This is a genomic window from Virgibacillus siamensis, assembly GCF_900162695.1.
Classification (GTDB): Bacteria; Bacillota; Bacilli; order Bacillales; family Amphibacillaceae; genus Lentibacillus; species Lentibacillus siamensis_A.
The window spans coordinates 2,704,347-2,819,689 of record NZ_FUIH01000007.1; the positions used below are offsets into that span (position 1 = coordinate 2,704,347).

The following is a 115,343-nucleotide window of genomic DNA, read 5'->3' on the forward strand; positions in this document are numbered from 1 at the left end:
AAAGTTCTTTTAAGACATCAGTCTTACGTTACGATGAATGATTCCAATAAATTTTTTTCATTTCTCGTAACACATTTTCTAAAGAATAATCATTAATAAGTTTTAAACTATTCTTTCCAAACTCATATTTTAAATCCTCAGAATTGACTATTTTACTTATGGCAACACTTAACTGCTCAACATTGTTTTGTACAACATAACCATTATATTGATTCTTTACCAGATCCCTATTCCCCCTTGCATTAGTTACAACAAGTGGTAATCCTGTTGCCATTGCTTCCATGATATTTACCGGGAGCCCTTCATGAAAGGAAGATGAGACCGACAAATCTGATATTTTCATCAATTGGGGAATATCCTTTCGATAACCTAAAAAATCTACTACGCCCTGCAGTTTTAAATTATAGACTATATTTTTTAATTCCTCTTCCATTATTCCGCTACCGATTAAAAGCAATTTTATATTTGGTATTTTCATCTTCAGAATATTCATAACCTTTATCAGCATTGTTTGATTTTTTCTTTTATTTAATTCTCCAACATATATTAATATAACATCACTTTCATCATAACCATAACTTTTCCGGAGGTCGTATTTAACCTTACGTGTTTGTGGTGAAAATTCATTTATGTCAATCCCCACACCATGAATATTGTAAGTCAAGGTTGAACTTTTTATAGCCATTTTTTTAGCATTATTAAAATCTTCATCATTCATTGTTATGATTGCATCTGTCCAGCGCATAAGTAATTTTTCTACATTATAATAAATTATCCAATTTTTCAATGGTGCACCTTTAAAGAAATGAAAGCCATGTGCAGTATAAATAACTTGTGTATTTTGTTGGTTCCTTACTTTTCTTGCAGCCAATCTTCCTAAAACACCACCAACTGGTGTATGACAATGTATAATATCAAATTTATTAGAATAAATTATTTCTTTTAATTGTTTAAACGCTCTTACATTATTTAATTTGAACGGTGACCTATCAAATGGTAAGTCGTAATAATAATCACAATATGGTATATTACATTTTTCCATATCTTCATAATCGTTTCTGGCACAAACGAAAGTCTCATAGCCATTTTCCTTAAACCATTTCAAATATGGGATATGAAACTGCATAATATGTTTTTTAACAACTGTTGCTACAAATAATACTTTCTTCATTTTCTCTCTCCAATTTTAAGAAGTCGGCAATATTTCTTTACCTTGCACCCTTCCCGTTAAATACAACCTTAATTGTTTCAAATAAAATTCTTAAATCTATTTTAATACTTCTATTATTTATGTAGTACAAATCTAGATTGAGTTTTTCCTTAGGAGTAATATCATATCCTCCATTAACTTGAGCCCAACCTGTCAAACCTGGTTTTACAGATAATCTTTTAGTGAAATCGGGTATCTCTTGATTGAATTCCGCTGTGAACATTGGCCTTTCAGGTCTGGGTCCAACGAAACTCATGTCACCTTTTAATACATTAAGTAACTGTGGTAATTCATCAATTCTTGTTTTTCTTATAAATCTACCTACCTTAGTAACCCTAGGATCATTTACAATTGCCCATTTTGCTCCGTTCTTCTCCGCATTAACTCCCATAGAACGTAACTTTATAACTTTGAAGTATTTTCCATGAAGCCCCACTCTTTGCTGCATAAAAAAGGCAGGTCCCGGTGTTTCCATTTTTATTATGATGGCAAAAATAAAAATTAAGAAAAGCGCTACTGGCAATGCTAAGGCTACAACAGAAATGTCAAGAGTTCTTTTTAAAAATGAATAATATTCTGGCTGAGTTTCTCTTGGTCTGCTTGTTTCCAATGTGGATGCATATTCTTCGTAAAAGTTTGTAGGACTAGTGTCAGTACCCTGCATATATAACACCACCTTCACGATTAAGAGTGAACATGATTACAAAAGTGTCGACACTGTATTTATAACCCATGACAACAACTCCTTTATGACCTTTTTCTAGTTAATTACTTTTAATAAGTTTATAAGTCCATAATACTAGATTAAAAGTCATATTTTTAGTGACTTTTGTAGGAAAAAGTCACATGTTGTCATTTAGACACCCATAAAATTAGATAGATTTTCGAAAAGAGTTTTTCATTACGTCCGTAAGAAATGTTGTGGTTTGGTTACGATTATAGGTTTGGAGCTTATCATAGATTTCGCTGATATAATTTTTGACCGTTCCTTCACCGAGGTACAGCTTTTTAGCAATTGATTTATTTGAATGTCCGTTCATTAACTGGTACGCAATATCTAGTTCCCTATTCGTTAAATGATAGCCGTAGTTCTCCAGTCTTCTGCCAAGGATTTGTTTTTTGTCCATCGTTAGTTCGCGTATTTTATCGACAAGAATCTGAGCAATTTCACCTGACAACACCGCCTGTCCACGGGCAGCATTTCGGATGGATTCGACCAGGTTGTCCGCATACAAATTTTTTAATAAAAATCCATCTGCACCGACATTTATCCCCCTGATAACAAGCTCTTCGTCTGAGGTAGTTGTCAACATCACTACTTTAACGTTTGGATACTGCTCCTTTATCTTTACAGTAGCGTTAATTCCATCCAAAGCAGGCATGTGAATATCCATTAGAACGACATCCGGTGATGTGCGATTCAGCATTTGCAGTGCAGATCTTCCATCTTCAACCATGCCAACTACTTCGATGTCATCAACCGTATTTATAATAGCGTTAACCCCTTCTCTAAATAAACGCTGATCTTCCACTAGCATTACTTTTATCAACCAATTCACCCCTTTGTCTTATCTCTGGTTATTACATTACACAATAACCTGTACATAAAACTGTATACCTATTTTCAGACCCAAAAAAATACTAGAAAAAGCAAGATCTCTTTTTCTAGTCTGTAAGATTTCGTTGTCTATATTATTTTTAGATTGTAACATAAAAGTAATATTGTAATCAAATGGCAATATTTCACCCAAATATACTCCATTTCTTTTTATGCGCTATTCGTTCCGGCAGGTCTTTGTTGACGGTGTGTCCCAAAATGAGTAATTCATTGTTCTCCATCAGCTGATATGCAAAAGCTTTCCCGTATTGTTTTCTAATATATCCAAATGCCTCCCGCATATGAAACGTGCGCTTCTTTATATCGTGCGCATCCGATGCGATGAAGTGTGTCAGATTTGCTTCGACAAGCTGATCGGCGAATTTCTGTACCCGTTTGCCGGTTTTGCCTAATAGACTGCCGGCAGTAATCTGAGTCAATGCACCGCTTTTCACCATCCGGTACAATTTATCTGTATTCTCCTGCAGTTCTGTGTTGCGTTCCGGATGGACGATTACAGGTTTGTAGCCGGCAATCTGCAGGTCAAACAGCAGCTGTCTGGCATAATTCGGCACATGATTATGCGGGAATTCCACCAGTACATATTGGGTTCCGTTGATCGGGATTACCTCGCCTTTTTTGAGATCCTCCACCATTTCCCCGTACACCCTGGTCTCCTGCCCCGGCAGAATTTCCACAGGTATGTTCTGCTCCTGCAGCTTCCCATTTAAATAAGCTACCATACCGATAATGTCCTGTCCGTAATTGTCAAAATGAGTGCTCTTGTGATGCGGTGTGGCTGCTATCTTTGTAATGCCTTGTTCCGCGGCTTCTTTTGCCATGTTAATACTATCATCCAGTGTTGCAGCACCATCATCGATGCCCGGCAGGATGTGGCAATGAATGTCAATCATCTCATTTCCCCCTTTTAATTCCAAAAACTGAGTCCATAGACCCAATAAAGGAATTATAGCAGAAAGGACTTAGGAAGAAAACTAGCGTTTACTTTATTTTCCATAATAGTAATAATAATTGGTATCTTTTTTACTGTGGTCATTCAAAACGGTACCAAGCAATTTGGCATTTGCATGTTGTAACAGCTCTACTGATTTTTCCGCGCCATCATTTTCCGTTACGTTGCTTCTGACGATTAGTATTGACCCGTCACACAGGCCTGCCAGTAACTGTGCATCAGTCACGGCGAGCAGTGGCGGCGTGTCAAACAGAATAACATCATACATTTGACGTGCTTCATCTAGCAGCTTTTGCATTTTGTTGGAGCCAAGCAGTTCAGATGGGTTTGGCGGAATCGGTCCGCTTGTCATGACATCCAGGTTTTCGACATCACTGGTTATAATTGCTTCGGTTAATTGGTTATCCCCGACAAGTACATTGCTTAATCCGTTCAGATTATCGAGGCGAAATGTATAGTGTACAGTCGGTTTTCGCAGGTCACCATCAATCAGCAATACCTTTTTCCCCTGCTGTGCATAGACAACAGCCAGATTTGCTGTGGTCATTGATTTTCCTTCATCTGGTCCGGATGAGGTTACCATGATTGCCTGCAATGTTTCATCGACGGAAGAAAACTGCAGATTGGTACGGATGGTCCGGTACTGCTCTGATATTGGAGAGCGCGGGTTATTGTTGGCAATCAGTGTCCGGACATTGCTTTTTTTCTTGTTTCGTTTAGACGCCATCAGACCCACTCCTTCTTCTCAGATTTTGGACAGGACGGATATCATCATCCGTAATATGTGCAATTGTACCTAGTACCGGTACATTAAGTTTATGTTCAATATCGGCTTCTGTTTTAATCGTGTTATCCAGGTATTCCAATAAAAAGGCAATTCCCACACCAATCATGCCGCCGAGCACAAGCGCGATGGCAATATTCAGCATTGGTTTCGGACTTACCGGTGCCGGATTGCTGCCGACATCTGCCTTTGACAGGATGCTGACATTATCGACGTTCATAATGTCCGGAATATTTTTCTGAAATACACGGACTGTTGTATTGGCAATTTGTTGTGCCTGATTCGGGCTTGTATCGGTTGCGGTCACGGTCACGACCTGTGATTTTTCAGCATTTGCAACGGCCAGTTTGTTTTTCAGCTGATCTGCCGAGTAGTCCAGATTAAGTTTCTTGACGACATCTTCCAGAATGGCTGGACTTTTAATAATGACATTATACGTATTAATCAATTCCTGGCTTGTTTGGATGTCACTGACACTGTACGGGGCGTCTGATTTCTGCTGGCTCTGATTGACAATGAACTGTGAACTTGCCTCGTAGGATGGCGTTAGGACGAAATAACTAATAATAGCCGCAAGCACCGCCGCTCCTACCATCAGGCTGATAATCAGCAGAAGGCGTTTCTTAATGACCTCAAAAATTTCTTTGAGGGATATCGTTTCTTCCATTAGGTTTACCTCCATTTTTCTCGGATGTTCAACAATTTGTATAGCATGTTACATATACAACGAAGATTATACCATATATTGTTAGAATGATATATAACTTTTTTACTAGGTGGGGGGCTTCTGCTTCCCAGGCTCCTGGCATAAAACTAGGCGGGAGAACACAATTGTCTTCTCCCGCCTAGCTTTGATCCCTGAAGGAAGCATGAGGACCACACCCATGCTTCCCTATTCTTTTTTCGACAACATATCATGCACTTTTTGTATTTCTTCTTCTGGTGTTTCGAAGTAGAAGACGCCTTCGATGTTGGTTGGTTCGCCTTCGACCCGATAGGTTTCTATATTTTTACGGACGTTACGGTAGTTCAGGAACAGACCTTTCATATCCTCGAAATCAAGATTGGTAGACATATTTTTGCCGAGTACGTCCAGCATGTCACCAATTTTACCGACGGAATTGAAGCTGGCACCTTTATTGATCACTGCCTTAATTACCTGACGTTCACGCATCGTTCGTCCCAAATCGCCGCGCGGGTCCAAATGACGCATGCGGACATAGCCCATTGTTTTCGGACCGTTCAGCTTAATTTTACCTTTTTCATAGTGATAGCCTTTTTTGTAATACCCTTCGTCATACCATTCAATCTCGTTATTGACGGTAATGCCGCCGATTGCATCAACCATGTCTGATAGTCCCTGCATATTCATCGAAACATAATAATCGAGTTCGATGTCCAGAAAGTCCTCAACGGTTGCAACCGACTTGCCTGCACCGCCGAATGCAAATGCGTGATTGATTTTGTCATAGCCATAATCCTGGCCGGCAATATCTACACGTGTATCACGCGGGATACTGACGATTTTCATTTTATCCTCGCCCGGTCTTAGAGACAGTACCATCAACGCATCAGAACGACCGGTGTCGCCGGGACGTTTATCCACGCCAAGCAGCAGAATGTTGAGTGGTTCTTCTTTGCTGATTTTATCTTTACCGACATTCTCATCAATAGAGTCCACTGCTTGAAACACTTCTTTATTAACGGTGCTTTTCGCATCCATGTATACCGAAGCAGCATATGCCGTGGTGCCGACAAATAATAGACCGATTAGTAGGATAACCACTTTGACCCATCGTTTAAGTTTTCTTGGCTTTTGGTGTCTGCTCATCCTTCGATTTTCACTCATATTTTATACCTCTTCTTCCTCTCCCCAAGATGATCATTCGATTATCTATCTGTTAAATCCGTTCTTATGGTGCCGGTGCCAATTCCAGGCATGAGACACCATCGTCTCCAGTTCCGGATACTGCGGCAGCCAATCCAGTTCATCCCTGGCTTTTTCGGAGGATGCAATCAGTGTAGCGGGATCTCCTCCGCGTCTTGGTGCCGGTTTTGACCCAATAAATAATCCCGTTACATTACGGCAGGCGTCTACTACCTGCTTTACCGAGAAACCTTGCCCGTTTCCCAGATTATATATAGTACTTTCGTTCGTTTTCTTCAATTTCTGTACTGCCAGGTAATGTGCCTGGGCGAGATCCATGACATGAATATAGTCACGGACACAAGTCCCATCATCTGTATTATAATCGTTACCGAAAATCTTGACAAATTCCCGCTGTCCCAAGGCAACCTCAAGCACAATTGGGATTAAATGGGACTCAGGCTTGTGATCCTCGCCAATTCTGCCCAGCGGATCTGCTCCTGCTGCATTGAAATAACGCAGGCTGATGGACTTGATTCCATAGGCCTGGTCGCTCCAATGAAGCATTTTTTCGACAGCATGTTTTGTTTCACCATACGGATTGGCAGGCATTGTTTCATCTTTTTCCTGAATGGGAATGAATTTCGGCTCTCCGTATACAGCTGCAGTCGATGAGAATACGATATGTTTGACATGATGCTCATTCATTTTCTGCAGCAAGCAACAAGTTTCCGTTACATTGTTTTCATAGAACGTCAATGGATCATTGACACTTTCCCCGACAAGAGAGCTTGCCGCAAAATGGATGACCGCATCAATCCGGTGGTTTGTAAAAATGGAATCCAGCAGTTTCTTATCGCCCACTGTACCACGGTAGAGTCCAGTTCCCATTAATGCATCGTGATGTCCTTTTGACAGGTCATCAAGCACAATAACATCTTCTCCCTGTTCCTTCAAATACAAGACGGTATGACTTCCGATATAACCGGCACCGCCTGTTACTAATATCGCCACGACTATCAACCTCGCAAATCAATAAAAAATAAGCTCCAAGTTCATTGGAGCAACAAAATCTATTCATCTTTCAAGCTACGATAATTCTTTCTCTTTTGCCAGCAGTCCATCAAGAAAAACTTGCAAATCCTGTTTTATTTCATCGTTTTCAAGGGCCATCTCAATCGTTGTTTTAATAAAGCCGAGCTTTTCGCCGACATCATAACGGCGGCCTTCGAAATCATATGCATAGACATTCTGAAGCTCATTCAGCTTCTGAATAGCATCGGTTAATTGAATTTCTCCGCCAGCACCGGTTTCCTGTTTATCCAGGAATGTGATGATTTCCGGGTTCAGAATGTATCGTCCCATAATAGCAAGGTTAGATGGCGCAGTTCCTTGTTCCGGCTTCTCCACAAAATTGCTTACCTGATAACGGCGGCCTTCAATCGTTAACGGATCGATAATGCCGTAACGGTGTGTCTGATCCTGTTCAACCTGCTGAACACCAATTACCGATGAGCCTGTTTCATCATATTGGTCCATCAGCTGCTTGAGACACGGTGTTTCCGATTGTACGATATCATCACCGAGCAAAACAGCAAATGGCTCGTCCCCGATAAACTTGCGGGCACTCCATACCGCATGTCCCAGTCCTTTTGGTTCTTTTTGACGGATAAAATGAAGTTCAACATTGGAAGATTTCTGTACTTTTTCAAGCAGTTCATACTTGCCTTTTTTCATCAGATTATCTTCCAGCTCGAAGTTGTAGTCGAAATGATCCTCAATGGCACGCTTTCCTTTTCCAGTTACAATGATAATATCCTCGATGCCGGATTCAATTGCTTCTTCTACGATATATTGGATGGTTGGCTTGTCCACGATCGGCAGCATTTCCTTTGGCATCGCCTTTGTCGCTGGTAGAAATCTTGTTCCGAGTCCCGCTGCAGGAATAATTGCTTTTTTTATGTTGCTCATTTTAGTGGATACCTCCTCAAATTTTGCGTTTTTAGATTCATTTATTTTATCGTTTCACCATCTATTTAAACAAAAGATTAGACGAAATCCAATCCATTGTGAAATTATTTACAATTATTTTACACGATTCAACAACAGAAGGCGACATTATTCGCCATTGTTAATGAGTCCGCCCTTGATTGTCAGCAGAACGATTTTTAAATCAAGTAAAAAGCTCCAGTTTTCAATGTAGTATATATCGTGATTGATTCGGTCACGGATTGATGTATCACCGCGCAGTCCATTCACCTGTGCCCACCCGGTGATACCGGGCCGAACCTGATGCTTGACCATGTATTTCGGGATTTCCTCTTTGAACTTCTCTACAAAATACGGCCGCTCCGCCCGTGGTCCGATGACGCTCATATTGCCTTTTAACACGTTATAAAACTGGGGCAGCTCATCAAGGCTTGTTTTTCGTAAAAAGTCTCCGAATTTCGTCTTCGCATCCGTATCTTTTGGCGTCCATGTTGTTTCCGAATCAACTTCCTTCACTTTCATCGATCTAAATTTATACATGACAAACGGCCGGCTGTCTTTTCCGACACGCTCCTGTTTGAAAATGACAGGACCGGGTGAGGTTATTTTGATGCCAATGGCAATGATCAGCATAACCGGCATCGTAATGATTAACGCCACCAGGGAGAATAGGATATCAAACACCCTTTTCGTCATGACGTTTTTCGCTTCGTGCAGCGGTACATCACGAACATTAATAACAGGTATTCCCTCAATGCTGTCCATATACGGCTTTGCCGGAAGAAAGTTATAATAATCCGGAATAATGGTTGTGCGAATCCCTTTTCGCTCACAAACCGAAATGATGTACCGCAAGTTATCGTGCCGGATTTGTGAGAGTGCGATGACAACCTCATCCACAATTTTTTCCTCCAGTATTCGTTCCAGGTCATGAATCTTCCCAATAACGTTTGCCCGATCCGGCAATGTTGGCTTATCGATTAAAAACCCGATAATCTCGACACCATATTCCGGATGTTTGCGCAGTTTCTCACAATAAGCCTTCCCCTGCATTCCATCGCCCAACACCAGTGCGAACTGTTTGTTGTACCCTTTGTTGCGCATCCGGTTCATCGTTGCCTTGACGATAAGCCGGAATGTCAGCGTGAACACAACAGCAAAGATAAAAAACAGGAACAGATAAATCCTCGAAAAGTCCAACGTTTTAAACAAAAACAAGGTACTCAGAATGAAGAATCCACTCAGCACATGCAGCTGGATGACCTTGGCCATTTCAAACAGGAATCGCTTCTTCCGTTTGGGAACATATAATGCGAACATCATTCCCATCAGAATAAAAATGACACTGTACATGGAACTCCAGAAGGCATATACCGGAAATGGCAGGAATCCCGCGTCACCACTGTAAATGATGACAAAACGGATGTACCAGGCTGCCAAAAATGCCAGATGGATGACCAGAAAATCCATGATCATGTATAAATTTGCCAGGAATCGTTCTCTTCCTCTAATCATTTACCTCGGCTCCCGATTTGTTAATGTGGTTCCGGCTTCAGCTGTCCAGTTCTTTTTCCACTGTCCGCAATGCTGCTGCGATGACCTGGTGCATATCATAATATTTATATGTCCCAAGCCGTCCCCCGAAAATGACATTCTCCTGTGCATCGGCAAGTTCCTTATATTTCTTATACAAATCATTGTTCCGTGTATCATTGACCGGATAGTATGGTTCATCCCCATGCTGCCACTCTTTCGGATATTCTTTCGTCACAACGGTTTTATCCTGTGTGCCGAATTCAAAATGTTTATGTTCGATCATGCGGGTGTACGGTGTTTCACGATCTGTGTAATTGACAACGGCATTGCCCTGATAGTTTGGCATATCATGAATTTCATGTTCGAAATCAAGGCTGCGGTATTCCAGCACCCCATGCTCATAATTGAAATACTGATCAATCATGCCGGTGAAGACGACCTTGTCTGCCTTGGCCATCAGTTCTTTCCGATTCTCAAAGAAATCCGTATACAGCTGAACATCGGTATTTTCCAGCATTTTTTCGATGATTTTGTTGTAGCCGCCGATTGGAATTCCCTGGTAGCGGTCATTAAAATAGTTGTTATCATATGTAAACCGTACCGGAAGCCGCTTAATAATGAATGCCGGTAAATCGGTGCATGACCGGCCCCATTGTTTTTCGGTATAGCCTTTGATCAGTTTTTCGTAAATATCGTTTCCAACAAGTGAAATCGCCTGTTCTTCCAGGTTTTTCGGCTTATCGATGCCGGCATTCTGTTTTTGCTCTTCAATTTTTGCTGCCGCTTCATCCGGTGTGACAGCACCCCACAATTTGTTAAACGTATTCATGTTGAACGGCATGTTGTAGATTTCACCTTTGTAGTTGGCGACCGGTGAGTTTGTGTACCGATTAAACTCGACAAACTGATTCACATATTCCCAGATTTCTTTATTGTTCGTATGGAAAATATGCGCGCCATATTTATGTACATTGACCCCTTCCACATCTTCGCAATAGACATTTCCGCCGATATGGTCCCGCTTATCAATCACAAGACATTTCTTCCCGCGTTTATGCGCCTCATAGGCAAATGTGGAACCAAACAGTCCGGATCCAACAATTAAATAATCGTACATGATTTAGAAACCTCCTTAAGATGTCGCTTTTTTCTTCTTTCGTAAATTGGACAAATAGGCCAGTATAAATTTAGCCAGAATCGATGCGTATACTGCGGTGTTCACCGGTTTCGAATACTTGTCCAGCATATGTTTTTTGTAAAAAATAATCATGGCCCGGTGGAATTCAAACAACACTTTATTCGACTTCTGCTTATTGCTCGCACCCTTCAGATGGATAATTGTTGTCTGCGGATTGTAGGTAATCCTCCAGCCGGCCTCTTTTATCCGGTAGCACCAGTCAATATCCTCCCCGTACATGAAGTACGTTTCATCAAGCAGACCAACCTGATCAATCGTTTCTTTGCGCACCATCATAAATGCACCGACCAGGCAGTCGACAGGCGCTTCCTGGAATTCATCTATATAACCCATATGGTAATGGTTTAGTTTTCTGCTGTTCGGAAAAATTTTGCTCAATCCGGTCATATAAAAGAAGGAAGCGGACGGTGTCGGAAACCCGCGCTTGCATGCTTTATCAAGCTGTCCGTCACCAAGAACGACCCTGCAGCCGGATGCACCGATGTCCGGGTGCTGATCCATATAGGCAGTCATCATATCCAGTGTATCTTCACGGATGAGCGTATCGGAATTCAGAAGCAGGATATACCTTCCTTCCGCCTCACGAATCGCCTGGTTATTCGCCTTGGCAAACCCGAGATTTTTATCATTTGCGATGATCTTCACATCATCAAATTGCTGCTCCATATATTCAACTGATCTGTCCGATGACGCATTATCGACCAAAATGATTTCATACGTATACGACGTATCTGAATTTCGGATGGAATGAATTGCATCCGCTGTAATGATTTTCGTATTGTAATTGACGATAATAATGCTGATATCCTTCATATGCTACCAAATCCCTTTAAAGTATGTTCGGATTTTTTCAGCGGAAACCGATCGTTGGGCTTGGATCAGCCTCCTTGCCTTCTGCATCTGTTTCCGATTTTTCCGGAATTCCCGCCAGATTGACAAAATTTGCGGTTCTTTTATTAGTATATATGAATTTTGACAAAATTCATATAATAATATTGCTGGAAGGAAACGTACCAAGGTTAAAAGCGGGCAATTTTTGACCATAAAGTAGTAGCGGTTGATGTACGAATGCTGCCTGATTTTCAGGGAAATGTCCGTACGGCTTTTACTGACCGCCCAACCCCGTTCATGCGTTGCCGTCGCATCCGGCACAAAAACCGCTTTCCAGCCCGTAATGTTCGCCCGCCAGCTCACATCAATATCTTCCTTATACGCGAAAAAATGATCGTCATAAAATTCGTGATTGATGCTGACCGCGTTAATCATTTCGTAGCGGTACACCGCCGCCGCACCGGACACCCCAAAAATGGCTGTTTTGCCATCATACTGCCCGGTATCCGTCTCACCGGACCCCCGGTCATACGCCCGGAAATTCTTTTTGATATTGATCCCGGTCGTATCAAGTATTTTGTTGCCGCTGTCCCTGTACAGCTTGCCGGTTGCCATCCCAATGGTAGGGTCCTGCTCCATTTCCGTGATAATTGCTTTGATGTAATCCGGATGCAATGTGACATCCGGGTTCAGCACCAGCACATAATCGGCATCCGGATTCTCTTGGATAGCCAGATTGTGTCCGCCGGTAAAGCCGGTGTTGGCTTTGTTCTCGATCAATGTCACGGTCTTCGGGCCAAACGATTTTACCACCTTGCACGTATGATCGTGTGAATGATTGTCCACCACGATGATGGAGTGGACCGGATGTGATTGCCCGAGCACCGCTTCGATGCACGGCTTGATATCATCTTCGCTATTAAATGTAACGATGTGAACAGCAACTTTTTTCATTGGGTTACAACCTTTGTATGTCACTTATCTTTAATTCTTTTCTTGTACTGCTCATGCTTATCCTTAATAAACAGCCCATTTGGCCGGAATAGCTTTGCCCTTCCCATGAATATTTCAGCAGCATCAATTTGATCATATGCCTCCATAAGCAGCGCCAATTCCCGATACATAACACCTTTATCAAGCTTTTTGTTCACACCAAGGATATTTTGAAAATTTTGCTCCTGCTCTTCAATAGCAGTTAGTTTCTTTTCCATGCTTAACAGTTCCTCTATAAGATTCGCACAAGGCTTTTTTAAATGAGAGGGAAGCTTCAGTTTTTGCTCCATATATTTAATCATACTATTTCGTAAAGTCTTTGAAAGGATAGGATATATCCTTTTTATATCCTTGAAGGTTGTTTCCATATGAGCAAAATTGTGTCCATCTACAATTTCTTCATTTTGATAACTAATATTAAAGTTGTCGTTGAGCCAATCATTATCAATCTTCGTGACAGCTTTAATAATCTGCTTTTCATTTACGGTAATATCGTATTTTTCCCCTTTGATCTCATACAATGGAAAATAATCTTTTTCATAACGTTTTTCATTCATCTTGCCGCCTTTAATAATTGGAACTTCTTCATTTATGTGAGCAAGCAGGTTACCTGTGAACATAGACATGCTTGGATTCGTACTTATCTTTTTTATTCCATTGATAGTATGCTTATCAATGCCAATCTCCACCAAAAAATGCCCCACTGGCCCAAATTCATGCTTCACTGCATCCTCAAATGGGAATACCTCTACGGCTTCTTTTCCAAACACTTCTACAAAATTACCAATTCTATCTACAAATAATCTTGGTAAAATACCGCTTATCAGATTATCAAAAATATTTTCGTACTTCTGTCCCGCCTTCATTCGTTGCTGAATCATGCTTATAGCCCATTTCACCGGGTTCCTTGTGTACGTAATCACCCTGAATTTGGCCTGTGTGAGACCAATTCCTTCCAGGTACTGTTTGAAACTTTCAATATTTGATTTGAACAACATTGATAAATCTTCCCCAGATAAAACCAGCTTTTTTGCATCAGTTTCCTCCAAAAGCGCTTTAAGTTTATCTAAGTTATTTCTATTTGTCTGTTCTATTTCTTCCTTTGACAATCCGCGGATAATATTAGCGTGGTATGTCTCTGGTTTTTCACAAAAGGCGCTATATAAAGGTACCGAATGATTGGGAACCCAACACCTTGGATATAAAACACCTTCTTTTAGTAAGGCATCGTTATTTGTCTTATTGAACATTGTTTCTTGAATACTTGTCGTTCCTGTTTTATGTAACCCAACATGTAAAATTACTTCCTTAATATTATTAATTGACAACGACTATCACTCCTCTCCTTTTTGAAAGAGCTGGCTGGAAACGAATTTTCCAACTCTAGCGTTTCTTGTCAACTTCATTACATAAATAATCAATCAACTCAAGAAGATCCTTCTGTTCAAGTTTGACATCCTCATTGTCATAAGAATTCTCATTCAGCTCAGCAAAAAATTCACTGTCGCTGTTCCAGTATTTGCCTTTAATGTACCTGCAATCTTCTTCAAAGTGATCCAGCACTTCACGACGCTGCTTATAATTTAGAATATCTTTACCCTTCCCCTTGTTCAACAAGTCGTCTGGAAGTGATTCAATCACCTTGTGCCGCGCTTTTTGATTATAATTACGTTTTTGATTGTTATCCAACCTTGCCCGCATTCTTCTTAACAGCTCATATCGCTGAAAACTTAACGACTCATTAACAGTGGACGTTTCCTTGTAATCCTCTGTACGTTCAATACCGATAACATTCAACAAATCATCGATTATATTACCGTTATTAAATACGTCTTTATTGAACGGACGGACAATCATATTCTTAACACCAAAGACAAGTGCCCATTTGTCAAGCCTCGGGCCATACGGACTTAGTCTCTTTAATATTTGGGGTACATTAATTCGTGCTGGCGCGTGAGGACTGGCAACCCGTTCATTGTGTTCTGCCATAGAAATAAAATAATCATCATACCTGCGCAAATAGATGACGACTTTTACATCAAAGTCATCAAAAGCATCTTTTAGAAGTTTTAATTCATCGATTGTTTTATAAACATCGAAAAATGTCTCTGATGAAATCAATACTTTTTCGCAGTCTGTCTTTCTAATCCGGTTCAACAGTTTCTCAACAGGCTCTCTGGATGAATGTATTTCCGGTTTGTTCAACCAGCCGCATATTTTTCCCACAACGGAGAACGAAATATCATGCTGTGCTGTCATCTTGGGAAAAGTAGGGCTTACAGGATACAGAAGTCCCCTGTCCTTCAAATACTCCTTGTTTTGGTAAAACGACTCCTGAATCGAGGATGTTGCCGTTTTAGCACTCCCAATATGAATGTACAGTGTTTTTTTCATCATTTACACTCCTGATAATTACAAATTAGTTTCGCTCTATTTTCAAACTTACTTCCCTGAACATTTTCAAAAATTCATCATCAGATAATTCTAAACCAACTCCACTTTTGGCCTTGTAGTTGCCTTGATTGCCAAATAGCTGGCCGTCCATTCTACCCAGATATTCTTTAGCTACTTTCCGGTTTGATTCATCATAGATTCCAACATATTCATCTGTCAGTAATTCATTAACACTTGGACCGGGGTAGTCAAGTTCCTCTAATGCCCTTAAAATTGCGCGCCAACGTGGGTTCACTTTATTTCCTGACATCCGCGGAACATCTTTATTAATCCTGCGCAAAAATTCCAGCTTAGGGAAGTTTAACGAGGTATTGTATTTTTTTTTGGGAACTTTTATACGCCTAACTTTGAATTTACGCATAAAATCAATAAATACATCTCCACCTTTCAGGTTTGAAGGTTCGAATACATTCACATCTATATTTCCCTTTCCAAAGACCTTTGACCACTTATTAAGCAACTGGTAATAATTAAACCGGTTAACTTGCTTTGAATATTTTTCCGGAGAAATCATCTTATGTTTGGAACCTGTGGTTATCGCGGTTGAAAATCCACTAATTAAAAGCTCCTCCTGTCTTCTCAGGTAAACTATAATCTTAACTTCATCAAAAAAACAATCCAAAAACGCCTTCAACCGACTAATTTCCCTTGGTTGCACCAATCTTGAGGAACAATGCTCATTGGATAAAATCACATTCGAAACAGTGCATCCATCTAATTCCTCGCGAAACTTTTCCTGGACTTGTTGACGATAACTCCTCATTTGTTTCTGTTGATTGATTCCTTCCAGCTTTTTCAAGTTATTCTCTTTTATATCATTCATAGCATAGCATGCCAGCTTGACATGATTACATTTACCAAGCCCACCACTTAAACTTTCAGGGACAAAGTATCCTTTTTTATACAACTTCTTTTTGTTTAGCCTTAGACCATTTTGAATTGTTGTAGTTCCCGTCTTTTCGGTGCCGATGTGTAAAATAGCCTTCAATATATCCCCCACCTTTTAAAGCAGTGCAGTGTTACAAGCTAGCCTCTCGATTTCACCTTATGGTAGGCACGGTGGACAACGGTGTTCCGCAACTTGTTCTTTGCTGTCCGCTTTACTGCATTCAGCATTCGTTTCGACGTTAACGTCTCTTCCAGCGCTTCAACCATAGATCGTTCCTGTTTCCTCATGCTCAACATCACACGTTCGTAATATGGTGTTTTTCGCAAATAACTCCAATAATAATGATCAAATGGCACGCCAATGTTCTTCCATGGTTTGTTATGTGCCGCTGCAAAATGAATAATTTTTGGATGTTGCTTAGCATCTTGAACCTTTTTCATGCTGGTCCACGGAATATTAGCAAACTCCTGATTCAAACTGTTAAAGACATTGTATTCGGATGGCAGCAGTATAAAGTTTTTTCTGAAGTATTTATTCAGGATGTCCTGGTCCTGAAAATAATACTTGTTCTGTTGTGCCTCATCCATCAATTCATCGCCAACCATTTCGGGATCCATATTCTCAAAATTAATGAGCATCAGTCCCGCATTGAAGTAATTGGCGATATCTTCATGATCCATCTTCAATTCAGTTTTCAAGTATGTCTTCAGATCCGGGTAACCGTCCGGAAGATTTACCTTTATATTCAGGCATCTGGTCATAATGTAGTCGGGCACAGCGGCCAACGGATATTCACCCATATCCGTTCTGAACAAATCGACTAGATCATCCAATACAACCATATCCGAGTCAAGGTAAAGCAGCCGCTTAAGGTCTTTAAGCAGATAGAAAATGACAAAACGATTGTACGTTGCAAACGATGGTAATGTATGGTTGCTCCTGAATCCTGTGCCAAAGAAATTGTCTACCGGGATGACATGCATGTTTATGTCCTTGTTGCCAACCGTCAAAAGCTGTTTTACATTTTTCAGACTGTCTGCACTAATGTTGGATGACAAAATAAAAATATTATAGCGATGATCCGGACTGGCATTCTCCTCAATCGAAGCAAACAATGCACTTAGATGCGGCACATAATTTTCATCTGAGCTTACGACAATATTGATGTCACCATCTTTCACGTCACTTAAATCGACCTCTGGAAAAGGAAGTGTTACAGCGCCAGCCAAGTTTAATACTTTTAAATATTTCACCTTTGTATCCGGATGGTCCTGCAGATATTTTTCCATAAACACGCCGAGAAGCCGTTCGGTCAGAAATCCAAAAATCCGTGCCTGATATACGTTGTAATACCGGATATCAATTCGGTCTTCCAATTCAAATAAGACATCAAATACCCATTCCGCATATTGCTCAAATATTTCCCGCTTGGTTACAAACATATTGAACAGGAAAAATGATTCTCTTTTCATACACGTATCAAATGCATCTATGTATTTTGGATACTTTTCTTCAATAATTTCGCGTAATGTATCCAAATCTTCTGAATGATGAACGTCCCGGTAATTGGATTCAACGCTAAATGGCATTGTATGCGGTTCAGGCAGAATAATATCGTATTCTTCCATCAGCGCATTAATCTGGTTGGGTGCCTCTTGACCATATTTCTCAAAGTCAAACACTTGACCATTCAAGAAAACTTCGGTCTGGTGATGATCCTTATACGTATCAGCAAAGTCAAAATATCTGCGGTAATGCATCAGTCCGGTATTGTCAGCATGCTGCTCATTTTTCCAGATCCAATAAAGTGCCGTCATTTCGCAATAGTTGTCATTCTTCTTGGAAATGTTGTCGCCGGTATCGTCACCGATGATTCCCAAATCTTTGTTGCCTTTTCCTTTTCCAACATGTATTGGTGTAATTTCATCTGTCTGTAGGAAATACCCTTCCTTATGATGTGCGACATAAATATTTGTGCTCATACCCTCACTCCTCAAAGCTATTTTTCTTAGTCATTGTTTATGGATGCCTTATACTTGTCGATAACCGTCTTTGCATCGCCAAAATCCATCACTTTGCCTTTTTCCAGCCAAATTACCTTATCCATCATATTTTGAATTTGACCTAAATTATGTGAAACCATGACGACCGTTTTGCCGCTTGCCATCAGTTCTTTCATTGTTTGAAAGCTCTTTTTCTTAAATTTCTGGTCCCCTACTGCCAACACCTCATCAACAATCAAAATGTCGGGGTCAATTTGTGTTGCAATGGAAAAACCAAGTTTGGCACGCATGCCTGTTGAATAGTTTTTAACAGGAACATCAATGAATTCCCCCAGTTCCGAATAATCAACAATCTCTTGGTAGCGTGCTTCCAGAAATTCTCTTGACTTACCAAGCAATGCACCATTCAAGTAGATGTTCTCCGCACCGGTGAAATCCGGGTCAAAGCCTGCACCCAGTTCAAGCAGCGGGGCAATATTTCCATTTACCGTTACATTACCCTTTGATGGCCGAATTACGCCAGAAATGATTTTAAGCAATGTACTTTTGCCGGCACCATTGTGGCCAATCACTCCAACACGATCACCACTCCCAATTGTAAAACTGACATCATTCAAAGCATGAAAATGATTGTACTTCATATTGCCTTTAATTTTCCTAACTATATATTCCTTTACACTCTCAATTTTTTCAGTAGAGAGCATATATTTCATCGTTACATTGTCAACAACAATACTGTTTTTTGTCATGTTTTCACCTACACGTGAAGAATAAATTTATCCTGATTTTTCTGAAAGACGTACATGCCCACAACAGTTGCTCCAATACCCAGAACAATACACATTATGATATTGGACAAGTCAGGCGGTGTACCGTAATATACCACCTGCCTGAAACCCTCGATATAATAATAGACTGGATTAAACCATAATAAAAACATGTATTTTTCCGGAATAATCTCCTCTGGATAAAAAACAACGGAAGCATAACCAAGTGCAGTCATAGCCACTGCATACAAATGCTCAACGTCCCGAAAGAACACCATTACGGTTGCTAGAATTAGCGCAGCTCCAAAACTGAATAAGTAAAGAAATATCAAAAATATCGGTGCGTATAATACATTCCATGTCACACCATGTGTGGTAACAATCATTACAAATATCAAGACTGTTAAGGAAATCAGGAAAAATACAAAGTTCGAGTTAACCTTTGCTGCAGTAAAGATATACTTTGGCATCGGCACTTTTTTAATCAAACCGGAATAGGCCCGCATTGACCGCATTCCCTGATTGGTGCTCGATTTAAAAAAATCAAGGAGCAGTTTTGCCGTCAGCAAATATACCGGGAAATTGGAAATCTGCGTCCCGAATAAATTAGAAAAAACAATTGTTAGGACAATCATAATTAGCAACGGATTCAAAAAACTCCACAATACTCCCAGTACAGAGTCCTTATATTTCTTCTTTATATCTTTTCGTACCAAAATTGACATGAGGTATTTGTATTTTTTAATATTATTTATATAATCTCGAACAATAGCTGTTAACGTCACAATTCTTTCTCCTATCATTTACGGATGACCAGTAGGGTTTTAAGTTTTTTGTATATGGTTGAGATACGCTTTTAATGCTTCTCTCCATTCCCTTAAGGGCTGGAACCCATTATAGATTAGCGCATTATTCCCCAGCACGGAATATTTCGGACGTGTCACTTTACTGGCAAACTGACTGCTGATAATTGGCTCTACCTTTATATCAATACATGCTTCTTCAAAGATGGCTTCCGCCAATGCATGCCTGGAGCATTTGCCGGTGTTGCTGGCATGGTAGATTCCATATTTTTCAGTCTGAATGAGTGCTGTCAGAAACGCTGCCAGATCCGGCGTATAGGTCGGAGAGCCGATCTCATCGTCTACAACCTGCAATGTATCTCTCGTCTCCGCCAGCTTGAGCATCGTTGACACAAAGTTTTTTCCGTTTTCACCAAAAATCCAGGAGGTCCGCACAATAAACCATTTCGTACAGAGACCCCGAATGAGCTCTTCACCCATCCATTTCGTTTTCCCGTATTCGTTTATGGGATTGGGTATATCGAACTCCTCATACGGCTGAGCGGCTGTCCCGTCGAAAACAAAGTCCGTACTGATATAACACAATCTTGCATTGACTGTTTCGGCGGCAGCAGCGATGTTTCGCGTACCGTTGACATTGACGTTGTATGCTGTTTCCCGATCTGTTTCAGCCTCTTCAACATTTGTATATGCCGCGGCATGAATGATCACGTCCGGGTTGATACGCTTGACATAGGACGAAACCTTATCCTGATTCGTCATATCCAGCTCATCACTAGACGGTGCATAAACGTCGAAATTTGTCCTTTTTAGCTCATTCATTATATCATACCCAAGTTGCCCGCTTGAGCCTGTCACAATAACAATCATGTTACACCTTCTTTACCTGGAGTAATACGTTTTGTAATAATTTCGGTAATCGCCTGATACGACATGATTCAGCCAGTCCAGGTTGTTCAGATACCAATTGACTGTTTCTTTAAGTCCCGTCTCAAATGAATATTCCGCTTCCCAGCCGAGTTCATTCCGGATTTTCGATGCATCAATCGCATACCGAAAATCGTGGCCTTTTCGGTCGGGAACAAAGGTTATCAGGGATTCAGGAGCATCCATCAGGTTTAGGAGCATTTTTGCCATTTCCAGATTGGAGTGCTCATTGTTTGAGCCGATATTATAGATTTCACCCGGTATGCCGTCATGAAGCACCCGGTCGACGGCGCGACTATGGTCCTCCACGTAAATCCAGTCACGGACGTTTTGCCCATCGCCATAAATCGGAATGGGCCGATTTTCCCGAACATTGTTCAGCATTAATGGAATCAGTTTTTCAGGAAACTGATATGGTCCGTAATTATTGGAACAGCGTGTAATGTTAATTGGGAAGTTGTATGTTTTGTAATAGGAACGGACAAGCAGATCTGCGCTTGCTTTACTGGCACTATATGGACTGTTCGGTGCAATCGGCGTATTTTCCGTAAAGCTCCCGTCTCCGCCCAGCGATCCGTACACTTCATCGGTTGAAACCTGCACATATTTTTGGATGCCGTATTTTTTGGCTGTGTCCAACAATACTTGGGTTCCCATGATATTCGTGCTGACGAACACATCCGGATTGTTGATGCTCCTGTCAACATGGGATTCAGCCGCAAAATTGACGACAGTGTCGAAATTTTCCTTTTTGAACAAGGTTTCCACTGTGGCACGATCTGTAATGTCGGCTTTTACGAAGGTGTAGTTTGGATTGTTTTCAAGTCCTTTCAGGTTTTCCAAATTCCCTGCGTAGGTCAGCGCATCCAGATTGACTACCTCGTATTCCGGATAGTTTTGCAGCATATACCGGACAAAATTACTGCCGATGAATCCGACGCCGCCTGTAATAAGTAATTTCATCGCCAATGTTCCTCCTAAAAGTTGATGTCTGCCTCTGACAGAAATGGCTGGTGCTGATCTTTTTCGGAAAGTATTGGTTCATCAACCGGCCAGTCAACGGCAATGTCCGGATCGTTCCAGCGTATGCCTTTATCATGTTCCGGCGAGTAAAATGCATCAACTTTGTACATCACTTCGACATTCTCGGTCAATGTGCAAAATCCATGGGCAAACCCTTTCGGCACGAGCAATTGCTTTTTGTTACCGGCGCTGAGCGTGATGCCTGTCCACTGGCCGAATGTCGGGGAATCTTTGCGAATATCAACTGCAACATCAAATATCTCACCACGTGTACATCTGACCAATTTCGCCTGTGCCATTGGATTTGCCTGATAATGCAGCCCTCTGAGGACGCCTTTTGCTGCAGACAGGGAATGGTTGTCCTGCACGAATTGGTTTTGGATGCCCTTTTCCGCAAACTTGTTCTGATTGTATGATTCCATAAAGAAGCCCCGGTTATCTTCAAATACAGCGGGTTCAATAATCAGGACTCCCGGAAGTTTTGTTTCAATTATGTTCATGTTCATACCTCTGTTTGTTTATTTTCGATCGATACTTTTCACTAAATACTGCCCATATGAGCTCTTGAGCAGTTTTTCAGCGAGTGCCTTCAGCTGTTCTTTTGAAATGTAGCCTTTCAAATACGCAATTTCCTCAAGACAGGCTATTTTCAGACTTTGCCGTTTTTCGATTACTTCAATAAACTGGGAAGCTTCGAGGAGTGATTCGTGTGTCCCAGTATCCAGCCAGGCAAACCCTCTTCCCAGCAGCTCAACCTGCAGATCCCCCGCTTCCAGATACATCTGATTCAAGTCGGTAATTTCGAGTTCACCCCGGTCAGAAGGTGTTAGTTTTTTAGCAAAATCAACAACCCGGTTATCATAAAAATACAGCCCGGTAACCGCGTAATTCGATGCAGGCTGATGCGGTTTTTCCACAATTGATTTGACCGTGCCATTCCCATCGAAATCAATCACCCCGAACCGCTCCGGATTGTTTACATAGTATCCAAAAATAGTCGCACCATTTTCGCGGTTGGATGCTTTTTCAAGCAAGTTGGTAATGCTGTGTCCGTAAAAAATGTTATCACCCAGAATGAGCGCAACACGATCATTTCCGATAAAGTCCTCCGCCATTACAAATGCCTGCGCAATCCCATCCGGAGATGGCTGGTCCTGATAAGATAATGAAATGCCAAGTTCGGAACCATCACCGAGCAGCTCCTCAAACCGCGGCAAGTCCTGCGGCGTGGATATTACGAGGATATCCTTAATCCCCGCAAGCATCAGAATGGACAAAGGATAATAAATCATCGGCTTATCATATACAGGCAGAAGCTGTTTCGATATTGATCTCGTCAGCGGGTAAAGCCTTGTACCGCTTCCCCCCGCAAGAATTATTCCTTTCATCTATATATCTCCAATTTTCGATAAGATTTGTCACAATTATAACCTAACTGTGCTGCAGAATAAATAACTTTAATGTTTAGTTTTATTTACATAGTTAGAGGTGTGATGGGTAAGGCGCTAAGCCGGGAACGAAGTGCTTTTTCCTTTATAGGGATATTAAAAGTATGTAAACCTATTAAATTACAAGAAGTTTACTATATTACGTTCACATTACAAATACGGTAATCTTCTATTAAATTTTTACATTGTCATGCTATACTTAGACATAATTTCACATAAAAACTGGAAATTTGAAACGAAGGGAGATTAACAGATTTGGCGAACAAGAAAATATTTATGTCGGTAACCGCAAGTGCTTTTATTGCATCAGCTTTTATTGGCGCACAAGATGCGGAAGCTGCTTCATACAAGGTGAAAAGCGGCGATTCATTATGGGGCATCGCACAGAAATACAACACAACCGTAGCACACTTGAAAGACTGGAACGATTTAAGCAGCAACTTAATTTTCCCGAACCAGGTCATCGAAACATCGAAATCATCTAACTCTACTACTAATTCTAATAATAATTCTACTAAACGTACATATAAAGTAAAAAGCGGTGACACGCTGAGCGGCATCGCAGCAAAACATAATATTACAGTATCCCAGTTGAAGCGATGGAACAATATCGACTCATGGCTGATTTATCCCGGCGATGTATTTGTTGTGTCAAGGGACGGGGCTTCTTCCGGCTCGAGCTCTAACAGTGGATCTGCATCGGCAGGATCAGATTCAGATGGCGCAACCGATGTTTACCGGGTCAAATCCGGCGATACACTATCTGAAATCGGCGTACGCTACGGCGTATCCGTCGCACAATTAAAGCGCTGGAACGGACTTTCATCAAGCCTTATTTATGTTGGACAGAAGCTGAATATTAAGTCCTCTAACGCAGGTTCAGGATCTAATTCGGATTCCGGCTCGGATTCCAATTCCGGCTCTAGCTCCGGTTCATCAGCCGTTGATACGGACTACAACGTTAATAAGCTGATCAGCACAGCTAAGAGCTTGAACGGCGTCGGCTATGCATGGGGCGGCCAGTCACCATCAGGATTCGACTGCAGCGGATTTATTTGGTACGTGTACAATAAAGCAGGCAAAGAGATGAGCCGCACATCCAGCAGCGGATACTTCAACCGCTCATTCTATGTGAACAACCCGAAAGTAGGAGACCTTGTATTTTTCGAGAATACATACAAATCCGGCATCTCCCACCTGGGAATATATCTCGGCGGCAACCGCTTCATCCACGCCGGATCTGACGGAGTTGAAATTTCCAGTCTGAACAACCCATACTGGGAGCGACACTTTGATAGCTATAAGCGATTCTACTAAATTCATAAGGAAGCCATTCGGTATTGACCGAATGGCTTTTTTTGATAGGAAGAATTTTCGGCTTGGGCCGAAAATCAACCGAACTGAAGTGCAGTTTCGGTGTTGTCTTACAGTTTGTATTGATGGTTTCTATGCCCTTTCTAACCAGTCGCCATTTTCATCTGATTTTACAATTTTAGCCAAATTTTTCACATCTTTCATTTTTATTCCACGATGATAAGTGTATCCGGATCTATATGAAGATCATTAGGCCAAGCAACAGTTCCAGCATCGCTATCAACATAAACCTGTTCAAAAATGGTTGGCTCCTCCAACTTCATAAGTACCCCTTTCATCGAAGGTCGTATATCTACAAAACGTTTTTCACCATTATCGAATTCACATAAGAGCCATCCAGACATATTAGGAATTGGTTTTGCCTTCATTATCTCACGCATTTGAATCCCCTTTCTTAGGCGGCGGAATTTGCTTTGGTGTTTTAAACTCCTTACAGTTTTTCCACGCCTTCATAATAGCATAATGATTTTTATTAAGCCAGACTGTTTCTTTAAGGGGTATACCTCTCCTGTCCTCTTATATGAAACTGAGATGGGATATTATTCTACCGATTAGATATTATTAATTCCTTTTTAATGCGTTCTCTCCCATTTGGGGGATGCTCTCTCCCTTTTAAGCGCGTCCTCTCCCATTTGGGCATTGCTCTCTCCCGTTTCGGCGCGTTGTCTCCCATTTGGGCACTGCTCTTTCCCTTTTAAGCGCGTCCTCTCCCATTTGAGCACTGCCCTCTCCCGTTTCGGCGCGTTGTCTCCCATTTGGGCACTGCTCTTTCCCTTTTAAGCATTAGTTTTTTACTATCCATCTTCTATGCCTTGGGTCAAATTGCAATCCGCTATCTCTCATAAGCCTTGTTGCTGTATTTTTACCGTTTATTCCTAACCATCGCATACATTCGCTGTTAGTGATATAAGGCATGCATAATAAATATATTTTTAATGCCTCCAAATGGGCATTACTTGAGAAACCACCACATTTTCTGCATCTCCATCCGCCATACACCCGCCCCATCCCCAGCATCTTACACTTAAGACACCTTACGCCAGGCGATAAATCATCCAACATGATCCCATATTCCCGCATGATATCCCGATCATACTCAATACAATCGCGCAGGATCTGCTTCCCTATATTCCAATGTTGTAATTTGTTCGCACCGGCATTTGACAACTCATCTTCTTTGGCAAGAATCATGGACGGAATCCGGGCGGCGTGTGCTACTATTTTGGCGAGTTCCTGCTCATCGCCGACCACTTCCATAATGGTAGAGGGATCTGCAATGGCGACAAAATAGTAGATGGGGATGTTGGGCATGTTATGTTGAAAGAAGTAGTTTTGCAAATGGAATTTTTGGTTTTCGACCTGTGTGATTGGATATTCGAAGCCGGATTCAATTTTTCCGTCACTGCGGGTTAACTGTTTGAGGTTCGTGTTAAAGATGATCTTATCCATGTAATGCTTAGCATCAACAATATAGGTAGCATAGTTGGCGGAAATGACTGTGTCCATTTGGGTTGTTTTCCCATTAACGCGAAGACATACATCCTGTAGAATGGTGTGTTTTGAGGCGAGATTGTCGAGGTAATAGTCCACCTTTTTTTCACCGATATAGCCGCGTTGCCGCTGTGCCGCATCTTTTTTTATGTCCGCTAATCTTGGAAAGGCCGGTGAGAGCCTCGGAATAATCGCATCCAGCTTCGCAAGTGGACGCGGCTTTTTTCGTTTCCTTAGTATCATAAACTCCACCTCGTTTTTCATTAAATTATAGTACACACCGCCCGAAAGTAAAAAAACCAAAACTGATTAAAATGCCGGCAAAATGGGATTTTACAGCCTTGAAACATCTGAAAATCCCCATTCCCCGTGCCAAAGCGAAAAGTGAGCAAATTTATCGGCTCTAAAATGGAAAAGTAGAGATTTTTTGACCAAAACAAAAACACCCAGCCGCAGCTGGATGTTCCATCTTACAACGAATCCTTCACTTTTTTAGCAACATCATCCGGTACCCATTTCGTCCAGATATCCGGATTTTTCTTTAGCCATTTTTTGGCTTCATCTTTAGCCTCAATTTCATTCTTTTTCATATCAGAAAGTACAGCATTGGTAATATCAGCGCTTGTTTGGTAGTTGCTCAAAAACTCAACAACTTTTGGTGCGGTGTCTTCCAAATCTTTATTAATGGCAACAAGCACATCGTTTTGCGGGAATGTACCTTCCAAATATGTCATATCATACATGCCCAGCATCCAGGTTGGTCCCCACATATAACCGACCCACGGCTCCCCTTTTTCATAATGCTGAACCATCGATTGTTTGAGGGATGCGCCTGATCCGGGCTGTATATACTTAAATTTATCTTTCAGACCGTATTTTTCCATTTGCTGCTGGGAAATTTCTTCGGCCTTCCAGCCAAGCGGTGAGCCATAAAGTTTTCCATCAAATACATCTGCATATTCCAGCAGGTCTTTTGTTGTTTTAAGATCAGGCGCCATCGGTTTAATTCCGCGCTCCGGATCTCCTTCAATGACATAAGTCGGAACGTAAAAGCCTTGAATATTATCATCAAAGTTAACCGATACTTTCTTCACTGTGCCTGAGTCGACAGCTTTTTCCCAGGCATCTTTAATGTTTTGTTTCCATATTTCCATATATACGTTAATGTCACCTTCTTGTAAGCCCAAAAGCGTTACAGTGGTTGAACCGGAAGTAACATCCGTCTGGTAGCCATATCCTTCCTCAATAATCGTGCGTGCCACCCAATTGTGGAATCGCAGGCTTTCCCATCCCGCATCAGCAAAGACGATTGTTTGTTTTTCACCATTATCTTCCACACTATTTTTATCTTTGGATTCTTCATCACCTGAACATGCTGCCAGTAACAACATTGGAATGATCAACATCAAGATAGCAAAACTTTTGTAAACGTTTTTCATGTTGGTAACAACACTCCCTAAATTTTAGTATAATACTTGCTCTATGAATCTCGCACTCCCAAACTGCGGAACTGGACGTTTGTTAATACGTTTTATACTATACCATAAGTCGCACACAATATAAACACTATAAAAAATTGTAATTATATAGGTTTTTTATACAGTTTAAATTTTATAAAATGCATAATGAACTACCACTACATCCGAAACAGAAATATAGTACACTATATCTATAACCAAACGCAGGAGGATACACCATTGAATAACATACAGCTTTATCAGCAAAAACGTACTACTCCGGAAGAGGCAGTTACCCACATAAAACCAGGAGAGGACATCATCACCCCGCTCATAGCAGGAGAACCCTACACATTAATGAAGCAATTAGAAACGTATGATGGATTAAATGGTAACCGGCTGTTTCAAATGCTTTCGGCAAATGAGGTTATCAATGTTGCACCGGACAAGCTGAAAATCATCAGTATGTTCATGGGTACGACGGAGCGTAAAGCATTTAAGGAAAGGAAAATTGATCTGCTGCCAAATCACTTTTCCGATATCCCGCGGCTGATGATACAGCAACCCACCGATAAAGTGATCATGGCGGTTGTATCCCCAATGGATGAAAATGGCTATTTTTCACTTGGAACGAATTGTGACCATACTTCCGGGATACTTCCATTTGCCAAAACCGTTCTTCTTGAGGTAAATGAAAATATGCCGCGCACATTTGGCGAGAATCAAATTCATATTTCAGATGTAACAGCATTGATTGGAAGTGATGCACCGATTCCGCAGGCGCCGCCAGCACGACTGTCTGATAAAGATAAAGTGATTGGTGAGTATGTGGCGGAATTGATTAAAGATGATGATGTACTCCAAATTGGATTCGGGTCGATACCAAATGCAATCATCGATAACTTGAAAAACCACCAGAATTTAAGCATTCATACGGAAATGATTCCGGAAAAAATTATTGAATTGTTCCGGAACGGGTCGGTGACAAATGCGAACAACCCGTTTCACAAAGGAAAAATGACGGCAACTTTCGCATACGGGACACAAAAATTGTATGATTTTCTCCATGAAAATGAAGATGTGTATATGCTGCCGGTCAATAAGACGAATAATGCAGCCAATCTTGCCGGGTTGAAAAATCTGGTGACAATCAATGCAGCTGTAGAGGTTGATTTCCTTGGACAAGCGAATTCGGAAAAAGTCGGTGGTACGTACTGGTCGTCAACCGGCGGACAGTCTGACTTCCAGCTTGCCTCGCATTTATCAGAAGGAGGACGTGGTGTACTCTGCCTGCATTCGACGGCTAAAGGCGACTCCATTTCCAAAATTAGACCAACATTGGATCCCGGCACACCGATTTCGACATCAAAGAATGATATTGATTATGTGGTCACGGAACACGGTATTGCCCGTTTGCGCGGGCAAACAATTCGGGAAAGGACAAGTGAATTAATCCGGATTGCGCATCCGAATTTTCGTGATGAGTTGAAATATGAGGCAAAACAAATGGGGTATTTGTAGAAAAGCTTTATCTTCCAAAAACACAAACTGACAAATTATTGCCCGGGAAATAATTTGTCAGTATTTGTGTTATTTATTCTATTATGAATGACAGTACTATTTAAGCAATCCAACCAGTTTCAGACCATGCTCAACGCCATCTTCATCCACACTTTTCGTGACAGATTTTGCCGCTTCCTTAACTATTTCCTCGGCATTTCCCATCGCAACACTGTTCTGAACCGCGCGCAGCATTTCGATATCGTTTAATCCATCACCGAATGCATAGACATTCTCGGGTGCTATCCCCATTTTTTCAATTGCTTTTTCGATACCTTTGGCTTTTGATCCGCCATGCGGCAAAACATCAACGGATACTGGATGCCAGCGAATGAAATCGAATTGATCGAAACGTTCTTCATACACCTGCTCTTCCCCATCTGTGCAGAAGACCAATGCCTGATAAATATCGCGCCCGATATAATAATCCGGGTCATATTTCAATTCCTGAGGGATTTTCAACTCGCCGATTGCATGTTTTACAGAGGCATCATTTTCCTTGTTTGACGTCCAATCCTTATGGTCAATGTAAACAATTGGATGTTCATGCTCAAGTGCAGATGCCGTCAGTTCTTTCAATGCCTCTGTATTTAGTGGGTTCCTGTAAATCACTTCACCCTTGCTTACTACATATTGTCCGTTAAGCGAAACATATGTATCAATATCCAGTTCCTCCAGCAAATGATCAAATGCAAATGGAGTACGCCCCGTCGCAATCGCAACGATATGCCCGTCATTCTGAAGCGCCCGGATTGCCCGTTTAGCTGATTGCGGAACTTCTTTTTCCGCATTCAATAGTGTATTATCAAGATCAAAAAATATCATACTTTGTGTCATGGAAGCTTCCTTTCTATTTCTATTCTAAAGGTATTATAAGCCCTTTTTCACAAAAAGAATAGCCATCCATTTCAGATGGCATTTTTATCTATTCTCCTTACATGACTTCCATTAATCAAACGATTGATCAACAACCCTTGAAACTGCTTCACAAGCCGGAACTGCCACAAAAATTCAAATTAAAAACCCTTCCGGCAGAAAATCCCTCTCATCCACTACAAATTGGTGAAAACCGGTAATACTTGCCGTACCGGAAACTTCTGGTATAACAGCATCGAATGACGTTACTTTTGCATCGGCAATCACTGCACTTTGAAATACACCGCCGGTAATACTTTCATGAAAAAATGATTCGCTTTTCTCCAATTCACCATTTGCATATAATGCTGCTACTCTGGCACTTGTACCTGTTCCACAAGGGGAACGGTCAATTTGATGATCAGCAAATATGGTTACGTTTTTCAAATCAGCATTGCTATTGGAAGGATTACCTGAAAAGATAACGCCGTAAATTCCTTTTAGATCATCCTGCAGCGGGTGTTGAATATTAATAGTTGCTTCGATCGCATATTTTATTTTCATACCAAGTGACTGCAATTTTGGCAAGGATTCATGATCCAGCTGTACATGTAATTCATTACTATCAATAATTGCGTAAAAAGCCCCGCCGAATGCAATATCAGCCGTAATTTCCTGATTATCAATTTTTACAGGGTAATCTTTTTCATATAGAAATGAGGCCACATTTTCAAATGAAACATGAATTACCTGCTTTCCCTCACAATGTGCATAAGCAACGACCTGACCTGCGGGGCTGTCGATAATAAATTTACGATGACCATCTTCTACCATATATTCACCGGTTTCAATTACCATTGTAACGACGGCAATAATACCATGACCGCACATGGTACTCCATCCCTCATTATGCATGAATAACACACCAAAATCCGCTTCCTCCGTTGCTGGCGACGTAATAATGCATCCATACATGCCATGATGCCCTCTTGGTTCATTCATTAATGTTTTTCGGAGCCCATCCAGATGCTCCATGCAATATGCTCTCCGATCCGGTTGTGTCCTGCCTTTGATTGGCGGAACACCACTTTTTATAATTCTTAATGGCTCCCCCGCTACATGCAAATCTACCGTCGAAATAATTCGATTAGCGTCCAATTTATTTCCCTCCTTCGAATAGCTTGCATTCTGTAAAAATATCATTTTATCTCTCGAAAGCGGTATCATATAATATAAATAATTCTATTTTTAACACGGGAGGCATTTCCACCTTGTATACCATTGGAGAAAAAGTAGTTCACCGAGTCTTTAAAATGAATGGCCATGTTGCAAATGTCGATCATGAAACCGTTTCGATTCTATTTAACAATGGGTATTTCCGTGTGTTTCGCCTTGAATCATCTTTCATGTATTTAGAGCGAATCCCTGTGCGATAAGAATCGATCAACCCTTGCCATATAGATTCACCCTAAAACTTTATTATACTTTATCGAAAGCCGCCTCCCATTGCTCCTGAATCACCCTTCTCCCCTTCTTCACTTCAGGATGAAACTGAATGTATGCATTGTCCCGCGTTTGTTCAGTCGACTGAATTGCGTGTTGAATTTCTTGTGTTAAGCCACTTACACCTGCATGGTTTGCTATTGATAGACCGGCCGTTACCCCCTGTTTCATGGCAACTTTGGCACCTTCAACACCGGTAATATTTCCGGCTACGTATACGTTCTCAAGCGGTGTTTCCATATATGCATTGTGTACCGGAACATACCCGCCTAACTCCTCCACCAAATAAAACGGACACCCGGCAACGGCGGCTAGTTCTGCCAATGGATATAATCCGCCCGCAATACATACAAAATCACACGATATGTTTTCCTCACTTCCGACAACGACCTCACCCTTTGAATCGATAGTTGCCAGTTTGACACCTGTAACAGCGTCATCCCCACAAATCTCGATTACGGCTTTTCGAAGTTGGATGGGAATATCCCACATTTTAAAACCATTTTTCGGATAAAACGTAACACCCATCTTTTTCATGAATTCATTTTTCAACAATTTGCTGCCATACCGAACAGCAGGCGATGGGGCCATATGGGAAACATGAAGAAGGGAATCCAGTACCTCCTTTGGTTGTGCTTGATTGTGTGTTATTTCATTCATTTTCGGTAATGTGAGACTTGCGACTTCCACTCCGGCAAGCTGCAGTTCCATCGCAATGGCCGCTGATAGAACATTCACACCAATAATGACACCGCGATTTCCCGGTTTCACCCGGTGGACATTCGTCATCACCTGTGCGGCACCAACAGACATGACACCAGGGAGTTCCCAGCCTGGAACCGGAATTGGGGATTCGGCTGCGCCTGTTGCGAGCAATAGATGATCTGCGTAAAGGACATCCTTTTCCGTATAAACACCCCATTGCTCACCCTGTTTTTCGATATTATGGACCGACGTGCCTAATTCGATTGCAACGTCCAAATGGGTTGCCCGTTCATATAGTTTTTCAGATTCCTTGATTCCGTTCCACCAAAACCCATTTGGCTCTTCATACAATTGTCCAAGCAGCCTTCCACCCGGCTTAAAATATTCATCTATTACCAATGGCTTTAATCCTTTTTCAGCGCCCGTAATCGCGGCTGATAAACCAGCCGGCCCAGCCCCGATGATAATCACATCATGCATGTTCTTCCCTCCAATCCCTAACAGGTGTAGGAAGTTTTCCGCCGCTGTCGACGACCATTCCTTCTTGCAGCGGTGTCAAACAGGCGCGAATACCCGATTTTCCATTAACCTTAACGCGACATTCAAAACAGTGCCCAATATTGCAATATATCCCGCGTGGAGTACCACTTTCCTCATGATGACGAAGTGTGCGGATGCCATTTGCAAGCAGTGCAGCGGCAAGTGATTCGTGTTTCAACCCTTTGTATTGTTTTTCATTAAATGTAAATGTGACATAGTCCTTTTCCGTTATGGCACCGAGTACCGGATGATCCTCTATTCGTTGACTCATTCTTCCACCCTCCCTAAATCGCCGAAATGAATTGGACGAACAGGCGGCTGATACTTCAAAGCTATTTGATCACGCCCCTTGCTTTCGCCCTCCGATGCAACTTTATCTACTATATTCCGGCATGTTCGCCCACCGCAATATCCCATTGACGCCCTTGTTCGCAGCTTTAATTCACGCGCTGAGCAATTATATTTGGAAGCAGTTTCAATTAATTCCTGATAGGTAACTTCCTCACACCTGCAAATAACGACATCTTTTTCTGCCATTTTCACCACTCCTCTTGTTCTGTCTCTTTTCTTATCCATGCAAAAATGGTGCCAAAAACACTTTTCGGCACCATTTATTAGCGAATACTATTTTACCCCCAATTTTTTCAACCGATTATAAAGCGTTGCCCTCGTTATCTGCAGATTTTCCGCACAGACTGCTTTATTCCCGTTTACCTTTTCCAGCTCTTTTACAAGGATGTCTTTTTCCACTTCCTGCAGCCGCTCATTTAACGAACGCCCGTTGTTTTCAGCAACTACTTTACGATTGCCGTTTCCCCAACCTGTAGTAGGTTCAAAAGGCAAGTCGTCCAATTTGATATCACCGTTTTCCGAAAATACAATGAGCCGCTCGACAACGTTTTTTAATTCCCTGATATTTCCCGGCCACTGATATTGGAGCAGCGCTTGCATAACTTCCTGTGAAATACCATGGATCGGCCGGTTATACTTAATGGATATTTCGTTCAGGAAATAATGGGTCAGCTCAATAATATCTTCCGGCCGTTTTCGCAGTGGCGGCACCTCAATGCTTACGACATTTAACCGGTAATACAGGTCTTCCCTGAATTTGCCCTCTTTCACCAATGCTTTTAAGTCCTGATTGGTTGCAGCCACCAGCCTGAAGTTACCTTCTTTTTCTTTCGTTCCTCCAACTGAATAAAACCTGTTTTCCTGGAGCAAACGAAGCATCTTCACCTGCATGTCCAATGGCATTTCACCAATTTCATCAAGAAGGAGCGTGCCCCCTTTTGCCAGATCCACCTTCCCTTTTTTCCCTTTTTGATCAGCACCGGAGAATGCGCCTTTCTCATAGCCGAACATTTCACTTTCAAATAACGGTTCCGGAATTGCACCACAATTAATCGCCACAAACGGTGCATCCTCATCTTCTCGTATTGCATGAACCGCTTTTGCAAACAATTCCTTCCCAACCCCACTTTCGCCGTGAATCAGGATATTCGCATCGGTCGAGGCCGCCTTTTTAAATTTAGTAATTGTTTTTCTGAGCGGCTTGCTGTTCCCCCGTATGTTGATGAACGGATTCGCCGTGGAGGTTAACTTATTAACCTCTTTTTCCAAATGAAATAGGCGCTCCGTGGCATGATACAATTCCTTATTTAACTTGATTTGACTTGTAATATCCCGCTCCGATACAACCGCTCCAATGATCTCCTCGTCGCAATATACCGGATTCGAATTAATTAACACGACTTGATTATCCCGCGCTTTATGCTGGCTATGATAAACGGACGTGCCATCTTTCAATGTATTCAATAATTCCAAACGATCCGGCTTAAAAAAGTCAGTAATCGGCCTTCCTAATATATCTTCCTGCTTAATCGAAAATACCTGTTCCGCCCCTTTTGTCCATGCTAAAACGTTTTCATCACTGTCAATAACAGTACAGGATTCATCAATGGTTTCCAAAATGGTTGAGATATATTTATACAGGTATTGATAGTTCGTGTATAGTTTTTTGGATAAGTCTTGTGATGTGAGATACCCGAGCAGCTGGTCTTGATCAGCTTTGATCAGAATGCATCCGTCCGTTTCCAACACGTTTATCATATGACTTAGTTCTGCATTTACCGGGACAATTGTGCACGATGCATAGTTCAATCGGTTTGTAACGAATTGCATGTTCCCCTCTTTATCTTTGAGAAAAACCTGTTTGGGGTGTTCGGATTGGATGACAGTCTCCAATTCACGTTCCGGCACACTTTCCGCATTCAAGATCACAAAATTCTTGTTAACCATTTTTTTTACATCTAAAAAAGTTGGAAAGTACATATTCAAAACCTCCTTAAACCGTATAAATTTTTATACACTTTTAAATGATTTTTACACATTTATTGATAATTTTCAACACAATTCGGAATTATAGTCCATTTTACGATTGGCACAAAAATTGCAGGATAAGAAGCAGTAAATTTATGGGAGGTTTCGTATAATGAAACGAAAATTTAAACTGGTATTGCTGCTGTCTGCCGCACTCTTTTTAGTCACTTTTCTTAACGCTTGCAGCGAGGATAAATCGGAAGGTACTGAAAGCAACAAGGAAGCCGAATCCGCGGGCAGCGGGCAGGCTGATCTGGCTGAAGACCAGGTTTTGCATCTAACGGCAACATCTGATTTCACATCCCTTGACCCACATCATGCTTCAGATGCACCTTCATTTGATTCCCTTTATCAAATTCGCTCCGGCTTGGTCACACTTGATGAAAATGGGGAAATTGTTCCGGATATGGCTAAAGCCATGCCTGAAATCAGCAAAGACGGAACCGTTTATACATTTACATTAAAAGATGACGTCGTTTGGTCAAACGGAGATCCGGTGACCGCACAGGATTTTGTCTATTCCTGGCAGCGGGAAGTAAACCCTGAGACAGCCGGTGAATATGCATTTATCTATTTATCGGCCAATATTGAAAATGCTGCCAACATCCGTAATAAAAAAAGCGCTATGTATGGGGACACAAAAAAGATAGGCATTGAAGCTATCAATCAACGAAAATTAAAGATTACGCTCGAAAAGCCGACACCTTACTTCTTGGATTTATTAACATTCCCGCCATTTTATCCATTGAATGAGGAGTTCGTTAAAAAGCAGGGCGCTGATTTTGCTCTTGAACCGGAGAATATGCTTTTCAACGGGCCTTTTAAATTGGACAAATGGAATCATGGTGTCGGCTGGACATATACCAAGAACGATAAATATTGGAATGCTGATAAAGTCACATTGGAAAAAGTGAAATACAAAGTAGTCAAGCAGAAAAACACCGCAGTTAACATCTATAAATCAGGCAGCCTTGACTTTCTAAAACTAAGCTCTGACTATATTCAACTTTTCCAAGACAGCGAAGAACTTCATACAGGTGAATTAACGGCAGAAATCAAATTTATCCGCCTGAATCAACAACATGAGGCACTTGCAAATGAACATATACGCGATGCCATTTATAATTCAATTAACCGGAAAGGGCTTGTGGATGTATTGGTCAAAACCGGTGCCGAACCCGCCAGATATGTCGTACCGAAAAGCTTTGCAAAAGGACCGGATGGGAAAGATTTTCGTGCAAAATATCCTTCGATAAATAAAATGTCATTGGAAGAAGCGCGACAGTCCTGGATGAAGGGGCTAAAAGAGATTGGTAAGGAAAAAGTGGAAATTGGTTTGATGATTGGTGATACAGATACAAATGCAACAATCGCCGAATATTACGCGAATCAACTGGAAGAAAACTTGCCGGGGCTAACCGTCACCATCAACAGACAGCCGTATCAAGCACACTTGAAGCTTGAAGGGAACCGAAAATATGATATGTCAAAATGGGGATGGCTGCCGGATTATCGGGATCCGATAACATTCCTTGATCTGTGGGCTACAGACGAACCCTTTAATCGGACAGGGTACTCCAATCCGGAGTATGATGCCCTGATTAAAAAAGCTAAAAACCTTGGCAACCAACCGAAAAAGCGCTGGAAAATCATGCAGAAAGCCGAAAAAATACTGCTGGAAGATGCGGTCATTGTTCCGACACACCAGGCAGCTACAGCCTATGTCAAAAAGCCTTATGTTAAACATGTTATTGTACGGAATTACGGCCCGACAGTTGACTGGACATATGCCCGCGTTTTAAAACATTAATTTGTGAAGGAGGAACTGAAATGGAAAAGATAACTAAACTACGGAATCAATTTGATGATTTAGGGATTGATGGCATGTTGATCACCAATGATCAGAATCGCCGGTACATGACGGGATTCACAGGCACAGCCGGTATTGTGCTTATTTCAAAATCAGAAGCTAAATTGATTACTGACTTTCGTTATGTGGATCAGGCGAAGACTCAGGCCACAGATTTTGACGTTATCCTGCATAAAAATAGAACGATTGATGAGATAGATAAACAGATTGCATCCTCTAACATTACGAAACTCGGCTTTGAAGAAAATCATGTAACCTATAACACGTTCAAAACGTTCAGCGAAACGATCCACGCTGAATTAGTCCCGACGTCAAAAGTGATTGAAAATCTTCGGCTGATCAAAAGTAAAGATGAAATTGAAACGATCAAAAAAGCGGCGCATATTGCCGATGAAACCTTTTCCCACATCATTGACTATATTCATCCGGGGATCACCGAGATGGATGTGAATCATGAATTGGAAGCTACAATGCGAAAACTGGGGGCCACGTCCTCAGCCTTTGACATCATCGTCGCTTCCGGTTCACGTTCCGCACTTCCCCACGGTGTAGCCAGTGAGAAAGTGATTGAAAAGGGAGATATGGTCACACTTGATTTTGGTGCCTATTACAACGGTTATCGGTCGGACATCACCCGCACTGTAGCGGTCGGCAAACCGGATAAGGAGCTGGAGAAAGTTTATTCCATTGTCCGGGAAGCTTTGTCACGAGGAGCGGAGGGATTAAAACCTAATATGGCTGCTTCCGCGGTGGATGCATTGCCACGGGATTATATTACTGCGAAGGGATTTGGCAGCTGCTTCGGACATGGTGCAGGTCATGGCATTGGTTTAGACATACATGAAGAACCATTCTTCTCCAAAAGCTCCGACAAACTAACAGAGCCCGGCATGGTTGTGACAATCGAACCCGGCATCTACATCCCTGAGCTTGGCGGTGTACGAATTGAAAATGACTATCTTGTAACAACGGATGGTAATGAAACACTTTCCCAATCAACAACTGAATTAATTGTATTGTGAACGGAGATTGCGCGACTTTGCCTTGGGGCCGCGCGATTTTCTCCTGAGTTCGCGCGACTTTGACCCGGGTTCGCGCGACTTTGACCTGAGTTCGCGCGACTTTGCTCTGACTTCGCGCGACTTTGCTCCGACTTCGCACGACTTTACCCTGGCTTCGCGCGACTCTCCCTCGACTTCGCACGACTCTCCCTCGAGTTCGCACGACTCCCCATCACTCCGCACAACATCCCCCCAACAAACAAAAGTCGCCTCCAAGGAATTACCTCCATTCCATTGGAGACGGCTTCTTTGATTATGATGAAACTACGCGGATTTATGATCGGTTTTTTCCTTCTTTTTCTTTTTATCAAAGAAGAACCAGCCCATATATCCATAAAAGATGGTGATGATAATCCCGACATAGCCAAACCAGAGAAATGGCAGATAAGCTAACGTTGATACTCCCAACACAGTTGACATGTAGATACCGCCGTCGGACCAGGGTACCATTGGGGTTGTAACTGTTCCGCCACCTTCCGTATTTCGGGATAATACGCGGCGGTCAATATTTCGGTCATCATACAAATCCTCGGTCATTTTTGTTCCGGTAATATTGGATACATAGGCCGCACTTCCGAATAAATTGCCCAGGAACGCTGAAAACATGGTGGCCAGCGTTAATCTTCCGGTGCTTTCTTGTACCCAATTATCGAACAAATTACTGAATGCACGCAATATACCTACTTGATCAAGCAGTCCGCCTAAGCCAAGCGCCATTAAAATAAGTGCAATCACGCCTAGCATGGATACAATACCACCGGAATTCAGCAGTGAATCAATAAATTCAACACCGGAAGAAATGTCAACGACCCCGTTATACGCAGTTTTGATAGCTGCAACAATGGTCATCCCCTGGAATAATGCTGCCCAAACGGCTCCAAGCAGTGCACCGAAGGAAATAACCGGAATTGCCGGCTTTCCCAAAGCTAACAGTAAAATAACAACTGCAGCCGGAATCAAAACGTACCAATGAATATTAAACGTTTCACTTAATGCTGCCTCTACACCATTCGCGCGTGATAAGTCCCCATCATGATTAACATAAAAGAACCCGACAAATGTAAATAGAATACCCGTAATTAATAATGTTGGAATACTGACAGGCAGCATCCCTTTCACATGCTCAATTACATTCACTCTTGAAAGGGAGGCAGTCAAATTTGTGGTGTCCGACAATGGCGACAATTTATCCCCTACATATGCACCGGATATTACCGATCCGGCTACTAAAGGTAACGGAATACCATAACTTGCCCCTATTCCCATCATAGCAATACCGGCTGTACCCGCAGTTCCAAACGATGTGCCGGTAGCAAGCGATGTGATTGCACAAATAATCATTGCCGCTACGAGAAAGATAGTAGGATTTAAAATCTGTAAACCATAATAAATTAACGAAGGGACAATTCCACCGGCAATCCACGTCCCGATTAACGCACCCACCGTAAACAGGATCAGTGTTGCTTCCAATCCGTTATAGATCCCTTTCATAATCGAGTCTTGTAAATCCTGATACGAATGCTTTAATTTCAATCCCAGTCCGATGATAATGAACCATGTTGCAAACAGCCCTAATTGAATTGGTATGGAAAAGACAGCAACAGACAATGACATAATCAATAGAAATACAATCAATACAAGAAACACTTCATACATTTTCGGTTTTTGCGGTTCCAAATCAGTTCCTCCTTTATTTTTAATACCTCAAGCTCAATTTGATAGCGTTTTCAAATGGATGGACTCAGAACACCTCCCTCAAGTTTTCGACAAATTTTTCTTTTATACTTTCATGCAAAAACCATGCCATTTCAACTAGAATGAAATGCACCGATTATGTTGCATCCACCAATCCTTTCAACTGTAAAAATCCTTTGACACTTTAAAACTTTTTTTACATATTCACCGATTAAATTCACCATTTTCAACAGCAATTCCGTACTATGTTGTTGGCATGTTATTTGCATGTATTTTTATGAAACCGCTGTAAAGGAGGTACAACCTTGAAGAACGCAATACATCAGGACATTGTTGTCATAGGCGGGGGGATTATGGGAGGAGCGATTGCCCACTATTGTGCAAAAGCAGGCCTCGACGTAGCGGTTCTGGAAAAAAAAGAACTGGCAAGCGGGACCTCTTCCCGGTGTGATGGAAATATCCTGGCAATTGATAAAGATCCCGGTTTCGACAGTCAAATGTCGCTTAAAAGCCAGCAATTGGTTCATGAATTGCACGAGGAACTGGATATTGATTTTGAGTACCGTAACCCCGGAAGTATTCTCGTTTGTGAAAACGACAACGAAATGGATGCTGCAGCGAAATGGGTGCAACAGCAGCAAGATGCAGGGCTGGATTTTCGTATGCTGGACCGGGAAGATTTGCGGAATGAATCAAAATACTTCGCTGATGACCTGTACGGCGGCCTGGAATGCAAAACAGACTCCACCGTTAACCCGTATATGCTGACATATGCCTTATTCCACAGTGCAGAACAAAATGGAAGCCGCATTTATACACATACGGAAGTGAAAAATGTCTCCAAAGACAGTGACGGACAATTTGTGATTGAAACCAATCACAACACATTTACGGCCAACAAAGTGGTCAATGCCTGTGGTATCTGGGCGCCTGAAATCGGTGACATGCTCGGGGTGGATATTCCTATCAAACCGAGAAAAGGCCAATTAATTGTAGCCTCCAGAGAACGGCCTGTGGGACTGCGGAAAGTCATGGAATTCGGCTATCTGATTTCAAAGTTCGGCGGAGAACGGATGGTTGATGTGATGACGGAAAAATATGGTGTTGCCTTAGTATTTGAGCCGACAGAAAGCCAAAACTTTCTGATTGGCAGCAGCCGGGAATTTAACGGATTTGATCTTAAGGTGAATCAGGATGTGACACGTTACATTGCCAAACGGGCTGTACGGTTTTACCCGAAAATGGCCGATATGACGGTGATCAGGACATATGCCGGCCTTAGACCATGGACAGCGGATCATCTTCCAATTGTTTCACATGTTGATGAAGTGCCGGGCTTTTATATTGCAGCCGGTCATGAAGGAGACGGCATCAGCCTGGCAGCCATAACCGGAAAAGTGATCGAGGAAATGATATCGGAAAAAGAACTGTCGATTCCAATTGAGCCTTTACGCCACAGCCGGTTTACAGAAAGGGTGATGAGTTCATGAAGCTTAACCGGTTATTTACCACAATTGATACACACACAGGAGGAAATCCGACGAGAACCGTTTTGAGCGGACTGCCGGAATTAAAAGGAAATACCATGTCGGAAAAGATGCTGTACATGCAAAAGCATTATGACTGGATCCGGAAATTTTTAATGAATGAACCACGTGGCCATGATGTCATGTCAGGCGCATTGATGGTTAACCCGTGTCACCCGGACGCCGATATTGGCGTTATTTATATCGAGACCGGCGGATATTTGCCAATGTGCGGCCACGATACGATCGGATTCTGTACGGCGCTTGTTGAGGCAGGCCTGATTGCGATACACGAGCCATATACGAACATCAACTTGGATACACCAGCAGGACTCGTTAAAGTAAAGGTTACCGTCGAAAATGGCAAGGCACTGGAAGTCAGCTTTGCAAATGTCCCGTCCTTCTTACTGAAAACGGTTGAAATGGATGTGGAAAACGTCGGTCCTATTGAATGTGAAATTGCATACGGCGGCAATTTTTACGGCATTATTGATGCGCGCAAACTGGGGCTTGAACTCACCACCGACAACGCATCAACGATTATTGACAAGGCCATTACGATACGCAATGCCATTAATGAACAAGTAGCGATTTCGCATCCTGAACAGCCCTTTATAAACGGGTTAACACATATTGAATTTTATACCGATCCGGTTCACCCGGACGCTGACTTAAAAAATACGGTTGTCGTGCCGCCTGGCGGAATTGACCGTTCCCCCTGTGGAACCGGAACTTCGGCCAAACTCGCCACTATGTTCCATCATGGGGACATTAAACAGGATGAACAATTTATCTATGAAAGTATTGTCGGCACACTTTTCAAAGCAAAGATATTGGAAACAACCAATCTTAAAAATTATGAAGCTGTTATTCCTGAGGTTACCGGCTCCGCATGGGTCATGGGGATGCATCGTTTCTTCTATAACGAAAAAGACCCGCTCGCGGAAGGATATCTGCTTATTCCACCAATGGCAGGCCATTAGAAAGGAGGTATGCAGATGGAAGTTGAAAAAATGTTTTCCAGTATCGATACACACGTTGCGGGAGAACCATTCCGGATCATTGTCCACTCCCCCATGACCCTGGACGCTGATGTCATGGCATTAAACCAGGAAACAATCAACGCGAAATTTCAACGCGAAAAAGAGTTGCTGTTAAATGAGCCACGGGGTTACCAGGGAATGAACGGATGTATCGTGCTGCCTTCCAAAACTGCAGATTATGCGTGTCTTTTTGTTCATCATGATAACGATACAACCTTCACATACAGCGGTTTGGCCGCCACTGTGACAGCGTTGCTGGAAACCGGCAACATCGCCAAAAAAGAAACGAATGTGTATCACATTGAAACCGTTCACGGCACATATGCGATCAATGCAACGTTTGAACAGCACGAAGTAACAATGACCCGCTTTGAATGTGGGGAAAGTCAGATTCTGGATATCAATGAAACATGTAAAACGGTTCAAATTGATCAGTCACGAAACTACTTGATCTACCATTTGCCGGAAAGTATACCCGGTATTACCATCAAAAACTTGTCTGCCATCATAAAATGGGGAAACAAAACTGTTACGGAAATGCGGGAGAGACAAGCATTTAACGGCATTATCCTGACTGAACCGATTAATCATGCCGCCGAGGTTCGTTCAGTGACATTTAAGAAAGATGGCACCATTCTAAGGTCTCCAGGGGCTGATAGTACATTCGCGATATTCCGGTCATTGTTACATGAATCCCCTGCTATCACAACGCTTACGAACCAAAGTATTTTCGAAAGTACACTGACCGCATCATTGGCTGCAGAAACCACTGATCGGTTTTTAATGGAAACAAAAGCGTTCGTTACGGGTATTCATCAATTTATCTATGATCAAACAGATCCGCTTGAACATGGGTTTTTATTGAAATAAGGAAATCGCGCGGGGAGCTTCTTAAATCGCGCGGCGATCACCTGAAATCGCGCGGCAACCCCGCTTTAATAGGAGATTGCTGAACATAAAGATTCGTCCATACCGTCTCATTTGCACACAAAACTTTTAAATTTAGGAGGATTTACAAATGGCATTATTAGAAGGAGCGTTTCCAGTACTTGCAACACCGATGCATGAAGATGAAACAGTTGATTACGAAGGTCTGAAGCAAAATATTGAACATTTTATCAGTTCAAACGTGGCCGGTATTATCGTCAACGGCAGTACTGGTGAATTTGTCAGTCTAACAAAAGAAGAAAAGTTCGAACTTATGGAAGCAGCTGCGGAACAGGTAAATGGGCGCATTCCGTTAATTATCGGCACCGCGGCTGAAACGACGGCAGATGCTGTGGAATATACGAAAAAGGCTGAAGCGGTTGGGGCGGATGCTGCGCTGTTAATCAACTCGTATTATGCGCACCCGAAAGAAAATGAAATCTATGAACATTTTAAAACAGTTGCTGAATCTGTATCACTGCCTGTCATGATTTATAATAATCCATTCACTTCCGGGATTGATATTGAGACGGAAACCATTTTACAAGTGGGACGTGATGTTGACAATATCACACACGTCAAAGAATCAAGTGGTGAAATCCGTAAAGTGCGGGATATCGCAAGACAAGGAGAACAATTTATCAAGCCGTTTTGCGGATCGGATGACCTTGTGCTTGAATCCTTTTTAGTGGGAGCAACCGGCTGGGTATCTGTAGCCGGAAACATTGTACCTGAATTGGCAACTGATCTCTATACGAGCTACAAGGAAGGCGACCTGGACAAAGCCTGGGATATCTATGATCAAATCCTGCCGCTTTGCAATTTCCTGGAGGATTCCGGAAAATATGTGCAAATCGTCAAACGGGGTATGGAGCTGCAAGGGTTGGCAGGCGGGCCTTCACGTAAGCCGCGGCTGCCGTTAACAGCTGATGAGGAAACAACATTGCGGGAAATTTTAAGCAACATACAAACTGTCAAACAGTAACAACCAAAATTTTAAGGAGGTTACATTTACATGGCTACAAAAGAAATGGTGCTAAAACCGAAAGTGGAGGAGTTTTTACAAGGTGTCAAAGGACTGTATATTAATGGGGATTATGTACAGTCCAAAAATGGCGAGACGTTCGATGTGCTGAACCCGGCAACAGAAGAGGTGATCGCAACGGTAAGTGAGGCACAGGAATCCGACATTGATGTTGCGGTTGAAGCTGCCAAACAGGCTTTTAAAGAAGGTGACTGGACCAAAATGGAGGCGGCGGAACGGTCACATTTGATTTATAAATTCGCCGACTTACTCGACGAAAACCGCGAAGAACTTGCACAGCTTGAAGCCCTGGATAACGGAAAACCATATGAGGTGGCATTGGAAGACGACATAGACGGCACCGTTCAGCACTTCCGTTATTATGCCGGCTGGGCCACAAAAATTACAGGAAAAACAGTCAATGTATCGCCTGATTATTTTAATTATATTGTACATGAGCCTGTAGGAGTTGTCGGCCAAATTATCCCGTGGAATTTTCCGCTTGCCATGGCCGGATGGAAACTCGGTTCCGCGCTTGCTGTAGGATGCACGGTGGTCATTAAACCGGCAAGTGAAACACCATTGTCACTGCTTTACGCTGCAAAATTGTTCAAGGAAGCCGGATTTCCGGATGGTGTTGTGAATGTTGTTCCCGGTGCAGGCCGGGTAGCGGGAGAAGCAATCATTACGCATAAAGATATTGCAAAAGTTGCTTTCACCGGTTCCACAGCAGTTGGAAAAAATGTCATGCAACAGGCTGCTGATGATATTAAGGACATTACGCTGGAACTCGGCGGCAAATCCCCCAGCATAATTTTCGATGATGCAAATTTGGACGAAGCAATTGAAGGATCTTTAAACGGTACAATGTATAACCACGGTCAAAACTGCAGCGCCTGTACTCGACTCTATGTTCAACGTGATCATTATGATCATGTGGTGGACGCCATTGCAGAGCGTGCCAGAGCCATTAAACTTGGACCAGGCATGGATGCTGATACCGAAATGGGTCCCCTAATTTCAGCCAAACAACAGCAAACCGTCCTTGATTATATCGAAAAAGGTAAAGCTGAAGGAGCACGCCTCGTAGCAGGAGGCAAAAAGGCATTTGACAAAGGCTATTTTGTTGAACCAACTGTCTTCGCCGATGTTGAAGATGATATGACCATTGCACGGGAAGAAATCTTCGGACCGGTAATCGCCATCTTTCCATTTGATTCAGAGGAAGAAGTTGTAAAGCGTGCAAACGACAGTGAATATGGTTTAGCCGCCAGCGTCTGGACAGAGAATATCCGTAAAGGACACCGCGTTTCCGGAAAACTGCAGGCAGGAACTGTTTGGGTGAATGATTTCGGCCTTGAATTAGAAACCATGCCTTTTGGCGGCTACAAGAAATCCGGAGTTGGCCGCGAAATGGGCGGCGAATATGGTTTGGCCAATTACACAGAAGTAAAAAGTGTTTTGGTTAGGATAACATGATTTAGTTGCAGTTAAATGAAGATACCCACCCGTGATGCTGTTTGGGTGGGTATCTTTTTTTGCGATGAGTTCGCACGTTTTAGTAGTGACTTTGCATGTTTCAAGCTAGGTTCGCACACTTTAGCTATCACTTCGCACGTTTCAAGCTAGGTTCAAATGCCTTGGCTATCACTTCGCACGTTTCAAGCTAGGTTCGCACGCCTTGGCTATCACTTCGCACGTTTCAAGCAATAACGTGATTTAGCAATAGTTAAGTTGAACTACCATTTCCATCAAAATGCTTCTGTATTTTCTTCCAACCATCCTTTAATATCTGACAAGGAAGCTTCCCCCTTTGCAACTATAACTGTGAAGTCTTCGTTTAATTGATCATTTCTTTTTATTTTGTAACCATTTTTCTTTAAAAAGACATCTACTGAAGCAAATGCGGTACGCTTATTTCCATTATACAAACAATGATTTCTGGCTAAGGACTCGAAAAATGCTGCTGCTTTTTCCAATAAAACCGGATAGGCATCTTCACCGAATGCGGGTTGTTGCGATCGATGTACTGCTGATTCAAGCAGCCCCTGATCCTTAATTCCGGAATGCTCTCCCTTTCCATACTTCTTCATAATCATAAAATGGATTAATACAACATCTTTTGTGTTCAAGTATGTTATTTCCATTTATCTATCCTTTAGTTTCTTAAATACTTCATCGTGCTCATCAAGCGTTTCAGCGAGCATCTCCACCAATTCAGTATCCACACGGTCTTCCCATTTTTCATGTTTAGTTACAATTATCTGATTATCCTTAATATCAAACCCAAGTTCGTCACCGCGTTTTATCCCAAGGGAATCGACGATGGATTTTGGCAGTCCAACACTTAGACTATTTCCAGTTTGAGTGACTTTGCGAAATTCCTTTTCCTTCGTTGTAATCACACCCATTCATTCATTCTCCCTTCTAGTATATTCTGTTAATAATTATTATATACATTATTATGTAATTACATAATAACATAAATAAAAGCCATTACAAGTAATGAAATTTGCTGGTTGCTGGGCGCTGGAGTTAGCCGCGAAAAAAGACCGGCTCTCACAGTCCCTTGCCGTATTTGTATAAATCGGTTATAGTTGAATAAGAATATGGGAGGAGAGGAAATATCCTCTCCTTTGGGACCTCAGAGCTTCTCCCTCTGCGAATGGGAGTGGCTCTTTTTCTTTTTTCTCATATGCAACAAGGCGACCGATAAATTAATAACGGCAACAGCCAATGTTGGACTAATTATATAAAACCTCTACCTTAAAACAAAACCTGCCACCAAACCCGGTGACAGTGCTTTGTCTTATGATATTCCTTTAATTATCCAACTCTTCCATCACAGACGCCAAAACACGATCATCCGGCTCCAGACCAGATACTTCCTGCAATGTCCGCTCATAACCCTTTTCCGCAATCATCTGCTGCAGCTTAACCGTCATCTTACTTATTGTGAAGGTACAATGCCGCGACGATGATTTTGCTAATGTAATCCTGATGTATGTCCCGGTCAAATCCATACGCATAAATAAGAACTCCGCCAGTTTCATTCAATGCGCTGCTGATGATGCAATGACACAAGTAGTACAATTTACTAATGTATAAATACTATTCCACCATACCCACACTGTTTTTAGTATTAAAAAAGCAATACCGTCATATTAATCAAATACTAAGGGATGGAGGTTGGTACAATGAAAGAACGATTTAAAACAATTAAAAATGCAAACACAAACGCTAAAATAATAAATAAAAGGAAAAAGAAACTGGGTAATGGAAAAAAGGTTTATTTTTCGACACTTAAAAGGAATACCAAAAAGATTGGGAATTAATATATTTGTGTCAATCAAATAATTTTGGTAATATTAAGATAATTAATTGTAGCGAGGAGCTATAAGAGGATGTCCAAAAAAGTAGTGACATGGGTTTTTGGATTTTTATTGATTAACCTTCTATTATTTTTTATTAATGCATTTAATAAAGATATAATAGAACTTGTACACAAAGGGATGAGTACATATGTAACGATTCCCACATTAATTTATGAGGAAAATTCAGGTGTAATAGAACGATTTTTTAGATTTGCTGGTTTACTTATCATCTACATAGTTTTTCTGCTTGGAATTGTACTTAGTATCACCTCCCTTTTACGCAAAGAAGGACAACCTACCTCCACGTATGAGGATATTGAAGAACATCTTGTAGAGGCACTGCTATCTGTAGAAAATGGCGAAGTAGAACACGTTATAAATGCAAAGGTTATTTCTTATTTAACAGCAATGGAAACAGAAATAAGAAGAATATTTAATCTTAAAAGAAAAAAATTGGACGTTATTTGGTATCTTCCCAAAGAAAATGATGATGGAGATTATGAGTTATTCTACTTAAAACCTGCCAAGGACATTAATAGTTTAGGGGCATTGATAGATCGAACTTTGGAAGAAGAAGGAATTCGCTTTAAAGATAAAAGTACTAAAGATAGATATGATTTGGATGATTGTAGGTTTAATCAATTTATCACTGTTAGAAACTATGGAAAAGTTAGATTTGGTGTTGCATTGGGAATATATGAAGACAATATATTAAATGATTTCAATGAGCAGGAGTTTATTAAATTTACAACAAATATGTTATTATTAGGATACAATAAAGAGTTTGTAGAGGCGATAAGGAAGGCACATTAATAACTAAAGGGGATGATAAAATGAAAACAGTTCAAAAAAGAAAATCCTCAGGTTCAGTGACACTCAAGCGAAACAAAAAAGCAGCCCTAGGAACTTATCATAAGGGAATTAAAGATATTAGTAATAAGAAAGCACCAAAAGTAAAACTGGTACATTCAAAATAAATGAAAACAGAAATAAAATGGGACAATTTAGTAAAATTGTCTCATTTTATTTTGGAATCCCCCCAACAGCAATTGTGAAACCTTCCATTTGAGATTATCCCTGTAGCGTAAACCATCACATATAAAACCCTACCTCAAAAAACAAAACCTGCCACCAAACCCGGTGACAGTGCTTTGTCCTATGATATTCCTTTATTTATCCAACTCTTCCATCACAGACGCCAAAACACGATCATCCGGCTCCAAACCGGATACTTCCTGCAATGTCTGCTCATAGCCCTTTTCCGCAATCATCTGCTGCAGCTTCACTGCCTCATCGTCTTCGTCATTCACAAAATTCAGTGCTGCTGCGATCGTTTTTGCAAGGTAAACGGGTTTCTTGCCAGTCACTTTCACATATTCACTGGCTGGTCTAATTAACCGATCCATGGAACCCAGTTTCCGAATCGGTCCGCGCCCGACCCGCTTCACATCATCTGATATATGCGGATTTTGGAAGCGGGCAATGATTTTGTCGATATAATCCTGGTGTGTTTCCCGGTCAAAATCATACGTTTGGATGAGCACCTCACCTGATTCGCTTAATGCGCCGCTGATGATTTCCTGAATGTGCGGGTCGTTCATCGCTTCATTAATCGTGCTATATCCCATGTTCTGGCCGATGTATGCCGGGACCGCATGACCTGTGTTGACAGTAAACAGCTTCCGCTCAATGTATGGCTGGAGATCATCGACGTATGTGATGCCATCAATTGCAGGCACTTCTCCTTTAACGGCGGACGTTTCCACTACCCACTCATAATACAGTTCAACGGAAACTGTTAACAGATCGGCATTCGACTGGTTCGGTACAATCCGATCCACTGCGGCATTTGGAAAGCCGAACAGTTCGTCAAAGGACTCCTGCTCTTCCGCATTCACATGTGCATATACTTTTTCTTTTAGCAGCGCGCTGCCGCCGATCATATTTTCACACGCAATCAAATTAAGGAATTTCCCATTTCGCGCAGCCCGCTCCTGCAGCCCGCGGGCAATGAGCTCCGCGATAATCGGCAGGATATTCGGACCGACAGCAGTTGTGACGACATCAGCCTTTACGATAGCATCCACCACATCTTCCGGATCAGCGACGCTGTTAATGCCGGAGATGTTTTTCACGGTCAATGTTTCGCTGTTTTCCGCTGCCAAAATAACGTTATATTCTTTTTTCGTGTTAAGTTCATTTATAACTGCTTCATTCACATCGACGAATGTTGTGTGGAAACCTGCTTTGTACAGAAGTTCTCCGATGAAACCGCGGCCGATGTTTCCGGCGCCAAAATGTACAGCTAACATTTATTCCACCTCGTCAAATAAAGCGAGGATTTGTTCACTGGAATCTGCATCAATCATTTTTTGGATGTTTTCTTCCTCTGAACATATGATTGCAATTTTGGAAAGCACTTCGAGATGTTCATCCCCTTTTCCGGCGATGCCGATCAATACTTTAACCGTATTGCCGCTGCCGAAGTCAACTCCATCCGGAATGGTCACAATCGAAATACCGGTTTTGGTCACTGTGTTTTTGGAGTCCTCTGTTCCGTGCGGGATGGCGACGTAGTTTCCCATATAGGTTGACGTCACTTCTTCGCGTTCCAGCATTTTTTCCACATATTCTGTTTCCACATAGCCATTGTCGACTAAAATTCCGCCGACATAACGGACTGCTTCTTCTTTTCCACTCAATTTCGCACCCAATTTAATAGTTTGTTCGTTTAAAATTTCATTTTCCATGATGGTTCCACTCCTTACAGAATATTTTTGTCATATAAAAACTTTTGCATCTCGCGGCTCATAAAGGCCATTACCTGTTCTTCATCGCCTGATTCAAACAGCCGCATGCTCTCTTCATCTTGAATAATCAAGCTGCTGAGGTGGCTGAGCACATCAAGTGTCTCCTGATTGGCATCATCCGGCGCCAGCATAACCAGTATCGTGTCCGCCTTCATTGGGGAATTGTCCATCCCCTCCAATGTTAACGGATGCCCCAGCGGATAGATGCTAAAACTCAGGCTATCCAGTCCGCTTGACCGGGCATGATACAGTGCAAGCGTTGTATCTGGTATTCCGAGCCCGCCTTTTTGTTCCCGTTTTTGCAGCTTTTGAATAACCAGTTCCCGATTTCGGATCAGATCATGTGTTTCCAGTGCATTGCCAATCACCTGCAAAACAGATGCTGTCGGCAATTTTTCCTGTATGTTTGCGACATAGACAGAATTTAAAAGATCAGCGACTGCTTTTGTGTAATGCTGGGTTCTTTTCAATTGCTGCATGAAATCGTCATTCTGCTGCAATGGCTTGGCATCATGGGACAGCCGGCGAGTTATTTTCCGCTGCTTAATCGCTTTTTTGATGCGATGCACCTCAGCATTTGTCAGCATTGGTGAAATTTGAATATATTCATCTTGAAAACCTTCCAGCCCGATTGTGGAAACCACGACATCATATTTACCCAGTTCTTGCTGGTCCAAGTCCAGTACCGATTTATTTTCCACGTGCTTAATTTCGGGAACGTGCTGTTTCAGCTTGGTTGCCAATATCTTCGCTGTCCCAATGCCACTGGAGCAAATAACAAGTGCTCGAATGCCGGTACCTGCTTCATCACGGATCATCGCCGCTGCAAAGTGCAGGACAAGATAACCGATTTCGTCATCCGGAAAATCGAGTTCCGGAAAAATTTCCTCGACCGCTTCCTGAATCAGGTCAAACAGTGAAGCATAATCACGTTTGATCTCCTCAATCAGCGGGTTACGGATTACCAGCCCTTGCTTCATCCTGTAAATGGACGGCTTTAAATGGGCTGCCAGATCATTCAGCAATACGGTATTTTCGCGCAAATCGTCCTGAACCATACTGCTGATGTAAGTTATCAGCTCTTTTGCTTTGTAAACAATGTCCAGACCGGATTCTTCCATTAAACTGTTTTGATTGGACCGTATTTTCGCACCCATTAAATGCATCGTAATATAGCCGATTTCATCCTTGGGAATGTCCATCTGGAAGGCCTCTTCAAAATGCCGGATCATTTTCCGGGCGACAGCAAATTCTCTGGATTCCTCCATTTGCGCCAAATAGTCGGGATCCATATGAATCGAATCGCCTTTTAATAACCGCTCCAGCGCAAGCGCCAAATGGACAACCAATCCGATATATGCACTGTCAGCCAGCTTTTGCGGCAATTCGTCCATCGCCGCATTCACCGTTTTTTCAATGATGGTTAATTTCTCCGGATCAACCAGGCCAAGCAGCCGATTGGAAATCGTATTTGTTTGCTGCTGTTTTTTTATATTTTTCTTCAACAGCGCTACATATTTGAACGGGTCCATATGCGACGCGATTAAACTGCTTAACGCTGCCCGCTTGTTGGATTCATTCCCTTCCATCCGAACCCCGTATCCTCTTTTGCGCACCAGCGAAAGATTGTACGTATGAAGCTCGTTCTCCAGCAGGTCCAAATCATTGCTGACCGTCGCGATCGTTACCTTTAATTCATTAGCAAGGGTGAAAAGCTTGATCGGCTCATCCATTTCCAGCAATGTCGAAAAAATAATCGCCTGCCGCTCTTCTGCGGTAAAATCCGAAAATGCTGTATTGGAGACCTCTTTTTCCAATTCGTGTTTCGCTTCCGAATCGCCGGATAGTTGCAGCCCCACACCTGATTGGCGATCCAATTGCAAACCGTAGCCCGCAACCATTTCTTCCACACTTTTCAAATTGCGATGCACCGTTCGTTCGCTCACATCAAGGGTTTTGGCAATTTGATTTACCAAAAGTGCCTCATCGGCATCAAGAAGCAATTGAATTATTTTTCGCGCACGGCCGGAAATATACATGCTTTTCACCTCTTAAGCGTGTCTATTTTTTAAAACGTTCCACCAGTTCATCATATTTAGGACTGTTTAAGAAGTTTTCCACAGAAACGTGTTCCGCATCCGGTATTTTCGCTTCGGCACTGCTCGTCAAATCCTTATGCGTGATAACCAGATCCGCATCATCCGGAATTTGGCTGATTGCCGAATTGGTAACGAAAATATCAATGTCCGCTTTTTTGAACTTGTTTTTCAACAGGGATGCGCCCATTGCACTGGAACCCATTCCCGCATCACAAGCAAAAATAATTTTATTGATTTCATCGTTCGATTTTACAGCCGGTTCTTCTTCTTCTTTTAAAGAATCCGCTACAGAACTTTTCTTGCCTTTCATTTCTTCCATTTTATCAGTAGCAGCCGACAAATCCTCATCCTTCGCTTTACTTGTTTTCAAAATAAGTGATGCGATAACAAATGAGACTGCTGTAGCCACGAGAACACCGGCGATAACGCCAAGATAATTTCCTTGCGGTGTCATGAGCAGAACGGCAATGATGCTGCCCGGTGATGCCGGCCCAACCAAACCTGTTTGGAAGAGTGTCAAGGTGAACACACCACTCATACCGCCGCCGATAACGGCAAGTAACAATGCAGGCTTCATCAATACATATGGGAAATAAATTTCATGAATTCCACCGATAAACTGGATGATTGCTGCACCTGGAGCAGAACTTTTAGACGCCCCTTTACCAAAAATCGAAAACGCCAGAAGCACACCGAGTCCCGGACCAGGGTTTGCCTCAAGCAGAAGCAAAATGGAATCCCCAATATCTTTAGCTTGCTCCAATCCAAGCGGAGTCAGAATCCCATGGTTAATGGCATTGTTTAAAAATAATACCTTCGCCGGTTCAACAATGATACTGGCAAGCGGCAACAAGCCGGCATTAATAATCGCCTCCACACCTGCTGCTAACGCTGAACTCAGACCTCCCACAACAGGGCCGATTAATTTAACCGCAATACCCGCCAGAATCGCCCCGAGGATCCCTGCTGAAAAATTGTTATACAGCATTTCAAATCCTGATTTGACTTTATCCTGAAACAAATCGTCAACTTTCTTGATCAAATATCCGCCCAGAGGTCCCATAATCATCGCCCCCAGGAACATCGGAATATCCGTCCCGGCAATAACCCCCATTGTTGCAATGGCACCGACGACACCACCGCGCATGTCATATACAATCCTGCCGCCTGAATACCCGATTAATAGTGGTAGCAAGTAGTAAAGCATCGGGTCCACCAATACCGCTAAATCTTCATTCGGAATCCATCCATCAGGAATGAAAAGCGCGGTAATAATCCCCCACGCGATAAAAGCTCCTATATTCGGCATAATCATACCGCTCAGAAAGCTTCCAAATCGCTGTACTTTCGCCCGAAATCCTTTCTTTTCAGCCATGATAAAGCGCTCCTTTTTTATTAGTTTATAAGTCCTTAATTCAAGGTTACTGCGGATATAGAGCGTTTACAACAGAATCTAAATGCTATTTTGTCAGTGTCGATACTGACAAGATTAAAATGAAGTCAAAATGTAACAATCATATGCTATACTATTTGAACCAGATGATTTTTCAGTGAAGGGATGCGTTAAGATGAAAATCATACAGCGTAATGATCAGTTTGCCCGAAAATATGTTCAGGAAAAAGTAATCGAACACAACATGACAAAACTGCCGGAAGAATTAAAAACCAACAAAGAAGAACTTTGCTTTCTGCTGGAAGATGATCACGGGGATGTAATCGGCGGTGTTACCTTCACAATGTACTGGCAGCACATCCACCTTGACTTTTTATGGGTAGAAGAAACACTCCGCTTGGAAGGATACGGCCGGATGCTGTTGGAGCATTTGGAAAAATTCGCAGTCGACAATGGCTGCAGGTTAATTTTCCTGGATACGCTAAGTTTTCAAGCACCGGAATTTTACTTAAAAAATGGATTCCAGACATTTGGTGTTTTGGAAGATCATCCGAAAGGCTTTAATCAGTACTTTTTACAGAAGCGGTTGATGGATTGAATATGGTGAAAAATAACCCCGGAACTCTTAACGAATTCCGGGGTACATTCTATTTTTCTACCAATTGCTCTTCTTTCATATATCGATAAACCGGCACAACATCACCAACATCCACCGGCAAATAATTAAAGGTGATATAGCTATCAATTGATTCCGGCTCCAGTGCCACAGAAATTAGATTTGCCCCTGGCTGAGCAGAACTGAATACAAAACTTCCTTTCGGGAATACACGTGTTGTTTCCTTAATATCGGTTGTAACATGATTAATCTGATGACCCTGGTATAAATCATCTTCCACCTTTTTACCGGTGACTTTATAACGTTCAACCGGTATCTCTTTTGCTTCTTGAAGTTTCTTTACTTCCACTCCCATGGTTTTCAATTTCCGGGCAACTTCCTGATATTCCGGTGGCACGATATATGCAGTCGGACGAACACGTTCCATTGTTGGTACCGCTTCTTCTGAACTATAGTAGTCGACCGGTATCTGCTTTATCGAACCTTCCGCTATGTCCACCACTTTTAATTGCTGCTTCCCCGGTAACTCCACGCGTTCATTTTTTAATACAATGGAATCGTTGTCACCTATCTTTGCACCTTGACGTACAATCTTCTCCTTGACATTGTCAATGATTTGTTTGATTGCTTTCGCCCGTTTCGCACTTGATTTAAGCAAGCTTGTATGCGCGGCCACGGTAGCAGCAACACGTCGTTCAAAATTTTCACGACCAATTCCGATTCCCCGGCTTTCGACTAAAATGGTAAAGCTTGGCTGAAGCCCGTACGCATTGGTATCCATGCGTGCCTCCAAACCACCTTCTGTAATGGTCGTTTTCTGCGCTGAACGATCAACAATGTAATATGGATACGAAGAAAATCCGTTGTTTTTCAAATCTTTGTAAGCCGGTTTAACAAACCATTTAGATGACTTATTACGGATTTTCGCTGGTATATTCAGGTTGAAACCGGGAGCCAGCAGAATATCATGATACGGTAATGCCCCCTTTGTTCCAACATCCGGAAACTTACCGGGGTAAGTACTGTATTCGTGCGCACTGACCACTACTTCCGGCTGGAATTCGTTAAACACTTTGTGCAGTGTGCGGACTTCAGGAAGTTCAAGTTTCATATGATCACGATTTGCATCTAATCCGTTAGCAGTCTCCCGTTGAAAGTAGTAAGAGCCGTCCGGGTTTATGCGGGGAACGATAATTACGTTAATATCATCAAGTAAGTTGTTCCCTAATTTACCTTCAGCCAGTTTTTGCGCCATAACCAGCATGGATTCACCACCAGCCGGTTCATTTGCATGTATCTGCCCCTCCAGCATAACCGTCGTTTTATCCGACGTTTTTACATCATCGCTTTTTGAAAAAATAAGTAGCGGTATCTTGCGGCCTTCCAGCGAATGGCCGGCAGTTTTCATTTTCATATAATCACTTGATTGATCCAGTTCCTGCAGAAACCGCAGCATTTCTTCCTGGGTTGTAAAATTTGATTGTCCTTCCTGAAAAGCTGGAGTTTCAAAATCGACATTAGGTGCCGTAAATAATTCTTTAACTTGTTCAGGTTGCGAATAGCGCTTTCCGAAGTATGGCGTGAAGTCCTGCGATTTCGCTTGTGAAGTGGCTTTTGCTGGTGAAGCTTCAGCTATCTGACCGGTACCAAACAAAAGTGACGAGACCATTAGAATAACAGTTATAATCGTTAATAATTTTACCTTTCGAATCGTTAAGCCCTCCTTTAGATGATCGTTCAATTTTTCCTAAATGCGCCCCCTTCCTGTGTCGAAATTTAAAATATATTGTCTTATTAGATTCTCTTTTTAGATTGATAATTCCTTGCTACGAAAGATGCATTTTGAAAGCAGGACTTTCGGTATACGGCAATACAGCCGGTTCAAGTTAGTGTGCTATACTGAATGAAAAGGAGAGATTAGATGGAACTATGGGATGTGTATGATAGAAATCGAAAGCCAACCGGACGCACGAACGCGGTGTGCCATTGGCAGATGGCGACTATCACCTGGTTGTCAGCATTTGGATTGTGAATGATAGAGGAGAATTTCTAATTTCGAAGCGGCATCCCGAGAAAACACATCCGAATTTGTGGGAGTGCCCCGGTGGATCGGTGCTCACTGGCGAGGATAGCCTGCAGGGCGCATTACGTGAAGCCCAAGAAGAAATTGGAATTGATTTGTCCGGGTATGAAGGAGAACTGATTAGAAGTGTGCGCCGTGATGTATCCTTTTACGATGCCTGGCTGTTTCACGCTACTTTTCCAATTGAAGATGTCGTCCCCCAACTGGAAGAAGTGGTCGACGCCAGGTGGGCTACTGTTGAAGAGATCAAACGTTTGATCAGGGACGAGAAGTTCGTACCGTCGTTGGGGTATTTTTTGGATGTTTTTTGAAGATATGGCGGATCGGGTGGGATAAGTGGTTCGCGCGATTTGGGGTGTCGCGCGATTTGACCCACTCGTTGGGTCGCGAACTTTGCCAGATTCCGAATATCTATCAGAAAAACTTCCATAACTCACTTGCTCAGTTTCGATGGGAGTTCGCACGTTTGAGTGGGTGGATCGCACGTTTCGGCGGGACTTTGCACATTTAAGTGAGCAGTTCGCACGTCTCAGCGGCACTTCGCACGTATCCCACCGAAACGGGGTCAACTCTTGCTTCAGCGGATTTCCCTTTTTGTTCAGCGTTTCACGGGTTTCCTTCAGCGCATTACCGCTTTTCTTCAGCGGCTCATGCATTTTGTTCGGCGGATCCACCGTTTCCTTCAGCGGCCCCAGCATTGTGTTCGGCGGGTCCACCGTTTTCTTCAGCGCCTAACGCATTTCCTTCAGCGCATTCCCGCTTTCCTTCAGCACCCCCCATTTCATTTAGCACCACCCGCACCTCCTCCAACAAACAAAAACACCAAAACTGGCTAACACACCCGTTAGCCCAGCTCTGGGTAAAACAATACTTTTCCGAAAGTGTCTTTGCGGTTCACAATTTGATCGAAGACGTCCGGGCCTTCCTGCAGGTTCAGCCGGTGGGTGATGATTGGTTTCACGTTGAGCTGGCCGTTTGCCATAAAGTGGACGGTTGATTCCCATTCTTTTCCCGGGAATGGTGATGAAATGGCATTCCATGATCCGAGTACGGTTAATTCGCTGCGGACAATTTTTTCAAAGTAAAAACGTTCGATGTTCACATCTGCATACGGGATTCCCATAAATACCACTTCGCCGCCTTTTTTGGCGAGGGCAAATACTTGTGCGGATGTGACCGGGGACCCGGCAGATTCGACTGCGACATCGACACCGCTGCCGTTGGTTAACTCCATCACTTGGTCATATGCCGGGTTTTCCATGGGATTGACCGCTACATCCGCGCCAACTTCACGTGCGGTCTGGAGTTTTTCATCGTCAATATCGATGGCGTAGACGGTCTTCGCTCCGAAAATTTTTGCCCACTGAATGGCGAGAAGGCCAATGTTCCCGCAGCCCATTACCGCGACAATGCCTCCGGGCTGGAGGGATGTGCGGTACATTCCGTGCACAACGACAGCGGATGGTTCAATCATAGCTGCTGTGTCAAAGTCCACTTCATCCGGTATCGGTATAATATTTTCAGCGGGCAGCTTTACATATTCCGCATATGCGCCAGGGTGCCGTGCGCCGATAACGGTGAGCTTTTCACACCTGGATAGTTCTCCTTTGCGGCAGCTGTCACATTCCCCGCAATATAATGTCGGGCATCCGGCTACGCGATCACCCACATGCAGTCCGTCAACCCCCGCACCTGTTTCGACAACCACTCCGGAAAACTCATGGCCGAATGTCATGCCTTCCACATATGGTCCGAGTTTTTTATAGCGGGAGAGATCTGATCCGCAAATTCCAACAGCTTTTACTTTCACAATGACATCATCGGGATTTTCGATAACTGGTTTTATTGTATCTTCAAAACGCAAATCCTGTTTGCCGTACAGATTCAGTGCGCGCATATTGCTATCATCCTTTCATCTCAGCTGCCTGCTTCTGATTCGTGCTGTACTTTTTTCTTTTTAAAAAAGATGTTGCATAAAGCTGCTCCTACAACAATGCTGTTCAAAATCATTTGATGCTGGAAATAAAAATCTCCCACAGCTCTCCAGAATGGTCCCAACATAAAATCAAGAATGACTTCAATCATTTTATGCACCTACCTTTCCTGTTCAACAGGCGTCAGTAATACTTTGATTGCTTCCCCGCCTTTAATTGCCTGATACGCTTCATCCCACTCGGTAATCTTAAATTCATGCGTTACCATCGCTTCGGCGTTTACGTTTCTGCTGTTCATTAATTCCAGGGAAGGCTCCCAGTCAGCGGATTTTTGACTTCTGCTTCCGACAACACGGATTTCTTTTTGAATAATTTTTTCCAGGTCAAACGAAACATCCGGCTGCGGAAAAATACCGACTTGGCAGTACTGCCCTTTTTTGCGCAGCAGGTCCAGTCCCTGTTTGGCTGCCGGAACAGCTCCGGAGCATTCAAATACGATATCTGCGCCATATCCGTCCGTTAATTGATGAACAACTTCCTTTACATCCTGTTCCTGCGTATTGACGACATAGTTCATGCCTAGTTCTTCTGCTTTATTTAAACGGACCTGGTCATTCGTCAATCCGGTAATAATAACGGTTGCACCAAAGCTTTTTGCTACTTGTGCTGTAAACAGGCCAATTGGTCCCGGGCCGATGACGACAACAACATCACCATCTTTTATATCTGTCTTCGATACGGCATGGTGTGTACAAGCTAGTGGCTCGGTCATCGCAGCGGATTGGAAGCTTACACCGTCCGGAAGCTTGTGCACACTCTCCGCTCTGGCAATCAGATAGTTTGTAAATCCGCCATCCTGCTGCGTGCCTAGTCCTTTCCGGTGATTGCACAAGTTATAATCACCCGTCTTGCAATATTCACATTCCCCGCAAATAGAATAGGTAGTTTCCGATGTGACACGGTCTCCGACGGAAAAATCCGTTACTCCCTCTCCTGTTTCAACCACCACACCGGAAAATTCGTGTCCCAATGTGACCGGAACACCGACCTTGTAGTGCCCTTCATACGTATGAATATCCGACCCGCAAATTCCGGCGTATTTCACTTCAATTTTTACCTGATCCGGTCCTGGCGTTGGTTCGTTTTTTTCCTGAATTTCCAGGTTGCCGAATCCAAGCTCTGTTTTAACCAATGCTTTCATGTGAAATCCTCTCCTTATGCTGCATTGCTAGTTAAATAGTGAAAATATCTTGAAAATAATCCAGTTAATCAGGTTTCCGCCCTGATCAATACTTGAAATCTTGGTAGACCCTTCCGGCATGTCAAAGTTTGCATTCTTTGCCATTTCGGTGAAAATCGGTGCCACATCGGTTGCAATATATAACGAAATGGCAATCATGATCATTCCGACAATCACTGAATGTACAATGTTTCCTCTTGCCGCTCCGACAATGAACGCAACGACGAATGGTATGGTAGCCAAGTCGCCGAATGGCAATAGCGCGTTACCTGGTAAAATAATCGCCAGCACGACCGTTATTGGAACGAGAATGAGCGCTGTGGAAATAACGGAAGGATGACCCAACAGCACGGCCGCATCGAGACCGATGTAGATTTCCTTATCGCCGAAACGCTTGCTCAGCCATTGTCTCGCAGATTCCGAAACCGGCATCAGCCCTTCCATCAAAATCTTTACCATACGTGGCATTAAGACCATTACTGCAGCCATTGCCATCCCAATTTCAATAATTTCGCCGGCATTGTATCCGGCCAGAAAACCGATTGCTGCACCAAGGAACAGCCCGATAAAAATAGATTCACCAAACACGCCAAAGCGCTTCTGAATCGTATCCGGATCGGCGGACAAATTTTTGATTCCGGGGATTTTTTGCAGCCCTTTGACCAGAAAGATTCCCGGCGCATATGAAATGGTACTTCCAGTCGCAATCGATACACCCGGCATTTCATAGAAGTTTGTAACCATTGGTGCTGTCCAGTCCGCTACTTTGAGGCAGACAATCTGGAAAATAACAGCTGCGATTAACCCTTGAATGATACTTCCGGAAATGGCATACACCATGGCAGCCATGAATGTGTAGTGCCAAAAGTTCCAAATGTCGACGTTCATTGTTTTTGTCGTTTTCGTAACAAGCATCACAACGTTTACAACCAAACCGAGTGGAATGATAAACGCCGCAACCGTTGACGCCCATGCGATGGAAGATGTAGCCGGCCAGCCGACATCAATTACAGTTAAGCTGACACCGAGCCGTTCCACCATTCCCTGTGCGGCCGGTCCAAGGTTATTTACGAGCAGATCAATAACCAGAAATATACCAACAAAAGCAACGCCAATCGTCAGACCGGAACGAAATGCTTTTCCCGGTTTTTGACCAAAAAACAACCCTAATAAGAATATTGCGACAGGCAAAATGACAGTTGCCCCTAAATCAAGGAACGCCTGGATAAAATCAACAAATCCCTGCATGCTTCCTTCCTCCCTATATGGTTATTAATCTCGGTTTTTTTATCATAAAAAACCGAGATTAATAGGTTTTATTTTTTAAGTTCTTCCAAAATCTTCTGCTTTGTATCTTCTGTTCCGATTCCGGTTAAAAATGACTGTGCGTTGATAACCGGGAATGGAAATTCTTTTTTCGTCATGGCCGTAGTCACCAGTAAATCGGCAGTATCCACATAAGAACCAACTTCAGCAATCTTTATTTGAACCAGGTCAACATTTAGGTTATGTTCTTTGGCCATGTCCTCGATTGCACCGTTCACAACAGTGGAAGTCGCGATTCCAGCACCGCAAGCTACCAGTACTTGTTTCTTTGACATCTTATTCACCCCCTTCAAAGGAAAAAATCAGATTTTGTTCAATCAGTGTTTTAATGGTTGCCTTGTCTACTTCTGTAAGCTTCGTTAAGGTCTCCTCGTTCTGGAAAATCTGCATCAGGTTTTGCAGTAGTGAAAGCTGTGAATGGGCCTGATCCATTGCCAGCAGGAAAACGACCTTTACGGGTGTTTCCGCATCCGGATCTCCCATCACACCGAATGACACCGGATTCTTCAGCACCGCAATGCTGATTGTCTTTTGATTAACGTGCTCCACATCGGTATGCGGGATGGCCACGGACACTGTTTTGGTCGGCAATCCGGTTGCGAATTCGTTTTCCCTTGCAATAACGGCAGCACAATAACTTTCCTTTACCAAACCTTTGTTATACAGGTTTTGGCTCATTTCCGTCAGTACCTCTTCTTTATTTTTACTGTCCAAATCCAATAAAATGACGGATTCATCAAAAAACAGTTCACTCAATGTTGTCACCCCATCGTCTAAGTAGTTTTGGAATACGATTTCAGCAGGTTATGCACAGCTTCTTTGCTGTCAGCCTCCATTAAGGCATGTCGATCATTGTCATCGTGCACGAGTTTCATTAATTGCATCAGTGCCTGTAAATGCTGTTGTTTGTCAACGGCAGCAATGACAAAAATAAGGTTAATCGAATAATCTTTGGCAAATGTCACACCATGTTTCAACCGCAGTAGGCTCATGGAAACCTCGTTCACGCCATCTTCCGGTGCGGCATGCGGTATCGCAACATTTGGTGCAATGACAATATACGATTCCTTGTTATAATCATTCACCATTGCTTCCACGTAGTCTTCTTCAATCCGGCCGGTGCGCAGCATTGGTTCGGCACCAGTTCGAATTGCTTCCTCCCACGAGCTTACAGAATCTTTTAATACAATTCTGTCAGGTGGTATCAATTCTGCCAGTGTTGGTGAATGCGCTTGCTCCTGAATTGGATTCAAATCCGGCAGTTCATCACGATTTAAATACGTTTCCAGCTCGGTTTGCAGTTCTTTCTCGTTTTGAATATCGGTATGTTTTTTTATGATTGCAATCAAATCATCCGTACTGATTGTTGACGGTGTAAAACCGTGCAGCTCCTGCATCACCTGTTTGCGTAATGTGTTTTTTTCTTCCCGTTCCAAAAATGAATTGACGGTATACTGCCGTTTCGTCGTTTCCATTGCCACAGGAGAAAACACAATATCGTAGTCGAGCTGATAACGTTGAAACTCCCTTACGGACAGCGAATCCAAAAAGATAAATTCCGGAAATAAATCCCGCAGTTCACTGTACAACAGCCTTGATACTGAAACACCTTGCGGACAGACAACTACAGCTTTCACTTTCTCCTGAATGCTGTCCCCCTGCCTTGTCAGCCACCCGCCAATCAGCATCGTCAAATAAGTCGTTTCATTTTCCGGGATCGTGCTGCCAATCAATTTTTCCAGCGGGCCGGTTGACTTCTTCACAATATGATGGAGCGCTTTAAACTCCCTGCTTACTTCGGCTTTTATATCGTTTACTTCTGTCAGATGATACTTAATCCGGTAGTACGCAGGCTTGACATGGAGCATCAGTTTTTGCAACAACTGCTCTTTATCCTGCAGCTTCATACAGGCAGTCTGTTCAAACAAATCAATCATATTTTTCAGTGCATCCAGCAAATTCGGAATGGAATCTTTCGTCAAAAATTCCGACCAATGAACATTGGATGTTAATAAATGCAGCGTAATGAAAAGTCTTTCCTCTTCCGGAATATCCTGAAAGCCGGAAAACAGTTCTTCCGTTGCCGCATATTCCTTCGTATCTGCCAGTTCATTGTATTGAATGGAAAATGGCGCAATGACAAGCCCGTTTGAAATCCGCCGTAAAATAATGACAAACAGATACGGCATTACGTCAAGCTTTTCATCGGTGAACTTAAGATTTAACTTGTTTTCCACTTTTTCAATCCGGCCGGCCAGCGCTTCCACCTCATTTTCCGTAATTCCCGCCGCTTGCCTGATTCGCTGCTTGCCCTGATGAAGCTCAACTATTTTGTAAATCACCTTCATCAAAAGTTTTCGAATATGAAATTCATTGCCATCCATCTGGTAGCCCTCGCGCCTTGAATACCGGATGTTTAAATCGTAAGTTTCGGCGATATTCTGTGCCTGTTTTAAATCGGAAAGAATCGTGTTCTTGCTGACCGCCAGCTCGCTTGTAAAATGAATCAGCGACAAATCATGATTGCTCAAAATCATTAACAGGATCATGTACACGCGTTCATCTTCCGAAAGAATCCGTGTATCCATAGCCGAATTCGCATTACTGAATTTCGCAACAATTTCCGGCTTGATCAGAAAGTATCCCTGTTTCGTTCTTTCAATTTCGGGAAGGTTATGAAACTGCAGCCAGTCATTTATTTTGGTGATGCTGTATCCAAGCTGCCTGCGAGAAATGTTGTATCGGCATTCCAGTTCCTTGCCTTTTATGCCCGGATTATCCACCAAATCCCCAAACAGCTGACTGCTTCGTTCATCAAGTTGCATGCTAACCCTCCTTCCACTATTTATTGTATCAGCCGATTAGGCAGAAATGTATACGTTTTCAGCACAGTTTATTGAGAATGGAATGTACCATGTTGTGATGAGCTATTGTAAATCACGGTGGACGTGGGTTGGGAGGGGTTGTGCTGTGGGGGTTGATTCCTTGTTGGTGAAGGTTGATTTCCGGCGGGGAAGGGTTGATTCCTGGCCTGTGAGGGTTGTCCAAAAAACCAATCCGGATAACAAACAACTATCAGGTCCGGCTGATCAAGGATGCTTCCAATAAACTGCAGCTTCGGACCCGTATACGAACAGAGGAACCTGAGGGGCATGCATTAAGAATCGCGACGTGCGGCTCCTGCTTCAGCAGACTGGGATTTGGTTCGAAAGATTATTTTAATCCCGACTATAAAAATAAATATGAGGTGGTCTATACACAGTTTCATTCCTCCATTATCAGCATGATGGGGAAACCTGTTACATTTCCGAACGAACACTTTACCAGAATGCATCCAACACTGGCGGACCGCATTCGGAGCGACTTTGAAAAAGACTTTTTTAAAAACCTGAAACTGACAAAACCTGACTTTTTCATTCTTGATTTTTACGTGGATGGCTCAAAGGATGTTCTCTTTTTTGATAAAAAACACATCATTACCGGCAATTACATGTTGACCCAAAACATCAATTATCTTCATGAAATTGAACCGAAAGTAACCGTATTAAATCAGAAAGATATCACGACATTTCTGGAATATTGGCATCGGGCAATCAAGAAATTTGCCAGAAAACTGGTTACCTATATTCCGGAAGAGCGCATCATTCTTCAAAAAGTCCGAAAAGCAGAAGGGTATTACACAAAAGAAGGAGAATACCGCAAATTCAAAAACCAAACCTACATTCAACGCAGTAATTATCTGTTTGAATACATGGAGAATTATTTCCTGAACCTGTTACCGAATGCACAGGTGATTGATTTGTCTGATCAGGAATTTCATTCGCATTCCAAGCATCCGGGCGGGGTCACGCCGGATCACTATGAATCTGATTACTACAAACAATATATGAATCGTGTCGATGAACTTGTTCTGCGCTATTTCATCCGGAATCCGGGCTATCTGAAAAAACGGAAGAAAAAGGGAAAAACGCTTAAATGAAGAATAAAATTATAGAATTATTTTAGATGCAATACGTGTCCTTGAAAAAAGGTCCATGCCGATTCGGGAAGAAATGACATTCCTACATGCCTGGACAATCTGTTACGTGTTATAATAAAAATTGCAATAGTCTGGATTTCTCAAGGGTGGTCGGCGTTGCCTCCAGTCTCCAGCCAGGAGCGGAGAGGAGGTGAGCGCATATGACAACGTTTGATACGCTTTTTCTAATGCTGGCGTTTGGGACGCTTGTCGCAACAATGATCCACAAAAAATAGACCTCCCTTGAGTTAGCGGCTCATTTGGTCGAGGTCTATTTCGCACCAATGCCGACCCCCTTGAAGGGGATTCGACTATTGTATTGGCCGTTGACGTTCACCCGTCACGGCCTTTATTTAGTTTATTCATCTGACTTGTTTATATGTTCATTATACCATGAATTGACGGCTTGTACACCTGCAAAACGATAGGCCGTGAACACGTTGGATTTTATAAATTTAGCCAAACCGGGGCTTTCCATTAATCAGCTTTCAGTTACAATCTGAAAAGTCACACCGAATTTATCTACTACAGCACCAAACCCGGGACTGAATGGGGTTTCAATAAACGGATGGATTACGTGTCCACCCTGCTGCAGTGCGTCAAAAACCTGTTTTGATTTCTTCACGTTGTCCGCTGTTATACAGATTGTCACCTGGTTTCCCTCCTGAGAAGGATTATTCTTACCACAATCGGAAACCATAAGCTCTGCTTCGCCAATTTTCATCAATGCGTGTGCCACATGATTTTTCTCTTCTTCCGCTGTTTCCGTTGACATTTCACCGTGCGTAACCATACCAAGCATCTCAGCACCTAACGCTTTCTCATAATATCCAATTACTTCCTTGGCATTTCCGTTCATCATTAAATAGGGTGTCAATCGCAACGCCACTAAAAACAACTCCTTATGTTTTTCACCAAACATTTCTGCTTGATGTACTCATACAGTAGCACATTGAACAGGGATTGATTTCTCATGGATTGCGATATTATTTCTAAAACTGCTCTAATCAGCTGGCGACTTTTTGTTTTCTATTCTTAATTACATGCTCCAGGGCCCCCGTACCAATGAATACTCCGCACAAAATGAAGAGAAACCCGATGATATGATTAATTTTAATTACTTCATGTAAAAATACCGCTGCACCTGTTACCGCAAATAAGGTGTTCAAGTTAATGAAAATGGCTGTTTCCGCGGGACCGACTTTTTTAATGGCGTAATTATAGGTCATATGGCCAAACGCTGTGGCGAAAATGGCACTGAACAGAAAGATCGCGCCCAGCGGCCAGGCAATCAGATTGGTGATTTGATGGATGCCTGCGCCAAACGCCTGACTTACCAGAAAGATGACTACCGCTCCAAGCGTCAGCATGTACCCTGTTACAAGGCGTGGATCAAGTGTCGGCTTTAGCTTGCTGATCAGCATAAAGCTGAACCCCTGTACAAGAACACCTATGAATACAATCACATCCCCAATGGAAACAGCAGCCAGACCCCCTGCACCGGACAAAGTTGTCATAACCACACCAATAAAACCAAGAATAAAACCGGACATCCGCAGCCATGTGATCCGCTGACGCAGCACAATAAACGCCATCAGCACCGTCACAAGCGGCATCGTCCCCAGGATAAGTCCCCCGTTTATCCCGGAAGTTATCTCCAGGCCGACCGCCACAAGCGAATGATGTAAAATAACATTGAAAACAGCTATGTATAAGATTGTCAGCCATTCATGCTTATATGGCAGACGGAAAATCCCCATTATTTTACAAATGATCAGCACCATAATCCCCGCCGTCATGACCCGGAACGACGTCAACAGGATTGGATCAATCGCGGAAACGAGCACTTTAATCGCAGAGACGTTCAACCCCCACATAAGCATTACTACTAATAATAGGATGTAAATTTTTATCATAAAAAGAACCCACCCGACTTCACAAGCTATTATTCTTTTATACTATCAGTTATTTGTGGAATTTACCTTTTTTAGGGGTTATTTAGAAGTTGTCTGGAAATAATTTTAGGGGCTCTCCTGATTTGACAGCTTTTCTCTCCCGATTGGGGACCATTCTCTCCCACTTCAGCGCTTTCTCTCCCAATTGAAGACTGCTCTCTCCCATTTCAAAGCTTTCTCTCCCAATTGAAAGGTGCTCTCTCCCATTTCGACCCAGCCGGAAATTCACAATATAAATCCCCGCCTCTGTCAGACGGGGAAAATCGTTAATTCTTTTTCACGGATAAAATGACATCTTCGCCAGCAGTGACTGATTCTTTCTTGCCAAAAGGAATAATCTCGCTCATAGCATCCGTATTCGTAATGATAACTGGTATGAGGGTGCTTGTTGCTTTTTCTGCAATTACCTTTGAATCAAACGTTATCAGCATATCGCTTGCTTTTACACTGTCGCCTTCCTGAACAAAGGCGGAGAATCCTTCTCCTTCCAAATTAACCGTATCCAAACCGATATGAATCAGAATTTCCGCTCCATTCTTTGCCCTGATGCCAATTGCATGCTTGGTCGGGAAAAGTTGAATGACTTCGCCGTCAACTGGAGATGTTACCGTTTCTTCCACCGGCTTAATCGCAATCCCGTCGCCCATCATTTTTTGCGAAAATACAGGATCCGGTACATCTTCCAATACAACTAAATCGCCTGTTACTGGGGCGTACATTGATATCTGGACAATTTCTTCTTTTTTCTTGAACAGTTTTCCTAACATCCTGATTGCCTCCATTCGTTATGCTAAGACTTTTTGCAAATCCCATTTGTGAACTGTGGCTTCTATTTGGCCATCCGCCTGAAAAACAATACGCGTTTCATCTGCATCATCAAACATTCGCGATGAAAAGACTTCCTCCCCATTATTCAGAAAAATCTCCATGGATGAGGTGTCTTTAAAAATGCGGATGTTTTCCAAATTAGTCAAACGACAATGCCTTGCTTCTATTCCGCGACCGTCAAATCGCTGACGTTCCATGCTGAAAGTGCCGGCAGTCCGATTATAGGTTAATTTATTTTTCCCGATCACAATGGAGAATATATCCGCATGGCACGCTTGAATCAACATTTCCGATTCAAACACACTTCCAACAAACTCTAAACCTTCCACAACCTGAAAAGTTGTCTTATTTTGCCTTAATGCCTTCAATTCCTCAACAGGTTGCTGAAGCAATTTGCCGTCATTCCACGTTACCTTGCGCGGAATGGTCATTGCGTGAATCCAACGGTGATCGATTGTGGGATGCCTGTTATCGCCTTCTTCCGCATTGCCCATCCAGCCAAACAATAAACGTCTGCCTTTAGGATCTTCTGTTGTCTGCGGGGCGTAAAAATCAAACCCCCTGTCCAATTCATGAAATCCACCATGTGCAAAGGCAGGCTTTTCCGTATCCAATGTTCCGGCAACATAACCGGATTGATAGATATTATTGTACAAATAACCATTAGCCTCGAGCCCCTGAGGAGAAAAAATCAATACATCATTACCGTCAAGCTCAAATAAATCCGGACATTCCCACATGTACCCGAATTCACCAAATCCATTCATTTTGGAACCAGCGAACGGGCCGATAAACTCCCAATTCTCGAGATCAGTGGAAGTGTAAAGAACAACAGCTCCCTGTTCATCCTCTGTCTGTGCTCCAATTACCATGTACCACGTTCCAGCTTTCTGAAAGACCTTTGGATCGCGGAAATGGGCGGTATACCCTTCCGGCACATGGATGATTGGTCCTTTTTTTTCAAATGTTAATCCATCGTTTGATGTGGCCAAACATTGATAAGAGACGCGTATTCCATTTTCATCTTTTACATTTCCGGTGTAAAAAACATACATGGTGTCCTTATGCACCACGGCACTTCCTGAATAGCAGCCGTCTTTGTCATACCATTGATCCGGCGCTAATGCGATTGGTGCCTGCTTCCAGTGGACCAGATCATCCGAAATGACATGTCCCCAAAACTTTCGGCCATGTTTCGTTTCAAATGGATTCCACTGATAAAACAGATGATACTGACCTTGAAAGTAGACGAATCCATTCGGGTCATTAAGCAGCCCAATAGGCGGCATAATATGATAATGCAGCCGAAACGGGTCTGACTGCACGGTATCCTGCTGTGCTGCCATATTGTTGTAAGCAGCTATTGTCAGTTCTGTGTTTGTCATATCTTTATGGTGCACTCCTTATTCCTCCGCTTTTTTGTCTGAAAATCCGAAGAGCCAGGTCAAGGCGAATGCCACGCCGATGGCAAGCAGGTTAATGGCGATATATGGCAGCACCTGACCATTCAAATACAACAGTGTTCCCGGGATAACGGTAATTGCCATACCAGTTCCTTTCAGACCAAGAATCGCTGCGGCAAAACCACCGACACCACCGCCAATCAGACCCATAATAAATGGCTTTCCATAACGGAGATTGACCCCGAAAATGGCCGGTTCGGTAATACCGAGAAACGCCGAAAAAGATGATGGCAATGCGATAGCCTTTAAGTTTTTCGCTTTTGTTTTCAAACCGACCGCCAGTGCTGCACCACCCTGGGCTGCAACGGAACACGTAATGATAGCATTGTACGGGTTGCTTCCTGTATTCTCCAGCAGCTGAATTTCGAGCAAGTTGAAAATATGGTGCACACCGGTGATCACAATGATCTGATTCAAGGCGCCGATTAATATTCCGGCAAGACCAAATGGCACATCCAATACAGCAAGTGTTCCTTGCAGCAGATATTCCTCAACCGTATGGAAAATCGGTCCGATCACGAATAATGCCGCTGCAATCATGACCAATAACGTTAAAAATGGTGTGACAATCAGATCAAGTGATTCCGGCACACGTTTGCGGATCATCCGCTCCAATTTAGCGCCGATAATACCGGTGAAGAACGCCGGCAAGACCGCACCCTGGTAGCCGACAACCGGAATAAATCCAAAGAAATACAATGGCTCTGCTTCCGTTGCAACGTCCCATGCGTTTGGAAGTGCAGGGCTAACTAACATCAACCCGAGCACAAGCCCGATAATCGGTGTCCCGCCAAATACCCGGAACGTTGACCAGGCAACCAAGGCCGGAAGAAAGATAAATGCTGTATCGGTTAGGATTTGTGTGAACAAGAGAAAGTTCTGTGAAACATCATCCGGTGTCATGCCGAATAACCCCAGGATCTGCTCCTGCATCACCAGGCCGCGAAGCCCCATAAATAGACCTGTCGCAACAAGGATTGGGATGATTGGCACAAACACATCCCCCAGCGTACGGATGGCACGCTGCAACGCATTTTTATCCTTGGCAGCTTCTTTGGTCTGTTCGGATTTATTTGTGCTGTTGACACCCAATTTATCCACTTCTTCAAAAATGCGATTGACCGTTCCTGTTCCGAGAATGACCTGATATTGGCCTGAGTTGAAAAATGCTCCTTTTACTTTTTCCGTGTTTTCCACGTTTTCCTGCTTTATCTTTTCCTTGTCGTTCACCATGAAACGGAGTCTTGTGGCACAATGGGCAACAGACTGGATATTATCTTCTCCCCCAACGGCTTCGACAAGCTCTTTGGCAATTTTCTTATTCGCTGACAATGTAATCACTCCTTGTTATATCGAATATGTGGAATCGATTCCACTAAACGTATTAAAAAAAGATCATGTCCTATTCGATTGAATGGAACCGATTTCAAATTGTGTGGGATCGATTCCATATTTCAATCATACACTACCTCTTTTTATTAGTCTATAGTCAAGAATAATTTTTTTAAGTGATTCCTTCTGATGCAGCACATGTAAAATTTGCCGGGCAGCCTGTTCCCCCGCCTTCTTGTTTTGATAATCAATCGTTGTAAGCGGCGGATCCACATACTGGGAAATTTCCGATGCACCGATGCTGGCAACAGCCATATCAGCCGGGATTTGTATATTCCTTTCTTTCAACAAACTCATCGCACCGATGGCTAATCTGTCAGTAACGGCAAACACCGCGGTTGGGGGTGTTTCAGGCAGCGCAAGCATTTTTTTCATTGCATCACGACCGGAGTCAATATCAAAAACTGCTTTTTGAATCCAGTCAGGTTTTACATTGAGCTGATGTTCCTTCATCGCCTCCAAATATCCCTGTTTCCGCTGCAACCCTACAGCACGGTCTGTTTCATCAACACCAATAAACCCGATTCGTGTGTGTCCCTCTTCAATAAACAGGCTGGTCAGTTCTTTGGAAGCATGGAAATCATCATACACGATACTTGTAACTCCCTCCAGTTCCTGACCGATTGCAACTACCGGGATATCCAGCGCATTTATTTTTTCAACCAGTTGTGGTTCTGTATTCGTCGCAACGAGGACAATGCCGTCAACCTGACGCACCTTCAGCAGATCCAGGTAGTCGAGTTCTTTTTCCTGCTCCAGGTTTGTATTCGCCAACAGAATCTGGTAACCCTGTTTTGCCAGCTCCTGATCAATTCCGGAAACGATCTTACTCGAAGTTTCTGTTTGAATGGTCGGCAAAATAACACCAATAACTTTTGTTTTCTTTGTCCGCAGCGATTTGGCATGCTCACTCGGAATATAACCGGTGTCCTCGATTACCTTGTCAATCCGCTTCCTGGCATCTTCACTGACATAACCGGATTTATTTAAAGCACGGGAAACAGTGGACCTTGAAACATTGGCCATTGCAGCAATTTCTTTAATGGTAGGCAAAATATCTCCCCCTTGCAATTGAAGACGTACTTGATAAAATAACTACATAATGATGAGATAATCATAACATAGGAGGAAAGAGCCGTGAAACAAGGCGTCATATCACTTGGGGAAGCATTAATCGATTTCATCCCCACCGATGAAACAAATACGACCTATCAAAAAAGTCCGGGCGGCGCTCCAGCCAATGTTGCAGTAGGTATTGCAAAACTTGGCGGGAAATCTACATTTCTAGGAAAAGTCGGTGATGATGTGCTGGGCAGATTTTTGAAAAAAACATTGAATGCCCATCATGTGAACACATCACAGCTTTCTTTCAGCAATGCCCATCGCACAGGACTGACATTTGTCACCAATACCACAGACGGTGACCGCAGTTTCGACTTTTACATAGAACCGAGCGCAGATCATTTTCTGGAAATCGAGAACATTCACCTGTCCACGATGTTACGGCACAAAATACTTCACATCGGATCAATTTCACTGATCAGCCAACCGGCGAAAAACACAACGGAATATGCCGTGAAATGCGCGAAAGATGCCGGGATGATTGTTTCATACGACCCAAACCTGCGTCTGGCGCTATGGGATGACGAGGACACCGCACGAAACACAATTATTTCCATGCTGCCTCATGCCGATATTGTAAAGCTGTCCGAAGAAGAACTTGCATTCATCACGGGAGGGAATACGATCCGGGAAGGACTTGAGGCTATCAAAACATATGAAATTCCACTCTTGTTCGTCACATTAGGAGCGGACGGCTGCTATGCCGTTACTGCCGCAGGGTACGAGCATGTCCCGGCGATGGATGTTGAAGCCGTTGATACAACCGGTGCAGGCGATGCTTTTGTGTCAGGCGTATTATACTTGTTGAGCCAGCATAAAAAAGACTTACACAGGCTTACGCTGGAGGATGCCGTGCAAATGGCAAAATTCGGAGGAATATCCGGCGCCCTGGCAGCATCCAAAAAAGGTGCGATGACAGCACTGCCCACGTTGGATGAGGTGGAGCGGTATTTGGCAGAGTGAAGTTGTTGGAGAGGGGTTTTGACTTGGATTGAGATGGAGAGCCGCTCGATTTGGTGTGAAGTCTCGCTCGAGTTGATGTTCGTGTCGCGCGATTCGTGGGGTGCTTCGCGCGATTTGATCTACTTATTGCGCGACTGTGGCCCCACCCATACAACGACTTCACACTTGATCTATTCCATACTATCCCCAAGAAAACCTTTACACCACACACATGGGTGAGCCTTCAAATCATCCCCTTCTGCATGGGAAAGTATCCACTACAAAACAACCATTTCTACCCAACCGCTGATACGCACAAAAACTTTATTGTTTGATCTGTTTGGTTCAACCAGTAATGCGATTTGGATGATTGCAGAAAAATGGAATCGTGCGGATGGAGTACATGCTCCTCCCCCTCAATATGTATTGTCAGCGTTCCTTCCAGTACATACAGAAATTCCTGTCCTTTATGCGAAAAATTGCTGCCGCGGTTATCCCCCGGGTTCAATATAATCAGGATAGGTGAAAATAATGGGTTATCCATTCCGCCTGACAGGTCCCTGTATATAAATTTATTCTCCCTTAATTCTGTTTCCACACTTTCATGACGCACTACTGTTGAAGTTGATGCAGTTTGCGGTTTTGCGAAAAAATAACTCGGATTGACATTAAGTGACTCTGAAATTTTTTTCAGCGATTCCAATGTTACGGATGTTTTGGAATGTTCCAGTTGTGACAGGAAACTGATGGACAAACCTGTGTCTTCAGCTATTTGTTTTAACGTTAATTTTTGTTGCTTTCGTAATTGCTTTATTTTCGTGCCTAATTCGTCCGTCAAGTTCAGGACCTCCTTCTTCCCCACTATACCATGTTTCAGCAAGGTTTTTCCTGCAGCGTTTGACAAAATAGGGTGAATTGTTATATATTTTAATAAATTTAAGTGACAGTTAAATTATACAAGAAAATGTACTTAAATTTAAGTAATAATGGTATTTTGGAAGCGATTCCACCAGAAAGGATGGTAAAGTGCTTTTTTTAACGGATCAGGAAATACAGGAAAACTATTTTATGCAGGATGCTGTGGAAGCGATAAAAGAAGGACTTGCAGCGAAAAATAAAGGACTGATTCAAAACCCGCATCGAACCGTAATTGAAATCCCGGACAAGCAGGCGTCAGCGTTGTATATGCCAAGTGCTGACCTGGAAAATCAAGTTGCCTCCGTGAAGGTCGTGAATATTTTTCCAAACAATCCCGCTGATGGAAAGCCGACCACACAAGGTGTGCTGATGCTGTCTGACGCTTCAGATGGAAGGCATATTTGCACAATGGATGCTTCCTACTTAACAAGACTTCGAACCGGAGCGTTGAGCAGTATTGCGACAAGCAAACTCGCACGCGAGGATGCCAAGGTGCTTGGTGTAGTTGGGACTGGTGCGATGGCTTTTGAACAAGTATTGGGCGTTTTGGAAGCCCGTACGATTGAGACAATTGTACTTTTTAACCGGACTATAGAAAAGGCGCGAACTTTTAAAGAAAAATTAATCCATTTTGGTGTAGCGGCTGACATTCAGATTGTTGATAAGGTAAAAAACGCGGTACAGGCATCCGATATTATCAACTGCAGCACACGATCGAAGGTACCGGTATTCGATGGAAACGATTTGAAAGATGGCACACACATAAACGGAATCGGATCTTTTTTACCGAGCATGCAGGAAGTCGATTTAAGTACCATTAAAAAAGCAACGATTATTGCGGTGGATGATCTGGAAAGTGTAAAGGAGGAGGCCGGTGAACTGATCCATGCTGACCAGTCAGGAGAATGGCGTTTTTCAGATGTGTACGGCGAACTGAGTGATTTTCCGACTGACGGCAAACTTATTCGGAAAGCATCGGATGAAATCACATTCTTCAAATCAGTCGGGGCAGCTTATTTTGATTTGGAAGTGGCAAAAGGAATCTATCAAAAGGCCAAAGAATCCGGATTTGGTACAAAAACATGATTCATTTTTCAAGGGGGAGAATACTTGGATAAAAAATTGAAACGAAAAGTCTTAACAGCAAGTTTAGTCGGAAGCTCGATTGAGTGGTTTGATTTCTTTTTATACGGAACTGTTGCCGGGCTTGTGCTGGATGATTTATATTTCCCATCATCCGACCCGATTGTTGGCCTGATGCTCGCCTATTTATCGTTCTCATTAACTTTTTTCATACGACCACTCGGCGGGGTCATTTTTGCACACATCGGCGATCGGATCGGACGGAAAAAGACGCTCGTTATCACGTTGACCCTGATGGGCGGCGGAACGGTACTGATCGGACTATTGCCGACGTATGCGCAAATTGGAATTGCGGCTCCTATATTATTGATTTTGCTTCGTTTATTACAAGGGCTTGGACTTGGCGGTGAGTGGGGCGGCTCGCTGCTGCTGGCTGTTGAATATGCACCGGAAGGCAAAAAAGGCTTGTTTGGCAGTATCCCGCAAATGGGTGTTCCAATCGGTCTCGTGCTTGGGACGTTCACCCTGACGATGATGAGCTTGCTTCCGCATGAAGCGTTTATGACATGGGGATGGAGGCTTCCGTTCATCCTAAGTGCGCTGCTTGTCGTGTTCGGCCTGTGGATTCGTTCCGGTATTAATGAAACACCGGAATTTGAAGAGGCCAAAAAATCCGGTCAGGTTGCCAAATTGCCTGTAGTGGATACGTTAAAATACCATTGGCGTGAAGTGCTGATTGCGGTCGGTGCAAAAGTCGTGGAAACCGCGCCGTTCTATATTTTCGCAACCTTTGTCGTCAGCTATGCGACCGGCACACTGCAATATGACCAGATAACTGTACTGAATGCCATTACGATTGCAACGGTCGTGACAGCCATCATGATTCCATTTATGGGGAAACTTTCGGACTCGATTGGACGCAAAAAAATTTATGTTATTGGCTGTATCGCCATGGTACTCTATGCTTTTCCATACTTTATGCTGCTGTCGGTCGGGCAGGACTGGGCAGTTATTGTTGCGAGCGTACTGGCACTGGGTATTGTCTGGCCGCCAATCACCGCAGTACTTGGCACCATGTTTTCTGATTTATTTTCCACCAAAGTACGATATACCGGCATCTCGCTCGGATATCAAATTGGTGCTGCAATGGCTGGCGGGACCGCTCCGCTGATTGCGACATGGCTGCTTGGGCAATTCAACAATGCATGGACACCAATTGCGATATTCATTGTCGCGACAGCAGTAATTTCGCTTGTGGCTGTGGCATTTACCGGGCGATATAGTAAAGATGCCAGTGTACAAAGAGGAGCATGATTTTTCTATGGGCGGAGCAAATTTTCGTGTTCATTTGTTCCGCTTTTTTTGGATAGACAGTGATGTTAACTGAAGCTGTGAGATGCTCTACTAGGTATTATTGGATAACGTTTCTATATTTACCACCTTTGTTGTAATTCGATCATATAGCAGCAAATTCTCAACCTTGAAAGCCATTAAAAGGGTCTGTCAGAATGAAAATTATGGTATACTATTAGAAATAGATTGGCTTCGCATGAGGGGTTAGGCACACTGTTCTTTTTGGGATACCTCCCAAAGAGGAGGTGATGCTCATGGCTGTGGAGACTGTGTTAACGTTAATGATATCCTTTGGGATGTTGGTCGCGTTCATCATGTCAGACACAAACCATAAAAAATAATCCCTCTATGCCTTTAGCCAGGTGCTGAGGGATTATTCCACTAAGTGCCTATCCCCTTTTGTCGGGGTTGGTCTATTGGAACCGTCTCATGCTATAACATGAGGCGGTTTTTACTAGGATATGTTTTTCTAATATCATTATACCACATAAGTTGATATTGTACACCTTACATGATGGGTTCACATTTCGTCGCCGCCAAGTTTGCACGAATTTTTCCTGAGTTCGCACGCTTCCCGCAAAATTCGCACGTTTGAAACTCCAGTTCGCACGTTTCATCCTGACTTCGCACATTTGGACCGCCCGTTCGCACGTTTGGCCGGACGCCTACGCTGCCACTAAAGCAGTATCCTTAATCATCCACTACAATATAGGTAACTTCCACCGGGCCGTGTACGCCGACAATCAGATTCATCTCAATATCGGCGCTGTTGCTTGGGCCGGTTACAAAGCTGACGCAGGATGACACGTCTTTGCCTTTTGCATGGTTCGCATGTATGTGCTGTGCCGCCTGGGTCATTCTTGGTACAATCGTACTTTTCGGGATGATGGCGATATAGGTTCTTGGCATCAGACTGATGGCGCGTCCGTTATGTTTATTGTTAAATAACGTAACTGTGCCGGATTCGGCGAGGGTGATGTCGCTGAATGTAATTCCGACATCGGCGCGCTCTGCAATCTGCTTATTTTCTTCGCCCTTTGTTTCATCCCATAGATGAACCTCATTGCCTTCTGTCGCCATGATGCTGAATAGTTCGTCTAGATTGTATGCTGCATTTCGCGCATCATTGGAGGCAACGATTGTGTTTCCGTCAAATTCCTGAATTGTTTCGCGCAGTACTGTCAAAAGGCCATCCCGATCTGTCCGTTTAAAATTCGTATGGATGACCTCACAATGTTTTTCAAGAACGTCGACCAGTTCATCTGGTGTTGCATCAGGCAGGACCTTATCTTGCGGGCGGACACTCCATTCCGGACGCTCCACCCCTTCTTTTCGACGGGCTCTTCCCATTTTGGCTGCTAAATTATCAAGAAAGGATTCTCTGTTTTGAATCGTCATTTGGCACTTCCCTCCTTGCTGCGTTTTTTGTACCATGACCGGAATGTCTGCCGGGCTGGTGCCGGGAAGTCGCGATTTGCCGTCCAGCCGCTTAACGGTCCCGGCCCTTTCGAAATGTTTTCATCTCTTGAAAAAGGTTTCATGGCAGTGCGGGCCATTGCTGCACTCATTTTGTAGGCAGCCGGACTTGATCCCCATTTGGCGAAACCTTTCATGGCAATTTGCTCGGTAACAGGTGCCATTCCTTCCTCTTCCACAATAATCTGCCGGTGGCGAATCAGTTGTTCATGCAGCGGAATTTTCACCGGGCAAACCTCGGTACAGGCGCCGCACAGTGATGATGCATACGGCAATTCTTTATGGTCCTCATAACCGTCTAAAAGTGGTGTCAGGACAGCACCGATTGGACCCGGATATACAGACCCATACGCGTGTCCGCCGACATGCCGGTACACCGGGCATACGTTGATGCATGCGGCACAACGGATACAGTGGAGCGCTGATTGGAATTCCGTTCCTAAAATTTTCGAGCGGCCGTTGTCCACGATGACAAGGTGGTATTCCTCAGGTCCGTCCGTTTCGCCTTCCAGACGCGTTCCGGTGATCGATGTCACATAGCTGGTCAATTTTTGTCCTACCGCCGCGCGGGTTAACAGGCTGACAAGAACATCAAGTTCTTCCCATGTCGGCACAATCCGCTCCATTCCCATCACAGATATTTGCGTGTCCGGGAGGCCTGTCGCCATGCGGGCATTCCCTTCATTTGTAACAAGCGTCACCGCACCGGACTCTGCAACAGCAAAGTTACAGCCTGTAATGCCAACATCGGCGGACAAAAATTCCTGTCTCAGCTGTTCGCGGGCAAATCCCGCCAGTTCTTCCGGATTGTCCGATTTATCGTACCCTTTTTTATTGGCAAATGTTTCGCGGATCTGCTCTTTATTTTTATGAATGGCAGGCGCCACGATATGTGATGGCGGGTCTTCATCCAGCTGCAGAATCCATTCGCCCAGGTCCGATTCGACAACATCGGCGCCGACTTCTTCAATTGCCTCATTCATGCCGATTTCTTCGGTGACCATTGATTTGGATTTCACAACTTTTTTGGCGTTCTTTTTCTTCATCACGTTTTGAATGTATGCATTCGCTTCTTCGGCTGTTTCCGCAAAAAATACATTCCCGCCGCGTTTCGATACATTTTCACTTAAAAGCTGCAAATAATAATCGATATTTTCCAGCGTGTGGGTACGGATCTCCTCTCCCAGTGTGCGCCAGTCTTCCCAATTTCCAAGTTCATCTGCCTGCTTTTGCCGGCCGTCCCTGAAGCGTCCCTGCGCGGAGGTTACAGCCTGACGCATAAAGTCGTTTTCGACCCCTTCCTGAATCCGCTCTTTATATGGGGCTTCACTAATTTTTATACCCAAAGCACTTCCCTCCATTCGATTGATTTTTAGCGATTTAAAATTTCCGATATGTGAGCTATTTTGACATCCTTGCCTTCCCGTTTCATGCGTCCGCCGATGTTCATCAGACAGGCCATGTCACCGCCGACCAAATATTCCGCACCTGTTTCGGAAACGTGGCGTGATTTTTCTTTGACCATTTCACCGGAGATGACGGAGTTTTTAACGGCAAACGTTCCACCGAATCCGCAGCAGTCCTCTTTTACCGGCAACTCTATCAATTCAGCGCCTTTGACATGATTTAACAGTGTCATAGGAGCATCCTTCACACCGAGAATCCTTGTCATATGGCATGATGGATGGTACGTAACTTTCCCTTTGAATGTTGATCCTACATCTGTAACACCAAGGACATCCACCAAGAACTGCGTCAGCTCGTATGATTTGGCTGCTAGTTTTTTTGCTTCTTCTTCCCAGACAATGTCGCCTTTGAAAATTTTCGGATATTCATGCAGCATACCGACACATGAACCGGATGGACCGACGACATAATCCGAAAACTGAAATGCCTTCATCATTTGTTTCATCGATTCCTTGGCATCTTCCAAATAACCACTGTTGAACGCCGGCTGCCCGCAGCATGTCTGCGTTTCCGGAAAGTCCACCTCACACCCGACTTTCTCCAATAATTCAACGGTATCTTTTCCTACGTTTGAGGTGAAGATATCGCACATACATGTAATAAACAATGAAACTTTCAATGGTTACACCTCCAATTTTTAAAAAGCAGGTCATCATATGACTGCATTTAATTTAAAAGACTTCACACGATGTAAAGCCTTGTTTGATTTTCATCAGCTTCAATTAATGTATTCCGAAATGACTTGATCCACTCTGACCAGATGATTCAGCATTGCTTGCCGGGCACCTTCGGAATTGCCGGATTTGATTGCGTTGTATATCAGCTCGTGCTCGCTGAACAATTGTTTGCTTCGTTCTTCCGAATAGAGAATCAAACGGCGGGTCTCCCGCATCGACTCCACCATAATATCCGATACACTGCCCATCAGATTGATGAGCATTTTATTATGGGAAGCTTTCGCGATAGCAAGGTGGAAATCAAAATCCGCCTTTTCCCCAACGTCCCCTCTGCCTTTTGCATCTTTCATATCCTGCAGTGCCTGTCTGATCGGTTCCAGTTCCGATTCCAAATGGTTCTCCGCTGCAAGTGCTGCCGAGCCAACTTCCAATATTTTCCGCACTTCGGATAACTCCCGAATGTCATCCCGCTTCATGATCAATGCAGTTGCTACAGGCAATGAAAATCTTGATGCGTCAAATTCCTTTATATACGTGCCTTCGCCTTGCCGCATTTCCACAATCCCCATAGCCCGCAGTCCGCTTAATGCTTCGCGAATCGCCGAGCGGCTGACATCATAGCTTTTCGCCAGTTGTTCCACGGAATCCAGCTTATCGCCCGGCTGGAGTTTTCCGGATTTCAGCATTTCTATTAATGAATCAGAAATTTCCTCATAGATTTTTCGTGTTTTAATCGGTTTAATATTCAATGTGATTTCATCCACCTTATCCCATTTTACATACTCTCAGTTTACTTGAAAGCAAGCAAATAAGAAAGGGCAGCAGTTTTTATAAAATAGTCATGATGATAAAACCACCCAATCCTGCCAGTAAACCGTAAATAATTGCAGGGATTAACGTTTTGCGAATGATGTCCCCTTCTTTACCAGTCAAACCAACAACCGTGGAAGCCGCGACAACATTATGCACGCAAATCATATTGCCAGCCGCACCGCCAATAACCAGAAGTGCAAGGATGATTTGTGTATTCATACCCGTCTGATTGGCAACACTGTACTGGATTGGTGAAAAAGTCAATGTCGATACAGTATCACTGCCTGTAATAAATGCCCCCAGTTCACCTAAAAATGGTGCTACAAAGACCCAGCCGGATCCGAATGTTGCTGCCAGTGCCTCGGCAATGTATTGCGGCATGCTGATAAGATCATTCGCATTCATCCCGGAATTTGTAAACACCTGTACCAGTGCCAGTGTTGAAAACAAGGCCAGACCTGCAGTTTGTATGGATTGCAGCGATTCCTTGGATGCTTTGGCGAAATTTGAAAATGATTTTCGCTGGATGATAACGGCTAATACCGCAGCCAAAACGAGTACGGTACCTGGTGAATACAACACTTCCCAGCCGGATGTTACGCCTTCAAATCCAAGAATGTTTTCCCATGTCAAATCCACATATGTCAGCGTAAATTCTTTTATCGGATCAATAATTCTTGTAATCAACAGAAGTGCCACTACGATAAGATATGGTGACCAGGCTTTGACTAGACTCATTTCGGATTTTTCTGATTTGATTTCAAAGTTATCCTGCAACGCATCTTTCCAAACCGTTTTAGGCATCAGAAATCCCTTTCTCGCAGTGAACGTCGATACCAAAAGCCCGGTTAACGAAGCCAAAATCGCGACAAATTCCTGTCCGAACAATACAGCGAATAAAAGCGCAGATCCAGTGTAGACAATCCCGATGAAAAGTGCCCACGGTGCCAGTTCGAATACGTTCGATAGACTTTTCTTCTTACTGAAAAATAACGTTAAAATAATGACCAGCATGAGCGGTATAAAGGTTCCCCCAAATAAATCAATCAGGGTAATTTTTACACCAATTTCATTAAAGAATTCCAAATTCGCACCGGGAATGTTACTGAGGCCGATTTGAACCGGCGTACCCACAGCACCGAAAGATACCGCTGAACTATCGGCAATCAATGCCAAGGCGGCAGCTGCCATTGGATTAAAACCAAGCGCCACCATCAATGGTCCGGTTACAGCAGCCGGTGTGCCAAATCCGGCCGCACCTTCAATCAATGCGCCAAACAGAAACGCCACAATGATGACCTGAACCCGCATATCACTTGAAATATTACGGAATCCTTCATTAATCCGGTCAACCGCTCCTGTATGACGCAATGTGTTGAGCAGGACAATAGCCCCGAACAAGATTAATAGAATCGTTAAAGCCTTATGTATACCCTGCAAAACTGAAGCGGTTACAATTGCGCCGCCCATTCCCCAGACAAATAATGCCAAAATGATAATGATAATTGCACTGAAAAACATCCCTTTAATCGCCGGCATTCTAAAAATAACCAGAAAGATGAATGGTGCAATAATCGCACTTAATGCCACAAGCAATAACAACGTAAAACCCTCCTCTAATATTCGTAATCGCTTTCAAAGTCCATAAATAAAAAAGTCATGCATTTATGATAATCTGGTCATCAGATGACCTTATTAATATGAATACTTTACAATGTGTGAGGGTTTTTGTCAAATACAATAAGTAAATTAAAGTATATTATATGCAATAAAATAACCCCCTTTTGCTGAAGAGGGTTACTATTCTTTCGTCATATTTTCAATCCCTGTCAGTTCTGCTGAAGCTTTTCTTTATACTCCTTATGCTTTTCCTTAATAAGTGGACCAACATTTGTTTTGTATAAACTTGCTTTGCGCATGAATAATTCCGCAAGCTCAATTTGATCATATGTTTCCATTAGTAATGCTAATTCTCTATATAACACACCTCTGTCTATGTCATTAATCTTTAGAGTACTTAAAAATCTGTTTTCGATATGGTCAGTTCTTGTTAAATCCTCTTCCAGTTCTTTAAATTTCCTGATTAACTCGAGACAGTAATCCTTTTGGTCGGATGGGATCTCCGGCAGCAATTTATTTTCCATAAAATCCACAATGGAATTACGGATCGTCTTTGTTAACGTAGGGTAAATTTTTTCGATAGCATCAAAGGTTTTATCCACATTTTCATAGTTGTTCTTTTCTTTTATTTCTTCGTGCAAATAATCAATATGATACTTATTCTTCAGCCATTTAAGGTCATTTTGCACAATCAGTGAGATTTCTTTTTTTGTCTGCATTGGAAGATCAAATTTATCTCCCGGCAATGTTAGCAGCGGCTGGTGATCTCTTCTGTGTCTTTTTTTATTCGGTTTGCCATTTTTAAATAATGGAACGTTGCCATTGATATATTTCAAAAACTCACCGGTAAACATTGACATACCATCATTTTTACGAATCTCCTTCATTTTTTCGGCGGTTTCTTTATCTGCATTTAGTTGTTCCAAAAAGTGCCCCACCATTCCATTGTCGTGCGTTCTGGCTTCCTCAAATGAATACACATGTACAGCTTTTTTGCCGAAGATATCAATGAATTTACCAATTTTATCCTGAAATAATGTGGGTAACGTTTGGTTTTTAAGTTTATCCATAGCCGGGGCATATCGGAAACCATCTTTAAATCGTTGCTGTAGCGTACTACCAGTCCATGACACAGGATTCCTCGTATATATCAAAATTTTAAACTTTGCTTTTTTGAGTCCAATCTCCCTCAGATACTTTTTCAGATTATTGATACTTTCGTTAGGGAGGGGAAGAATTCCTTCACCTGAAATAACCAATTTTTTTGCGGAACTGTTATTTACAGTCTCTTCAAATTTCTTTAGGTTAAATCTGTCTTTTTTTTCAATTTCATCTTTGGAAAGGACTTTCGGAAACTTATTTACGGCATATTTCCCCGGATCGGGAGAAAATGCACTGCATAAGGCAACACCATGATTTGATTGCCAGCAAGTTGGGTATAAAATTCCTTCGTTTAACAATAATTTGTTATTATTCTCATCATACAAAGTGCTCTGTATGCTTGACGTACCTGTTTTACTCCAACCAACATGCAGAATGACTTCTTTAATATGATTTTTGCTTAACATTATGATTCAGCCTTCCTGTAGGGTTTTAAAATCTCTTTTTTCATATTACCAAAGCCTAATATGCCTGACAAGAAAACGAAGAGACAGTCACCTATAGAGGAGTTTTTTCGCAGTAAAATTCCATCATAATACCACCAATTTATAATTGGGTTCAAAAAACCAAAACAATTAAGGCCGGAGCACCTATGCACCGGCCAGACTTTTACACTAATTCAATATCCTGCACATTACGTTCAACCACACGGGCTCCTTTGATGGATACAATGTCACCACCGGAAGTGGCGAATGCATTCTGATTGATAATCTCATCCATCGCAGCCTTCACTGCTGCCGGATCAACGGGCTCATTTGGTTTGTCCAATGAGTATGTGACCGTTTTACCCTCAACATTCAAAAATTTAAGTTCGAGTTTTTTCAATTTGTCCCCTCCTCCCTGCTTAATTTTGACTTATCCGATGTTTTTCCGATTATTCCCCTGTGATATGAGAGTTGTCTTTACGCTCAACGCTCACAAGCGGACGTTGCTGCAGTGGAGCAACAGCATTTGCAATGGCGAATAATTGGTCTGCTGTCGCAGCAATCTTCACGTTGTTGAAGCTTTTGGATTTAAAAATCGGCTTGCCGGATTCCGGATCTGTTCCATCATCAAGGATCAGACTCAAGCGGGAATCTACCATTTGTGCTACTGCCATGTCGTTCACCTCCCTTCACCCTAATAATCGTGTTCAGGGCAAAGATGGTGGCAGAATTATTATAAAAATTTTTACGTGGAAAATGCCACTTTTATCGTTTACGGAACGATATTAAATAAAAAAAGTATTTTCTGCTTTAGCAGAAAATGACCTTCATAAGTGAATATAAATAAGTGTGGAAATCATGGAATGCATAATATGGGCTTGCGGCCCTACGGTATAAGAGAATAGATATCAATCCTCTGAGATGTCATCCATATCATGATCATCATTATCGTCAGCTTCATTACTTCCATCATCATCGTCAAGATCGTCGTCATCATCCCCGGCATTTTTGGAGAACCAGGATACGGAGGTGGCTTTTTTCGTTGCTTCCTGCACATAGACATGGGCGCCTTCAGTTCGTTTCTCTACGGTCACTTTATAGACGATTCCATGATCTGTATTTAACTTCTTAATATTGGAGACATTTCCATCTAACTGGTTTTTGGCGATGTTCGTTAGCTGCCCCATTGAGATTCTCATATTCTTTTCCTTATCACCGGTAGATTTTTTCGAGCTTTTTACTACTTTGGACGAAATAATTTTTCCTTCTTTTAAGTCATAGATGATCTGATATGTGCGGTTTTTCTTTTTCACCTGTGCATTTGCGACTGCATCACCGGACTTCCTGATAGATAATACGTTTCCTTTGAATTCCTGTTGAATGTTTTTTTCCGCTGCATCCAATGCCATAAAATGTTGTTTCTTTTCTTTAAGTCTTTTAACATTGCTGACTTTTTTAGTATGGCCGTTGACAGTAAGCTGATAAATTCCCTTTTCATTTTCGATGGATATTGTGTAATTGCCTTTTTTATCTTCCTTACTTTTAATAACCTTTCCATCATACAGTCCAGCAGCAATCGCTTCCGCTTCTTCTGTGGAGATTGCGGTGGTGTTGTCATCGATGAAAACCTGGAAAAATAAAAAGGATACCCCTGCAAAAATAACGGACAGTAGAGCCAATTTTAATTTCATTTACTGCACCTCCGATATTGGCAGACTTACAATAAATGTTGTTCCGTGACCTTCTTTACTAATGAGTGAAATCGATCCGCCATGCCGTTCGCTGATTCGTTTTGCTATGAATAGGCCAAGTCCTGTTCCACCGGATTTCCGGCTGCGATTTTTGTCAACGCGATACATTCGATCAAAAATGTATGGTTGTGCTTCTCCCGGGATGCCGATTCCCTTATCTGTAATGCTCAACTCCACACATCCCTCTTGTTCCCTTAGTTTGACCTGAATAACGTCATTACTGTATTTGTTGGCATTATCCAGAAGAATTACGAGCAGCTGGACGAAGCTTTGTTCATGAATTTCCGCAACAATCTGTTTTGGTTCTGTTGTCCAGATAATTTCATTCTTATAGGTCCTGGATAAACGTTCAATCGTGCTGCCTACAATCGGGACGATATCCATCCGTTCTTTCGCAAATTCACCCAATTTTTCCGCTGATGCAAGCTGAAGCAGCTGTTCCGTCATAAACTTCATACGGGCGGATTCCGATTCAATGGAATTAATTGCTTCCTCCAACACTTCCGGGCGTGTCGAACCCCATCGTTTCAATAAACTGACATAGCCTGAAATGACGGTTAAGGGAGTCTTTAATTCGTGTGAGGCATCTGATACAAATTGTTCCTGTTTCAAATAACTGTCTTCCAGCTTTCGCATCATTGAATTAAACGTCATACCAAGCTGATTTAATTCATCGCGTTTGCTTTTGGTGATTTCAATTTGCTGGTAGGACTCCTCTTCTTCAATCGTTTTCATGGTACTTATAAACCGATGAATCGGGCGGGTAATCACACCGCCAAGCACCCATCCCGCAATGCAAAGAATCCCGATAACAAGAAAGGAGGTAAAGACTAACACTCCTTTTAAGTCTTCAAGATTAGAAAACATCCCATCAGCGTTTTGGATTATCTGCAAATTCACGATAGAGCCATTATCATGAATGATTGGTGTTGAAACCAGAATAAATTTTGATCCATTATACGTCAGTACACCTTCAAATTGGTCATTTCGAAAAGAGGTTTGTATTTTCTTATAACTGTTTTCCCTTGTTAAATTTAAATCAGAATCGCCTTTCCGATTGACCAGTCTTATTACCCCATCACTGATTAAAAATGTATGAAGCACCTCTTCATTCGTGCTGTTGCCTCCTTTGTTAAGTTCTTCAATAATGTGGCTGGCTGTGCTTTGGAGCAATTCCTGTTCTGATTTGATACTGGCATTTTTAAACATCAAATATATTGTTGTGTTTGCAATCAAAAGCAGAATAACCAGCAAAAACGTTATTGACAGTTGTATACGTGTCCTTAAACTCATTTACGTATAGTCCTTTACCATATAACCGACACCCCGTACGGTTTGAATCGGTGCATCGGGCATTTTTTTCCGCAAATACCTGACGTAAACATCAATCACATTTGTATCACCGAAATAGTCATAACCCCATACATAATTTAAAATCTGTTCCCGTTCAAGTGCCTGGTTTTTATTTTCTGTCAAGTAAAGCAGTAAATCATATTCTTTTGGTGTCAATTCAATAATTGTTCCATCATCATACACTTCCCTTGATCCGGTTTGTATTTTGATCTTTCCCAATGAAAGTTCTGCCTGGGCATGACGGTCCGCCTGTTTCTTGTTAAACCGCAAATTGGAACGAATCCTGGCAAGCAACTCTTCAATTTCAAATGGTTTCGTCATGTAATCGTTGGCCCCCAAGTCAAGTCCGTTCACTTTATCATAAACCGTATCCCGTGCTGTCAGCATAATAACGATAATTTGTTCATCAACAGCACGAATACGCCTCAGTACTTCCATTCCATTTAATTCAGGAATCATTACATCAAGGATAACCAGATCTGTCCTATTTGATTGTACAAGCTCAAGCCCTTTCCGCCCGCTATGTGCAACATCCACTGCGAATCCTTCATATTCCAGTTCAAGTTGAATGATACGCGCGATACTTTCATCGTCTTCGATTATTACAATATGGTTGCTCATTGATTCCACTCCCGTTTTTAAAAGGATAAACCGGTCCATTGCCAGTAAGTAAAGTAATACACCATCATAACGAAAATATAAAGAGGCATTAGAACTAAACTGATTTTTAACAAGGTTTTTGCATCGTATGTGAAGTCCTCCTCTTCATAAAAAAGCAGCAGCGCCTTTGAACTGACCGGAAATGTTATACAATAGTTCATCCCTATTAAACTGATAAATACAATTGCAACAGGGTCTGCACCAATTGTTTGACCAAACAGGATCAGGGCCGGAATAAAGACGATTGCCCGGGTTGTATGCGATGTAATATATAAGTGGCTTGTAACCGTCACGATTAAAACCAGCAATACAAGGATCCATTCCGGTGCTCCCGCAAACAACTGCAATACACCGATCATTTCCGTTTCCATCCATGCTACCACTCCTGTATCAACCAGGACTCTGCCCAATGCGGTTGCTGATGCAACAAACAGTATTAAATTCCAGGAAACAGCACCAATACCCTGCTTCCAGCTGATCACGCCATACACCGGCATCATAAATAACACCGCGCCGAACATAGTTAGAAATGCTATATCATACCCGTGAACAGGCTCCGTCATCCAGCTGATGATTAGCAGGATGACAAGTCCAGCTGTCCTTTTTTCCGTATTATTCATTGGCTGTTTCCTTTTCTGTTGATACAGTTGTGACATGGATGTTCTTTTTTCTGACTGATGTGATATTATGTTAGGCGCCTTTTTCGGCCACAGCATCATTTTAATTACAAAAAGTGACAGTAATGATATCGTCAAAGCGAATGGAACGCCCCATATAAGCCACTGAACAAAGGAAATCGATTTACCGGTGGAAGTTTCCAGGAAACCAACTCCGATTAAATGCGATCCGGCTGCAATGATTGTTGCTGACGTACTCATCAGGATAATCACCGGAGCAGAGACCTGCAGCACTTCCCTTTCTTTTTCCGAAAAATAACTGTTAAGCCGTCTGACAATCGGCAACGACAATGCTGCCCTTCCGGAAGTTGACGGGATAAAGAATGCTGATATGCATAAAACGTATGTCAGTGACCGGATCATTACATGTTTATTTTTTGTCCTATTCAATAATGTTTCGCTGATTCGATCAGCAAGCCCCGAATCCTTTATCGCCTCTCCGATTATAAATGCTCCCAGCATCAGCCATATCACTTCTTCACCAAATGAATGATACAGAAGTTCCGGCTCTCCCGCCTTCAGAAATATAATGATTAAAATCAACGATACAGCCACATATCCAGCCGGAATTTTGGTACCAACCCAAAGTGTCATAGCAGACAGAAAAGCAAACAGTGATATTTTCGCTGCGTAACTGAGATCATCTGCCAATACTATTAAACTAGCGAAAAGAACGTGAACCGTTATAATGATCAATCGTTTTGTTGAAAATTTCTCAACCGCCCTGATAATCTTATTTTCTTTATTATACCTGGCCAGCCTTGTCTCCATTTGTGAAAACCCTTTCTCTTTGCTGAGACATGCGAAGTCCAATAGTGATATGCCGCAAAATACCTTCCACACTTTCTTCAATCCATTTGGGCGCCTGGAACATGGCTTGCTCCAAGGTGACCGGTTTTTGAATGATACTGGAATATGCGTGAATGCCTGCATTGTAGTTGAGCTCTGCATCAAGTCCTACTGTACCTGTAATCGCGACAACCGGTGTATTATATTGTTGAGCAACCCTGGCAACCTCACTCGGAATTTTACCATTTACCGATTGGAAATCGAGACTGCCTTCTGCCGTAATGACAAGATCTGCTTGAGCAATCTTTTCCTCAATTTGAATAAAATCCATAATTAATTCAAATCGCGGGTGTAATTGCGCATTTGCAAATGCATACAGCCCCGCCCCCAGACCGCCCGAAGCACCGCCCCCTGGCATTTGACGTACATCAATCCCCAAATGATATTTGATTAAATCTGCATAACGCTCCAGTGATACGGACAGCACTTTAACCTGCTCCGGGGTAGCTCCCTTTTGCGGACCAAAAACGTTTGCTACACCTTTTTTTCCGCAAAGCACGTTTGTCCAATTGCAAGCGACTTCTATTTTAGTTTGCTGAAGCCGTACATCCAGGTCAGTTGTATCGATTGCAGCCGCACGGTACAAATCCTCTCCGCCATTGATGTAAATCGAACGATGATTTTCATCAAGGAAACGGACTCCAAGCGCCTGCGCCATACCTGCCCCGCCATCGGAAGTCCCCGAGTCACCACAGCCAATAATGATATAATCAGCGCCTTTTTCCAAAGCATCGATGATTAATTCCCCTACCCCATAAGTTGTCGTTTTTAATGGGTTCCGCTGATTAGACGGAACCATTTTCAAACCGGCAACCGCTGCCATCTCAATCACTGCAGTCTGTATGTTATTTTCACCGAATATTCCATAATGACTATCAACTTGTTCTCCAACCGGCCCTGTAACTTTTTTGTGGATCAACTCACCTTGCTTAATCCTTGTAATTGTCTTAGCAAATCCTTCACCGCCATCAACCATTGGAACTTTCTCAGTCTTTATAAAAGGGTCAAAACGCTTCGCCCCGTTTTTCATTGCTGCAGCAACTTCCTCTGCACTCAAACACTCTTTAAAACCTGATGGTATCATTGCAACCTTCATTTGTATTTCCTCCCTCAATGATGATCTTATAATTGAAGGATATCTTTGGTAAGTTAATGTGTCGTTAGTGAATCATTAAAGAATGATTAAAAAAATAATTCCGTAGAAACATGTGAACGTTACAACCAACCGTGCGGACCAGCCCGAGTTTAACCAAGCCGAAATCCCAAACAAAAAAGCCAGCCACCAGGGCTAGCTTTTTTTGAAAAATATCCGCAGCATAAATTCGGCTACTTTTAAGATTCGTTTAAATCTAAATGGCTGCTTTAACAGACGATAGAGCCATTCAAGGTTAAGCTTGATCCAAAAATCGGGGGCACGTTTTACTTCCCCTGCTATCACATCGATTGATCCGCCGACTCCCATGAAGATGCCTTTATCGAATACGTCAAAGTGTTGGGCAATCCATATTTCCTGGCGGGGCAGTCCGAGGGCAACAAATACGATATCGGCACCTGAGGCACGAACCTCCTCCACTATAGAATGATCATCCAAGGCAAAAAAGCCGTGGTGACGCCCGGCAATTTTGACATGCGGGTACTGACGCTCCACCTCAGCGACTGCTTTTTTATTAACCTCTTCCGTCGCGCCGAGAAAATAACAGCTCATCCGATGCTCATTTGCGTAATCCAGAAGATCGCGCATCACATCATATCCTGCAACACGCTCCTTTAATGGCTGTTTTTTATATTTCGCGGCAATCAGAATGCCTGCTCCGTCCGGAATAACGTAATTAGCGGCTCCCACAGCTTTTCGATATTCCTTATCCTCCCGTGCGCGCATGGCAATTTCTGGATTGCCTGTTACAACAAAACACTTTCTTCCATGCTGAAGATGTGGATCCAGGACATCCTCCAGAAATCCATTTTGTGTGGTGTTGATAAAATCCAGGTTCATAATACGTACTGTATCGACATGTTCATTCATTTTTTGCAACCTTTCTTTTTCCAAAACATCTATATATCCTGAAATGTAATCCTCATATGATTGTAATAAAAATTAAATTTACTAAATAGAAGTTTCATAGTAAAATAAGGGATAGTTTTATTAAGGGATTGTAAATTTTTCAGTGACTTTTGACTTATAATATCATTAAATGTTTTGTTTTCCTAATAAATATAAAGTGAAGCTAAACACAGAGGGGAATTTCTTGCATGAATGAAAATACGAGAGTCAGACGTACCAAAAAGCGGAAACTTCGGAAAAGAGTTTTTTTCCTGTTGATTCCAATGATGGTCGTTTTTGTCGGAGTTTGCTACGCAGGTTATCTATATGCCAAGGCAGGTTCGGTACTGGATGCTTCATACATGAATCATGGCCGAGACAAATCCGATTTGCGTGATGAAGTGGTGGACCCGGGGAAAGATAATATTTCGATTCTGATTGTTGGTGTTGATGCGAGTAATGTCCGCAACAATAAAAACAATTCCAGATCCGATACACTAATGCTTGCAACATTGAACAAAGAAGAAGAAAGCGTGAAAATGGTGAGCATCCCGCGCGATTCTTACGTATATATACCGAAAGTCGGTTATAAAACAAAAATCAACCATGCCCACGCATATGGCGGTGTGCCGGCAACCATTGAAACCGTTGAAAAGCTTATGGATATACCGGTTGATTATTACGTAAAATTGAACTTTAATGCGTTTATCGAAGTCGTGAATGCAGTTGACGGCATTCAATATAACGTTCCGTACGAAATATATGAACAAAATTCCAAGGATAAAGCCCGTGCAATTCATTTGATGCCGGGTAAGCAAAAATTGAACGGCGAAGAAGCATTGGCACTGGCACGTACGAGGAAATATGACAGTGATATCGAGCGTGGAAAGCGGCAGCAGGAAATCATTAAAACAGTCATTAAGAAGGCTATTTCCCTGGATTCCGTACTCAAATTTGATAACATTATTGAAGCAGTAGGATCAAACATGACGACAAACATGACATTCGATGAAATGAAAAGTTTGATTTCGTATGGCACCGGTAAAGGAAGTCTGGCTTTTAAGACATATACACTGGAAGGACACGACTACCAGCCGGAAGGTACGTATTACTGGCAGCTGGATCAAGTTGCCTTGAACAAGACGAAAAAAATGCTCCAGCAGCATTTGGAACTTAATACAACAGCTACTGCCGATGGATCAACTGGAGAAGCTTCCTTAGACATCGACGATAACAACAATACGTATTAAAAAAACAGCCGGCTCTCAAGAGGCCGGCTGTTTTTTTAATTTGATTTACGGCGAATGCCATTTAATAGTTTGGTAAGCGGCTTGAAATTACTATTAATAAGTTCAAGATTTTCAATTAAGAACTGAATCGCTATAACAGAGATCAGAAAGATAAGTACAGCGCCCCAGATGGTTGTCATCGAGAACAGTACTGCCGCCAAATTGAACATGATGCTGAGCCCGTATAAAAGCAGAACCGTCTGCCGGTGGGTAAAACCGGTCCTGACAAGGCTGTGATGCAAATGGGAACTGTCAGGCTTTGTCAACGGCTGCTTGTTAATCGTCCGTCTGACAATGGCAAGAATAATGTCTGACAGCGGAACCCCGGCAATAAAAACAGGTATAATAAACGAAATGATCGTCACATTTTTAAACCCAAGTAAGGCGAGTACCGCAATCATGAAGCCAAGAAACTGTGAACCGGTATCCCCCATGAAAATTTTCGCAGGGAAAAAATTGTATCGTAAAAATCCAACTGTACTGAAAAACAGAATCAATGCCATCGTTGCTACATAAACCTGGTTCATGGCGATGGCCATCATGGCAATCGTAAACAACGCAATTGCCGAAACACCTGCGGCAAGACCGTCCAATCCATCAATCAGGTTCATTGCATTCGTCAGCCCAATAATCCAGACCAGTGTAACAATGGTACTGAAAAAGCCAAGTTCAACCTGTCCGCCAAACGGTAAATTTACCAATTCAACCTGCAGACCGCCCCAGAATACAACAAGTAAAGCTGCCGACAGCTGGAAAACGAACTTGACCTTTGGAGTAAGATTATAAACGTCATCCACTACACTATGACTAACGATAATGATGGATGCAATAATGATGGATACATGATATTCATTGTATGGCTGTAAAATAACAAGCCCAATGAGAAAACTTGTATAGATGACCAATCCGCCAAGTGTTGGAATTGGGTCTGTATGCACTTTTCGGTGATCCGGTTTATCAGTCGCTTTGATCTTTAATGCAAATTTTATAAACATCGGCGTGATGATTAACGAAACAAGCATCAGTAAAAAGGCTAGTATCCCGATTTTAAGCACTTAGCCCACCTCAATTTATTTTTCCTGACGTTTTAGACGCTATTAATAAGTAATTCGTTACAATCACTCATTTTCAGGTTATCCTTAATCGACATTCATTTTTAAATATACATTATAAATGTCCTCAGCGAAAGTCTGTACCGAAAATTTTCTTGATGCATGTGTGAAAAGTTTATCTCCAATTACTTGTAATTTACCCTTTCTATGCGCATACAAAGCTTCTTCCATGGCAAGACACAGTTCCCTGGTATTTCCAGGGGCAACCTTCCAGCCATGCTGTCTGCCTTGAATTAATTGGCTGACACCACCAACATCTGTTGCGATGACAGGGGTCTTTGCACGTGCAGATTCCAGTAAAACAAGTGGAAAACTTTCACTGTATGACGTCAGCATGGTGAGATCCGCGATTTGATAGAACGGATCGACATGCTGCTGGTGTCCCATGAAATGCACATGATTACTGATGTTCAGATCATTGACGAGCAGCTTCAATCGGGTAAGAAGGCTTCCTTCGCCAACCAGTACAAGCTTACATTCGGGATGTTTTGCGGCAATTTCCGAAAAAGCTTTCAGAGCAACTTCATGACCTTTCACCGGTTCCAGCCGTGCTACCATAATGATGACAAAATCATCTTCCGCAAACCCGTAATCCTTTTTTGCTGCAGTTTGGGACAGACCTTGATGAAAATCAATGCCATTTAATGCAGTAACAATTCTATTACCTTGAAAACCTGCGTTTATCAACCCATTCCGGAATGTCTCGGATATCGCAATAATCCGATCGGCATTTTTCAGTGCATGTACATTTATACGGGTAAGGAGGTTTCCGTACTTCCCTTTCCCCATAAAATCATGAAATGGATCACTGTGCACAGTTGCAACCCAGGTGAATGGTGTCATTTTTTTCAGCAGATTTGCATAGACATTAGCGCGTGGCCCGTGTGTGTGAATGATATCAATCTGCTCATTTTTGATGTGGTTTTTCATTTTCTGCATCAATGGGATGCTCATTTTCATCCGATTGGGAAAATGTACGGTACGAATGCCGGCATTTTGGGCGCGCTGAAGCAGTTCACCTTTTTCCAGCACGCCAAGGGTGAACTCATCAGGACTGGAGATTGGTGTCTCCTTTGTGCTCCCGGGTAAAAATTCCTGACTCATTTCGTACTGGCTTTCCTGCAAACCTGGATTTTTCCCGGAATTGAATTCATTGAGCAACCCGAGGATGTGATGCATCCCTCCACCTGTTTCATTTCCCGCATTTAAATGAAGTATTCGCATTCGATCAGCCGCCTTTTCAGAATTATGATGCAGTCATCAATATGTCCAAAGAACGCGGGAATTATAAGTGGCAGCGCTCCTGTTATGAATATATGCGGGTAAGTTGTCCATAATTGTTATGTAATCATTAATTTTAGGCTTTTTATTAACCTGTCATATCGGAGTGTTTCCAATGGCCTATCAAAAATACGGCATCTATTTGCTGTTGATTTATTTTCCGGTAAGGACATTACTGATTGAGCTTGCCCCTGTTTTACGATTTCTTGGTGATGTTATCATCGTGGGAATGTTTTTACATATACTTCTTCAGGATCCGGTAGGTTTATTAAAAAAATATAAGTTTACCTGGTTCTTTTTATTATTCGTGGCTGTTGGAGTGGTTGTCGGGTTATTGCAAGGGGTAGCCCTGATGGCTGTTATCATTCAGGTGCGAACATTTCTCATACCGTTTTTACTGATTTATATTGTCGGAGAAATGCGGATGGGACAGGAATTTCAGCAGCATTTCGTCTCGGTTTCATTTGTTATGGGTGTTCTTGTGGCACTGCACGGATTAATTGCGAAAATCTCACATCGGACGTGGCTGATGCCGGATTCCTGGCAGGCATGGGATTTGGCAGCTATCAACAGCGGCAGAATTTACGGAACACTCGGCAACCCCAATATTTTAGCGACGTATTTATGTATCGTATTTTTTCTCGTTGTCTTCTTCCGAAAGCGATTCACCTGGCATACATATGCCGGGCTGATTGTAATCGCTGGAACTGTGGTATTGACGTATTCGCGGGGAACATTACTCGCATTCGTTATTGGATTAGTGGTTATGAGTTTTTTGTGGCGGAATTGGAAGATCGTTTGGCGAACGGTATTTGCGTTTCTGGTGGCAGTAGCACTTATTTATTTTCCGGCAAAAGCGGTGGCAGAGCTTACCTCGGATGGGTTGGAAGAGCCGGTTGATGAAGTCACTGAAACAGGCAGCATCAGTTCCAGTCTGTTTGTCAAACGCTTTTTAGAAATGTTCTCCGGGGAAACGATTGAAAAAAGTGCCGGCAGCGGAAGGATTTATATTGTACTTAAAGGATTGGAAATTTTTTTGGATCAGCCGCTGGTTGGAACCGGATTTGGTACATACGGTGACACCGCCTCGTTATTTTACAAATCCCCGATTTATGAGAAGTACAATGTGTTGGACGGGTTGTATACAGACAATCAATACGTGCAGATATTGGTTGAGACCGGTATTGTCGGCGCGTTCCTTGTTCTGTTATTTTTCTGGCGGACAATTCGGTCGGGGAACAATTTTTATTTCTTTCTGCTCATTGCCGGAACGATTGCCGGGTTTTTTTACAACATTTTGGAGGATAAAACGTTTGTCCTCTACCTGTTTGTCTTTCTTGGATTGGAAGTGAGGCGATGGCATGAGTAATATGCTGCGTGCTTTTGGTGTCATTACGATTCTTTCCATCATCGGGAAACTGCTTGGATTCGGGCGCGAAGCATTAATCGCTGCATACTTCGGGACATCGCCAGTCGCAGACGTTTTTTTCATGGCCAATATTATCCCGTTGATTATGTTTACGGCTATCGGAACTGCCATACAAGCCGGAATTATCCCCCTTTATATGAAAGATAAGGAAAAGGGGCATGATGTGGCGCGGAATCATCTGAATAGCCTTGGAACGATTTTCATATGGACAGCAGTTGCATTCAGTCTAGTGACATTCATATTTGCCGACATCATCATGGAGTTGATTGCACCCGGATTTTCCGAAGAACAACTGGAATTGGGAGCATTTTTAACACGTATCCTTGCCCCAACGATTGTATTATTAACGTTCATGGCGATTTCCACCGGGGTGCTGCACTCCCGGAAACATTTTCTCCTTCCCGCACTATCACCAGCTGTACAAAACGTCTTCGTGATTGTAGCAATTATTTTTTTGTCGGCTGAATTCGGTGTTGTCGGATTAGCGATAGGTGTACTTGCCGGTGTTTTCATCCAGTTTGTCATACAATACCCTCCACTACAGATGGATGGTTTTCGGATGACAATGCATTTTTCACCGGAGCTAAAACGGCGTTTGGTCATGTTCATTCCGATTATCGCCGCAGCCCTGTTTTTGCAGTTGAATGACGTCGTTGATCGTATCATTACCTCGACATTGTCATCCGGAAGCGTTGCAGCAATTAATTATGCCAGTCGGCTTGTCTGGATTCCGGTAAGCCTGATTATGACACCATTGATAACCGTATTTTACCCTTCCCTGGTGGAAAAAACATCCGCCCCCGGCGAAGGGTTCATCCATATGGTTAAGCGTGGGATGTTTGCCATCTTTTTGATTGCAGTACCATTCGAAATTGTCATGCTCTTGGAAGGAAAACATGTGGTGGAATTTGCTTTCCAGCGTGGTGTGTTCGGAGATCAAGCATTGAACCTCACATGGCGTGCCTTTTTCTTTTTCGCGGTTGCCCTGCCCTTTTTTGCGTTACGTGATTTTCTGATGAACGCTTTATATGCGGTTCGAAGGTTTAAAGCAGCCATGTTTACCTGTTTGATAGGCTTGGTGGTCAATGCCGGTCTGAGTCTATTTCTGGCATCCCTTATGGGAATTGGCGGTGTTGCCCTTGCCACCAGCATATCAATGATTATAACGGTCACTTTTTTGTTTTTTACGCTGAAGGGAATCTATACATTTTATGCCGATGGGATGCTGGTGCGTGTTGCTAAAGTAGTGCCCATTTCCATTGTCGCCTGGTTCGGCGGATATGTGAGTGACTTTCCCGTTGCATCTGAGATTGGCGGGATTATTATTTCCAGCATTGTCGTGTTTTTGATATACGGAGTGCTTTTATGGCTGGGTGATATTGTGACGCGGGAAGATATTGCGGAATTGCGAAATGGAAAATGAATATGGCGGCGGTGTGAATTTGATTAACGCACCATTTATTTTAAAAATATGAAAGTAATTATGTTATGCTATCAAGAGAATTGGAGTGGTTCAACATGACATTAAATTTTGCCCATCGCGGGTCATTGACAGAGGCACCGGAAAATACGATTCCTGCCTTCCAAAAAGCGCTGGAACATGGTGCAAAGGCTATTGAGCTGGATATTCAGCTCACAAAGGATAATGAATTGATTGTAAGTCACGACCACCACTTCCGGAGGCACAATCATGAAATCACCGGTAATATCCGTGACTATACGCTTGAAGAAATAAAAGAAATTGATGTGGGGTCCGGATTCGATGAGAAGTTTGCAGGTACATCCCTGTCGACCCTCGACGAAGTGCTGGATTTGTGTCCTTCCGAAATTCTCTTAAATGTGGAAATCAAAAATATTCCGGTTATCTATGAAGGAATCGAGAAAATCTTGCTCGGTACACTCAGCAACCATAACCGGCTGGACAATCTGATTATTTCTTCGTTCGACCATGTCGCCTTGAAAAACGTACAGCAACTCAATTCGGATATTCCGCTTGGCATGCTGTTTTATTATCGGGTCCTGAACGCTTGGGATTATGCCAACAAGAGCGGGCTGAACATTACCAGCATTCATCCGAATCAAGTCTATACTGATCAAACGTTTGTTCAGGAGTGCAAAAAACTTGGTTATAAGGTTTATCCGTACACGGTAAGTAATTGGGAGCGGTACGAGGAGATGCTGAATTTCGGTGTTGACGGGGTGTTTTCCAATTCACCGGAGATATTTGGGGAAAAATAGCCACCTTTCATATTAATTTCAGGTATAATTGAGTTGGTGACGATTATGAAATGGAGATACATGATACTATTATTTATTTTTATGGTTGGAGGTTGCAGCCAGCCCACTGCTGAGGATGAGTTTTTATCCCAACATCACTTTTTAAACATTGCACATCGCGGAGCATCCGGTCATGCACCTGAGCATACATTACCATCGTATAAAATAGGCGAAAAGATGGTTAGTGACTATATTGAAATTGATTTACAAATGACCAAAGATGGCAGATTAATTGCTATGCATGATACGAACGTTGCGCGTACAACCGATGGAAAAGGAAAGGTCAGGGATCTTACACTAGAAGAAATTAAAAACCTTGATGCGGGCTCATGGTTCAATCAAAAATACCCTGCATCCGCAAAACCGGTCTTTTCAAATACACGAATTCCAACGCTAAGCGAAATATTTGATACATTTGGAAAGGACGTTAATTATTATATTGAAATTAAATCACCTGAACTGTATCCCGGTATGGTTCAAGAATTGATTTCTGCTCTGAACGAACACAATTTAACTGGAAAGGATGTCCCAAAAGGAAAAGTAATCATCCAATCATTCAGTAATTCAGCTTTAAAAGAAATACATCAGTTAAATGAAACGATTCCACTTATTCAGCTTGTCAGACATCAGGTAGACGATGCCGATATGACTCAAAAAACACTGGATCAAATTAGTGAGTATGCAATAGGGATCGGTGTAAACAGAAAATTCCTAACGAAAAAATATGTTCATAAAGTGTTGGATTCCGGGCTTTTGTTACATGCATTCACTGTTAACGACAAAAAAAATATGAAACAACTGATTAATTGGGGGGCTACGGGTATTTTTACGAATTACCCGGACCGTTTAAATAATGTCCTGAAAAAAATGGATAAACAATAATTAAGCTGTCGCTAAGATTAAACCTTGGTGACAACTTTCTTTTCTGAAATAAAAAGGCTATTCTAAATCAAGAATAGCCTTTTCCCATTTATTGCTTATATCCATTCGGGTTTTTCTGCTGCCAGTTCCAGGCATCTTTACACATATCATCAATACCCTTCTCTGCTTTCCAGCCTAGCTCCCTTTGCGCTTTGGAAGGATCTGCATAACATGTTGCTATATCACCGGGTCTTCTTTCAACAATTTTATATGGAACCTGTTTGCCGGAAGCTTTTTCAAATGCATCAGCAACCTCCAGGACACTATATCCCCGTCCAGTTCCAAGGTTATATATTTCAAGTCCATCATTTTGTTCAATTTGTTCAATGGCTTTCAGGTGACCTGTTGCCAAGTCCACTACATGAATATAATCCCTCACACCTGTTCCATCCGGTGTATCATAATCATCACCGAACACTTTTAATTCATCTAGTTTACCGACCGCAACCTGAGTGATAAAAGGCATCAGATTGTTCGGAATACCATTCGGGTCCTCCCCGATCTTACCACTGGAATGTGCACCTACCGGATTAAAGTAACGAAGCAGGGAAACATTCCATTTGTCATTGGCAGCTGCAATGTCCTTGAGCATCTGCTCAATCATCAGCTTTGTTCTCCCGTACGGATTAAATGCAATTGTCGTTGGAAACGACTCTTTTATTGGATTTGTTTCCGGATTACCGTAAACAGTTGCTGATGAGCTGAAAATCAGATTATAAACATTATTTTCTTCCATTACTTCACATAGTTTAATTGTACTTATTAAATTGTTTTTATAATATTTCAGTGGTTGTGCAACAGATTCACCTACAGCTTTATAGCCGGCAAAGTGAATAACGGCATCGATTGTGTTATCTTTAAAAATCTGATCCAATTCCTCTTTGTTCAATAGGTCAATATAATATGGTCTTACCTTTTTTCCGGAAATCTCCTCAATCCGCTGCAATACCAGTTTATTACTGTTACTCAAATTATCGGCAATTACGACATCATGTCCTTCGTTCAACAGTTCGATGGTTGTATGGCTCCCAATATAGCCTGTACCGCCTGTTACAAGAATCTTCATATTAGGTCTCCTTTTACACTGTAAAATCATTCATGAATAAATTATACAAGCACCTTGCCAAAAAAACAACACAGCACCTCCACAAAAAACACTCTGATTTCGTTAAGGAAATCAGAGTGTTCTCTTTACCGATATACTGGTATATCGAAAACTAAATTGTATGAGCTAAGTAAATTATACAAGTTATACATTCCATAAGTCTGTTTGTATGCCCAACCTATGTCACTTGCATACTGGTGGGATGCATACCCGTAAGTGTCTGCAAATAATGGATTCCAGCGCATTTTATATAACGTATTCTGCCCTTCTCCAACATAATTGTTTGAAACAAAGGCAGCTCCGCCAATAATAGCTTTCTCCGGTGTGAACCATCCTGCATCATAAGCGTATTGTGCACCGCATGATAACGGACATTCGTCTCTTGCGCCAATTCCATACATGTTATAAACTGTTCTGCCGTTAACTTTAACACCTGTTGCCAATTTGGAAGTACCATTGCCGGTTTCAAGCAAAGCATGGGATATCAGATAGATTTCATTAAGTCCATGCTCTCTTCCAGCGCTAATAAAGGTTTGAGCCTGCCCCTCCAAAATACCTTTTCCACGCAGAATTTTAGTGTTTACTTCACGTGCATTGATATTGGCACTCTGTGAAAGATTCAGAAACTGAAGTTTTCCCCGGAAACTGTCAGTAAAATTAAGTGGGTTTAAGTAGTAACGCACATCTTCTGGCGTACTGTAAACCCATTGTTCGTTATCCGAGTGTTTGATGGCATACCATCCATCCATCTTATCAACAACGTTTACAGAAGTTCCATTTAACAATTGTCCAACTATTTTATAATTGGTACTTGGACCTGATCGGACATTTAGTACATCTGCTGTTACCCGGCCTTTTTTGATGTATGTCCCTGAAACCCATGCATATGCCTGATCAGTTAGTGGGCTGACCTTCATTTGAATATCTTTCATTCTCTCAAGCGTGAGATCATATTTTGTTTTCTCCGTAACGCTTGCAAGAACGTTGAAGGACATAATCCAAACTGTTTTTCCATCCAGGGTTCCGCGGTACCAAGTGTAATCTCCGATCTTCTCCGTTAAATTAACCTCAAACAATGCCTTGTTTTTAAAGTATTTGGAAAGATCCTCGTAAATTACATCCTTTCTGCCGCCCCATGGATCGGAGTATGCCCAACCTGTTCCATCTAAAAAGAAGGATTTCCTTTTGGTATCGACTTGGACATGAGTCTGCGTTCTTAGTTCATCTGAATTTATCCATCCTACTACACCTGAATTTCGATTGATTGTAATTCTGTAATATATTTGATCAAAAATCTTAGCCTGACGTTTAATATAAAAAAGCTTACCCGTATATTTAGAGTTGGCTTTGAAACTGTTTGATACATCCCCAATAGTTTTATAGATTGTTGCGGTCGAAGCACTAATTCGTCCAACCCTGCTTATAGAACTAAATTCCGGTGCTATCACATTAAACGCTTGAACCCAGACAGTTTTTCCCTTTAATGTGCCTTTATACCAGAAGTAATTCCCGACTTTCTCGGTCAGGGTTACCTTAAACAACTCACCTTTAGGAAGACTTCTGGAAACTATATCTTTTGAGCCGCCCCAAGGATCTGAGTACGACCAACCTGTACCATCCAGATAATAATTAAAGTTTTTTATATTGGCTACACTATGTTCTTGTACTCTAATTTCTTCAGATTTAACCCAACCCACAATACCTTTTGTGCTGCTGCGCTGATTGCTGATCAAGTAAAAAAGCTGATTATTGAATGCAGCTTTTTTCTTAATATAATAAACCTTATCAGTCCGTTTCAATCCGGCCTTGGACAAAGATGTTCCCTGCATGATATCATCATAGATATATGTACCAGCATCCTGTATCCGGCCAACTTTACTTGTTGAACTTTGGTTAATGTTCACGTTCATAAAGTTGCTTCCCATTATCCAGACAGCTTGACCATTCAAGTCACCAAGAAACCAAACAAATTTACCAACCTTTTCGGTACGGGTTACATTGAACTTAAGATGCTTATATGGCTTTAGATTTGTTTGAACAATATCTTTGGATCCTCCCCATGGGTCTGTGTATGCCCATCCAGTACCGTCCAAATAAAGCGTTTTGTTTCTCTCATCCACGATTCGATGTGACTGTGTCCGAATATCGCTAGCATTTACCCAACCAATTACACCATCGGAACTGCTGCGCTTGTTACTGATTAGATAGTAAAGACGACTACTTATTTTTGCCTGTTTTTTAATGTAAACAACCGTATCTGTGTAGTTGAATCCGGCTTTTTTCATGGATGATCCGGCATTCAAGTCACTATAGATTATTGTGTCCGGTTTACTGATCCGGCCAATTCTGTTTAAATCAGATTCATTATATCCTGGCTTATCCAGGAAGTTATTACCTTGGATCCAGACCTTTTTCCCGTCCAGTGTACCTAAATACCAAAGATAGTCTCCAACTTTCACCTCTTTGGTCACATCAAATGCCAAATACTTATAAGGAGCTAAGTTCTTATTAACGACATCTTTTGCTCCACCCCAGGGTTCTGAATACGCCCACCCGGTTCCATCCAAATAAAGTGTTTTCGATTGTTGACTGATAACAGTATATTGTTGGGATCGCACATCGTTTGCGTTTACCCAGCCTGCAATGTCACTTCCGGGACTATCCAGTAACTGATAGAATACTTCACCAAAAATTTCTAATTGCTTATTAATATAATATAGTTTGCGTGTATACTTGTTTCCAGCATTCACTTTGGAAAAAGCATTTCCAAATGTCTTGTAAAAATCCGCGCTTTCACTTTGGATACGGCCGACTTTGCTTAACGTGCTTTCTTTTGCCCCCTCCGCATTATTCCCCTGAATCCAAACTGTTTTTCCATTCAATGTTCCCCTGTACCATAAATAATCCCCGACTTTTTCAGTCAGATTTACTTCAAACACATTATATTTATAAGGGGACAGATTATCGATAAGCACATCTTTTGACGCACCCCATGGTGTACTGTATGCCCAGCCAGTTCCATCGAGGTAAAGCGTTTTGGCTTTACTGTCAATTGTTCGATGACCTTGAACACGCATTTCCTCCGCATTTACCCAGCCGATTACACCAATAGTCGAACTTCTTCGGGTACTGATTAAATAATATATTTGTCCATTACCTTTTGCCTGTTTTCTGATGTAAAAAGATCTATCGGTATATTTGGTTCCAGCTTTAAAATTTTTTCCGTCAATAGTTTCATAGACTTTGGCATCAGAATTCAGTATGCGGCCAATTTTACTTACAGTGCTTTTTGTATAGACTGTTGCCACAGTTAAAGGTTTTACAGTAGTACTGCTTTTCTCAGTTTTCTGTTCAGCTTTATTCGTTGACTGTTCTTCTTGTACTGTCTCCTTTTGTTCACTATCAGTTGGTGTATCCGCTGCATCCCTCTGTTCTATAACTGATGATGGCACATTTTGCTCTTCATCATTGGTAGGGTCTGCTGTTTTATCTTGCTCTGTATTATTTACTGTGTCATTTGTTTTAATTCGTTTTTTATCGGTTAGGGAGTCTGTTGAGGGGTCTGACTTTAAACTTTGTTCAGTTCCTGTATTGTCTGTTACAGTACCTGTTTCATCCTTCAAGTCATTGTCAACATTGGATGTTGCCAGTGCCTCAAACGGGAATACAATGCAAAAAACAACAAGTAGGATCGTGATGAATAACGTTCTTCTCATTTAATGCCTCCTTTTGCAAAAATGTAATACTCTCCTAATATAACATATTTTTCCGGAGAATATTACATTTTATTTAACAATGTATTACAAAAGGTTGCAAAAAATTTCATTACTGATTGGTCAGCATTTTTTCCCGGCGTTTGTATGCCTCGGCCTTATATTTTCTACGCTGTTTCTTGGACATTTTTTTAAATTGTTGCAGGAATTCCTCATATTTTGGGAGAACTTCGTCAACAGAACCGAAATCCTTCACCATACCATACTCCAGCCACAAAATTTTTTCACAGAACTTTTTCATCTGACTGAGTGAGTGACTCACAAAAATCATTGTCTTACCTTTTTCCTTAAATTCGTTCATCTTTTCCAGGCTTTTTTCGGAAAATGCTTTGTCTCCCACTGATAATGCTTCATCAATAATCAGGATATCGGGGTCTACATTGACAGAAATAGCGAAACCAAGTCTGGACTTCATCCCGCTCGAATACGATTTAACAGGCTGATCGATAAAATTGCCAAGTTCCGAAAACTCTATGATATCGTCTTCCATTTCCTTAATCTCTTCTTTGCTAAAGCCAAGCATCAAACATTTCAGTTCAATATTGTCCCTACCTGTCAAGTCATTTTTCAAGCCGGATGAAACAGCTATTAGTGCCGTATTCCCATTCACCTGTACAGCACCTGATGTTTCGGGAACGATGCCTGCAATGATATTGGACAATGTTGATTTTCCGGAGCCGTTAACACCGACAAATCCAACAACATCCCCTCTATATGCCTCAAAACTGACTCCGGTTAATGCATAAAAGGGTTCTCCATGGCTTCTGGGTGAGATAAGATCCAATATCCGTTCTTTGGAATTTCTGTACAATTTATATTTTTTCGTAACATCTTTTGTAATAATTGCCTTTTCCATTTTCACCACATACCTTTACAAGTAATCAATAAAATGCCTTCTGAATTTGATGTGAATTTTGGAACCAAATAGGAACAATACAATTACAACTCCCCAGAAGTAAAGAGTATATTCCCAGTTCGCTGCGAAATACCATCCTGTTCCAAATAATGCCGCCCTGTAGCCTTCAATCAAATAATAAAGTGGGTTAAGCTTCATGATAAACATGATGATCGGATGGTCACTTAATATTGTAATCGGCCATAGAACTCCGGATAAATACAGCATCATTCGCAGCGTTGAACTTAAAAACATATGCACATCCCGGATAATGGTTGATAATGTCGACATAATCAGAGAGAGAGAGAAAATGAAACAAAATGAGGCAACCATAAAATAAATAAGCTGCACATAATATATATTGGCAAAATATCCCGCGAAATTAAAGATAATAATTGCGATTCCCAATAAACCTACATGAATATAGAATTGGGAAAAAATCACAAAGTTAGGTATAACACTCATTGGAAAATTCATCTTCGACAGCATCTTCAGTCGTGAAAAAATGGACTTTGATCCTTGTAACGTTGAATGGAAGAAAAAGTTCCACAATATAAATGCGGCGATCAGCCAAAGCAGGAACGGGACCATTTCCCCTCCAATTTCAATATCACTGCGCTGTCGGATACTTCCAAACACAAACCAATATATTACTATCTGAACCAATGGATTTATCAATTCCCACGCCATGCCCAGATAGTTGCTTTTGTTTTTGCTTTTTAATTCATATAATGACAATCGACGTATTAAATAAAAGTGTTCAAACTGTTCTTGTATTACTGTAATTGCAGATTTCATAAATTGTTTTCCCTTCAAGACAAGCTGTTATGATTTTAACGCGTATAAATTATACAGGCAACTACTATAAAAAACAATATTGTGTGCTCTTTTCGAAAGTCTCTAAAAACCTTGCCGTAGTTCATGACTTTCGGCTATAGTATCGCCAACTTTAAAAACTGCAAAATAATAAGACTTAACCACACGTGATTAAGCCCGCTTATCAAAAACTTCATTTACCACACGTTTTGTAGCTTTCCCGTCTTCCAAATAACAAAACCTTTCATGGAACGCCTTCGCTATTTCCGACGGTGTATATCCATTTTGCTCTATATTTTTGACAACATCCACTATTCCCCCGGTCGTTTTCACCAACGGACCGGGAGCCTTCTGTTCAAAATCAAAATAAAAGCCGCGCAGTTTATCCCGGTATTCTTCCAAGTCGTATACAAAAAAGATGATTGGTCTTCTTAATATAGCAAAGTCAAAAAACACGGATGAATAATCTGTTACAAGCATATCCGCAATCAAATAAAGATCCCTGATATCTTCGTGGAACGTCATATCATATACAAAACCATCATATGCACTTAAATCAAGATTTTCTGCCACCAGATAATGTAGCCGAAGCAGAATAATATAGTCCTTTCCCAATTCCTTTTGCATCATTGCAAGATCCATTTCGATATCGAGTTTATATTTGCCAACACCATAATATTGATTATCACGCCAGGTAGGCGAATAAAGTATAACCTTTTTATCTGTTGGAAGGTTGCAACGTTTTTTGATTTCAGCGATGGTTTTAGCATTGTTTGCATTGACTAGAAAATCGTTCCTTGGATACCCGGACTCAATCATTTTTTTATTAAAATGGAATGCCCGCCTGAAAATTTCCGTTGAATAATGGTTGGGAGATATAAGATAGTCCCATTTACTAGCTGATTTTATAAACGCCTTCTTGTACACCTCAGTATCTGAACCGGCCATGTGAACCTCATCCATGTCTAAGGCAAGCCGTTTCAAAGGCGTTCCATGCCATGTTTGTAAGTAAACCGTCTTCTTTGGTTTTGGAACCCAAACAGGCAATCTGCTGTTATACACCCAGTACTTGGCGGAGGTCATTAGAAAAAGCCACTTAATTGATAACCGTTTTACTTGCAAGATATTATGATTGGCAAAAATATGCCGGTAATTTTTATCAACGCTCCAGTACATGGTATAACCTTCATGATATTTATGAATGTATTCATAAATTGCCCTCGGATTATCACTGTATTGCTTCCCCAGAAAGCTTTCAAAAATTATCAGTTTATCGTTCTTCGGCAACACAGTACCGAAAAAGGCAAATGTCAGCTTATACATTTTAAATAAAATTCTTACTACCAGTTGTTTCATATATAATCCCTGCTTATTAAGTCAAATTACTCAGTCCAATGTACGATAGAAAGATGCCATGGCTTCCTCATTAAACCGGTTCACATCAAAACGGGTTGGTTCTTCATTCGTTTGAATAACGGATTCCATCCCGGATACAAGCCCGGCAACAGAATTCTCAACCAGTTTCCCATACTTCCCATCTTCCAGTACATACCTGCTTGCTGTAATGTCAGTTGAAATTGTATGGAGACCGAGCGTTAACGATTCAAGCAGGACAAGCGGATGACCCTCATAGTGTGATGAAAGTACAAACGCGCTACATTGTCCCATCAAATAAAATGGGTTTGACTTGTGTCCTACAAGGTAGACAGCGTCCTCCAGGTCATACTCTTTTATAAGTGCTTCCAATGTTTTTCTGGCTGGTCCTTCGCCAATAATATAAAGTCTTGTCTTGTCATATCTTTTATGCACCTCTGCGAATGCTTCAATCAACTGGTCCTGACCTTTTTCAGGTGACAGTCGCCCCATGTTCACAAAATTACAATAGTCTTCGCTCTTGTCCGGTACAGGAACATCATATAATTCATTATTACTTTTTACATTTACAAGCACCGGTTTGTTTTGTTTCATATAAACTTCACTGTCATCATTTGAGAGCCTTCTGATCTTTTCAGTGTTAATGGAATTGATCAGGTAACTGACTTTCGTGTCACCAATATAGTCTTTCAGCTTCTCTTTATTCACTTCCATGGTTGCCTCTGAAACACTGATTAATTCATCAAAATATTTATAAAGTGAAAAAACACCTCTTAAATTAATGAAATGCGGATTTCTTCCGTTCACATGACGATACATATCGGACATCATATCACTATGCAGAATAATCATTTTCTTCCCAGCATCCCCGGCAAGCAGTACACTTGGCCAGAACATAGCGTATCCACTGAAATCAATTGCATAATCAAATTCAGATAAACCAACAATGCGCTTGTATTCTCGTTCATACATATCCCCAGGGAACATACGTTCCAGGTAATCTGCTGTCAGTCCTCTGTTTTTCGTAACATAATTCCGATAATCTTCAGCCATGGTCTGACTAATCCGGCCTGACTTAAACACAATTCTTGCATTGGTATTGATACGCAATAGATTATCTTTAACGTACTGTTTATTACTGTAGTTAACGAGTACTGTCACATCATACTTTTTATAATCAATATTATCCAATAGGTTCAAAACAGACCCGGTAATTCCGTTATTTTGTAATCCACCCGGATAAATCAAAATCTTTTCCTTATCAGACTTTGGCATGATTGCGTGTTTATCTTGCCTTTTCTTTGCCAAATCAAAAACATGCTGAACCACTTTTTCAGTAACATGCCCGTAATCATGGTAGCAATACGTATCAACAAATGACTGATATACTTTTTCATATTTCATCTGCACGTTTTCAATATGATCAATACTGCTCATTAGTTCATTTATATCCGTACAGATTGGTCCCGGTAAATTATCTGTATCAATATACATTCCGCGGTTTTCATTGTAATCATCATAATCCCACATATAAAACAAAATTGGTTTCTTCGTTACAAGGTAATCAAAAAAGATACTGGAGTAATCTGTAATTAAAATATCTGTTACAGATAAAAGCTCATTCGTTTCAAACGTGTCAGGAATCAATTTCCCCGCAAGTTCGGGTTCTTCAACAGCATACTTGTACAAAAACGGATGGACTTTCACCAAAATTTTATACGTTTCCCCAAACTTTTCTTCCAACTTGTTAATATCACCGTATATCTGCTCAATGTCATTTCTCGGCTGGGAAACTGCATCACCTTTCCATGTTGGTGCGTACAGGATCACCTTTTTATTATTCAGTTTGATTCCTTCCTCTTTCAATGCACCTTCAATTTCCAGCCTATCCGTATTGACGGTCAAATCGATCCTTGGATAACCTTCTTCAATAATCGATCCATTATATAAATTTTTCAGCTTAAAACCATTTTTTAATATTTCAGTTGTAAATTTATTCGGACTTAAGAGAAATTTTGCACTCAGGAAATTACGAAGCACATTACTAGTACCCGTAGGAGATCCTTCAATATCAAAGCCCATATGTTTCAATGGGGTACCATGCCATGTATTTGTGTAGACCTGTCCTTCTTTAACAGTATATATATTTGTAAACGTGGAATTATTGAATAAATACTTGCATGTTGCAAGATACTTGAAATACTGATCGCTATTTTTCAGTACAAACTTGACATTATGAAAATCTTTATATGTTTTTTGTAACTTTTTCAGGTAATCTTTATCCGAAATCGACCATACATGAACCAGATCCTTCCATTGGTGCTCTTTCAACAAATATTTAAAAATAGCGTAAGGACTGTCGGTCATTGATTTTCCATCTCTAGTTTCAAAAAAAACATAATTATTTTTAATAGGAAGCTGCTTATACCACTTTGAATATTTCGCTCTTCTATTATAGTCCCTGCTCTTTATATAATTTTTTACTGGACTCAGAAAAAATTTTGCACGTCTTTTTGTTATTTTCTTCATTGTATTGGAATCCATTTATGTCTCTCCTTACAAGGGTGTGTACATTGTCATAATTTCCAAACATCATTACATTATAATATTGATAGTAATTATTTTAAACTTTTTTGTCAAAATAAAACAGATTACATTTTTATAACAGTATAATGATACATAAATATTTTGTCGCTATATCCTCATAAATTGTGGGGATTAGTCGAAGGGATATGTGGAGAAGTTGACATTTCCAATATAACATGTGTATTTTTAGTTATAACCGTACTAAAAGAAATCGATATAATTTTAGGAGGAGTATATTCAATGGCATTGTTAAAAAAGAGCGAAGATAAACGAACAGCTCCATATAGTAAAGCAGTAACCATTCTTGGGTCCGGAAGATGCGGTACCTCCATGGCTTCCCGTTCCGTCAACCTTATAGGTGTTGACTTGGGCGAAGGCTTTGTCAAGCCAAATAAGACAAATCCCAAAGGGTTCTGGGAACACAGAAAAATTGTAAACATCCATAAAGATATCAAAAAAGAACTTGGGCCATATCCATTTCCTAAGGGCTGGAAAGATTATGAAGAAGTTATTCCACATAAGCAAAAAATGAAAAGCTTGTTAGTCGATGAGTTCTCCGGGAAAGCTCTATGGGGATGGAAAGACCCCCGAACAACAGAAAGTCTTGCTATGTGGAAAGAAATCCTATCTGAACTGAATGTGGAAGGCAACTTCCTTCTTATGATCCGTAACCCTGTTGATGTTGCAGCATCATTCAAAAGAGCATACAACCGGAAAGAAGATGCTGCACTGAATCAATGGCAAATCCGGACACTGTTATCTCTAAAAAATACGGTTGGACAAAACCGCATTATTATCGATTATGATGATTTTATTGAGGACAGTTTCGGTACATTGAAGCGCATTTCTGATTCGTTCAGCCTTCCTTGGACTTTCGATGAAAACAGATTGCAGGAAGAATTGGATTCATTTATTGATCCAACACTTAGACACAGCAGAACGACACTGAAAGAACTTGATAAAAACACTGAAATAGACAAGGATATTAAAAAGCTGTATAAATTGGCATTAAAAGCTTCGCATGATCAGGAATTTCTTAATTCAAGCAAATTTTCAAAGCAAATTGATAAGCTATATAATGCATATATGAAAAAACACGGATAAAACAGTCTATATTCAGCACTACCCGGGTCAGTTTATTGAGCACGGATAGTGCTTTTTTATTAGCAAACAATAGGACTAACAATAAATACAAGTTTCTATTTTTATAACTTCATTGTATAATAAAACATGGTATCATTGAATTGATATTTGTTTGTTAATTTATTGTAAAGGGAATATAGTATAATTAAAATATATAGCAATCATATACGGAGGTTATTTATCATGAAAAAGGTAATAACGTATGGAACATTCGACTTGCTCCACACCGGACATATTAATATTCTGCGTCGTGCAAAAGAGCTTGGCGATTATTTGATCGTTGCCATTTCAGCTGATGAATTTAATGCTATTAAAGGAAAAGAAGCTTACTACAGTTTCGAACAGCGTAAAGCAATTTTGGAAGCTGTCCGTTATGTGGATGAAGTAATTCCGGAATACAATTGGGAACAAAAAGTGGAAGACGTTCAAAAACATGATGTGGATGTATTTGTTATGGGAGACGACTGGACCGGCAAATTTGACTTCCTGAAAGAATATTGTGAGGTTGTCTATTTACCGAGAACCGTCGGGATTTCAACAACAAAAATCAAAAAAGATTTAAATATGTCGAACAATGGCTAGGGACTTTTTCATCTCGTTGTACCTTTCTGTCTTTTCTATTATTTTTAATATCTTTAAAATATTTCCTCAAAAGAAGAAAACAGTTTTTGTTGCTTCATTTGGGGATAATATATTGTTTACACTGAAAGAATTGGAAAGACAGGCGGAAGACCAGGTTGTCATCCTGAAAACCTCCCAATGCAAGACAGATTTTGGTTCAGAACGATTAACACTTGATTTTGAAACAGCAAACATATTGGATTGGTTCCGTTCTGTTTACCATCTTGCGACATCACGAAAAGTCATCGTGGATAATTATTTTGCTTTTTTAGCCGTCACCAATTTCAGTGCAAATGTAAAGTGTGTGCAATTATGGCATGCTGCCGGCGCCATTAAACAATTCGCATTGAAAGATCCATCCGTTGAAAATCGAACAGCTGCCGCATATAAACGGTTCAGAAGGGTTTATAACCGGTTTGACCATGTTGCAGTGGGATCTGAACGGATGGCAGCGATTTTCAGGGAGAGTTTTGAAATCAATAATGACCGGATTTTACGAAGCGGCATCCCAAGAACCGATTTCTTCTTTGACGACGCTAAGATTAAACAGGCTAAAAAGCTTGTTGTAACGGAATACCCTGCCATGCATGGTAAAAAGGTAATTTTGTATGCTCCAACATACCGGGATGACGAATTAAATGTAAGTGAATTGCATTTAAACATTGATAAGATGTATCGGGCATTTAAAGGGGAATATATACTGATGCTTCGGCTGCATCCGGCGGTTAATGGGAGTTTTCAAAATAAATATCCGGGTTTTGTCGTGAATGTTTCCAGCTATGCTAATATCAATCATTTATTGGTGACAACGGATATTTTAATTACCGACTACTCGTCCATTCCATTTGAATTTGCCTTGTTGAACAGACCAATGATATTTTTCGCGTATGATCAAGAAGTTTATGCTAAGTCACGCGGTTTCTGGGAGGATTATGAAGTTCTTGTACCCGGTCCTGTTGTAAAGACAACTCGGCAAGTGATTGACATTATCTGCAATGGGAAATATGACTTGGAGCGTATACAGCGATTTGCCGAGACTTGGAACCAGTATTCGAACGGAAAATCAAGTGAGAAGCTTGTTCACAGCCTTTATAGAGAACACGCCAATGTGAAGTCAGTTGTGAAGGCACAATCGTGACAAGACACTTTTTTACAAAGTTATCCCGTATTAACTTATTGTTGATATGGGTTCTTTTTTTACCTTGAGTCAGATGCAACAAATACCTTGCACTTACCTGGAGGAATGATTGAATGAAAATCAATGATATACCAACTTATTATCAATATCCGGAATTACCGACCGGTTGTGAAGCGACTGCCTTAGCCATGCTGTTGAATTGGGCAGGCATTGATGTCAGCAGATATGACATTGCAGATGCCATGCCGAAAGGAGATAAAGTACGTTTTCTGGATGGCAAATGGAAAGGTGCGAATCCGAATGTTAATTTCGTCGGAGATCCGTACTCAGACGATGGCAGCTTTGGTGTGTTTGAAGGTCCGATTTTAAAAACAGCGGAAAATTTTATGCCTGGTAAAGCGGTGGATTTGACCGGAAAGCCATTTGAAAAGCTGCTTGATATCGTACGGAATGGAACCCCTGTTGTCACCTGGACCACGCTTGAACAAAGAGAAACCTTTCACAGTAAGACATGGTCTGATCCGGATGGAAATATTATTAACTGGTTTCGTTTTGAACATGCGGTATTGATGATTGGTATGGATGAGAAGCAAGTCATTGTGAATGATCCGCATACCGGCCGTGAGGAACATTATGACCGTGTTCTTTTTGAGAAAAACTGGGAATCAATGGGCGGCCGTGCTGTGACATTGGATATGAAATAACCCGGAGCTTAAATTACGCTCCGGGTTTTGTTATACTATCCTCTGTTTTTAGCTTCGATTTTTTTATCCCCGAGAATAAGGTAATTCAATTCTTCTTTCGGAATACTGTTAAATTCAGTCCGTTTTGTCAGGTAAAATAAAAATCCGAGTGCAACCCACGCAATCAGGGCAATCATGGATTCCATGCCAAGTGCTGCCGGTGACCCTGGAATAAGCAGCAGTCCGAGGAAAGCAATACTTGCTATCATTCCAAGGCCGGCAAATGTTTTTTTCAATGGTGAAACAACATGTTTTTTCGGATTGAATTCCTTCCCTTTGGACCATTTAAATAATGAAAATGCTGTGTAGCATGTATAGAAATACGCAATCGTTACGCCAATTGATGACATATCAACAATCCAGCCAAGCACTTCACGGCCAAACCATGGTGCAAGCATTGCGACAATTACCGTGAAAATTATCCCAGCGTAAGGGGTTTTATAGTTGGAATGCAGCCTGGCGAATATTTCCGGCAAAATTTTGGCACGTGCCATTGCGAATAATAAACGGCTTGATGAAATGATAAAGCCGTTCAGTCCGGTGAAGATCCCCATTGTCAGTGCCACAACTAAGATAACCAGACCCATAGTTCCAAGCAAGTCCTGAATTGCCGCTCCTGTTCCCCACACTTCATTTTGTGCGACAAGGTTCTGCCATGGAGCAATCATCGATGTGGCAATAATCATTAAGCTGTACAGTAATGCTGCGAAGAATATCGCCAAAATGATTAACATAAAAGCTTTTTTGGATGAAAAATGAAACTCCTCAGCGGCCTGTGGGACATTATCAAAGCCTACATATGCCCATGGTGCAATGGCGACAATGGAAATAATCGCGGCAAAAGCAGTCGTATCTGTCGGAAACAGCGGTGTAACATTTGAAAGTCCCGCTCCTGGCTGAACACCGACCATAAATGTGATGGCCACAACACTAATGACCATAATAGTACAAAAAATAAACTGCATACGACCGGATAAACCGGTTCCCTTTATATTGAAATAACCAAAAATACCGAGTGTTACAGATGCAATGACGATTTCCATCAGATAAACATCCCAGCCGGCAACCTGATATAAATGCACGTTTTCAATTAACGGCGGGAAGACAAATTTAAACATTAATGAAAATGCGGATGCGTTCAACGCTACGATACAGATGTAGCCAAGCGTTAAAAACCAGCCGCAGATGAATGCATGTGTACGTCCCAAACTGACAAATGCATAAGCAAACTCGCCTCCTGATACTGGAAAACTTTTGATCAGGAAGCCATAGCTTACAGCAATAAGCATCATAAGAAGTGCACCGATGCAGAAACCGATAATGACGCCAAGCGGTCCGGAGCCGTCCATCCAAGTTGTCGGCTGTACGAACGCACCCCAGCCGATTGAGGAACCAAGCGCTATGGCCCATACCCAATGCGGCTTTAATGATTGTTTCAGTGTCTGTCGTTCTTCCATGCTTCGTCTCCTTCTGTACGTTTTTTTTATGTACCACTCTAAAATATCAAAAAACCGCGAGCTTCTCAAAAGTCCTGACACTATTGAATAAAGAGCTTCAGGATAATTTTCACTTTATTATAAAGACAAACAAGGCGTGAAGTAAATTCCACACCTTGTTTA

General features: G+C 42.1%; 106 protein-coding genes and 1 pseudogene. 28 read left to right on the forward strand and 79 right to left on the reverse strand.

Features of this window, described 5'->3' with window-relative positions:
* Positions 1-28: 28 nt before the first annotated feature.
* The 23 genes from B1K71_RS16825 to rfbA all read right to left on the reverse strand — a co-directional run bounded on the left by B1K71_RS16825 (position 29) and on the right by rfbA (position 23,232).
* The gene (locus tag B1K71_RS16825; RefSeq protein WP_077329065.1) at positions 29-1,171 is read right to left on the reverse strand and encodes a glycosyltransferase family 4 protein; all 1,143 of its coding nucleotides are present in this window, start codon (positions 1,169-1,171) and stop codon (positions 29-31) included.
* Between the two features lie 37 nt (positions 1,172-1,208).
* Positions 1,209-1,874, reverse strand: coding sequence for a sugar transferase (locus B1K71_RS16830; RefSeq protein ID WP_077329067.1), 666 nt, complete (start codon positions 1,872-1,874; stop codon positions 1,209-1,211).
* 208 nt (positions 1,875-2,082) lie between these two features.
* Positions 2,083-2,760, reverse strand: a complete 678-nt coding sequence (locus B1K71_RS16835) for a response regulator transcription factor (protein ID WP_077329069.1) — start codon at positions 2,758-2,760, stop codon at positions 2,083-2,085.
* 193 nt (positions 2,761-2,953) lie between these two features.
* Positions 2,954-3,721 (reverse strand): tyrosine-protein phosphatase, encoded by a 768-nt coding sequence (locus B1K71_RS16840; RefSeq protein WP_077329071.1) that lies wholly within the window; start codon positions 3,719-3,721, stop codon positions 2,954-2,956.
* Between the two features lie 93 nt (positions 3,722-3,814).
* A complete protein-coding gene (locus tag B1K71_RS16845) occupies positions 3,815-4,507 on the reverse strand; it encodes a CpsD/CapB family tyrosine-protein kinase (protein ID WP_077329073.1) in 693 nt (230 codons plus the stop codon).
* Entirely contained in the window at positions 4,497-5,231 is a 735-nt protein-coding gene (locus B1K71_RS16850; RefSeq protein ID WP_077329075.1) for a YveK family protein, read from the reverse strand. The genes B1K71_RS16845 and B1K71_RS16850 overlap by 11 nt, the downstream gene beginning before the upstream one ends.
* A gap of 225 nt (positions 5,232-5,456) precedes the next feature.
* The gene (locus B1K71_RS16855; RefSeq protein WP_077329077.1) at positions 5,457-6,413 is read right to left on the reverse strand and encodes an LCP family glycopolymer transferase; all 957 of its coding nucleotides are present in this window, start codon (positions 6,411-6,413) and stop codon (positions 5,457-5,459) included.
* 45 nt (positions 6,414-6,458) lie between these two features.
* A complete protein-coding gene (gene galE, locus B1K71_RS16860; protein WP_077329078.1) occupies positions 6,459-7,445 on the reverse strand; it encodes a UDP-glucose 4-epimerase GalE in 987 nt (328 codons plus the stop codon).
* 75 nt (positions 7,446-7,520) lie between these two features.
* Positions 7,521-8,402, reverse strand: a complete 882-nt coding sequence (galU, locus tag B1K71_RS16865) for a UTP--glucose-1-phosphate uridylyltransferase GalU (protein ID WP_077329080.1) — start codon at positions 8,400-8,402, stop codon at positions 7,521-7,523.
* 147 nt (positions 8,403-8,549) lie between these two features.
* Entirely contained in the window at positions 8,550-9,935 is a 1,386-nt protein-coding gene (locus B1K71_RS16870) for an undecaprenyl-phosphate glucose phosphotransferase (RefSeq protein ID WP_077329082.1), read from the reverse strand.
* A gap of 37 nt (positions 9,936-9,972) precedes the next feature.
* Positions 9,973-11,073, reverse strand: coding sequence for a UDP-galactopyranose mutase (glf, locus tag B1K71_RS16875; RefSeq protein WP_077329085.1), 1,101 nt, complete (start codon positions 11,071-11,073; stop codon positions 9,973-9,975).
* A 15-nt stretch (positions 11,074-11,088) separates the two neighbouring features.
* Positions 11,089-11,967 (reverse strand): glycosyltransferase family 2 protein, encoded by an 879-nt coding sequence (locus B1K71_RS16880; RefSeq protein ID WP_077329087.1) that lies wholly within the window; start codon positions 11,965-11,967, stop codon positions 11,089-11,091.
* A 3-nt stretch (positions 11,968-11,970) separates the two neighbouring features.
* Positions 11,971-12,939, reverse strand: a complete 969-nt coding sequence (locus B1K71_RS16885; RefSeq protein ID WP_077329088.1) for a glycosyltransferase family 2 protein — start codon at positions 12,937-12,939, stop codon at positions 11,971-11,973.
* Positions 12,940-12,959: 20 nt separating this feature from the next.
* Complete coding sequence (locus B1K71_RS16890) at positions 12,960-14,306, reverse strand: hypothetical protein (RefSeq protein WP_077329089.1); 1,347 nt, start codon at positions 14,304-14,306, stop codon at positions 12,960-12,962.
* 55 nt (positions 14,307-14,361) lie between these two features.
* Positions 14,362-15,372 carry a hypothetical protein gene (locus B1K71_RS16895; RefSeq protein WP_077329091.1) on the reverse strand — a complete coding sequence of 337 codons (1,011 nt, stop codon included), beginning with the start codon at positions 15,370-15,372 and terminating at the stop codon, positions 14,362-14,364.
* Positions 15,373-15,397: 25 nt separating this feature from the next.
* Positions 15,398-16,420 (reverse strand): hypothetical protein, encoded by a 1,023-nt coding sequence (locus B1K71_RS16900; protein ID WP_077329093.1) that lies wholly within the window; start codon positions 16,418-16,420, stop codon positions 15,398-15,400.
* Positions 16,421-16,458: 38 nt separating this feature from the next.
* Positions 16,459-18,303 carry a DUF4422 domain-containing protein gene (locus B1K71_RS16905; protein ID WP_077329095.1) on the reverse strand — a complete coding sequence of 615 codons (1,845 nt, stop codon included), beginning with the start codon at positions 18,301-18,303 and terminating at the stop codon, positions 16,459-16,461.
* Positions 18,304-18,329: 26 nt separating this feature from the next.
* Complete coding sequence (locus B1K71_RS16910; RefSeq protein ID WP_077329097.1) at positions 18,330-19,073, reverse strand: ABC transporter ATP-binding protein; 744 nt, start codon at positions 19,071-19,073, stop codon at positions 18,330-18,332.
* A gap of 8 nt (positions 19,074-19,081) precedes the next feature.
* Positions 19,082-19,876 carry an ABC transporter permease gene (locus B1K71_RS16915; RefSeq protein WP_175631950.1) on the reverse strand — a complete coding sequence of 265 codons (795 nt, stop codon included), beginning with the start codon at positions 19,874-19,876 and terminating at the stop codon, positions 19,082-19,084.
* A gap of 39 nt (positions 19,877-19,915) precedes the next feature.
* Positions 19,916-20,764, reverse strand: coding sequence for a dTDP-4-dehydrorhamnose reductase (gene rfbD / locus B1K71_RS16920; protein WP_077329101.1), 849 nt, complete (start codon positions 20,762-20,764; stop codon positions 19,916-19,918).
* 12 nt (positions 20,765-20,776) lie between these two features.
* Positions 20,777-21,784, reverse strand: coding sequence for a dTDP-glucose 4,6-dehydratase (rfbB, locus tag B1K71_RS16925; protein ID WP_077329103.1), 1,008 nt, complete (start codon positions 21,782-21,784; stop codon positions 20,777-20,779).
* Positions 21,785-21,798: 14 nt separating this feature from the next.
* Complete coding sequence (rfbC, locus tag B1K71_RS16930) at positions 21,799-22,344, reverse strand: dTDP-4-dehydrorhamnose 3,5-epimerase (RefSeq protein ID WP_077329105.1); 546 nt, start codon at positions 22,342-22,344, stop codon at positions 21,799-21,801.
* A gap of 18 nt (positions 22,345-22,362) precedes the next feature.
* The gene (rfbA, locus tag B1K71_RS16935) at positions 22,363-23,232 is read right to left on the reverse strand and encodes a glucose-1-phosphate thymidylyltransferase RfbA (RefSeq protein ID WP_077329107.1); all 870 of its coding nucleotides are present in this window, start codon (positions 23,230-23,232) and stop codon (positions 22,363-22,365) included.
* A gap of 315 nt (positions 23,233-23,547) precedes the next feature.
* Here rfbA and B1K71_RS16940 point away from each other — a divergent pair, with 315 nt between their 5' ends.
* Complete coding sequence (locus B1K71_RS16940) at positions 23,548-24,609, forward strand: C40 family peptidase (protein ID WP_077329109.1); 1,062 nt, start codon at positions 23,548-23,550, stop codon at positions 24,607-24,609.
* Between the two features lie 203 nt (positions 24,610-24,812).
* Here the strand turns inward: B1K71_RS16940 and B1K71_RS16945 are convergent, their stop codons facing one another.
* The 3 genes from B1K71_RS16945 to B1K71_RS16960 form a co-directional block, all read right to left on the reverse strand.
* A complete protein-coding gene (locus B1K71_RS16945) occupies positions 24,813-25,046 on the reverse strand; it encodes a DUF2442 domain-containing protein (RefSeq protein WP_077329111.1) in 234 nt (77 codons plus the stop codon).
* Positions 25,047-25,449: 403 nt separating this feature from the next.
* On the reverse strand, positions 25,450-26,400 hold the full coding sequence (locus tag B1K71_RS16955) for an NERD domain-containing protein (RefSeq protein WP_077329115.1): 951 nt from the start codon (positions 26,398-26,400) through the stop codon (positions 25,450-25,452).
* Between the two features lie 227 nt (positions 26,401-26,627).
* The gene (locus B1K71_RS16960; protein WP_077329117.1) at positions 26,628-27,596 is read right to left on the reverse strand and encodes an ABC transporter substrate-binding protein; all 969 of its coding nucleotides are present in this window, start codon (positions 27,594-27,596) and stop codon (positions 26,628-26,630) included.
* Positions 27,597-27,854: 258 nt separating this feature from the next.
* Here B1K71_RS16960 and B1K71_RS16965 point away from each other — a divergent pair, with 258 nt between their 5' ends.
* The gene (locus B1K71_RS16965) at positions 27,855-29,135 is read left to right on the forward strand and encodes an acetyl-CoA hydrolase/transferase family protein (RefSeq protein ID WP_245799331.1); all 1,281 of its coding nucleotides are present in this window, start codon (positions 27,855-27,857) and stop codon (positions 29,133-29,135) included.
* Positions 29,136-29,231: 96 nt separating this feature from the next.
* Here the strand turns inward: B1K71_RS16965 and B1K71_RS16970 are convergent, their stop codons facing one another.
* From B1K71_RS16970 to B1K71_RS16995, 6 genes are all read right to left on the reverse strand, one after another.
* Positions 29,232-30,011 carry a Cof-type HAD-IIB family hydrolase gene (locus tag B1K71_RS16970; protein ID WP_077329120.1) on the reverse strand — a complete coding sequence of 260 codons (780 nt, stop codon included), beginning with the start codon at positions 30,009-30,011 and terminating at the stop codon, positions 29,232-29,234.
* A 174-nt stretch (positions 30,012-30,185) separates the two neighbouring features.
* Positions 30,186-31,187, reverse strand: coding sequence for a proline racemase family protein (locus B1K71_RS16975; protein ID WP_139343354.1), 1,002 nt, complete (start codon positions 31,185-31,187; stop codon positions 30,186-30,188).
* A gap of 321 nt (positions 31,188-31,508) precedes the next feature.
* Complete coding sequence (locus B1K71_RS16980; protein ID WP_077329124.1) at positions 31,509-32,717, reverse strand: NAD(P)/FAD-dependent oxidoreductase; 1,209 nt, start codon at positions 32,715-32,717, stop codon at positions 31,509-31,511.
* Positions 32,710-33,048 (reverse strand): (2Fe-2S)-binding protein, encoded by a 339-nt coding sequence (locus tag B1K71_RS16985; RefSeq protein ID WP_077329126.1) that lies wholly within the window; start codon positions 33,046-33,048, stop codon positions 32,710-32,712. The genes B1K71_RS16980 and B1K71_RS16985 overlap by 8 nt, the downstream gene beginning before the upstream one ends.
* Entirely contained in the window at positions 33,045-33,314 is a 270-nt protein-coding gene (locus tag B1K71_RS16990) for a (2Fe-2S)-binding protein (protein WP_077329128.1), read from the reverse strand. The genes B1K71_RS16985 and B1K71_RS16990 overlap by 4 nt, the downstream gene beginning before the upstream one ends.
* 87 nt (positions 33,315-33,401) lie before the next feature.
* Entirely contained in the window at positions 33,402-35,108 is a 1,707-nt protein-coding gene (locus B1K71_RS16995; protein ID WP_077329130.1) for a sigma-54 interaction domain-containing protein, read from the reverse strand.
* A gap of 160 nt (positions 35,109-35,268) precedes the next feature.
* On the opposite strand from B1K71_RS16995, the gene B1K71_RS17000 reads away from it, so the two are divergent.
* Positions 35,269-36,966 (forward strand): peptide ABC transporter substrate-binding protein, encoded by a 1,698-nt coding sequence (locus tag B1K71_RS17000; RefSeq protein ID WP_077329132.1) that lies wholly within the window; start codon positions 35,269-35,271, stop codon positions 36,964-36,966.
* A 20-nt stretch (positions 36,967-36,986) separates the two neighbouring features.
* Entirely contained in the window at positions 36,987-38,048 is a 1,062-nt protein-coding gene (locus B1K71_RS17005) for a M24 family metallopeptidase (protein ID WP_077329134.1), read from the forward strand.
* A 303-nt stretch (positions 38,049-38,351) separates the two neighbouring features.
* Here the strand turns inward: B1K71_RS17005 and nhaC are convergent, their stop codons facing one another.
* The gene (gene nhaC / locus B1K71_RS17015) at positions 38,352-39,743 is read right to left on the reverse strand and encodes a Na+/H+ antiporter NhaC (RefSeq protein WP_077330341.1); all 1,392 of its coding nucleotides are present in this window, start codon (positions 39,741-39,743) and stop codon (positions 38,352-38,354) included.
* A gap of 344 nt (positions 39,744-40,087) precedes the next feature.
* Here nhaC and B1K71_RS17020 point away from each other — a divergent pair, with 344 nt between their 5' ends.
* The 5 genes from B1K71_RS17020 (at position 40,088) to B1K71_RS17040 (ending at position 45,781) form a co-directional block, all read left to right on the forward strand.
* Complete coding sequence (locus B1K71_RS17020) at positions 40,088-41,272, forward strand: NAD(P)/FAD-dependent oxidoreductase (protein WP_077329138.1); 1,185 nt, start codon at positions 40,088-40,090, stop codon at positions 41,270-41,272.
* Positions 41,269-42,291 carry a proline racemase family protein gene (locus B1K71_RS17025; protein WP_077329140.1) on the forward strand — a complete coding sequence of 341 codons (1,023 nt, stop codon included), beginning with the start codon at positions 41,269-41,271 and terminating at the stop codon, positions 42,289-42,291. Before B1K71_RS17020 ends, B1K71_RS17025 begins: the two co-directional genes overlap by 4 nt.
* A 15-nt stretch (positions 42,292-42,306) precedes the next feature.
* A complete protein-coding gene (locus B1K71_RS17030) occupies positions 42,307-43,221 on the forward strand; it encodes a proline racemase family protein (protein ID WP_175631951.1) in 915 nt (304 codons plus the stop codon).
* Between the two features lie 148 nt (positions 43,222-43,369).
* A complete protein-coding gene (gene dapA, locus B1K71_RS17035) occupies positions 43,370-44,263 on the forward strand; it encodes a 4-hydroxy-tetrahydrodipicolinate synthase (RefSeq protein ID WP_077329143.1) in 894 nt (297 codons plus the stop codon).
* A gap of 30 nt (positions 44,264-44,293) precedes the next feature.
* Positions 44,294-45,781: an aldehyde dehydrogenase family protein gene (locus B1K71_RS17040; RefSeq protein ID WP_077329145.1), complete on the forward strand. Its 1,488-nt coding sequence runs from the start codon at positions 44,294-44,296 to the stop codon at positions 45,779-45,781.
* Positions 45,782-46,053: 272 nt separating this feature from the next.
* Here the strand turns inward: B1K71_RS17040 and B1K71_RS17045 are convergent, their stop codons facing one another.
* From B1K71_RS17045 to B1K71_RS17055, 3 genes are all read right to left on the reverse strand, one after another.
* A complete protein-coding gene (locus B1K71_RS17045) occupies positions 46,054-46,449 on the reverse strand; it encodes a type II toxin-antitoxin system death-on-curing family toxin (RefSeq protein WP_077329147.1) in 396 nt (131 codons plus the stop codon).
* Positions 46,450-46,713 (reverse strand): AbrB/MazE/SpoVT family DNA-binding domain-containing protein, encoded by a 264-nt coding sequence (locus tag B1K71_RS17050; RefSeq protein WP_077329149.1) that lies wholly within the window; start codon positions 46,711-46,713, stop codon positions 46,450-46,452.
* 411 nt (positions 46,714-47,124) lie between these two features.
* Positions 47,125-47,355 (reverse strand): hypothetical protein, encoded by a 231-nt coding sequence (locus tag B1K71_RS17055; RefSeq protein ID WP_139343355.1) that lies wholly within the window; start codon positions 47,353-47,355, stop codon positions 47,125-47,127.
* 144 nt (positions 47,356-47,499) lie between these two features.
* Here B1K71_RS17055 and B1K71_RS20010 point away from each other — a divergent pair, with 144 nt between their 5' ends.
* The 3 genes from B1K71_RS20010 (at position 47,500) to B1K71_RS20015 (ending at position 48,653) form a co-directional block, all read left to right on the forward strand.
* Positions 47,500-47,637, forward strand: coding sequence for a hypothetical protein (locus B1K71_RS20010; protein ID WP_175631952.1), 138 nt, complete (start codon positions 47,500-47,502; stop codon positions 47,635-47,637).
* 69 nt (positions 47,638-47,706) lie between these two features.
* A complete protein-coding gene (locus B1K71_RS17060) occupies positions 47,707-48,489 on the forward strand; it encodes a hypothetical protein (RefSeq protein ID WP_077329153.1) in 783 nt (260 codons plus the stop codon).
* A 20-nt stretch (positions 48,490-48,509) separates the two neighbouring features.
* Positions 48,510-48,653 carry a hypothetical protein gene (locus tag B1K71_RS20015; RefSeq protein WP_175631953.1) on the forward strand — a complete coding sequence of 48 codons (144 nt, stop codon included), beginning with the start codon at positions 48,510-48,512 and terminating at the stop codon, positions 48,651-48,653.
* A 192-nt stretch (positions 48,654-48,845) separates the two neighbouring features.
* Here B1K71_RS20015 and B1K71_RS17065 read toward each other — a convergent pair whose 3' ends face one another.
* The 4 genes from B1K71_RS17065 to B1K71_RS17080 are packed head-to-tail and all read right to left on the reverse strand — an operon-like array spanning position 48,846 to position 53,960.
* Complete coding sequence (locus B1K71_RS17065) at positions 48,846-49,988, reverse strand: mannitol-1-phosphate 5-dehydrogenase (RefSeq protein ID WP_077329155.1); 1,143 nt, start codon at positions 49,986-49,988, stop codon at positions 48,846-48,848.
* Positions 49,989-50,426, reverse strand: a complete 438-nt coding sequence (locus B1K71_RS17070) for a PTS sugar transporter subunit IIA (protein ID WP_077329157.1) — start codon at positions 50,424-50,426, stop codon at positions 49,989-49,991.
* 14 nt (positions 50,427-50,440) lie between these two features.
* Positions 50,441-52,525 (reverse strand): BglG family transcription antiterminator, encoded by a 2,085-nt coding sequence (locus B1K71_RS17075; RefSeq protein WP_077329159.1) that lies wholly within the window; start codon positions 52,523-52,525, stop codon positions 50,441-50,443.
* Between the two features lie 22 nt (positions 52,526-52,547).
* On the reverse strand, positions 52,548-53,960 hold the full coding sequence (locus tag B1K71_RS17080) for a PTS mannitol transporter subunit IICB (protein ID WP_077329161.1): 1,413 nt from the start codon (positions 53,958-53,960) through the stop codon (positions 52,548-52,550).
* Positions 53,961-54,153: 193 nt separating this feature from the next.
* Between B1K71_RS17080 and B1K71_RS17085 the strand changes: the two genes are divergently transcribed.
* Positions 54,154-54,576, forward strand: coding sequence for a GNAT family N-acetyltransferase (locus B1K71_RS17085; protein WP_077329163.1), 423 nt, complete (start codon positions 54,154-54,156; stop codon positions 54,574-54,576).
* Positions 54,577-54,625: 49 nt separating this feature from the next.
* On the opposite strand, the gene B1K71_RS17090 is transcribed toward B1K71_RS17085, so the two are convergent.
* The gene (locus B1K71_RS17090; RefSeq protein ID WP_077329165.1) at positions 54,626-56,335 is read right to left on the reverse strand and encodes a M14 family metallopeptidase; all 1,710 of its coding nucleotides are present in this window, start codon (positions 56,333-56,335) and stop codon (positions 54,626-54,628) included.
* 239 nt (positions 56,336-56,574) lie between these two features.
* Between B1K71_RS17090 and B1K71_RS17095 the strand changes: the two genes are divergently transcribed.
* Positions 56,575-56,988, forward strand: coding sequence for an NUDIX hydrolase (locus B1K71_RS17095; protein ID WP_245799332.1), 414 nt, complete (start codon positions 56,575-56,577; stop codon positions 56,986-56,988).
* Between the two features lie 337 nt (positions 56,989-57,325).
* On the opposite strand, the gene B1K71_RS20020 is transcribed toward B1K71_RS17095, so the two are convergent.
* The 8 genes from B1K71_RS20020 to B1K71_RS17125 all read right to left on the reverse strand — a co-directional run bounded on the left by B1K71_RS20020 (position 57,326) and on the right by B1K71_RS17125 (position 64,002).
* Positions 57,326-57,469 carry a hypothetical protein gene (locus B1K71_RS20020; protein WP_175631954.1) on the reverse strand — a complete coding sequence of 48 codons (144 nt, stop codon included), beginning with the start codon at positions 57,467-57,469 and terminating at the stop codon, positions 57,326-57,328.
* 52 nt (positions 57,470-57,521) lie between these two features.
* Positions 57,522-58,574 carry a galactitol-1-phosphate 5-dehydrogenase gene (locus B1K71_RS17100; RefSeq protein WP_077329167.1) on the reverse strand — a complete coding sequence of 351 codons (1,053 nt, stop codon included), beginning with the start codon at positions 58,572-58,574 and terminating at the stop codon, positions 57,522-57,524.
* 20 nt (positions 58,575-58,594) lie between these two features.
* Positions 58,595-58,762 (reverse strand): hypothetical protein, encoded by a 168-nt coding sequence (locus tag B1K71_RS20025; RefSeq protein WP_175631955.1) that lies wholly within the window; start codon positions 58,760-58,762, stop codon positions 58,595-58,597.
* 9 nt (positions 58,763-58,771) lie between these two features.
* On the reverse strand, positions 58,772-59,812 hold the full coding sequence (locus B1K71_RS17105; RefSeq protein ID WP_077329169.1) for a zinc-binding dehydrogenase: 1,041 nt from the start codon (positions 59,810-59,812) through the stop codon (positions 58,772-58,774).
* A gap of 27 nt (positions 59,813-59,839) precedes the next feature.
* Positions 59,840-61,099, reverse strand: coding sequence for a galactitol-specific PTS transporter subunit IIC (locus B1K71_RS17110; protein ID WP_077329171.1), 1,260 nt, complete (start codon positions 61,097-61,099; stop codon positions 59,840-59,842).
* A gap of 68 nt (positions 61,100-61,167) precedes the next feature.
* On the reverse strand, positions 61,168-61,452 hold the full coding sequence (locus B1K71_RS17115; protein WP_077329173.1) for a PTS sugar transporter subunit IIB: 285 nt from the start codon (positions 61,450-61,452) through the stop codon (positions 61,168-61,170).
* Position 61,453: 1 nt separating this feature from the next.
* Complete coding sequence (locus B1K71_RS17120) at positions 61,454-61,942, reverse strand: PTS sugar transporter subunit IIA (RefSeq protein WP_428848864.1); 489 nt, start codon at positions 61,940-61,942, stop codon at positions 61,454-61,456.
* Between the two features lie 8 nt (positions 61,943-61,950).
* Positions 61,951-64,002, reverse strand: coding sequence for a BglG family transcription antiterminator (locus B1K71_RS17125; protein WP_077329177.1), 2,052 nt, complete (start codon positions 64,000-64,002; stop codon positions 61,951-61,953).
* A 215-nt stretch (positions 64,003-64,217) separates the two neighbouring features.
* On the opposite strand from B1K71_RS17125, the gene B1K71_RS17130 reads away from it, so the two are divergent.
* On the forward strand, positions 64,218-65,156 hold the full coding sequence (locus tag B1K71_RS17130; protein ID WP_077329179.1) for a DUF6270 domain-containing protein: 939 nt from the start codon (positions 64,218-64,220) through the stop codon (positions 65,154-65,156).
* A gap of 200 nt (positions 65,157-65,356) precedes the next feature.
* Complete coding sequence (locus B1K71_RS20425; RefSeq protein ID WP_139343394.1) at positions 65,357-65,431, forward strand: putative holin-like toxin; 75 nt, start codon at positions 65,357-65,359, stop codon at positions 65,429-65,431.
* A gap of 245 nt (positions 65,432-65,676) precedes the next feature.
* Here the strand turns inward: B1K71_RS20425 and B1K71_RS17135 are convergent, their stop codons facing one another.
* The 6 genes from B1K71_RS17135 to B1K71_RS17165 form a co-directional block, all read right to left on the reverse strand.
* On the reverse strand, positions 65,677-66,084 hold the full coding sequence (locus B1K71_RS17135) for a VOC family protein (RefSeq protein ID WP_077329181.1): 408 nt from the start codon (positions 66,082-66,084) through the stop codon (positions 65,677-65,679).
* 118 nt (positions 66,085-66,202) lie between these two features.
* Positions 66,203-67,111, reverse strand: coding sequence for a DMT family transporter (locus B1K71_RS17140; protein ID WP_077329183.1), 909 nt, complete (start codon positions 67,109-67,111; stop codon positions 66,203-66,205).
* 305 nt (positions 67,112-67,416) lie between these two features.
* Entirely contained in the window at positions 67,417-67,917 is a 501-nt protein-coding gene (locus tag B1K71_RS17150) for a PTS sugar transporter subunit IIA (RefSeq protein WP_077329187.1), read from the reverse strand.
* An 18-nt stretch (positions 67,918-67,935) separates the two neighbouring features.
* Positions 67,936-69,378 (reverse strand): glycoside hydrolase family 32 protein, encoded by a 1,443-nt coding sequence (locus B1K71_RS17155; protein WP_245799334.1) that lies wholly within the window; start codon positions 69,376-69,378, stop codon positions 67,936-67,938.
* Between the two features lie 3 nt (positions 69,379-69,381).
* The gene (locus B1K71_RS17160) at positions 69,382-70,773 is read right to left on the reverse strand and encodes a sucrose-specific PTS transporter subunit IIBC (RefSeq protein ID WP_077329189.1); all 1,392 of its coding nucleotides are present in this window, start codon (positions 70,771-70,773) and stop codon (positions 69,382-69,384) included.
* A 126-nt stretch (positions 70,774-70,899) separates the two neighbouring features.
* Positions 70,900-71,886, reverse strand: coding sequence for a LacI family DNA-binding transcriptional regulator (locus B1K71_RS17165; protein ID WP_077329191.1), 987 nt, complete (start codon positions 71,884-71,886; stop codon positions 70,900-70,902).
* Between the two features lie 84 nt (positions 71,887-71,970).
* On the opposite strand from B1K71_RS17165, the gene B1K71_RS17170 reads away from it, so the two are divergent.
* On the forward strand, positions 71,971-72,918 hold the full coding sequence (locus B1K71_RS17170) for an aminoimidazole riboside kinase (RefSeq protein ID WP_077329192.1): 948 nt from the start codon (positions 71,971-71,973) through the stop codon (positions 72,916-72,918).
* A gap of 274 nt (positions 72,919-73,192) precedes the next feature.
* On the opposite strand, the gene B1K71_RS17175 is transcribed toward B1K71_RS17170, so the two are convergent.
* The gene (locus tag B1K71_RS17175; protein WP_077329194.1) at positions 73,193-73,735 is read right to left on the reverse strand and encodes a helix-turn-helix domain-containing protein; all 543 of its coding nucleotides are present in this window, start codon (positions 73,733-73,735) and stop codon (positions 73,193-73,195) included.
* 188 nt (positions 73,736-73,923) lie between these two features.
* On the opposite strand from B1K71_RS17175, the gene B1K71_RS17180 reads away from it, so the two are divergent.
* Together B1K71_RS17180 and B1K71_RS17185 are read left to right on the forward strand one after the other, a co-directional pair.
* A complete protein-coding gene (locus tag B1K71_RS17180) occupies positions 73,924-74,901 on the forward strand; it encodes an ornithine cyclodeaminase family protein (protein ID WP_077329196.1) in 978 nt (325 codons plus the stop codon).
* A gap of 24 nt (positions 74,902-74,925) precedes the next feature.
* The gene (locus B1K71_RS17185; RefSeq protein WP_077329197.1) at positions 74,926-76,212 is read left to right on the forward strand and encodes an MFS transporter; all 1,287 of its coding nucleotides are present in this window, start codon (positions 74,926-74,928) and stop codon (positions 76,210-76,212) included.
* A 729-nt stretch (positions 76,213-76,941) separates the two neighbouring features.
* Here B1K71_RS17185 and B1K71_RS17190 read toward each other — a convergent pair.
* The 14 genes from B1K71_RS17190 to B1K71_RS17255 form a co-directional block, all read right to left on the reverse strand.
* Positions 76,942-77,649 carry a LutC/YkgG family protein gene (locus B1K71_RS17190; RefSeq protein WP_077329198.1) on the reverse strand — a complete coding sequence of 236 codons (708 nt, stop codon included), beginning with the start codon at positions 77,647-77,649 and terminating at the stop codon, positions 76,942-76,944.
* Positions 77,646-79,073 (reverse strand): LutB/LldF family L-lactate oxidation iron-sulfur protein, encoded by a 1,428-nt coding sequence (locus B1K71_RS17195; RefSeq protein ID WP_077329200.1) that lies wholly within the window; start codon positions 79,071-79,073, stop codon positions 77,646-77,648. Before B1K71_RS17195 ends, B1K71_RS17190 begins: the two co-directional genes overlap by 4 nt.
* Positions 79,074-79,099: 26 nt before the next feature.
* On the reverse strand, positions 79,100-79,813 hold the full coding sequence (locus tag B1K71_RS17200; protein WP_077329202.1) for a (Fe-S)-binding protein: 714 nt from the start codon (positions 79,811-79,813) through the stop codon (positions 79,100-79,102).
* A 99-nt stretch (positions 79,814-79,912) separates the two neighbouring features.
* Positions 79,913-80,620, reverse strand: coding sequence for a FadR/GntR family transcriptional regulator (locus B1K71_RS17205; RefSeq protein WP_077329204.1), 708 nt, complete (start codon positions 80,618-80,620; stop codon positions 79,913-79,915).
* Between the two features lie 79 nt (positions 80,621-80,699).
* Positions 80,700-82,286 carry an L-lactate permease gene (locus B1K71_RS17210; protein ID WP_077329206.1) on the reverse strand — a complete coding sequence of 529 codons (1,587 nt, stop codon included), beginning with the start codon at positions 82,284-82,286 and terminating at the stop codon, positions 80,700-80,702.
* A gap of 227 nt (positions 82,287-82,513) precedes the next feature.
* Positions 82,514-83,872, reverse strand: coding sequence for a hypothetical protein (locus B1K71_RS17215; RefSeq protein ID WP_077329208.1), 1,359 nt, complete (start codon positions 83,870-83,872; stop codon positions 82,514-82,516).
* Between the two features lie 202 nt (positions 83,873-84,074).
* The gene (locus tag B1K71_RS17220; RefSeq protein ID WP_077329210.1) at positions 84,075-84,290 is read right to left on the reverse strand and encodes a DUF2922 domain-containing protein; all 216 of its coding nucleotides are present in this window, start codon (positions 84,288-84,290) and stop codon (positions 84,075-84,077) included.
* Between the two features lie 49 nt (positions 84,291-84,339).
* Positions 84,340-84,564 carry a DUF1659 domain-containing protein gene (locus B1K71_RS17225; protein ID WP_077329212.1) on the reverse strand — a complete coding sequence of 75 codons (225 nt, stop codon included), beginning with the start codon at positions 84,562-84,564 and terminating at the stop codon, positions 84,340-84,342.
* A gap of 234 nt (positions 84,565-84,798) precedes the next feature.
* Positions 84,799-85,581, reverse strand: coding sequence for a PepSY domain-containing protein (locus tag B1K71_RS17230; protein WP_077329214.1), 783 nt, complete (start codon positions 85,579-85,581; stop codon positions 84,799-84,801).
* Complete coding sequence (locus B1K71_RS17235; RefSeq protein WP_077329216.1) at positions 85,582-86,934, reverse strand: ATP-binding protein; 1,353 nt, start codon at positions 86,932-86,934, stop codon at positions 85,582-85,584.
* A complete protein-coding gene (locus B1K71_RS17240; RefSeq protein WP_077329218.1) occupies positions 86,935-87,615 on the reverse strand; it encodes a response regulator transcription factor in 681 nt (226 codons plus the stop codon).
* A gap of 17 nt (positions 87,616-87,632) precedes the next feature.
* The gene (locus B1K71_RS17245; protein ID WP_077329220.1) at positions 87,633-89,102 is read right to left on the reverse strand and encodes an SLC13 family permease; all 1,470 of its coding nucleotides are present in this window, start codon (positions 89,100-89,102) and stop codon (positions 87,633-87,635) included.
* Entirely contained in the window at positions 89,077-90,276 is a 1,200-nt protein-coding gene (locus B1K71_RS17250; RefSeq protein ID WP_077329222.1) for a glycerate kinase family protein, read from the reverse strand. The genes B1K71_RS17245 and B1K71_RS17250 overlap by 26 nt, the downstream gene beginning before the upstream one ends.
* Before the next feature lie 192 nt (positions 90,277-90,468).
* On the reverse strand, positions 90,469-91,203 hold the full coding sequence (locus tag B1K71_RS17255; RefSeq protein ID WP_077330345.1) for a WecB/TagA/CpsF family glycosyltransferase: 735 nt from the start codon (positions 91,201-91,203) through the stop codon (positions 90,469-90,471).
* A 227-nt stretch (positions 91,204-91,430) separates the two neighbouring features.
* On the opposite strand from B1K71_RS17255, the gene B1K71_RS17260 reads away from it, so the two are divergent.
* Entirely contained in the window at positions 91,431-92,471 is a 1,041-nt protein-coding gene (locus tag B1K71_RS17260; protein WP_077329224.1) for an LCP family protein, read from the forward strand.
* 35 nt (positions 92,472-92,506) lie between these two features.
* On the opposite strand, the gene B1K71_RS17265 is transcribed toward B1K71_RS17260, so the two are convergent.
* Complete coding sequence (locus B1K71_RS17265) at positions 92,507-93,532, reverse strand: glycosyltransferase family 4 protein (RefSeq protein WP_077330347.1); 1,026 nt, start codon at positions 93,530-93,532, stop codon at positions 92,507-92,509.
* Positions 93,533-93,649: 117 nt separating this feature from the next.
* Complete coding sequence (locus tag B1K71_RS17270; RefSeq protein ID WP_077329225.1) at positions 93,650-94,846, reverse strand: glycosyltransferase family 4 protein; 1,197 nt, start codon at positions 94,844-94,846, stop codon at positions 93,650-93,652.
* Between the two features lie 172 nt (positions 94,847-95,018).
* On the opposite strand from B1K71_RS17270, the gene B1K71_RS17275 reads away from it, so the two are divergent.
* From B1K71_RS17275 to B1K71_RS17290, 4 genes are all read left to right on the forward strand, one after another.
* On the forward strand, positions 95,019-96,272 hold the full coding sequence (locus B1K71_RS17275) for an O-antigen ligase family protein (protein ID WP_077329227.1): 1,254 nt from the start codon (positions 95,019-95,021) through the stop codon (positions 96,270-96,272).
* A complete protein-coding gene (gene murJ, locus B1K71_RS17280) occupies positions 96,265-97,755 on the forward strand; it encodes a murein biosynthesis integral membrane protein MurJ (protein ID WP_077329229.1) in 1,491 nt (496 codons plus the stop codon). The genes B1K71_RS17275 and murJ overlap by 8 nt, the downstream gene beginning before the upstream one ends.
* 95 nt (positions 97,756-97,850) lie before the next feature.
* Positions 97,851-98,570: a glycerophosphodiester phosphodiesterase gene (locus B1K71_RS17285; protein ID WP_175631957.1), complete on the forward strand. Its 720-nt coding sequence runs from the start codon at positions 97,851-97,853 to the stop codon at positions 98,568-98,570.
* A gap of 60 nt (positions 98,571-98,630) precedes the next feature.
* A complete protein-coding gene (locus B1K71_RS17290; protein ID WP_245799336.1) occupies positions 98,631-99,491 on the forward strand; it encodes a glycerophosphodiester phosphodiesterase in 861 nt (286 codons plus the stop codon).
* Between the two features lie 88 nt (positions 99,492-99,579).
* Here the strand turns inward: B1K71_RS17290 and galE (B1K71_RS17295) are convergent, their stop codons facing one another.
* From galE (B1K71_RS17295) to B1K71_RS17320, 6 genes and pseudogenes are all read right to left on the reverse strand, one after another.
* Positions 99,580-100,596, reverse strand: coding sequence for a UDP-glucose 4-epimerase GalE (galE, locus tag B1K71_RS17295; protein WP_077329236.1), 1,017 nt, complete (start codon positions 100,594-100,596; stop codon positions 99,580-99,582).
* 125 nt (positions 100,597-100,721) lie between these two features.
* Positions 100,722-104,351, reverse strand: coding sequence for a GW dipeptide domain-containing protein (locus B1K71_RS17300; protein WP_077329239.1), 3,630 nt, complete (start codon positions 104,349-104,351; stop codon positions 100,722-100,724).
* A 109-nt stretch (positions 104,352-104,460) separates the two neighbouring features.
* Entirely contained in the window at positions 104,461-105,264 is an 804-nt protein-coding gene (tagH, locus tag B1K71_RS17305; RefSeq protein ID WP_077329241.1) for a teichoic acids export ABC transporter ATP-binding subunit TagH, read from the reverse strand.
* A 15-nt stretch (positions 105,265-105,279) separates the two neighbouring features.
* The gene (locus B1K71_RS17310; protein WP_077329243.1) at positions 105,280-106,101 is read right to left on the reverse strand and encodes an ABC transporter permease; all 822 of its coding nucleotides are present in this window, start codon (positions 106,099-106,101) and stop codon (positions 105,280-105,282) included.
* Positions 106,102-106,290: 189 nt separating this feature from the next.
* A pseudogene (locus B1K71_RS17315) lies at positions 106,291-107,457 on the reverse strand (CDP-glycerol glycerophosphotransferase family protein); the annotation flags it as partial.
* Positions 107,458-107,505: 48 nt separating this feature from the next.
* Entirely contained in the window at positions 107,506-110,037 is a 2,532-nt protein-coding gene (locus B1K71_RS17320) for a CDP-glycerol glycerophosphotransferase family protein (RefSeq protein ID WP_077329247.1), read from the reverse strand.
* 282 nt (positions 110,038-110,319) lie between these two features.
* On the opposite strand from B1K71_RS17320, the gene B1K71_RS17325 reads away from it, so the two are divergent.
* The 4 genes from B1K71_RS17325 to B1K71_RS17340 all read left to right on the forward strand — a co-directional run bounded on the left by B1K71_RS17325 (position 110,320) and on the right by B1K71_RS17340 (position 113,685).
* Positions 110,320-111,183, forward strand: coding sequence for a sulfotransferase family protein (locus B1K71_RS17325; RefSeq protein WP_077329249.1), 864 nt, complete (start codon positions 110,320-110,322; stop codon positions 111,181-111,183).
* 222 nt (positions 111,184-111,405) lie between these two features.
* Positions 111,406-111,804: a glycerol-3-phosphate cytidylyltransferase gene (gene tagD, locus B1K71_RS17330; RefSeq protein WP_077329251.1), complete on the forward strand. Its 399-nt coding sequence runs from the start codon at positions 111,406-111,408 to the stop codon at positions 111,802-111,804.
* Positions 111,797-112,981 carry a CDP-glycerol glycerophosphotransferase family protein gene (locus B1K71_RS17335; protein WP_077329253.1) on the forward strand — a complete coding sequence of 395 codons (1,185 nt, stop codon included), beginning with the start codon at positions 111,797-111,799 and terminating at the stop codon, positions 112,979-112,981. Before tagD ends, B1K71_RS17335 begins: the two co-directional genes overlap by 8 nt.
* A 113-nt stretch (positions 112,982-113,094) precedes the next feature.
* Positions 113,095-113,685 carry a C39 family peptidase gene (locus B1K71_RS17340; protein WP_077329255.1) on the forward strand — a complete coding sequence of 197 codons (591 nt, stop codon included), beginning with the start codon at positions 113,095-113,097 and terminating at the stop codon, positions 113,683-113,685.
* A 35-nt stretch (positions 113,686-113,720) separates the two neighbouring features.
* Here the strand turns inward: B1K71_RS17340 and B1K71_RS17345 are convergent, their stop codons facing one another.
* The gene (locus B1K71_RS17345; RefSeq protein ID WP_077329257.1) at positions 113,721-115,181 is read right to left on the reverse strand and encodes an APC family permease; all 1,461 of its coding nucleotides are present in this window, start codon (positions 115,179-115,181) and stop codon (positions 113,721-113,723) included.
* Positions 115,182-115,343 lie beyond the last annotated feature (162 nt).

What these genes read in the sequence shown, in the direction of transcription:
- B1K71_RS16910 (WP_077329097.1), bottom strand. Translation starts at nt 19,073, where the DNA reads ATGACAAAAAACAGTATTGTTGTTGACAATGTAACGATGAAATATATG.
- B1K71_RS16845 (WP_077329073.1), bottom strand. Translation starts at nt 4,507, where the DNA reads ATGGCGTCTAAACGAAACAAGAAAAAAAGCAATGTCCGGACACTGATT.
- B1K71_RS17115 (WP_077329173.1), bottom strand. Translation starts at nt 61,452, where the DNA reads ATGTCAAAGAAACAAGTACTGGTAGCTTGCGGTGCTGGAATCGCGACT.
- B1K71_RS16870 (WP_077329082.1), bottom strand. Translation starts at nt 9,935, where the DNA reads ATGATTAGAGGAAGAGAACGATTCCTGGCAAATTTATACATGATCATG.
- B1K71_RS17250 (WP_077329222.1), bottom strand. Translation starts at nt 90,276, where the DNA reads ATGAAGGTTGCAATGATACCATCAGGTTTTAAAGAGTGTTTGAGTGCA.
- tagH (WP_077329241.1), bottom strand. Translation starts at nt 105,264, where the DNA reads ATGGAAAAGGCAATTATTACAAAAGATGTTACGAAAAAATATAAATTG.
- tagD (WP_077329251.1), top strand. Translation starts at nt 111,406, where the DNA reads ATGAAAAAGGTAATAACGTATGGAACATTCGACTTGCTCCACACCGGA.
- glf (WP_077329085.1), bottom strand. Translation starts at nt 11,073, where the DNA reads ATGTACGATTATTTAATTGTTGGATCCGGACTGTTTGGTTCCACATTT.
- B1K71_RS16995 (WP_077329130.1), bottom strand. Translation starts at nt 35,108, where the DNA reads ATGTACTTTCCAACTTTTTTAGATGTAAAAAAAATGGTTAACAAGAAT.
- B1K71_RS16825 (WP_077329065.1), bottom strand. Translation starts at nt 1,171, where the DNA reads ATGAAGAAAGTATTATTTGTAGCAACAGTTGTTAAAAAACATATTATG.
- B1K71_RS17065 (WP_077329155.1), bottom strand. Translation starts at nt 49,988, where the DNA reads ATGTTAGCTGTACATTTTGGCGCCGGAAACATCGGCCGCGGTTTCATC.
- B1K71_RS17040 (WP_077329145.1), top strand. Translation starts at nt 44,294, where the DNA reads ATGGCTACAAAAGAAATGGTGCTAAAACCGAAAGTGGAGGAGTTTTTA.
- B1K71_RS16905 (WP_077329095.1), bottom strand. Translation starts at nt 18,303, where the DNA reads ATGAGCACAAATATTTATGTCGCACATCATAAGGAAGGGTATTTCCTA.
- B1K71_RS16945 (WP_077329111.1), bottom strand. Translation starts at nt 25,046, where the DNA reads ATGCGTGAGATAATGAAGGCAAAACCAATTCCTAATATGTCTGGATGG.
- B1K71_RS17110 (WP_077329171.1), bottom strand. Translation starts at nt 61,099, where the DNA reads ATGCAGGGATTTGTTGATTTTATCCAGGCGTTCCTTGATTTAGGGGCA.
- B1K71_RS17285 (WP_175631957.1), top strand. Translation starts at nt 97,851, where the DNA reads ATGACATTAAATTTTGCCCATCGCGGGTCATTGACAGAGGCACCGGAA.
- B1K71_RS17240 (WP_077329218.1), bottom strand. Translation starts at nt 87,615, where the DNA reads ATGAGCAACCATATTGTAATAATCGAAGACGATGAAAGTATCGCGCGT.
- B1K71_RS17140 (WP_077329183.1), bottom strand. Translation starts at nt 67,111, where the DNA reads ATGATAAAAATTTACATCCTATTATTAGTAGTAATGCTTATGTGGGGG.
- B1K71_RS16850 (WP_077329075.1), bottom strand. Translation starts at nt 5,231, where the DNA reads ATGGAAGAAACGATATCCCTCAAAGAAATTTTTGAGGTCATTAAGAAA.
- murJ (WP_077329229.1), top strand. Translation starts at nt 96,265, where the DNA reads ATGAGTAATATGCTGCGTGCTTTTGGTGTCATTACGATTCTTTCCATC.
- B1K71_RS17290 (WP_245799336.1), top strand. Translation starts at nt 98,631, where the DNA reads ATGATACTATTATTTATTTTTATGGTTGGAGGTTGCAGCCAGCCCACT.
- B1K71_RS17060 (WP_077329153.1), top strand. Translation starts at nt 47,707, where the DNA reads ATGTCCAAAAAAGTAGTGACATGGGTTTTTGGATTTTTATTGATTAAC.
- galE (WP_077329236.1), bottom strand. Translation starts at nt 100,596, where the DNA reads ATGAAGATTCTTGTAACAGGCGGTACAGGCTATATTGGGAGCCATACA.
- B1K71_RS17190 (WP_077329198.1), bottom strand. Translation starts at nt 77,649, where the DNA reads ATGACGATTCAAAACAGAGAATCCTTTCTTGATAATTTAGCAGCCAAA.
- B1K71_RS17260 (WP_077329224.1), top strand. Translation starts at nt 91,431, where the DNA reads ATGAATGAAAATACGAGAGTCAGACGTACCAAAAAGCGGAAACTTCGG.
- B1K71_RS17275 (WP_077329227.1), top strand. Translation starts at nt 95,019, where the DNA reads ATGGCCTATCAAAAATACGGCATCTATTTGCTGTTGATTTATTTTCCG.
- B1K71_RS20015 (WP_175631953.1), top strand. Translation starts at nt 48,510, where the DNA reads ATGAAAACAGTTCAAAAAAGAAAATCCTCAGGTTCAGTGACACTCAAG.
- B1K71_RS17215 (WP_077329208.1), bottom strand. Translation starts at nt 83,872, where the DNA reads ATGTTAAGCAAAAATCATATTAAAGAAGTCATTCTGCATGTTGGTTGG.
- B1K71_RS17025 (WP_077329140.1), top strand. Translation starts at nt 41,269, where the DNA reads ATGAAGCTTAACCGGTTATTTACCACAATTGATACACACACAGGAGGA.
- nhaC (WP_077330341.1), bottom strand. Translation starts at nt 39,743, where the DNA reads ATGTATGAAGTGTTTCTTGTATTGATTGTATTTCTATTGATTATGTCA.
- B1K71_RS17270 (WP_077329225.1), bottom strand. Translation starts at nt 94,846, where the DNA reads ATGCGAATACTTCATTTAAATGCGGGAAATGAAACAGGTGGAGGGATG.
- B1K71_RS17150 (WP_077329187.1), bottom strand. Translation starts at nt 67,917, where the DNA reads ATGTTAGGAAAACTGTTCAAGAAAAAAGAAGAAATTGTCCAGATATCA.
- B1K71_RS16955 (WP_077329115.1), bottom strand. Translation starts at nt 26,400, where the DNA reads ATGATACTAAGGAAACGAAAAAAGCCGCGTCCACTTGCGAAGCTGGAT.
- B1K71_RS17100 (WP_077329167.1), bottom strand. Translation starts at nt 58,574, where the DNA reads ATGCGCGCACTGAATCTGTACGGCAAACAGGATTTGCGTTTTGAAGAT.
- B1K71_RS17000 (WP_077329132.1), top strand. Translation starts at nt 35,269, where the DNA reads ATGAAACGAAAATTTAAACTGGTATTGCTGCTGTCTGCCGCACTCTTT.
- B1K71_RS16960 (WP_077329117.1), bottom strand. Translation starts at nt 27,596, where the DNA reads ATGAAAAACGTTTACAAAAGTTTTGCTATCTTGATGTTGATCATTCCA.
- B1K71_RS17335 (WP_077329253.1), top strand. Translation starts at nt 111,797, where the DNA reads ATGGCTAGGGACTTTTTCATCTCGTTGTACCTTTCTGTCTTTTCTATT.
- B1K71_RS17055 (WP_139343355.1), bottom strand. Translation starts at nt 47,355, where the DNA reads ATGAAACTGGCGGAGTTCTTATTTATGCGTATGGATTTGACCGGGACA.
- B1K71_RS20025 (WP_175631955.1), bottom strand. Translation starts at nt 58,762, where the DNA reads ATGATTGAAGTCATTCTTGATTTTATGTTGGGACCATTCTGGAGAGCT.
- B1K71_RS16990 (WP_077329128.1), bottom strand. Translation starts at nt 33,314, where the DNA reads ATGGCAGAAAAAGATGTCGTTATTTGCAGGTGTGAGGAAGTTACCTAT.
- B1K71_RS17225 (WP_077329212.1), bottom strand. Translation starts at nt 84,564, where the DNA reads ATGGCAGTAGCACAAATGGTAGATTCCCGCTTGAGTCTGATCCTTGAT.
- B1K71_RS17030 (WP_175631951.1), top strand. Translation starts at nt 42,307, where the DNA reads ATGGAAGTTGAAAAAATGTTTTCCAGTATCGATACACACGTTGCGGGA.
- B1K71_RS17075 (WP_077329159.1), bottom strand. Translation starts at nt 52,525, where the DNA reads ATGTATATTTCCGGCCGTGCGCGAAAAATAATTCAATTGCTTCTTGAT.
- rfbC (WP_077329105.1), bottom strand. Translation starts at nt 22,344, where the DNA reads ATGAACATAATTGAAACAAAACTTCCGGGAGTCCTGATTATTGAACCC.
- B1K71_RS17300 (WP_077329239.1), bottom strand. Translation starts at nt 104,351, where the DNA reads ATGAGAAGAACGTTATTCATCACGATCCTACTTGTTGTTTTTTGCATT.
- B1K71_RS17085 (WP_077329163.1), top strand. Translation starts at nt 54,154, where the DNA reads ATGAAAATCATACAGCGTAATGATCAGTTTGCCCGAAAATATGTTCAG.
- B1K71_RS17340 (WP_077329255.1), top strand. Translation starts at nt 113,095, where the DNA reads ATGAAAATCAATGATATACCAACTTATTATCAATATCCGGAATTACCG.
- B1K71_RS17325 (WP_077329249.1), top strand. Translation starts at nt 110,320, where the DNA reads ATGGCATTGTTAAAAAAGAGCGAAGATAAACGAACAGCTCCATATAGT.
- B1K71_RS17005 (WP_077329134.1), top strand. Translation starts at nt 36,987, where the DNA reads ATGGAAAAGATAACTAAACTACGGAATCAATTTGATGATTTAGGGATT.
- dapA (WP_077329143.1), top strand. Translation starts at nt 43,370, where the DNA reads ATGGCATTATTAGAAGGAGCGTTTCCAGTACTTGCAACACCGATGCAT.
- B1K71_RS17080 (WP_077329161.1), bottom strand. Translation starts at nt 53,960, where the DNA reads ATGGCTGAAAAGAAAGGATTTCGGGCGAAAGTACAGCGATTTGGAAGC.
- galU (WP_077329080.1), bottom strand. Translation starts at nt 8,402, where the DNA reads ATGAGCAACATAAAAAAAGCAATTATTCCTGCAGCGGGACTCGGAACA.
- B1K71_RS17265 (WP_077330347.1), bottom strand. Translation starts at nt 93,532, where the DNA reads ATGCTTGTTTCGTTAATCATCACGCCGATGTTTATAAAATTTGCATTA.
- B1K71_RS17050 (WP_077329149.1), bottom strand. Translation starts at nt 46,713, where the DNA reads ATGGGTGTGATTACAACGAAGGAAAAGGAATTTCGCAAAGTCACTCAA.
- B1K71_RS16980 (WP_077329124.1), bottom strand. Translation starts at nt 32,717, where the DNA reads ATGCATGATGTGATTATCATCGGGGCTGGGCCGGCTGGTTTATCAGCC.
- B1K71_RS20010 (WP_175631952.1), top strand. Translation starts at nt 47,500, where the DNA reads ATGAAAGAACGATTTAAAACAATTAAAAATGCAAACACAAACGCTAAA.
- B1K71_RS16885 (WP_077329088.1), bottom strand. Translation starts at nt 12,939, where the DNA reads ATGAAAAAAGTTGCTGTTCACATCGTTACATTTAATAGCGAAGATGAT.
- B1K71_RS17310 (WP_077329243.1), bottom strand. Translation starts at nt 106,101, where the DNA reads ATGAAATCTGCAATTACAGTAATACAAGAACAGTTTGAACACTTTTAT.
- B1K71_RS16970 (WP_077329120.1), bottom strand. Translation starts at nt 30,011, where the DNA reads ATGACACAAAGTATGATATTTTTTGATCTTGATAATACACTATTGAAT.
- B1K71_RS17070 (WP_077329157.1), bottom strand. Translation starts at nt 50,426, where the DNA reads ATGGAAAATGAAATTTTAAACGAACAAACTATTAAATTGGGTGCGAAA.
- B1K71_RS17320 (WP_077329247.1), bottom strand. Translation starts at nt 110,037, where the DNA reads ATGGATTCCAATACAATGAAGAAAATAACAAAAAGACGTGCAAAATTT.
- B1K71_RS16840 (WP_077329071.1), bottom strand. Translation starts at nt 3,721, where the DNA reads ATGATTGACATTCATTGCCACATCCTGCCGGGCATCGATGATGGTGCT.
- rfbD (WP_077329101.1), bottom strand. Translation starts at nt 20,764, where the DNA reads ATGATTGTTATTGTGACAGGCTCAAGCGGGCAACTTGGGTATGATATA.
- B1K71_RS16985 (WP_077329126.1), bottom strand. Translation starts at nt 33,048, where the DNA reads ATGAGTCAACGAATAGAGGATCATCCGGTACTCGGTGCCATAACGGAA.
- rfbB (WP_077329103.1), bottom strand. Translation starts at nt 21,784, where the DNA reads ATGAAATTACTTATTACAGGCGGCGTCGGATTCATCGGCAGTAATTTT.
- B1K71_RS16895 (WP_077329091.1), bottom strand. Translation starts at nt 15,372, where the DNA reads ATGAAAAAAACACTGTACATTCATATTGGGAGTGCTAAAACGGCAACA.
- B1K71_RS16880 (WP_077329087.1), bottom strand. Translation starts at nt 11,967, where the DNA reads ATGAAGGATATCAGCATTATTATCGTCAATTACAATACGAAAATCATT.
- B1K71_RS17255 (WP_077330345.1), bottom strand. Translation starts at nt 91,203, where the DNA reads ATGAATGAACATGTCGATACAGTACGTATTATGAACCTGGATTTTATC.
- rfbA (WP_077329107.1), bottom strand. Translation starts at nt 23,232, where the DNA reads ATGAAAGGAATAATTCTTGCGGGGGGAAGCGGTACAAGGCTTTACCCG.
- B1K71_RS17045 (WP_077329147.1), bottom strand. Translation starts at nt 46,449, where the DNA reads ATGGAAATAACATACTTGAACACAAAAGATGTTGTATTAATCCATTTT.
- B1K71_RS16855 (WP_077329077.1), bottom strand. Translation starts at nt 6,413, where the DNA reads ATGAGTGAAAATCGAAGGATGAGCAGACACCAAAAGCCAAGAAAACTT.
- B1K71_RS17245 (WP_077329220.1), bottom strand. Translation starts at nt 89,102, where the DNA reads ATGGAGACAAGGCTGGCCAGGTATAATAAAGAAAATAAGATTATCAGG.
- B1K71_RS17230 (WP_077329214.1), bottom strand. Translation starts at nt 85,581, where the DNA reads ATGAAATTAAAATTGGCTCTACTGTCCGTTATTTTTGCAGGGGTATCC.
- B1K71_RS17235 (WP_077329216.1), bottom strand. Translation starts at nt 86,934, where the DNA reads ATGAGTTTAAGGACACGTATACAACTGTCAATAACGTTTTTGCTGGTT.
- B1K71_RS16830 (WP_077329067.1), bottom strand. Translation starts at nt 1,874, where the DNA reads ATGCAGGGTACTGACACTAGTCCTACAAACTTTTACGAAGAATATGCA.
- B1K71_RS17345 (WP_077329257.1), bottom strand. Translation starts at nt 115,181, where the DNA reads ATGGAAGAACGACAGACACTGAAACAATCATTAAAGCCGCATTGGGTA.
- B1K71_RS17125 (WP_077329177.1), bottom strand. Translation starts at nt 64,002, where the DNA reads ATGCAACTTGATGAACGAAGCAGTCAGCTGTTTGGGGATTTGGTGGAT.
- B1K71_RS17105 (WP_077329169.1), bottom strand. Translation starts at nt 59,812, where the DNA reads ATGAAAGCATTGGTTAAAACAGAGCTTGGATTCGGCAACCTGGAAATT.